The 115,343-nt window shown below is 38.4% G+C and carries 95 protein-coding genes, 2 pseudogenes and 1 CRISPR repeat array (2 of these 98 running past the window's edge); of the genes and pseudogenes, 48 read left to right on the top strand and 49 right to left on the bottom strand.

Going from position 1 to position 115,343, the window contains the following annotated elements:
* The 3 genes from ACOWPH_RS15385 to ACOWPH_RS15375 all read left to right on the top strand — a co-directional run.
* A protein-coding gene (locus tag ACOWPH_RS15385) for an ABC exporter membrane fusion protein (protein ID WP_015216254.1) crosses the window boundary here: on the top strand, window positions 1-899 show its 3' portion. 391 nt of this gene lie to the left of the window's left edge; only the last 899 of its 1,290 coding nucleotides appear in the window; the start codon falls outside the window, past its left edge; its stop codon occupies window positions 897-899.
* 48 nt (window positions 900-947) lie between these two features.
* Complete coding sequence (gene devC / locus ACOWPH_RS15380; protein WP_015216253.1) at window positions 948-2,129, top strand: ABC transporter permease DevC; 1,182 nt, start codon at window positions 948-950, stop codon at window positions 2,127-2,129.
* 81 nt (window positions 2,130-2,210) lie between these two features.
* Window positions 2,211-2,948 carry a DevA family ABC transporter ATP-binding protein gene (locus tag ACOWPH_RS15375; RefSeq protein ID WP_015216252.1) on the top strand — a complete coding sequence of 246 codons (738 nt, stop codon included), beginning with the start codon at window positions 2,211-2,213 and terminating at the stop codon, window positions 2,946-2,948.
* 7 nt (window positions 2,949-2,955) lie between these two features.
* On the opposite strand, the gene ACOWPH_RS15370 is transcribed toward ACOWPH_RS15375, so the two are convergent.
* Window positions 2,956-3,393, bottom strand: coding sequence for a helix-turn-helix transcriptional regulator (locus ACOWPH_RS15370; RefSeq protein WP_042465264.1), 438 nt, complete (start codon window positions 3,391-3,393; stop codon window positions 2,956-2,958).
* Between the two features lie 253 nt (window positions 3,394-3,646).
* Here ACOWPH_RS15370 and ACOWPH_RS15365 point away from each other — a divergent pair, with 253 nt between their 5' ends.
* Window positions 3,647-4,282, top strand: a complete 636-nt coding sequence (locus ACOWPH_RS15365; RefSeq protein WP_015216250.1) for a MotA/TolQ/ExbB proton channel family protein — start codon at window positions 3,647-3,649, stop codon at window positions 4,280-4,282.
* A gap of 247 nt (window positions 4,283-4,529) precedes the next feature.
* Here the strand turns inward: ACOWPH_RS15365 and ACOWPH_RS15360 are convergent, their stop codons facing one another.
* Together ACOWPH_RS15360 and ACOWPH_RS15355 are read right to left on the bottom strand one after the other, a co-directional pair.
* Entirely contained in the window at window positions 4,530-4,916 is a 387-nt protein-coding gene (locus tag ACOWPH_RS15360; protein ID WP_015216249.1) for a response regulator, read from the bottom strand.
* Window positions 4,917-4,966: 50 nt separating this feature from the next.
* On the bottom strand, window positions 4,967-6,001 hold the full coding sequence (locus tag ACOWPH_RS15355) for an AraC family transcriptional regulator (RefSeq protein ID WP_015216248.1): 1,035 nt from the start codon (window positions 5,999-6,001) through the stop codon (window positions 4,967-4,969).
* 175 nt (window positions 6,002-6,176) lie between these two features.
* Here ACOWPH_RS15355 and ACOWPH_RS15350 point away from each other — a divergent pair, with 175 nt between their 5' ends.
* Complete coding sequence (locus ACOWPH_RS15350) at window positions 6,177-6,911, top strand: DUF4386 domain-containing protein (protein ID WP_042466119.1); 735 nt, start codon at window positions 6,177-6,179, stop codon at window positions 6,909-6,911.
* Between the two features lie 229 nt (window positions 6,912-7,140).
* Window positions 7,141-7,794: a class I SAM-dependent methyltransferase gene (locus ACOWPH_RS15345; protein ID WP_015216246.1), complete on the top strand. Its 654-nt coding sequence runs from the start codon at window positions 7,141-7,143 to the stop codon at window positions 7,792-7,794.
* Window positions 7,795-7,843: 49 nt separating this feature from the next.
* On the opposite strand, the gene ACOWPH_RS15340 is transcribed toward ACOWPH_RS15345, so the two are convergent.
* Window positions 7,844-12,271: a response regulator gene (locus ACOWPH_RS15340; protein WP_015216245.1), complete on the bottom strand. Its 4,428-nt coding sequence runs from the start codon at window positions 12,269-12,271 to the stop codon at window positions 7,844-7,846.
* Window positions 12,272-12,333: 62 nt separating this feature from the next.
* Between ACOWPH_RS15340 and ACOWPH_RS15335 the strand changes: the two genes are divergently transcribed.
* The 14 genes from ACOWPH_RS15335 (at window position 12,334) to ACOWPH_RS15270 (ending at window position 26,775) form a co-directional block, all read left to right on the top strand.
* Window positions 12,334-12,513 (top strand): hypothetical protein, encoded by a 180-nt coding sequence (locus ACOWPH_RS15335; RefSeq protein WP_015216244.1) that lies wholly within the window; start codon window positions 12,334-12,336, stop codon window positions 12,511-12,513.
* A 19-nt stretch (window positions 12,514-12,532) separates the two neighbouring features.
* On the top strand, window positions 12,533-13,528 hold the full coding sequence (locus ACOWPH_RS15330; RefSeq protein WP_015216243.1) for a helix-turn-helix transcriptional regulator: 996 nt from the start codon (window positions 12,533-12,535) through the stop codon (window positions 13,526-13,528).
* Window positions 13,529-13,636: 108 nt separating this feature from the next.
* The gene (locus tag ACOWPH_RS15325) at window positions 13,637-15,367 is read left to right on the top strand and encodes a TonB-dependent receptor plug domain-containing protein (RefSeq protein ID WP_422665591.1); all 1,731 of its coding nucleotides are present in this window, start codon (window positions 13,637-13,639) and stop codon (window positions 15,365-15,367) included.
* The gene (locus ACOWPH_RS15320; protein WP_422665590.1) at window positions 15,324-16,280 is read left to right on the top strand and encodes a TonB-dependent siderophore receptor; all 957 of its coding nucleotides are present in this window, start codon (window positions 15,324-15,326) and stop codon (window positions 16,278-16,280) included. Before ACOWPH_RS15325 ends, ACOWPH_RS15320 begins: the two co-directional genes overlap by 44 nt.
* Window positions 16,281-16,293: 13 nt before the next feature.
* On the top strand, window positions 16,294-17,340 hold the full coding sequence (locus tag ACOWPH_RS15315) for an ABC transporter substrate-binding protein (RefSeq protein ID WP_422665589.1): 1,047 nt from the start codon (window positions 16,294-16,296) through the stop codon (window positions 17,338-17,340).
* A 320-nt stretch (window positions 17,341-17,660) separates the two neighbouring features.
* A complete protein-coding gene (locus ACOWPH_RS15310) occupies window positions 17,661-19,454 on the top strand; it encodes an ABC transporter ATP-binding protein (RefSeq protein WP_015216240.1) in 1,794 nt (597 codons plus the stop codon).
* A 321-nt stretch (window positions 19,455-19,775) separates the two neighbouring features.
* Window positions 19,776-20,306 carry a universal stress protein gene (locus ACOWPH_RS15305; RefSeq protein ID WP_015216239.1) on the top strand — a complete coding sequence of 177 codons (531 nt, stop codon included), beginning with the start codon at window positions 19,776-19,778 and terminating at the stop codon, window positions 20,304-20,306.
* 23 nt (window positions 20,307-20,329) lie between these two features.
* On the top strand, window positions 20,330-20,845 hold the full coding sequence (gene hoxE / locus ACOWPH_RS15300) for a bidirectional hydrogenase complex protein HoxE (RefSeq protein ID WP_015216238.1): 516 nt from the start codon (window positions 20,330-20,332) through the stop codon (window positions 20,843-20,845).
* Window positions 20,832-22,433: a NuoF family protein gene (locus tag ACOWPH_RS15295; protein ID WP_015216237.1), complete on the top strand. Its 1,602-nt coding sequence runs from the start codon at window positions 20,832-20,834 to the stop codon at window positions 22,431-22,433. The genes hoxE and ACOWPH_RS15295 overlap by 14 nt, the downstream gene beginning before the upstream one ends.
* 104 nt (window positions 22,434-22,537) lie before the next feature.
* Window positions 22,538-23,254 carry a bidirectional hydrogenase complex protein HoxU gene (hoxU, locus tag ACOWPH_RS15290; RefSeq protein WP_015216236.1) on the top strand — a complete coding sequence of 239 codons (717 nt, stop codon included), beginning with the start codon at window positions 22,538-22,540 and terminating at the stop codon, window positions 23,252-23,254.
* 60 nt (window positions 23,255-23,314) lie between these two features.
* The gene (locus ACOWPH_RS15285; RefSeq protein WP_015216235.1) at window positions 23,315-23,830 is read left to right on the top strand and encodes a DUF3122 domain-containing protein; all 516 of its coding nucleotides are present in this window, start codon (window positions 23,315-23,317) and stop codon (window positions 23,828-23,830) included.
* A gap of 105 nt (window positions 23,831-23,935) precedes the next feature.
* Window positions 23,936-24,481 (top strand): NAD(P)-dependent nickel-iron dehydrogenase subunit HoxY, encoded by a 546-nt coding sequence (locus tag ACOWPH_RS15280; protein WP_015216234.1) that lies wholly within the window; start codon window positions 23,936-23,938, stop codon window positions 24,479-24,481.
* A gap of 77 nt (window positions 24,482-24,558) precedes the next feature.
* Window positions 24,559-25,173 carry a CP12 domain-containing protein gene (locus tag ACOWPH_RS15275; protein WP_015216233.1) on the top strand — a complete coding sequence of 205 codons (615 nt, stop codon included), beginning with the start codon at window positions 24,559-24,561 and terminating at the stop codon, window positions 25,171-25,173.
* A 153-nt stretch (window positions 25,174-25,326) separates the two neighbouring features.
* Window positions 25,327-26,775, top strand: a complete 1,449-nt coding sequence (locus ACOWPH_RS15270) for a Ni/Fe hydrogenase subunit alpha (RefSeq protein WP_015216232.1) — start codon at window positions 25,327-25,329, stop codon at window positions 26,773-26,775.
* 222 nt (window positions 26,776-26,997) lie between these two features.
* On the opposite strand, the gene ACOWPH_RS15265 is transcribed toward ACOWPH_RS15270, so the two are convergent.
* A complete protein-coding gene (locus ACOWPH_RS15265) occupies window positions 26,998-27,393 on the bottom strand; it encodes a pentapeptide repeat-containing protein (RefSeq protein ID WP_015216231.1) in 396 nt (131 codons plus the stop codon).
* A 493-nt stretch (window positions 27,394-27,886) separates the two neighbouring features.
* Here ACOWPH_RS15265 and ACOWPH_RS15260 point away from each other — a divergent pair, with 493 nt between their 5' ends.
* Together ACOWPH_RS15260 and ACOWPH_RS15255 are read left to right on the top strand one after the other, a co-directional pair.
* Window positions 27,887-28,345: a hydrogenase maturation protease gene (locus tag ACOWPH_RS15260; RefSeq protein ID WP_015216229.1), complete on the top strand. Its 459-nt coding sequence runs from the start codon at window positions 27,887-27,889 to the stop codon at window positions 28,343-28,345.
* Between the two features lie 116 nt (window positions 28,346-28,461).
* Window positions 28,462-31,239 (top strand): bifunctional acetate--CoA ligase family protein/GNAT family N-acetyltransferase, encoded by a 2,778-nt coding sequence (locus ACOWPH_RS15255; protein WP_015216228.1) that lies wholly within the window; start codon window positions 28,462-28,464, stop codon window positions 31,237-31,239.
* A 277-nt stretch (window positions 31,240-31,516) separates the two neighbouring features.
* Here ACOWPH_RS15255 and ACOWPH_RS15250 read toward each other — a convergent pair whose 3' ends face one another.
* Window positions 31,517-33,739, bottom strand: coding sequence for an FdhF/YdeP family oxidoreductase (locus ACOWPH_RS15250; RefSeq protein ID WP_015216227.1), 2,223 nt, complete (start codon window positions 33,737-33,739; stop codon window positions 31,517-31,519).
* Window positions 33,740-33,887: 148 nt separating this feature from the next.
* Here ACOWPH_RS15250 and ACOWPH_RS15245 point away from each other — a divergent pair, with 148 nt between their 5' ends.
* Window positions 33,888-34,079 carry a DUF4058 family protein gene (locus tag ACOWPH_RS15245; protein WP_042465260.1) on the top strand — a complete coding sequence of 64 codons (192 nt, stop codon included), beginning with the start codon at window positions 33,888-33,890 and terminating at the stop codon, window positions 34,077-34,079.
* On the opposite strand, the gene ACOWPH_RS15240 is transcribed toward ACOWPH_RS15245, so the two are convergent.
* The 4 genes from ACOWPH_RS15240 to ACOWPH_RS15225 all read right to left on the bottom strand — a co-directional run bounded on the left by ACOWPH_RS15240 (window position 34,071) and on the right by ACOWPH_RS15225 (window position 36,963).
* Window positions 34,071-35,027, bottom strand: coding sequence for a DUF4351 domain-containing protein (locus ACOWPH_RS15240; RefSeq protein ID WP_015216226.1), 957 nt, complete (start codon window positions 35,025-35,027; stop codon window positions 34,071-34,073). The two genes, ACOWPH_RS15245 and ACOWPH_RS15240, sit on opposite strands and share 9 nt — an antisense overlap.
* Before the next feature lie 249 nt (window positions 35,028-35,276).
* Window positions 35,277-35,528: a type II toxin-antitoxin system HicA family toxin gene (locus ACOWPH_RS15235; protein ID WP_015216225.1), complete on the bottom strand. Its 252-nt coding sequence runs from the start codon at window positions 35,526-35,528 to the stop codon at window positions 35,277-35,279.
* A 31-nt stretch (window positions 35,529-35,559) separates the two neighbouring features.
* On the bottom strand, window positions 35,560-36,600 hold the full coding sequence (locus ACOWPH_RS15230; RefSeq protein ID WP_171815809.1) for a pentapeptide repeat-containing protein: 1,041 nt from the start codon (window positions 36,598-36,600) through the stop codon (window positions 35,560-35,562).
* 147 nt (window positions 36,601-36,747) lie between these two features.
* Window positions 36,748-36,963: a hypothetical protein gene (locus ACOWPH_RS15225; protein WP_042465257.1), complete on the bottom strand. Its 216-nt coding sequence runs from the start codon at window positions 36,961-36,963 to the stop codon at window positions 36,748-36,750.
* A 144-nt stretch (window positions 36,964-37,107) separates the two neighbouring features.
* Here ACOWPH_RS15225 and ACOWPH_RS15220 point away from each other — a divergent pair, with 144 nt between their 5' ends.
* The 6 genes from ACOWPH_RS15220 to ACOWPH_RS15195 all read left to right on the top strand — a co-directional run bounded on the left by ACOWPH_RS15220 (window position 37,108) and on the right by ACOWPH_RS15195 (window position 41,320).
* Window positions 37,108-37,962 (top strand): ATP-binding cassette domain-containing protein, encoded by an 855-nt coding sequence (locus ACOWPH_RS15220; protein ID WP_015216223.1) that lies wholly within the window; start codon window positions 37,108-37,110, stop codon window positions 37,960-37,962.
* Window positions 37,919-38,773: an ABC transporter permease gene (locus ACOWPH_RS15215; protein WP_015216222.1), complete on the top strand. Its 855-nt coding sequence runs from the start codon at window positions 37,919-37,921 to the stop codon at window positions 38,771-38,773. The genes ACOWPH_RS15220 and ACOWPH_RS15215 overlap by 44 nt, the downstream gene beginning before the upstream one ends.
* Before the next feature lie 19 nt (window positions 38,774-38,792).
* Window positions 38,793-39,245, top strand: coding sequence for a MarR family winged helix-turn-helix transcriptional regulator (locus ACOWPH_RS15210; protein WP_015216221.1), 453 nt, complete (start codon window positions 38,793-38,795; stop codon window positions 39,243-39,245).
* Entirely contained in the window at window positions 39,217-40,485 is a 1,269-nt protein-coding gene (locus ACOWPH_RS15205; protein ID WP_015216220.1) for an MFS transporter, read from the top strand. Before ACOWPH_RS15210 ends, ACOWPH_RS15205 begins: the two co-directional genes overlap by 29 nt.
* 92 nt (window positions 40,486-40,577) lie before the next feature.
* Window positions 40,578-40,997 (top strand): XisH family protein, encoded by a 420-nt coding sequence (locus tag ACOWPH_RS15200; protein WP_015216219.1) that lies wholly within the window; start codon window positions 40,578-40,580, stop codon window positions 40,995-40,997.
* Window positions 40,985-41,320: a XisI protein gene (locus ACOWPH_RS15195; protein WP_015216218.1), complete on the top strand. Its 336-nt coding sequence runs from the start codon at window positions 40,985-40,987 to the stop codon at window positions 41,318-41,320. The genes ACOWPH_RS15200 and ACOWPH_RS15195 overlap by 13 nt, the downstream gene beginning before the upstream one ends.
* Before the next feature lie 27 nt (window positions 41,321-41,347).
* Here ACOWPH_RS15195 and ACOWPH_RS15190 read toward each other — a convergent pair whose 3' ends face one another.
* The 4 genes from ACOWPH_RS15190 to ACOWPH_RS15175 form a co-directional block, all read right to left on the bottom strand.
* A complete protein-coding gene (locus ACOWPH_RS15190; protein WP_015216217.1) occupies window positions 41,348-41,605 on the bottom strand; it encodes a hypothetical protein in 258 nt (85 codons plus the stop codon).
* Window positions 41,595-42,068: a hypothetical protein gene (locus ACOWPH_RS15185; RefSeq protein WP_015216216.1), complete on the bottom strand. Its 474-nt coding sequence runs from the start codon at window positions 42,066-42,068 to the stop codon at window positions 41,595-41,597. The genes ACOWPH_RS15190 and ACOWPH_RS15185 overlap by 11 nt, the downstream gene beginning before the upstream one ends.
* Window positions 42,069-42,273: 205 nt before the next feature.
* The gene (gene pgmB, locus ACOWPH_RS15180) at window positions 42,274-45,204 is read right to left on the bottom strand and encodes a beta-phosphoglucomutase (RefSeq protein WP_015216215.1); all 2,931 of its coding nucleotides are present in this window, start codon (window positions 45,202-45,204) and stop codon (window positions 42,274-42,276) included.
* A gap of 102 nt (window positions 45,205-45,306) precedes the next feature.
* Window positions 45,307-47,730, bottom strand: a complete 2,424-nt coding sequence (locus tag ACOWPH_RS15175; protein WP_015216214.1) for a sucrose synthase — start codon at window positions 47,728-47,730, stop codon at window positions 45,307-45,309.
* A 1,512-nt stretch (window positions 47,731-49,242) separates the two neighbouring features.
* Here ACOWPH_RS15175 and ACOWPH_RS15170 point away from each other — a divergent pair.
* On the top strand, window positions 49,243-49,536 hold the full coding sequence (locus ACOWPH_RS15170; RefSeq protein ID WP_015216213.1) for a HetP family heterocyst commitment protein: 294 nt from the start codon (window positions 49,243-49,245) through the stop codon (window positions 49,534-49,536).
* Between the two features lie 377 nt (window positions 49,537-49,913).
* Here ACOWPH_RS15170 and ACOWPH_RS15165 read toward each other — a convergent pair whose 3' ends face one another.
* From ACOWPH_RS15165 to ACOWPH_RS15085, 17 genes and pseudogenes are all read right to left on the bottom strand, one after another.
* Window positions 49,914-50,318 (bottom strand): hypothetical protein, encoded by a 405-nt coding sequence (locus ACOWPH_RS15165; RefSeq protein WP_015216212.1) that lies wholly within the window; start codon window positions 50,316-50,318, stop codon window positions 49,914-49,916.
* A gap of 30 nt (window positions 50,319-50,348) precedes the next feature.
* Window positions 50,349-50,846 (bottom strand): hypothetical protein, encoded by a 498-nt coding sequence (locus ACOWPH_RS15160; RefSeq protein ID WP_015216211.1) that lies wholly within the window; start codon window positions 50,844-50,846, stop codon window positions 50,349-50,351.
* Window positions 50,843-51,064 carry a hypothetical protein gene (locus ACOWPH_RS15155; RefSeq protein WP_015216210.1) on the bottom strand — a complete coding sequence of 74 codons (222 nt, stop codon included), beginning with the start codon at window positions 51,062-51,064 and terminating at the stop codon, window positions 50,843-50,845. Before ACOWPH_RS15155 ends, ACOWPH_RS15160 begins: the two co-directional genes overlap by 4 nt.
* Before the next feature lie 405 nt (window positions 51,065-51,469).
* Window positions 51,470-52,102, bottom strand: a complete 633-nt coding sequence (locus ACOWPH_RS15150) for a hypothetical protein (RefSeq protein WP_015216208.1) — start codon at window positions 52,100-52,102, stop codon at window positions 51,470-51,472.
* Complete coding sequence (locus tag ACOWPH_RS15145) at window positions 52,102-53,175, bottom strand: RAMP superfamily CRISPR-associated protein (RefSeq protein WP_015216207.1); 1,074 nt, start codon at window positions 53,173-53,175, stop codon at window positions 52,102-52,104. The genes ACOWPH_RS15150 and ACOWPH_RS15145 overlap by 1 nt, the downstream gene beginning before the upstream one ends.
* A gap of 1 nt (window position 53,176) precedes the next feature.
* A complete protein-coding gene (locus ACOWPH_RS15140) occupies window positions 53,177-53,668 on the bottom strand; it encodes a hypothetical protein (protein WP_015216206.1) in 492 nt (163 codons plus the stop codon).
* Window positions 53,665-54,604, bottom strand: a pseudogene (locus tag ACOWPH_RS15135) (RAMP superfamily CRISPR-associated protein). The gene ACOWPH_RS15140 and the pseudogene ACOWPH_RS15135 overlap by 4 nt, the downstream one beginning before the upstream one ends.
* Window positions 54,605-54,627: 23 nt before the next feature.
* Complete coding sequence (locus ACOWPH_RS15130) at window positions 54,628-55,254, bottom strand: hypothetical protein (protein ID WP_015216204.1); 627 nt, start codon at window positions 55,252-55,254, stop codon at window positions 54,628-54,630.
* Between the two features lie 14 nt (window positions 55,255-55,268).
* Window positions 55,269-56,135, bottom strand: a complete 867-nt coding sequence (csx7, locus tag ACOWPH_RS15125) for a type III CRISPR-associated RAMP protein Csx7 (RefSeq protein ID WP_015216203.1) — start codon at window positions 56,133-56,135, stop codon at window positions 55,269-55,271.
* A gap of 24 nt (window positions 56,136-56,159) precedes the next feature.
* Complete coding sequence (locus tag ACOWPH_RS15120; protein ID WP_015216202.1) at window positions 56,160-56,726, bottom strand: Uma2 family endonuclease; 567 nt, start codon at window positions 56,724-56,726, stop codon at window positions 56,160-56,162.
* A gap of 65 nt (window positions 56,727-56,791) precedes the next feature.
* Window positions 56,792-57,919, bottom strand: coding sequence for a putative CRISPR-associated protein (locus ACOWPH_RS15115; RefSeq protein WP_015216201.1), 1,128 nt, complete (start codon window positions 57,917-57,919; stop codon window positions 56,792-56,794).
* A gap of 23 nt (window positions 57,920-57,942) precedes the next feature.
* The gene (locus ACOWPH_RS15110; RefSeq protein WP_015216200.1) at window positions 57,943-58,362 is read right to left on the bottom strand and encodes a hypothetical protein; all 420 of its coding nucleotides are present in this window, start codon (window positions 58,360-58,362) and stop codon (window positions 57,943-57,945) included.
* Window positions 58,359-59,582 (bottom strand): type III-D CRISPR-associated RAMP protein Csx10, encoded by a 1,224-nt coding sequence (csx10, locus tag ACOWPH_RS15105; protein ID WP_015216199.1) that lies wholly within the window; start codon window positions 59,580-59,582, stop codon window positions 58,359-58,361. Before csx10 ends, ACOWPH_RS15110 begins: the two co-directional genes overlap by 4 nt.
* A complete protein-coding gene (locus ACOWPH_RS15100) occupies window positions 59,582-60,292 on the bottom strand; it encodes an RAMP superfamily CRISPR-associated protein (RefSeq protein WP_015216198.1) in 711 nt (236 codons plus the stop codon). The genes csx10 and ACOWPH_RS15100 overlap by 1 nt, the downstream gene beginning before the upstream one ends.
* A complete protein-coding gene (cas10, locus tag ACOWPH_RS15095; protein WP_015216197.1) occupies window positions 60,289-62,586 on the bottom strand; it encodes a type III-B CRISPR-associated protein Cas10/Cmr2 in 2,298 nt (765 codons plus the stop codon). Before cas10 ends, ACOWPH_RS15100 begins: the two co-directional genes overlap by 4 nt.
* Window positions 62,583-63,503: a hypothetical protein gene (locus ACOWPH_RS15090; RefSeq protein WP_015216196.1), complete on the bottom strand. Its 921-nt coding sequence runs from the start codon at window positions 63,501-63,503 to the stop codon at window positions 62,583-62,585. Before ACOWPH_RS15090 ends, cas10 begins: the two co-directional genes overlap by 4 nt.
* Window positions 63,504-63,565: 62 nt before the next feature.
* A complete protein-coding gene (locus ACOWPH_RS15085) occupies window positions 63,566-63,871 on the bottom strand; it encodes a CRISPR-associated protein Csx3 (protein WP_015216195.1) in 306 nt (101 codons plus the stop codon).
* Window positions 63,872-63,972: 101 nt separating this feature from the next.
* Here ACOWPH_RS15085 and ACOWPH_RS15080 point away from each other — a divergent pair, with 101 nt between their 5' ends.
* A complete protein-coding gene (locus tag ACOWPH_RS15080) occupies window positions 63,973-65,301 on the top strand; it encodes a TIGR03985 family CRISPR-associated protein (RefSeq protein WP_015216194.1) in 1,329 nt (442 codons plus the stop codon).
* A 380-nt stretch (window positions 65,302-65,681) separates the two neighbouring features.
* Window positions 65,682-71,904: direct repeats of the CRISPR family, unit length 37 nt; unit sequence GTTTCCAAATAAATAATCCCCGCAAGGGGACTGAAAC.
* Between the two features lie 43 nt (window positions 71,905-71,947).
* Window positions 71,948-73,102 carry a CRISPR-associated endoribonuclease Cas6 gene (gene cas6 / locus ACOWPH_RS15075; protein WP_015216193.1) on the top strand — a complete coding sequence of 385 codons (1,155 nt, stop codon included), beginning with the start codon at window positions 71,948-71,950 and terminating at the stop codon, window positions 73,100-73,102.
* 120 nt (window positions 73,103-73,222) lie between these two features.
* Here the strand turns inward: cas6 and ACOWPH_RS15070 are convergent, their stop codons facing one another.
* Window positions 73,223-73,606, bottom strand: coding sequence for a fused DSP-PTPase phosphatase/NAD kinase-like protein (locus tag ACOWPH_RS15070; RefSeq protein WP_015216192.1), 384 nt, complete (start codon window positions 73,604-73,606; stop codon window positions 73,223-73,225).
* Between the two features lie 1,177 nt (window positions 73,607-74,783).
* Between ACOWPH_RS15070 and nifJ the strand changes: the two are divergent.
* Both nifJ and ACOWPH_RS15060 read left to right on the top strand, forming a co-directional pair.
* A pseudogene (gene nifJ, locus ACOWPH_RS15065) lies at window positions 74,784-76,634 on the top strand (pyruvate:ferredoxin (flavodoxin) oxidoreductase); the annotation flags it as partial.
* Window positions 76,635-77,079: 445 nt separating this feature from the next.
* The gene (locus ACOWPH_RS15060) at window positions 77,080-78,099 is read left to right on the top strand and encodes a dihydroorotate dehydrogenase-like protein (protein WP_015216191.1); all 1,020 of its coding nucleotides are present in this window, start codon (window positions 77,080-77,082) and stop codon (window positions 78,097-78,099) included.
* 166 nt (window positions 78,100-78,265) lie between these two features.
* On the opposite strand, the gene ACOWPH_RS15055 is transcribed toward ACOWPH_RS15060, so the two are convergent.
* The 14 genes from ACOWPH_RS15055 to sipA form a co-directional block, all read right to left on the bottom strand.
* Window positions 78,266-81,757, bottom strand: a complete 3,492-nt coding sequence (locus ACOWPH_RS15055) for a PAS domain S-box protein (RefSeq protein WP_015216190.1) — start codon at window positions 81,755-81,757, stop codon at window positions 78,266-78,268.
* Window positions 81,758-82,116: 359 nt separating this feature from the next.
* Entirely contained in the window at window positions 82,117-84,558 is a 2,442-nt protein-coding gene (gene ppsA / locus ACOWPH_RS15050; RefSeq protein ID WP_015216189.1) for a phosphoenolpyruvate synthase, read from the bottom strand.
* Window positions 84,559-85,301: 743 nt separating this feature from the next.
* Window positions 85,302-85,481, bottom strand: coding sequence for a hypothetical protein (locus ACOWPH_RS15045; protein WP_015216187.1), 180 nt, complete (start codon window positions 85,479-85,481; stop codon window positions 85,302-85,304).
* A gap of 212 nt (window positions 85,482-85,693) precedes the next feature.
* Window positions 85,694-86,068 (bottom strand): response regulator, encoded by a 375-nt coding sequence (locus ACOWPH_RS15040; RefSeq protein ID WP_015216186.1) that lies wholly within the window; start codon window positions 86,066-86,068, stop codon window positions 85,694-85,696.
* A 155-nt stretch (window positions 86,069-86,223) separates the two neighbouring features.
* The gene (locus ACOWPH_RS15035) at window positions 86,224-86,715 is read right to left on the bottom strand and encodes a response regulator (protein WP_015216185.1); all 492 of its coding nucleotides are present in this window, start codon (window positions 86,713-86,715) and stop codon (window positions 86,224-86,226) included.
* Entirely contained in the window at window positions 86,708-89,089 is a 2,382-nt protein-coding gene (locus ACOWPH_RS15030) for a PAS domain S-box protein (protein WP_015216184.1), read from the bottom strand. The genes ACOWPH_RS15035 and ACOWPH_RS15030 overlap by 8 nt, the downstream gene beginning before the upstream one ends.
* Window positions 89,090-89,093: 4 nt before the next feature.
* Complete coding sequence (locus ACOWPH_RS15025) at window positions 89,094-90,932, bottom strand: response regulator (RefSeq protein ID WP_015216183.1); 1,839 nt, start codon at window positions 90,930-90,932, stop codon at window positions 89,094-89,096.
* Window positions 90,933-91,619: 687 nt separating this feature from the next.
* A complete protein-coding gene (locus ACOWPH_RS15020) occupies window positions 91,620-91,841 on the bottom strand; it encodes a DUF4327 family protein (protein WP_015216182.1) in 222 nt (73 codons plus the stop codon).
* 443 nt (window positions 91,842-92,284) lie between these two features.
* A complete protein-coding gene (locus tag ACOWPH_RS15015; protein ID WP_015216181.1) occupies window positions 92,285-94,186 on the bottom strand; it encodes a CheR family methyltransferase in 1,902 nt (633 codons plus the stop codon).
* A gap of 77 nt (window positions 94,187-94,263) precedes the next feature.
* Entirely contained in the window at window positions 94,264-94,890 is a 627-nt protein-coding gene (locus ACOWPH_RS15010) for a chemotaxis protein CheB (protein ID WP_042466114.1), read from the bottom strand.
* A 186-nt stretch (window positions 94,891-95,076) separates the two neighbouring features.
* The gene (locus tag ACOWPH_RS15005; RefSeq protein WP_015216179.1) at window positions 95,077-95,946 is read right to left on the bottom strand and encodes a polyphosphate kinase 2 family protein; all 870 of its coding nucleotides are present in this window, start codon (window positions 95,944-95,946) and stop codon (window positions 95,077-95,079) included.
* Between the two features lie 154 nt (window positions 95,947-96,100).
* Window positions 96,101-96,571, bottom strand: coding sequence for a hypothetical protein (locus tag ACOWPH_RS15000; protein WP_015216178.1), 471 nt, complete (start codon window positions 96,569-96,571; stop codon window positions 96,101-96,103).
* Window positions 96,572-96,897: 326 nt separating this feature from the next.
* Window positions 96,898-97,455: a peroxiredoxin gene (locus tag ACOWPH_RS14995; protein ID WP_015216177.1), complete on the bottom strand. Its 558-nt coding sequence runs from the start codon at window positions 97,453-97,455 to the stop codon at window positions 96,898-96,900.
* A 52-nt stretch (window positions 97,456-97,507) separates the two neighbouring features.
* Window positions 97,508-97,756, bottom strand: coding sequence for a regulatory protein SipA (sipA, locus tag ACOWPH_RS14990; RefSeq protein ID WP_015216176.1), 249 nt, complete (start codon window positions 97,754-97,756; stop codon window positions 97,508-97,510).
* Window positions 97,757-97,911: 155 nt separating this feature from the next.
* Here sipA and gntT point away from each other — a divergent pair, with 155 nt between their 5' ends.
* Window positions 97,912-99,270 (top strand): guanitoxin biosynthesis MATE family efflux transporter GntT, encoded by a 1,359-nt coding sequence (gntT, locus tag ACOWPH_RS14985; protein WP_015216175.1) that lies wholly within the window; start codon window positions 97,912-97,914, stop codon window positions 99,268-99,270.
* A gap of 77 nt (window positions 99,271-99,347) precedes the next feature.
* On the opposite strand, the gene ACOWPH_RS14980 is transcribed toward gntT, so the two are convergent.
* Both ACOWPH_RS14980 and ACOWPH_RS14975 read right to left on the bottom strand, forming a co-directional pair.
* On the bottom strand, window positions 99,348-99,869 hold the full coding sequence (locus ACOWPH_RS14980; RefSeq protein WP_015216174.1) for a Coq4 family protein: 522 nt from the start codon (window positions 99,867-99,869) through the stop codon (window positions 99,348-99,350).
* A 75-nt stretch (window positions 99,870-99,944) separates the two neighbouring features.
* Window positions 99,945-100,424, bottom strand: a complete 480-nt coding sequence (locus tag ACOWPH_RS14975) for a Spy/CpxP family protein refolding chaperone (protein ID WP_015216173.1) — start codon at window positions 100,422-100,424, stop codon at window positions 99,945-99,947.
* Between the two features lie 395 nt (window positions 100,425-100,819).
* On the opposite strand from ACOWPH_RS14975, the gene ACOWPH_RS14970 reads away from it, so the two are divergent.
* The 7 genes from ACOWPH_RS14970 to ACOWPH_RS14940 all read left to right on the top strand — a co-directional run bounded on the left by ACOWPH_RS14970 (window position 100,820) and on the right by ACOWPH_RS14940 (window position 106,585).
* The gene (locus ACOWPH_RS14970; RefSeq protein WP_015216172.1) at window positions 100,820-102,028 is read left to right on the top strand and encodes a sensor histidine kinase; all 1,209 of its coding nucleotides are present in this window, start codon (window positions 100,820-100,822) and stop codon (window positions 102,026-102,028) included.
* Window positions 102,025-102,687, top strand: a complete 663-nt coding sequence (locus tag ACOWPH_RS14965) for a response regulator (RefSeq protein ID WP_042466113.1) — start codon at window positions 102,025-102,027, stop codon at window positions 102,685-102,687. The genes ACOWPH_RS14970 and ACOWPH_RS14965 overlap by 4 nt, the downstream gene beginning before the upstream one ends.
* Before the next feature lie 467 nt (window positions 102,688-103,154).
* A complete protein-coding gene (locus tag ACOWPH_RS14960; protein WP_015216170.1) occupies window positions 103,155-103,625 on the top strand; it encodes a hypothetical protein in 471 nt (156 codons plus the stop codon).
* Between the two features lie 96 nt (window positions 103,626-103,721).
* Window positions 103,722-104,093, top strand: coding sequence for a roadblock/LC7 domain-containing protein (locus tag ACOWPH_RS14955; RefSeq protein WP_015216169.1), 372 nt, complete (start codon window positions 103,722-103,724; stop codon window positions 104,091-104,093).
* A gap of 170 nt (window positions 104,094-104,263) precedes the next feature.
* Window positions 104,264-104,803: a GTP-binding protein gene (locus tag ACOWPH_RS14950; RefSeq protein ID WP_015216168.1), complete on the top strand. Its 540-nt coding sequence runs from the start codon at window positions 104,264-104,266 to the stop codon at window positions 104,801-104,803.
* 130 nt (window positions 104,804-104,933) lie between these two features.
* On the top strand, window positions 104,934-105,848 hold the full coding sequence (locus ACOWPH_RS14945) for a DUF4388 domain-containing protein (RefSeq protein WP_015216167.1): 915 nt from the start codon (window positions 104,934-104,936) through the stop codon (window positions 105,846-105,848).
* Between the two features lie 182 nt (window positions 105,849-106,030).
* On the top strand, window positions 106,031-106,585 hold the full coding sequence (locus ACOWPH_RS14940; RefSeq protein WP_015216166.1) for a protoglobin domain-containing protein: 555 nt from the start codon (window positions 106,031-106,033) through the stop codon (window positions 106,583-106,585).
* Window positions 106,586-106,668: 83 nt separating this feature from the next.
* Here ACOWPH_RS14940 and ACOWPH_RS14935 read toward each other — a convergent pair whose 3' ends face one another.
* Window positions 106,669-107,109 (bottom strand): nucleoside deaminase, encoded by a 441-nt coding sequence (locus tag ACOWPH_RS14935; RefSeq protein WP_015216165.1) that lies wholly within the window; start codon window positions 107,107-107,109, stop codon window positions 106,669-106,671.
* 174 nt (window positions 107,110-107,283) lie between these two features.
* Between ACOWPH_RS14935 and ACOWPH_RS14930 the strand changes: the two genes are divergently transcribed.
* From ACOWPH_RS14930 to ACOWPH_RS14905, 6 genes are all read left to right on the top strand, one after another.
* Complete coding sequence (locus ACOWPH_RS14930) at window positions 107,284-108,075, top strand: ion transporter (RefSeq protein WP_015216164.1); 792 nt, start codon at window positions 107,284-107,286, stop codon at window positions 108,073-108,075.
* 141 nt (window positions 108,076-108,216) lie between these two features.
* Window positions 108,217-109,221: a TIGR04222 domain-containing membrane protein gene (locus tag ACOWPH_RS14925; protein WP_015216163.1), complete on the top strand. Its 1,005-nt coding sequence runs from the start codon at window positions 108,217-108,219 to the stop codon at window positions 109,219-109,221.
* Between the two features lie 5 nt (window positions 109,222-109,226).
* On the top strand, window positions 109,227-110,063 hold the full coding sequence (locus tag ACOWPH_RS14920) for a DUF692 domain-containing protein (RefSeq protein WP_015216162.1): 837 nt from the start codon (window positions 109,227-109,229) through the stop codon (window positions 110,061-110,063).
* Window positions 110,051-110,653 carry a hypothetical protein gene (locus ACOWPH_RS14915; RefSeq protein WP_015216161.1) on the top strand — a complete coding sequence of 201 codons (603 nt, stop codon included), beginning with the start codon at window positions 110,051-110,053 and terminating at the stop codon, window positions 110,651-110,653. Before ACOWPH_RS14920 ends, ACOWPH_RS14915 begins: the two co-directional genes overlap by 13 nt.
* Window positions 110,654-110,688: 35 nt before the next feature.
* Window positions 110,689-112,308 carry a DUF1565 domain-containing protein gene (locus ACOWPH_RS14910; RefSeq protein WP_015216160.1) on the top strand — a complete coding sequence of 540 codons (1,620 nt, stop codon included), beginning with the start codon at window positions 110,689-110,691 and terminating at the stop codon, window positions 112,306-112,308.
* Window positions 112,309-112,535: 227 nt separating this feature from the next.
* Window positions 112,536-115,343: the 5' portion of a PAS domain S-box protein gene (locus ACOWPH_RS14905; protein ID WP_422665588.1), read on the top strand. The gene runs 1,053 nt beyond the window's last position; 2,808 of the gene's 3,861 nt are visible here — the first part of the coding sequence; it begins with the start codon at window positions 112,536-112,538; the stop codon falls past the right edge of the window.

Raw genomic sequence — 115,343 nt, 5'->3', positions numbered from 1 at the left:
AAGCTGGGGCTAAATCGGGAGATATTCAAGCACAACAAGCGAGTCTTGAACGGATAAAAGCCCAATCTGAAGGCGATAAAAAATCCCAACAAGAAAATATTGCTCGCATAGAAGCTCAATGGCAAGGTGATAGAATTGCTCAAGCAGCAACTATTAATAAATTAGCCGCAGAACTGAATAATGCTGAAGCCGAATCTCAACGCTATCAACAGTTATATTCTGAAGGTGCTGTTTCTAATTCTGTGATTGACAGCAAACGTTTAAATGTGGAAACTGCCAAACAGCAATTAGAAGAAGCTAAAGCAATTCTCAACCGCATCAATTCCACCGCCACCAAGCAACTAGCAGAAGCCAAAGTTGCATTAACTCGAATTAATGCCACCAGTAATAAACAAATTAGCGAAGCCAAAGCTACGCTGAATAGTATTGCCGAGGTTCGTCCGGTAGATGTGAATTTAGCACAAACAGAAGTTGAAAGTGCGATCGCTACCCTCAAACGCGCCCAAACTGACCTAGAAGCAGCCTATATCCGCGCCCCAATGGATGGACAAATACTCAAAATTCATACCCGTGCTGGCGAAAAAATAGAGAATACTGGAATTGCGGACTTTGCACAAACAGACCAAATGCTGGCAGTGGCAGAAGTTTATCAAACTGATATTAGTAAAGTCAAATTAGGACAAAAAGCCTTAATTACCAGTCCCTCATTTACAGGTGAACTGCGGGGAACAGTCTCACAAATTGGCTTACAAGTCAACCGCCAAAATGTGTTTAGCAATCAACCCGGTGAAAACCTCGATAGTCGAGTAATTGAAGTAAAAATTCGCCTTACCCCTGAAGACAGTAAAAAAGTTGCAGGTTTAACTAACTTGCAAGTACAAACAGCAATCGAATTGTAATTGGTGGTTGGTGATTGGTCAAAGTTATTCATTTTAAAATAATTTTCAATGGTATCTCAATTATTTCGCAAAACGCCTCTAGCTTGGCGACAGTTAATGAAAGAAAAAACACGGCTGGCTATTGCAGTCGCTGGGATTACTTTTGCAGATATGCTGATGTTTATTCAGATGGGTTTTGAAAGTGCTTTATTTGATGCAGCTATTCAACCACATCGCAATTTACAAGCTGATTTAGTTTTAATTAATCCTCAATTTGAAACTCTGTTTTCAGTTAAAAGCTTTTCTAGAGAAAGACTATATCAAGCATTGAGTTATGATGGCGTAAAATCAGTTAACTCTGTTTATATTGGTACTGGACAGTGGCGAAATCCAGAGACACGAATTGATAGGGCTATCTTAGTTTGGGGTGTAGATCCAACACAACCAGGTTTGATATTTCCTGAAGTGCAAAAAAATAAAGATTACCTCAAGCAACTGAATCAAGTAATGTTTGATCAAGCCGGTCGTCCTGAATATGGTGCGGTGGGTGATATCTTTAAAAAAACAGGTAATTTTCAAACAGAACTAAATAGTAAATCTGTTAGCGTTAAAGGTTTATTTAGTAATGGTGCTTCCTTTGCGGCTGATGGTAATGTTGTTGCTAGTGATTCGACTTTTTTAGAACTATTTCCCACTCGGAAAGCAGATCAAATTGAAGTGGGTTTAATTACTCTCAAGCCTGGTGCTGATATTGAAAAAGTCAAAGCACAACTGATAATAGGATTAAATCCAGATCCAAAAAATCCCTTTGTTCAAGTGGGAACACCTGAAGATTTTGCTCAAAAAGAAAAAAGTTATTGGGCTAATGGTACAGGTATTGGTTTTATTTTTGGTATGGGTGTCGGAGTAGGTTTTATTGTTGGTATCGTGATTGTTTATCAAATTCTTTATTCTGATGTTTCCGATCATTTACCAGAATATGCCACTCTCAAAGCAATGGGTTATACAGATACCTATTTTTTGGTTGTCTTGTTACAAGAAGCATTACTTTTAGCTTTTCTGGGTTTTTTACCAGCATTTTTCCTATCTTTTGGGCTGTACCAAGTCACTTATTCTGCCACTTTGTTACCCATTTTTATGAAAGCAGACCGGGCAATTAATGTTTTTATTTTGACTGTAATTATGTGTAGTATTTCGGGGGCAATCGCTATCCGAAAACTAGGTTCTGCTGACCCTGCGGATGTTTTTTAGGCTTTCTGGGAACCCCAACCCGCTGTTTTGTGGAGGGGAGTAACAAAGCTGTCTTGATTAGTTAAAACGGATAAAAAATCTATGTTACAAGTCTCGACGAAATCCAACGTTGCTTCAGAAACGGTAATTACTGTTTCCAAACTCAATCATTATTTTGGTGAAGGTGGACTAAAAAAACAAGTGTTATTTGACATCAATTTAGAGATTAAGACTGGTGAAATTGTGATTATGACGGGGCCTTCTGGTTCAGGTAAAACAACGTTGTTATCACTTATGGGTGGGTTGCGTTCCGCGCAAGAGGGGAGTTTGCAAATATTGGGTCAGGAAATGAGTGGTGCGAGTAAGGGACAATTAACTAAGTTGCGTCGTCAGATTGGTTATATTTTCCAAGCGCATAACTTGATGACGTTTTTAACAGCGAAAGAAAATGTGCGGATGTCTTTGGAGTTGCATGAGGATTATCTGCAAGGAGATATTAATGCCAAAGCTATAGCAATGTTAGCAGAAGTGGGTTTAGGTGAGCGTGTTGATTACTATCCAGAGAGTTTATCGGGGGGACAAAAGCAACGAGTTGCGATCGCACGTGCTTTAGTTAGTCATCCTAAAATAGTTCTAGCTGATGAACCCACAGCGTCCTTAGATAAACAATCTGGACGCGATGTGGTGGAATTAATGCAAAAATTAGCTAAAGAACAAGGTTGTACGATTTTGCTTGTCACCCACGATAATCGGATATTGGATATAGCAGATCGCATCATTTATATGGAAGATGGACAATTGAAGAGTGATGGTATAGATATTGGAGTAAAATTAAATTAATATTCCTTTATTTAAAGATAATCTCCTCCCGGATTTCCAGATTGAGAGTATGTTGAATTTTCAAAAGTTTTGTTAAACTAGCACTGGCATACCCATTTGCTTCATCACGTTGTACCTGTTGAGGTTTAACTCCTAAAAGTTTGGCGAAACTTTCTTGAGTGTATCCGCGAATAATCCGCGCTTTGATTAATGCTTCTGGTAATTTTTCTAAACTATCATATTGCAATCGCTCAATTTTATTTTGATTGTTTTTGAGATTTTCGTACTCTTCTATCTCTTGAATAAACTCCTCAATTTGGCTTTGTAGTGAATCAATACGAGCCTGGTGGCGTAGCTTTTGGTTTTCATCTTCTGGAACTGGTTTACTAGCATATTGAGCTATTGCTAACTCAAATTTTTTCATCTGTGCCTTAGTGATATTGTACTGCCATTCATTGAAGATCATAGTCTTTAACCTATCACTCATTTTTTCAAATGTGGCATTACCTAAGAAGTAAAATTAATTAGGTAATACCAATTTATTGTTTTGTATTGCTGATTTTTTATTTTAAATCATTAACAAAAAAATATTTCGCCTCCGATCCATACAGACACGATTGTAAAATAACGCACTTTAACTGCCAGGCATCCCCTACTTATAGTTTGCTGTTAGCAACAATCTGTTAATCTAGCTGTGTGCAGGATTTACAAGATAGTAAATGGAAATTAGTAATCTATTTCAAGCCGGTGGCGTAGTCATGTGGCCGCTGCTGTTTTTTTCTGTGTTAGCAGTAGCACTAATCATGGAACGGATCACCTTTTGGGTAAAGCTGAGTGGTCGTCAGAACCGGGTGGTTAGGGAAGTGCTAAATTTTTATCGTCAAGGTAATGTAGTTAGTGCTTTAGATAATTTGCAGAAAAATGTTGATTTACCTATCGCGCGGATTTTTTTAGCTGCTTTAGAATTGGAAGAACCTACTCCAGAAGAATTCCGCTTGGCTTTAGAAAGTGAAGCACAGGGAGAGATTCCTTTACTAAAAAGATTCCAAAACATTTTTGATACAATTATTGGTCTTGCTCCCCTGTTAGGCTTACTGGGTACAGTTTTGGGGTTAATTGCTTCTTTTGCTTCTTTGAATATTGGTGATGTGGGTGGTAGTAAAACAGCGGGTGTGACAGCGGGGATTAGTGAAGCATTAGTATCCACAGCATCAGGATTAGTCGTGGCTATTTTTACGCTTTTCTTTGCGAATACATTTCGGGGATTTTATATACGTCAGATTGCTTGGATTCAAGAATATGGTGGACAGTTAGAATTACTCTACCGTCGTCGTTATGAAAGAAGGGGTCGTTAAACAGACTAATTTTATATGAAGCTGCACTAAATGATGACATCAATTAAGAGACTTCCAAATAAAAAAATATCCCACAATTTCTTGTTGTTCAGGCCGAAAAGCCTGCTAATAATACAAGGACGGGCAGGATGCCCATCCCACAAGATTGGATCATCTCTTTTGTGGAGTTTTCTAAATTATCCGTCTTTATCTGCGTTTATCTGCGGTCAATTATTCTTGATATCTTAATTCTATGCTCTCGTTGCATCTAATTTTCCAAAGTCCAGCCTAAAGCGGCTGCCACCTGCCCTGCTAATGATAGCGGATCGAATGGTTTAGCGATCGCACTTTTAATTCCCAATTGAGCATAACGACGACGATCAGCTATTTGAATTTTTGCAGTTAACAAAATCACTGGAATTGCCTTCGTAGCTGGATTAGCCTGTAAATTTTCAAACGCAGCAAGTCCATCCATATCTGGCATCATCACATCCAAAAGAATAGCATCTGGTTGATAATTTTCAGCCTTTACTATTCCTTCTTTTCCAGAACCAGCCGTGAATACTTCCCAACCAGCGACGGTTTCCAAGCAAATCTTTGCCACTTCTTGAATATATTGCTCATTATCAACTATTAATATTCGTTTGTGCGTCATTTTTGCTATCACCTTCATCAACTTTAAATTTTATCTCATCTTCCTGACTCCTACTCATCACCAAGAATGCTCTGTGCCAATCTATAGCTGCGGGGTGTTTGTTTTGTCCATCGTTTGAAAGCACGATGAAAGGCGCTAGGTTCAGAAAATCCCAGGAGAAATGCCACATCGTGAATAGATGTTTCTCTGTTCTGTAAATGACGCATAGCAAGCTCTCTACGGGTTTTGTCTAGAAGCTGTTGGTAGGATGTATTTTCAGCTTGTAATTCTCGCTGGAGTTGTCTTACACTGATGGTCAGGCTGTGAGCGATCGCTTCAATGGTAGGCACTTCCCCATGTAATTGCTGAGTAATACTGGAGATAACCTTTTGGGGATAGCCCTGTGATTGCTTCTGAGCATTAAGCATTGTGATTGCATGATGTTCAAAGACAGAGAGCAGGTTAGCATTTGCTGATCGCACCGACCAGTTCAAACAGTTGGAATCGAATACAATTCGATTCATCGGTTGGGAAAACTGCACCGTTGTCCGAAAAATTCGCTCATGCTCAGAACAGTCTTCTGGACTCTGATGCTGAAACCAAACAGCAGCAGCTTGTAGGGGTTTTCCGGTGAGTTGCTGCGTGGCTGTTACCAGGGCTGCGAACGTACTTTCAATGGGGTGTCGCGGCTCATCAATTAGATAGTTGTTCAAGTTCCCCACTATCTCGCAATTACAATGCGCCCAACCTTTTGAGACAGTATGGTAAATCGTCACACCCTGACTAAAAAGACGGGTGTATTGGGAGAGTTTTTCCAATACTTGCCCATAGGTTTGGCAATTCAACAGGACGTAGCCAACTATACCAATGACAGATAGGTCGAAGGATTCCCCAATGTGCAAGCCCAAATAGCGATCGCTTGTTTGCTGAACGGCCTCTCGCCATAGATATTTGAGTACCTCTCCAGAAACCTGACGATCTGGGTTGTCCAGCCAAGCCGGATCGATGTTGGCGGCTGTGTATAAGCAATTGATATCGACTCCTTGCGCCGCCACATACTGCACAATATCTCGCACAATAGCAACTGAGAACCTAGCATCTTGCATAAATTGGCGTGATCAGTCAATTTTTTGGCACGGCTGGTCATTTCATACTTTAGCAGAAAGCCTTACCGTTGGATTATCACCAATTGGCTTTATTCAGGTATTTCCAAGTAAATAAGAAAACTGAATTATTTTCATGCGATCGCTCAATAAAAATGGTTATGGAGAGAAATTTTTGATGAGCCGTTTACAACTCGTTCGCACCACGGGCATGATATTAATTTTTCTGGTCGTGCTGTCGAATATCCCTTACACCCTGCTGATTCAAACCTTTGAGTATGACGATATTCTCCGTCAGTCAGTCGCTGATGTCCTGACTAAGTTTCACGCAGGGGGAGCAAAACTGATTCTCACCTGGTTTACCTTTGGGCTGGCTGCACTACTGTTTATTCCTGCCAGTATTCTGCTGCACAAAGTCCTTGACTGCAAAGATGCACCCTATCTCACCATGGCAACATTTATGGGTGCTATTTCTGGTACTCTTCAGGCTGTGGGGCTAATGCGTTGGGTATTTGTCGTTCCGGTGCTGGCAAACCTTTACACAGATACAACCGCCAGCACAGCCACACGGGAAGCGGTAAGTGTGGTTTATCAGGCAGTGCATCAGTATGGGGGTGTTGTGATTGGTGAGCATCTGGGGCAGACTTTACTAATCGGCTGGACTTTGGGAGTGGGGATGACAATGCGATCGTCGCCCCTATTCAAATCCTGGATTGCTTGGTGGGGTTTATTCACCACACCGCTGTTGTTGTTGGGACAAAGTGAACTACTGGCAACAGTAATTCCCTCTATGCCTATAGTAGAAGCTACACCCATAGGGTTCATTTTGTGGGAAATCTGGTTACTAATAGTTGGTATCTCATTACTGCGAGTACCTCAAAAACGACTGGTTATTCAAACAGAACAGATTTAAGCATCTCATACCAATTTTATGTGACGCTGCACAGAATGACGACATCAATTGAATTATCAGTCTTTAAGTAGTCGTGCAAAATAAATTGTACATTTTGAGAAGGGAACGGGGAACAGGCAACAGAACAAGATTCCAGGGATTTCTATTTTTTGGAAAAATGTCTAATTAATTTTGCCGAGCTACTTATCTGTGTTTATCTGCGTTCAATTATTCTTGGTATCTTACTTCTATGCAAATAATCCGTGCATTTATTGCCAATCAGCTTGGGTTTCCATCGGGCTGGTTTGGACGGTTACTCCTGCGACTGCTGAATCGAAATAACGCCGCCATGAATGACTTAGTTTTGCAGTTATTGCATTTGCAGTCAGGTGTTCACGTTCTCGAAATTGGGTTTGGTGGTGGCGATCTCATACACAAAATTGTAAACACGGGGATACCAGCCTTAATAGTAGGAGTTGAGCGATCGCCCGAAGCTCTAAATATCTGTCAACAGAGGTTTCAGCATTTCATACACCAAGACAAAGTAGAACTATATTTAGCAGATGCTACCAAATTGCCCTTTCCAGATCATCATTTCCATCGACTCTGCACAGTCAATACCCTTTATTTCTGGTCAGATGCCTTACAAGTGTTGACTGAGTGCCACCGAATTTTGCTCCCTGGCGGTAAATTAGTTATTAGCTACACCTCCAAGGCATTTTTAGACAAACAGAAGTTTTCTCAACATGGATTTGTAGCCTATGAAGTAGCGGAAGTCGAAATGATGCTGAAGACTGCTGGATTTACAGAAATTAGCACATTCTCTGGTAAAAGTACCCATCATCAAGAATTCTTTTGCACCTGCGGTTTAGCGCGTGATGCCAGTGCGAAAGCAAAATCTTGAGTATAGTTTTCCTTTTTTCACTCATTTCATTTAGTCTAAACTCCAGCCATTACCCATTACCAATTCCCCCAGTAATTTTTTGCAGCAAATACAGCACCCTTTTTTCAACTTCATGAGTTGAAACTCGTCCTTTAGTTAAAAATTCTGTATGTCCCAATTTTAGTCGATGGCGTTCCGAATCATCTAAATCTTTAGCTGAATAAACAACTACGGGAATAGTACAAAGTTGATTATGTTGTTTGAGCCAATCTACTACTGTAAACCCATCACTTTCCGGTAAAATTAAATCCAGAATTAGTAAATCAGGATTAACTTTTTGGCTAAGGTGAATAGCTTCCTTACCTGTTTTAGCAAAGAAGGTTTCAATATCATCATGCCTCTCAAATAAAGTTACCAACAAATCGACGAGATCATTATCATCTTCAACAATTAAAATCCTGACTTTTCTAGCAGGTTCAGCTACTACTTTTTTCAAAGAATGTAACAGAGATATTTCTTCTACAGGTTTACTCAACCAATCCACAAAATTAGCACTAGCTTGATTACTTTTACTGGGTTGGTAAACACTACAAATCACAATGGGGATATTTTGAGTATCTTCACGTGCTTTCAATACTGCCATTGTTTCCCAGCCATTCATTCCCGGCATGAGTAAATCTAGTAGAATCACATCTGGATGTTGAGTAATGGCTGTAGAAATTGCTTCTTCACCTGTGGCAACTGTCATTACCTGATATCCTCCTTGCTCCAGCAAAGTTTGTAATTCAGTACGAATCACAACATCATCATCACAAACCAATACCAAGGGAGAATATTGATTATTAATTAGCATTTCTTCAGAAGCAGAATTTTCTAATTCAGGTTGAGGAAGTTGCCAAATCGGCAGAGTTAGGTAAAAACTACTGCCCTCATTTAAAACACTTTCTACCCAAATTTCTCCACCATGTTGCTGTATGATACTCTTAGAAATAGCCAAGCCTAAACCCGTACCTTCATGGTTGCGTGAATCGGAAGAGTCAACTTGTTGAAAACGTTCAAAAATACTATCTAATTTATCAGATGGTATTCCTCTGCCAGTATCTTTAACTGTTAACAGAACTTCATTTTCTTGTTGTTTTGCTGTTAGCCAAACAGTAGCACCTGAAGTAGAGAATTTAATGGCATTACTCAACAAATTAGTTAAAATTTGGACAATGCGATCTGGATCAGCCCAGAGTTGCACAGATAAACTAGAAATGGATAAAATCACCCCAGCTTTATTAGCTAGAGGCTGCATTATATTCAAAGCTGAATTAATTAGTTCATCTAAATTGCAGTTTTCCCGCTCCATTTTCACCTTACCCGACTCGATGCGCTCGATGTCGAGAATGTCATTAATTAACCTCACCAAGCGCTCAGTACTATCGGTAGCAATTTGTAGCAAGCGTTTACCTTGTTCTGAATTTGTTGGTAACAAACCACTAGCTAACATTCCCAAAGAACCATGAATTGAAGTGAGGGGAGTACGCAGTTCATGACTGACTACAGATACAAATTCATCCTTCATCCTTTCTATTTGTCTACGCTCAGTTATATCACGAAGAATGACCGTATAAACTGATTCTAAGCCAACATTTAATTTAGAAATAGATGCTTCAGCCGGAAATTCAGTACCATCTTTGTGGCGACCAAATATTTCGCTTCTTTCTCCCATTCTCCGAGCCGGACTGGGAGATTTACCAAAATCAGTGACATGATGGCGATGTTGTTCAGAAAAACGCATAGGTAAAAGTAAATCTAGCTGTTTTCCGAGAACCTCTTCGGCAGAGTAGCCGAAAATCTTTTCTGCACCTTGGTTAAATAAAGTAATACATTGATTACTATCAATAGAAATAATGGCATCATCAGCAATACTTAAAATTCCTTCAAATCGGGTTTGGGAAATGATGAGTGCTTCTTGTGTCCGTTGTCGCTCACTTAATTCTGACTGCAAGTTGTAATTGGCTGTAATTAATTCAGCAGTGCGTTTTGCTACTCTTAATTCTAATTCATCCTGAATTTTATGAAGTGCAAACTCCACTGTTTGTCGTTGTTGCTGATTTCGTAAAGCCACTATCCCATAAGCTAAGTCAGCGGCTAGTTCTTGGAGTAGTTTGACTTCATCTGCATCAAAAGCTTCTGTAGATGTGGCGTAAATATTCAAAGCTCCAAAAGTTTGTTGATTATCAGTAATTAAAGGTAAAGCAATTGAGGAGGCATAACCCCGTTCATGAGCTTGACACTTCCAAAGCTGATAATTGGGATCTGAGAGAATATTCTCAATGATACGGGTTTCACCTGTACGAATTGCTGTAGCTGTAGGCCCTTGTCCTCGGATTGTATCAGCCCAAGTTAGGTTCAGAGATTCTAAATATCCTGCGTCATAACCTGCTTGAGCTACTGGTAGGATGCTTTGGGTGATATCTTGTTGGGCAAAACCCACCCAGGCCAAACGATAACCGCCAATTTCGACAATAATGTGACAAATTTGTTGGAGTAAGTCAGACTCATTTTTGGCGCGGACTAGTGCCTGATTACAAGCAGTTAATGTTTGCAAGGTGCGATTTATGCGCTGAATTTCTATTTCTATGTGTTTTTGTTGGGTAATGTTGCTGATTTGGATATTATGGGTTTGAGTCATTTGTCGTGACAGTCTCACCCTTTCTAAGCGATTGATGATCCGGGTAACTAATTCTGGTTCAATGATGGGTTTGCTGACGAAATCATCAGCACCGGAGCTAAATATCTGATTAATAATTTCTGCATCGTTGTGAACGGTGAGAAAGAGAATTGGTAACTCATGATGTTGGGGATCGTTCCGAACTATTTGACAAAGTTCAATGCCGTTGATGTAGGGCATTTCTACATCTAATATCAGCAGATCTGGCTTTTGTGTTTCTAGGGTTGGCCAGAATTGACGGGGGTCGCTCAGAGGGATGATTTTTAGACCCCAAGGGGTGAGTAAGGTTTGTAGTAGTGCTAGAATCTGCGGGTCATCATCTACGACTAAGATTTTTGCTTCTGTATGGGGGGAATTTTGCAGGACTTGCTGGACTGAGGCTAATACCTGTTGGGGTGGCATTGGCTTTTGTAAAAAAGTGTGTTTGCCATTGCGAGCTATTTGCAAGCGGTAGCGAAGCGCTCCGTAGGCATCGCTAAAATTAGTCTGATCGGTAAATACTAATACTGGAATTGTGGGTTTATATTGGCAAATTTCAGCCAAAAATTTACCGCTATCTTCTTGGTTTGCTCCCACTTTAGGGTCTAGTAACACTACACTAGGATGCTGGCGGTAAAATTGACTTTTCGCTGCATTTAAGTTGGTGGCAATTGAGACGTTTAACCCCCAATTAATCGCTTCAATTTTGATTTGCTCTGCTAAATTGGCATCATCCTCAATTACTAATAACCAGGGGAGTTCATTGTTAGTTGATGGTGGGGGTACATTTTCTGCGTTTTTGCGTTCAATTTCCTGACGCAGTAACTTTACCCAATTTTGCAGATTGATAATGTCTGTTTTGGTGAATGTTTTTCCTGATTTCAGTAATTTTTCAATTTTTCTGGCTAACTTTGAACCAAGAGGTAAAGCAAATGTACCTAATGAGCCTGCGAGGGTGTGAGCTTCTTGGGATGCTTGGGAAAGCAGTTCTGGAGTTAAAGTCTGTGCGGCTTGCTCTAATACAGTGATTTGCTCATTTACCCGTTCCCGAAATCGCTGCCAAATATTTGCAATAGCTGTGAGTGTTTGCTGTTGTGTTTGAGAATTATTTTCTTTGCTTTCTTCTTTTAGGGGTTTGAGACGATAGCCAATGCCATATACTGTTTCGATTAAATCGTGGGGTACATTCGCATTTCTGAGCTTCATTCGCAGTCCTTTGATATGGGTGCGGACGGCTTCTTCTCCTGGTGTGTCTTCATAGGACCAAAGATGCTCTAAAATCATCCCGCAGCTAAATACCCGGCGCTGATTTCGCAAGAATAGTTCTAAGAGTGCATATTCTTTGGGGGTGAGGGAGATGAGATTTTGGCCATAGGTGACTTCACAGCTACTAGGATCTAGTTGTAAGTTACCCCATTCTAAGATGGGTGCTAAAGTTGCACTACCCCGGCGTAATAACGCTCGCACACGAGCTACTAACTCTTGTTGATCAAAGGGTTTAACTACATAGTCATCTGCACCTGCATCTAAACCTGTGGCTTTTTCGTGAGAGCGATCGCACCCTGTTAATAATAAAATTGGTACTTGCCTGCCACTAGACCGGATCTGCCTACATAAACTAATTCCGTCAAGTTTTGGTAACAGAACATCTAAAAGAATTAAATCATAATCATAAGTTTCGATTAAATCCCAAGCCGCATCACCATCAGTCGCTACTTCAACGGCGTAATTTTGGTCAGTGAGAACAGCGGTGAGTGCATAGGCATTTAACTCATCATCCTCGACAACTAAAATTTTCATTTTAAAAGCTTTCCTGAAGTAAGAATTCCCAACATCCAGACCTCGATGATTAGTTGGACGTAATGTACAATTACCCACAACTACTGGGACAAGGTTTTTGGCGAGAAGTCAAGCTAAGTGAGGGTTTAGAGTTGTGCATTGGTGATTTGAGCGATCGCCTAGCTTCTCCTCTGAAAGAGGATACACTTGTTTCCTCTCCCAAGCAACTTAGTGGTAAAATTATTGAGATTAATTATTATTAAATAATAACATTCGCCAGTAATGACAATCGCCCTAACAGTTAAAAACTACAATGAACTGTTGAAGACTAAGGAAAATCATACCGCCAATTCAGCTTTAGAACAATGTGAATATCTTGATGAAATGCCTAAACATCTCGGTAGAGGTTATTATCGAGCAATTGAAATTTATCCTGAACTTTTGCTAACTATTTTCGATAAACAATATCATCAGGATATTGTACTAAAAATTCCAGTTAGTAATCATCCTCTCCAGTTTGGTGCTTTAGCTTTAGGGATGTACACAGATACTTATGGGCATATTGGGGAAGGCCATACATTGATTTCTGGTGGCGGGGTTCAGCAAAAAATGGATGTAGTCTATCCCCATTCCCAAAGGATTATAGGTATTGACATAGAAATGCCACCTCAGTTATTGAAGACTTTTTTCCCTGGAAAAGATGGAGAAATGCTACCTCAATTGAAATTTTTGGACAAAGAAAGCGGCTGCCAAACATTACTTTATCCCAAAACTAATGCAGCTATCCAAGGTGTCGTGCTGCAAATAATTAACTGCCCATATCAAGGAACAGCCAAGCGGATGTATTTGCAGGGTAAGATCATAGAATTGATGTCTCTGCAATTAGCCCCTTTTTTAGCAGATAATACGGTCAGCCAATTACCACTACGATTAAAAAAAGAAACTATTACCAAAATTAATCATGCCAAGGAAATTTTACAAGCACGGTTAGAAAATCCACCATTATTGTCAGAGTTGGCACAACAGGTAGGTGTGAGTGAAAGTACCCTGCAAAGAGGTTTTCAGATGCAATTCGGTACAACTGTGTTTGGTTATTTGACAAATCAGCGTATGGAACAAGCACATCAACTGTTACAGAATCGTAGTTTCACAGTTGCCGAAGTTGCGAACATTGTGGGTTATTCTCATTTAGGACATTTCGCTGCTGCCTTTAAGCGCAAGTTTGGCATCACCCCACGGGAATGTTCTTTGAGCAAAAAGCTTGTTTCGGGACTATAAGACTGTTTGGGGATAGACTCAATTAGCTCTACTCTTCTACACTCTGGTTTATTGCAATTAGGAAAGATACGCAATAAGTAGGATTGTTATAGTGGTGTGAGGAGTAGTATGAAAAGTAGCAAGTGGTTGAGACTATCGCTCAAGATTTATCTTTGGTTGGTAGTCAGTTTATTTGGGATCATCTCTGGTGTATTCCAACCTAGACAGGTATTGGCTTCAGAAAAGCAGCAAGATACAGTTAACAATAGAATTAAAACACCAAGCGAAACCCATTCTTTCAGCACTAGGGTTGAAAGTTTACTCTCTCAATCACCAACTCCTGATACTCAATTGACTGTGCTAATTACAGGAGTCAAGGCAAATCCCACGAATAAAGGTGTAGAGGTAATTTTAGAAACAGTCCAAGGGGAACAATTGCAAATCACAAATCGTAGTGACGGTAATAGCTTTATTGCAGATATCCCTAATGCTCAGTTGCGTTTATTATCAGGAGAAACTTTTACATTCCGCTCAGAGAAACCGATGGCGGGAATTACGGAAATTACAGTTACGAATATTGACGCTAATAGTGTGCGCTTGATGGTAGTGGGTGAGAAAATTTTGCCTACAGTTGAGTTGTTTGATGGGGATGAAGGATTGATTTTTGCTATAGCACCTACAACGACTGCGACACAACCATCACAACCAGCTAACCAGACAGCACAAGAAGAACCTCCAGTACAACAGGATGAGGCAATTGAGCTAATAGTCACAGGAGAACAAGACCAGTATTTCGCACCAAATGCTACTACAGCCACGCGAACGGATACACCTATTTTGAAAATTCCCCAATCAATTCAGGTGATTCCTCGCCAAGTATTAGAAGAGCAGCAAGTCACACGCCTGGAGGAAGCTTTACAAAATTCTAGTAGTGTGGTCTATAACGGTACGGATACCTTTAGTGATTTAAACTATAGTATTCGGGGATTTAATCAAGCACCTGTATTGCAAAATGGTTTTCGTCAATATGATTTTGCTGAGATTCCCGAAGTCGCCAACATAGAACGAATTGAGGTGTTAAAAGGGCCAGCATCTATACTCTATGGTGAGATTCAGCCTGGAGGTTTAATAAATGTAGTCACTAAAAAACCTCTATCTGAACCCTTTTATCAAGGAGAATTACAATTTGGCTCTGATGGTTTGATTCGTCCCCAAATAGATATTTCCGGGCCTTTAACAGATGACAAAAGCCTGCTCTATCGGTTGAATGCAGTTTATTCTAGGCGAGATGGGTTTCGAGATTTTGATCAAGAGTTTAAGCAATTTTTTATTGCGCCGGCGTTGACATGGAAGATTAGCGATCGCACTAACTTGGCTTTTGATTTACAAGTCTCCAACCGCGAACAGCCTTGGGATTCAGGTACATTGGCTTTTGAGAATGGAGTTATTGATACTCCACGCAGTAGGATTTTCAATGAACCCGATGATTTCTTACGCCGTGATTTCTTGAGTTTAAATTTATCTCTAGACCACAAATTCAGCGATAACTGGTCAATTCGCAATGCTTTTCGCTTTACAGATTCCACAGTTTTTTCTGATCAACTCAGCATCTTTCTGGGGTTTGATGAAACAAATGGGGAACTCCAGCGAATTTTTGCTTTAGATGATTTCAATTCTCGCAATTACTCATTACAAACCAACGTTGTCGGCAAATTTACCACTGGCGCACTCAAACACACCTTACTCTTTGGTGCTGATTTAAGTCGTACCAATACTAGTCGCTTTGCTTTGGCTAACTTTACGTCATTCCCCATCAATGTTTCTCAATCCCACCTATGGCGTAAATCGCCCGGACTTTGATACATTGCTGTTTGATCGCAATTCCGAAATTGACCGCTTAGGAATTTATCTGCAAAATCAAATTGAAATCTTTGATCAATTGAATATTTTACTAGGGTTGCGCTATGAGACAGTAGCACAAAGAAATGAAAATGTGCCGGCTTTATTCTACCCAGGTGGTGATACAACTCAAAATGATTCTGCCTGGACACCAAGAGTCGGTATTGTTTATCAACCAATTCCTCATGTTTCCCTATACGGTAGTTATTCCCAATCATTTAACCCCAGTGTGGATGACATCGACGCAGATGGCAACCCCTTAGAACCTGAACTAGGAGAAGGATTTGAATTAGGGGTGAAAACGGAACTATTAAATGGGAATTTGTTAGCGACGTTAGCTTATTTCGACGTTACCAAACAGAATGTCGCTACGGAAGATCCGAATTTTTCAGGTTTTGGTATTTCCATTGCCACCGGTGAACAGCGTAGCCAAGGTGTAGAATTAGACTTGACAGGAAAAATTTCACCCGGTTGGAATATTATTGCTTCCTATAGCTATACGGATGCAACAGTTACTAGAGATAATACTATTGCTGTGGGCAACAGATTGACCGGGATTCCCCAACACAAAGCCAGTCTGTGGACAACCTACGAAATTCAAAGCGGGAGTTTACAAGGATTGGGTGGAGGAATCGGGATTAATTACGTTGGGGAACGTCCGGGAGATTTAGACAACAGTTTTACCCTAGATAGCTATTTTCTCACCAATGCAGCACTATTTTACCGCCGAGACAACTGGAAGTTTGCCCTCAATTTTCGCAATCTATTTGATGTTGAATATACAAACAGCAGAGGTGGATTTGGTAGCCGCACTAATGCAGGCCTTCCTGGAGAACCATTTACAGTGGTGGGTTCAATTTCGGTGAGTTTTTAGGATGAGGGGAATTTTGCGATTATTGCTGTTAAGTTGTTTGGTGTTGGTGTCAATTATAGGTTGTCATCACCAACCAACTAACGTATCATTTACCCATCGCACCCCCGCAGGTGATTGTCAAACTGTGCGACATTTGGGGGGTGAAACAAAGGTTTGTGGTCAACCGCAACGGATTGTAGTTCTCAATCCGAAGATGTTAGACATCTTATTATCATTAGATGTGCAGCCTATTGGCTACGCCGAAATATTTAGCAATCGTCGCGGTGATTTTGATCGTCCTCAAGAACAGATTCCCTATTTAGGCGATCGCATCACCCAACCAATCGCTAACCTGGGGATGAGTAGCAATCCATCCCTAGAAGCTATCATCAGACTCAAGCCTGATTTAATTTTGGGCGATATTCGGGGAAATCAGCCACAGTATGGTCAATTATCACAAATTGCTCCTACATTGCTGTTTGATTATGTTGGCAATAATAAATGGCAAGATTCTTTACAGGCGATCGCTCAAGTATTAGGACGCACTCATCACGCTCAAAAAATCATAGCAGAGCATGATCAGCAAATCGCAATAACCCGTCAAATCTTAGCACCAGTTGTTAAAGCCTATCCAAAAGTTCTCATGGTGTCGTCAGAACAACTAAACTCCGCCATCAATATTGTCACTCCTCTAGATTTTTGTGGGGGTTTATTAGAGGATATTGGATTTAAACTTACTACCTTATCCATCTCTGAGCCAAAAAATATTACTCAACCGATTTCGGTAGAAATATTACCCAAACTTGATGCCGATTTAATCATTGTCCAAGGACATAACATTGTAGAGTTAAGCAAAATAAAAAATATTAATAATTTCGCAAAAACTCAATTGCAATCTATCAAAAAATCTTGGCATACAAACACTCTAGCTCAGTCATTAAGTGCAAGTAAAAAAAACCGAGTTTACTTTATTCCTACTTATATTTGTCTAGGTTTACCTTCCCCCAGTGGTACACAGATTACTCTCAAAACTTTACAAGAGCAACTATCACCCTTGGCTAAAAAAGTTAACTTTGATTAACTTTTTAATCACTCGTAAATAATACAAATTAAAAGTTATTAGTTAACTTTTAAGTACTTCCAGCCAAGCGTGTAAATTGTAAATCAGCCATACTCATAAAATCAAGTAAAGCCCTCATTGAGATTTTCCGATTTCTCTAAAGAAAGGGATACAACGCATTGACAAACCTCCTGGGTGGGGTAACTGCCCTTTTAGGATATAAATTTGCTGTTTTTGGATAAATTTTACATATCAAAAAATAGTAAAATCTACATATTTTCGTCAACTGCCATTGCAATGACTAACTAAAAAATCTAAATCACTGAATTTGAACTCTGACAATGACATCAAAATTCCATCCTTTATCAAATAAACGCTCTTCCCTCCAAAGATTACTCCACTACGGACAAAAATATCAGGGACAAATTTACCAAGCCTCTACCTATTCTGTAATTAATACAATTTTAGATTTAGCACCACCTTGGTTAATAGGTGTAGCTGTAGATATATTAGTCCAGAAGCAAGACTCATTTATTGGTAAATTAGGCATTCAAGAAGTAGTATGGCAATTTGCTCTACTTTCGTTAATCACCGTTATTGTTTGGATATTTGAATCACTTTCTGAGTATGCCTATAATAGACTTTGGCGAAACTTAGCCCAAAATATTCAACATAATTTACGCCTAGATGCCTACAATCATTTACAAGAATTAGAATCGGCTTATTTTGAAGATAGTAGTACAGGCGGTTTGATGTCCATTCTTGGTGATGATATTAATCAACTTGAAGACTTTTTAAATGGGGGAGCTAATGAAATTATTCAAGTTACCACTTCATTTATAATTTTAATTGGTGGTGCATTTTTAATTTTACCTCTTAATATCACCTTAGCCGCAATGCTGCCAATGCCTTTTATTCTCTGGGGTTCATTGGTATATCAAAAACAGCTTGAACCTCGTTATGCTGAAGTTAGAGAAAAAGTTAGTTTCCTCAATTCTCGTTTAGCCAATAATATTAGTGGTATTACTACAATAAAAAGTTTCACTGCTGAAAAATATGAAAGTGCCAGATTAGCAGCGGAAAGCGAAGCTTATAAAAAAAGTAATGCCAAAGCCATTAAGCTCTCTGCTGCTTTTATACCTGTAATTAGAATGTTGGTTTTAGTTGGGTTTACGGCTTTATTATTTTTGGGAGGTATGGCTGCATATTCTGGTAAGATATCCGTCGGTAATTACAGTATTTTACTGGTTTTAGTCCAAAGATTGTTGTGGCCGTTGGTATTTTTAGGAGAAACTTTTGACAGATATCAACGGGCAATGGCTTCTACAAAACGGGTGATGGATTTGTTAGATACTTCCATCGAAATTACTACGGGAGATGTACCTTTAGTTGTGGAACAAGTGCGGGGTGAAGTTAACTTTAAAAATGTTACCTTTGCTTATCAAAATAATACAGCAATAATTAAAGAATTATCTTTACATATTCCTGATGGAAACACTATAGCGGTTGTTGGTTCTACAGGTTCGGGTAAAAGCACCTTAGTCAAATTGTTATTGCGATTTTATGATGTTTCCCATGGCTCAATTACTGTTGATGGAATTGATATCCAAAAGTTGAATTTATCCGATTTGCGTCGCAGTATTGGCTTAGTTAGTCAAGATGTATTTTTATTTCATGGTACGGTGGCAGAAAATATTGCTTATGGGACTTTTGATGCTACTGATGAAGCAATAATTAATGCGGCGAAAGTAGCTGAAGCGCATGATTTTATTATGCAACTATCCCAAGGTTATGAAACAATAGTTGGGGAACGAGGACAAAAGTTATCTGGAGGACAACGTCAACGGATAGCGATCGCTAGAGCAGTTTTGAAAAATCCACCGATTTTGATTTTGGATGAGGCAACATCTGCGGTAGATAATGAAACTGAAGCTGCAATCCAACGTTCTTTAGATAAGATTACCGTAAATCGCACCACTATTGCGATCGCTCACCGTCTTTCTACAATTCGCCACAGTCATTGCATATATGTCATGGATCATGGTCAAATTGTGGAGCAGGGTAAGCATGAGGACTTACTTGCGCTTGATGGTATTTATGCTCTTTTGTGGCGCGTACAATCTGGAATTTATTAATAGACATATGTCTAATGTATGGGAATAGCTACTGGATTTTTACTTATCCTCACAAGTTCCTCAAATTGTTTGCGTATAAACGATAAGTATAGAAGAAAGTTACAGAGTAGTGCAGCATGGCAAAAACAATTATCCACTTAAATAAACTTAAAAGCTAATACAACTTGCTTTCTCTGCTCCTGTCTTCTTACAGTCGATTATCTCATTGCCGATATGAATGTGATCAAAGCACGGTCAATAACAGTATTGCAACCAAGTCTTTATCTAAAAAACACAAGCAGCAATTATGAGTAATTATCAAAATCAAAATAGAGGTATTGTATGTTTAATAAAATTTTAGTTGCATTAGACCGCTCAGAAATGGGTAGAGATGTCTTTGAGCAAGCCTTGGGATTAGCAAAGTTAACATCAGCTAAATTAATGCTCTTACACGTCCTCTCTCTAGAAGAAAGTGGTAGTCCTGATATTATGATTGCGCCTCATATTGACTACTATCCAGGTTGGAACGAGCAGAATTTTAAACTATATCAGCAAAACTGGGAAACCTTTAAAACAGAAAGTTTACAAATGTTACAGTCTTTTTCTTCCCAAGCAAATACCTTAGGTATCAATACGGAATTTAGCCAAAATTCTGGTAGTCCAGGACGCATTATTTGTGATTTGGCTAAAGCTTGGAATGCTGACATAATAGTAATGGGGCGGCGTGGCCATTCTGGACTGACGGAGTTATTTATGGGTAGTGTGAGTAACTATGTTTTGCATCATGCTCCTTGTTCAGTCCATGTTATGCATCTTCCCGTTCGTGCCAAATCAGCAGAAATGCTCACAGAAACTACCACCGCAGTTAGTTAAAGTGGTAATTGGTAATTGGTAATATGAAAACTTCTATTTCGCCGCCATCTTCTAGTCATCCTAGTGGAGATAAACGTTTGAAGATGCTAGATGCAACTATCAAGCGTCATCAGTATCAACAGGATGCACTGATTGAAATTCTCCATCGGGCTTCGGAACTGTTTGGTTATTTAGAACTGGATTTATTACTTTACATTGCCCATAGCCTCAAATTACCACCTAGTCGGGTGTATGGGGTGGCAACTTTCTATCATTTGTTTTCCCTAGCACCCAAAGGTGTGCATAACTGCGTGGTATGTACGGGTACTGCTTGTTATGTAAAAGGCGCTCAGGCGATTTTAGCTAGTTTGGAAAAGTCTACCCAAATTCACGCAGGGGAAACTACCCCAAATGGTCAAATTTCTCTGATGACAGCTAGGTGTTTGGGGGCTTGTGGAATTGCACCGGCGGTGGTGTTTGATGGTGCTGTTTTAGGCCATCAAAGCCCGGAATCAGTCTGCGAGAAAGTGGGAGAATGGCTGAAAAATGGAACTACATGAATTATTAGAAATAACTCAAAAAGAACGTTCCCAAGCTAAACCTATACAGATTCGTTGTTGTACGGCGGCGGGTTGTCTCTCTTCTAATTCCCAAGCGATCAAAGACAATCTTGATACATCTGTGAAAGCTGCGGGGTTGGAAGATACTATCCAAGTTACGGGTGTCGGTTGTATGCGTCTGTGCTGTCAAGGGCCGTTAGTTCAGGTGGATATCCCAGAAAACCACACAGAGTCAAAACTTTATGAAAAAGTCACTCCAGAAGATGCAACACAGATTATTGCTGGTGTAAATGGGGCAGAAACCAACTTACAACAGGGTGATTTAACTCAACCATTTTTTACAAATCAATTACCGATTGTGTTAGAAAACAGTGGCAAAATTGATCCGGAACGGATTCAATCTTACATTGCAGCAGAGGGTTATCAGGCGCTTTACCAAGTTCTGCGGGAAATGAAACCTGGTGAGGTAGTTGAGACAATTACCAGAAGCGGTTTGCGGGGAAGAGGTGGTGCTGGTTATCCCACGGGTTTAAAATGGGCTACGGTGGCTAAGTCTGCGGGAGAGAGAAAGTTTGTTATTTGTAATGCAGATGAAGGTGATCCTGGTGCATTCATGGATAGGAGTGTACTAGAAAGTGATCCTCATCGAGTTTTAGAAGGAATGGCGATCGCAGCATACTCCATTGGTGCAACCCAAGGTTATATTTATGTAAGGGCAGAATATCCCATTGCTATTCATCGTCTCGAAACTGCAATTCGCCAAAGTCAACGCCTCGGACTTCTCGGTTCGCAAATTTTTGAATCACCCTTTGATTTTAAAATTGATATTCGCATTGGTGCGGGGGCTTATGTGTGCGGTGAAGAAACGGCTTTAATGGCTTCTATTGAAGGTAAACGCGGTGTCCCTCATCCCCGTCCACCGTACCCTGCTGAGTCGGGTTTATGGGGCTATCCGACCTTAATTAACAATGTGGAAACTTTTGCAAATATCGCGCCAATTATCCGTAAAGGTGCAGATTGGTTTGCGAATATCGGTACTGCGAAAAGTAAAGGCACAAAGGTTTTCGCTTTAGCTGGAAAAATCCGCAATACAGGTTTAATTGAAGTACCTATGGGGACATCCTTACAACAAATTGTTGAGGAAATGGGGGGAGGTGTTCCTGATCATGGTATTGCTAAAGCAGTACAAACGGGCGGCCCTTCTGGAGGATGTATACCTGCGTCAGCATTTGCTACACCTGTAGATTACGAATCCTTGACTGCGTTAGGTTCCATGATGGGTTCTGGCGGGATGATTGTCATGGATCAAACTACAAATATGGTGGATGTCGCCCGCTTTTTCATGGAATTTTGCATGGATGAATCTTGCGGTAAGTGCATTCCCTGCCGAGTGGGAACTGTGCAGTTATATCAGTTATTAACAAAGATTAGCAAAGGGGAAGCTGCACAAACTGATTTGCAATTGCTGGAGGAACTTTGCGACATGGTGAAACAAACTAGTTTATGTGGTTTAGGACAGTCTGCACCAAATCCAGTTTTTAGTACTTTGCGTTATTTTCACGACGAGTATTTGGCTTTGATTAGGTGACAGGTGACAGTAAGAAGGGAATAGGGAACAGGTAAGAATTTCACTAATCACCAATCTGAAATTACGAATTACGAATTACGAATTACGAATTACGAATTACCCTTATGACTGTAAAAACTTTAACGATAAATGGCGAATTAGTCAGCGCCCGTGAGGATGAAACTTTACTGACAATAGCGCAGGGGGCTGGTATCCATATTCCTACGCTGTGTCATTTGGAAGGTGTGGGAGATGTGGGTGCTTGTCGGTTGTGTTTGGTAGAAATTTCTGGGAGTAATAAATTGCAACCGGCTTGTGTGACAAAGGTTTCTGAAGGGATGGAGGTGAATACAAATAGCGATCGCTTACAAAGATACCGTCGTACAATTATCGAAATGCTATTTGCTGAAGGTAATCACATTTGCTCGGTTTGCGTTGCTAATGGTAATTGTGAACTTCAAGATCTGGCAATAGAAATGGGTATGGATCACGTCCGGTTAGAATATCAATTTCCTAACCGTGCCGTTGATACTTCTCATCATCTTTTTGGCATTGATCATAACCGTTGTGTGCTTTGTACCAGATGCGTTCGTGTTTGTGATGAAATCGAAGGCGCACATACTTGGGATATGGCAGGAAGAGGATCAAAATCTCACATTATTACTGATTTAAATCAGCCTTGGGGGACTTCTCAAACTTGTACTTCTTGTGGTAAATGTGTTAATGCCTGTCCCACAGGAGCATTATTTGATAAAGGTTCAAGTGTAGGAGAGATGAAACATGATCGTGGCAAAATCGAATTTTTATTTACAGCCAGGGAGAAAAAACAATGGAATTTTTAGAAGAATGTAACCCAGGACAATTATCTATCAATCAATATCAATTAGCAAAAGAGAAATCTAATGTTAAACCGAATTGGAAAAATATTTTTGCGGATGCTACTTTTGGTGATTTTGACAGCATTTATATTCCTGGATTTAGGAGACCTCACATTCCAGAAAGCAAATGCTGCTATCACTCAATTAGAAGAAGCACCGGGAGAATTTCTTTATCGCTCACAAGTAAAATTAGATGATCAATCAGGAAAAGTTTGGCAGGTTGTGTTATTTAAACAAATATATCCTGGTCAAGCATCTAATATAAATCTTCGATTAATTGGTTTTCCTGGTTCTGCTAAATTAATTCATCCTCAACCTTTAAAAATCACCTCGGAAACAGGTAAAGTTTGGAAGGCTGCTGATGTATTTTTAGATGAAGCACCAGCACCAACCATTGGTGAATATGATTTGACAAATATTTTGCCAGAATTACCAGATGAGAAGTTAACACTGGGAATACCTCTACCCGGTTCAAACTTTATCAAAATCTCAGTTCCCGCATCTGTAGTCAAGGAATGGCGTACCGTGCTGATTAGTTAGAATTTTCAACGGAGAAACTAACCGCAGAGGACACAGAGAAATAAGAGGTAAAGAGTGTTTTATTTTTTTTAGTTAAAGTATTTTTCAGATTTTGAGAACAGAAAAATGACTAGATTGAAATTAGCGACAGTATGGTTAGGTGGGTGTTCTGGTTGTCATATGTCCTTTCTTGATTTAGATGAATGGTTAATAGATTTAGCCGCCCAAGTAGATGTAGTTTATAGTCCCATAGCTGATATTAAGGAATATCCAGAAGGTGTAGATTTGGTATTGGTTGAAGGTGCGATCGCAAATGAAGAACATTTAGAACTAATTCACAAAATTAGAGAACGCACTAAAACAGTAATTTCCTTTGGTGATTGTGCTGTTACTGGAAACGTTACCGCTTTACGTAATCCCTTAGGTGGTGCTGAACCTGTCCTCCAACTTGCTTATATTCAATCAGCCGACGTTAACCAGCAAATTCCCCACGCACCGGGAATAGTTCCACCCTTACTAGATAAAGTCGTACCTGTACATCAAGTCATACCAGTTGATATTTATTTACCCGGTTGTCCCCCCTCAGCCCCCCGCATTCGTGCCACATTAGAACCATTATTGAAAGGAGAAAAACCGCAAATGGAAGGACGAGAAATGATTAAATTTGGCTAATATCTTCTTCTTCTTCTTCCTTCGCGTCCTTCGCGCCTTCGCGGTTCATTATAATCCATATCCTTCAGAGGTAAAATATGTTAACAGCAGCAGATGTAATGACCAAAGATGTTGCCATGATTCGCAGTTCAGCAACAGTAACAGAAGCAGTCAAATTAATGCAAGCTAGAGATTGGCGAGCATTAATTGTAGATCGTCGCCATGAACAAGACGCTTATGGAATTATCACCGAAAGCGATATTGTTTATAAAGTAATTGCCTATAGCAAAGATCCAAATAAAATCCGTGTTTATGAAATCATGACTAAACCTTGCATTGTCGTAAATCCCGAATTAGGTTTAGAATATGTAGCCAGATTATTTGCTAATCACAATCTCCGTCGTGCGCCTGTAATTAGTGGTGATCTCATAGGAATTATTTCACTTACTGATATCTTAGCGCGGAGTAGCAGTTTAGAAAAACCTAGTTCAATTTTGTTAGAACAAGAATTACAAGATGAAATTAAAAAAGCTCGTCTTGTCTGTACTGATAAAGGCATAAATTCCGCAGAATGTGCAGCAGCTTGGGATGTAGTAGAAGAAATACAAGCCGAAATTGCCCACCAACGAGCCGAGAAACCTTTAAAAACTGCTTTTGAAGATTACTGTGATGAATATCCAGAAGCAGCAGAAGCAAGAATTTATGAGTTGTAATTCGTAAGTCAGGAGTTCGGAGTCAGGAGTCAGGAGTTCGGAGTCAGGAGTCAGGAAGGATGACAAATATTTTTCTCTTCTGTTCCCTGCTATATCAAACATTCTGTATCCTGAATCCTTACCCAATTACCAATTACCTATTACCTATTTTTTATGAAAAAAATAATTATTGATCCGGTTACTCGCATTGAAGGACACGCGAAAATCAGTATCTATTTAGATGATGATGGACAAGTTAATGATGCAAGGTTTCATGTAACAGAATTTCGTGGTTTTGAAAAATTCTGTGTTGGTCGTCCTTTAGCGGAAATGCCTGGAATTACCGCACGGATTTGTGGTATCTGTCCGGTGAGTCATTTGTTAGCATCAGCAAAAACAGGCGATCGCATTCTCGCTGTCACAATACCACAAACAGCCACCAAACTCCGCCGGTTGATGAACTTAGGTCAAATCGTCCAATCCCATGCCCTCAGCTTCTTTCACCTGACCGCTCCAGACCTATTATTAGGCATGGATAGCAACCCCGCACAACGTAACGTATTTGGTTTAATTGCTGCTGAACCAGAATTAGCTAGAGGTGGTATTCGGTTACGTCAATTTGGTCAAGAAATAATTGAATTATTAGGAGGAAAAAAAATCCATCCATCTTGGGCTGTTCCCGGTGGAGTTAGTGACCCTTTAACAGCAGAAAATCGCACCCACATTCAACAACGCATTCCTGAAGCACGCACTACTATTATTAATGCCATAGATTTATTTAAAAAGCTGCTGGAAAAATATGCAAAAGAAGCGCAAACTTTTGGTAATTTCCCTAGTTTATTTATGGGGTTAGTGACTGCTGAGGGTTTATGGGAAACCTACGACGGACATCTCCGTTTTGTTGATAGTGCTGGTAACATTGTTGCTGATAAACTTGACCCCAGTAACTATCATGAATTTATCGGTGAAGCAGTTCAAGCAGATTCTTATTTGAAATCTCCTTATTATCGTCCTTTAGGTTATCCCGATACTCAGGATCATTGTCGTTTAGATAGTGGAATGTATCGCGTTGGGCCTTTAGCTAGATTGAATATTTGCAGTCACATTGGTACATCTTTAGCTGATCAAGAATTACAAGAGTTTCGTAGTCATGGAACTGGGACGGTTAAGTCATCATTTTTCTATCACTATGCCCGTTTAATTGAAATTTTAGCTAGTATTGAACAAATAGAAATCTTACTTGATGACCCTGATATTTTATCAACTCATCTCCGTGCTGAAGCTGGTATTAATCAATTAGAAGCTGTGGGTGTAAGTGAAGCACCAAGAGGAACATTATTCCATCATTATCATGTTGATGAAAATGGTTTAATGCAAAAAGTCAATTTGATTATTGCTACTGGTCAAAATAACTTAGCTATGAATCGTACAGTAGCTCAAATTGCCCGTCATTTTATCCAAGGTGATGAGATTAAAGAAGGAATGTTAAATCGTGTAGAGGCTGGTATTCGGGCTTTTGATCCTTGTTTAAGTTGTTCAACTCATGCCATGGGACAAATGCCTTTATTGGTTGAAGTAGTGGCTAAAGATGGAACTGTAGTTAATAAAATTTACCGAAATTAATTACATGAAAGTCAAAACTTCTATTTCTCAAACTCTTGCTCTCCGTGCCTCTGCGCCTCTGCGTGAGATAAAATCATATACTCACTCACCAACACCAACCTTTTTTGTTCATTACTCTATATGGAAATAACAGGAAAGGCAGAGCCTTTGGATGGCATTCCCAGTCAGAGACTGGGAACGAGGTAACGAGGTATGGTCAGGATGAGGTTGATGTCTAGTTGTCTACTGAATTTCTTCACTTAACTTTACACCAGCTTGCACTAGGTCAAAATCTGCGGGAAAATGGGTGGTGCGATCGCAATCTGCTTTCTCAAAGTGCGCTCCTGCTAAATTAGCTTGACGTAAATCCGCAGAAAACAACATTGCTCCTCGCAAATCTGCATGATGCAAGTTAGCATGACTCAAATCGGCAAAACTGAGGTCGCAGCCGCGTAGATTAGCACTGCTGAGATTAGCATGACTCAAATCAGCATAGCTGAGGTTAGAGCCTTTTAAGTCAACACTTTGCAAATCTGCGTCGCCTAATTCGGCTTTTTCAAAGTCTCGTTTTCCCGCTGCGTACTCCTCTAAAATCTTGGCAGCAGTATTAATGGGCTGTTGGAACTTGGCTTCAGGCATATAACAGCCTCACTGTTAAATCTAAAGTTGAATCAAATAAATATATTTTCATCATATAACCAATAATCACCGAAATTAAATCAAAATTAACATAAATTTGTTCAACCATAAAATTTTTGATTTAAAAGCTTTTGTATTTCCTCACAAGTTCCTCAAATTTTTGCTTTAATTTTAAAATAGATTCAATAATCCTATAATAAGGATATTAGGAGAGCAGAGTGATGTCATCCTTATATATTGGTCACGCTTCTTAATATGAGTTGATTTACAAACCTATTACAGCAGTAATTTATGAGGATGCTGATGTAAAAGTTCCTGTTGAAAATAATAGTTTAGTTATTTTATTGTCTCAGGGACTTCCAGGAAATCAATTATCCAATCTGGTGAGATGGGCTTCTAGCCCCTCCGGGTTTCAGGACAGACTTTTCGGCCTATCCCACAAGAATGAATTGAATATTTTTTATTTGGAATTTCCTAAAAGAGTGTTAAAGCAATGAGTGGAACTGCAATGGTGATTGGTTACGGTAATGAATTACGTGGTGATGACGGTATTGGTAAACGGATAGCAAATGCGATTAATTCTTGGCACTTATTAACCGTAAAATCCCTTGCAGTTCATCAATTGACACCGGAATTAGCTGCAAATTTAGCAAATGCTGATTTGGCGATTTTTGTTGATGCTTGTATTCATTGTGAACCTTTAGATGTACAAGTACGATCGCTCTCATCCAGAGATTCTAGCACTATTAATGGGCATACAGGTGATCCGCGATCACTCTTAGCCCTCACAGAATCCTTATATGGCCACTGTCCCCCGGCTTGGTTGGTGACAGTACCGGGGGTAAACTTTGAAATTAGCGATCGCATATCACCCAGTGCTGAAAATGGAATTGCGATCGCACTTATTAAAATTATCCGAATTTTGGATAAATGTAGAAATTTATGGATGTAGTGTGAATGAAGGGAACAGGTGACAGGTGACAGGTGACAGGTGACAAGTAAGAGTTATTACCAATTACCAATTACCAATTACCAATCCTCAATCCCCAATTCCAATCTCTAATCCCTATGCAAAAATATATGAAATCGACTAGCGACCGGGCTTATGATATATTGCAAACAGAGAGAATAAATCCCCTAGACGCTATTTTCAGACCTCAGAGTGTAGCGGTGGTTGGTGCAAGTGAAAAAGCTGGAAGTGTGGGACGTACATTGCTTTGGAACTTAATTAGTCATCCCTTTGGGGGAACGGTTTTTCCTATTAATCCTCAGCGTCGTAGCGTATTAGGAATTAAAGCCTATCCTACTATTTTTGATGTTCCTGAAAAGATAGATTTAGCGGTAATTGCCACACCAGCAGCCACCGTTCCCAAGATTATATCTGATTGTGTGGATGCAGGAATCAAAGGAGCAATTATTATTTCCGCTGGATTCAAAGAAGCAGGTGTCAAAGGTATAGCTTTAGAACAAGAAATACTCCAACAAGCACACCGGGGTAAAATTCGCATTATTGGCCCCAATTGTCTAGGCTTAATGAGTCCTCGCACAGGTTTAAATGCTACCTTTGCTAGTACAATGGCGCGTCCGGGAAATGTTGGTTTTATCAGCCAAAGTGGGGCGTTATGTACAGCGATTCTGGATTGGAGTTTTAAAGAAAACGTCGGTTTTAGTGCCTTCATTTCCATCGGTTCAATGTTAGATATTGGTTGGGGAGATTTAATATATTATCTTGGTGATGACCCCCATACAAAAAGTATTGTAATTTATATGGAATCTATTGGGGATGCGCGTTCATTCCTGTCAGCAGCGCGAGAAGTTGCTTTAACTAAACCAATAATTGTGATTAAAGCCGGTCGTACCGCAGCCGCAGCCAAAGCCGCAGCTTCCCACACAGGTGCATTAGCAGGAAGTGATGCTGTTTTAGATGCTGCTTTTCGACGTTGTGGGGTGTTAAGAGTAAATAGTATTTCTGACTTATTTGATATGGCAGAAGTATTAGCAAAACAACCCCGTCCCCAAGGTTCACGTTTAACGATTTTAACTAATGCTGGTGGTCCAGGAGTATTAGCAACAGATACATTAATTGAAAGTGGGGGAGAACTTGCAGAAATTTCTGAAGAATTGATCACTGATTTAAATCAAGTTTTACCTCCCCAATGGAGTCATAGTAATCCTATTGATATTTTAGGAGATGCTGATCCTCAAAGATATACTCAAGCTTTAGAAATTGCTGCAAAAAACCCGAATAGTGATGGATTGTTAGTGATTCTTACACCACAGTCGATGACAGATCCTACCCAAACAGCCCAACAATTAAAACCCTATTCCCAAATTTCCAATAAACCGATTTTAGCAAGTTGGATGGGTGGGGCTGATGTCGCTGCTGGGGAACAAATTCTCAACCATCAAGGTATTCCTACATACCCTTATCCCGATACTGCGACGCGGGTATTTAGTTATATGTGGCGGTATAGTTATAACTTAAAGGGTATTTATGAAACTCCAATTTTACCCAATTTAAGTTGTGATTCTACTGCCGATAATTTTACCATAGTTGAGAATATTATTCAAGCTGCCAGACAAGCAGAAAGAACAATTCTAACGGAATTTGAATCTAAGCAAATTTTAGCAGCTTATGGTATTCCGGTGGTTGCAAGTTGCATTGCTGACAGTGCAGATAAAGCAGTTGAATGTGCAGACAGTTTTGGTTATCCAATAGTTTTAAAACTTTATTCCCAAACTATTACCCATAAAACAGATGTGGGTGGTGTACAGTTAAATCTGCAAGATGCCGAAGCTGTAAAAAATGCTTATTGGACTATTGAAACATCGGTAAGAGAAAAAGTAGGTGCAGAACACTTTCTTGGTGTCACTGTACAGCCAATGGTGAAAACTGATGGTTATGAGTTGATTGTTGGTAGTAGTTTAGATCCGCAATTTGGGCCAGTGTTATTGTTTGGGGCTGGGGGACAGTTGGTGGAAATTTTTCAAGATAGTGCGATCGCACTCCCACCTCTCAACACAACTTTAGCACGGCGGATGATGGAACACACCAAAATTTACAAAGCTCTCCAAGGTGTGAGAGGACGTAACAGTATTGATATGTCTGCACTTGAGCAATTATTAGTAGTATTTAGTCAATTGGTTGTAGAACAAAAATGGATTAAAGAAATTGATATTAATCCCTTGTTGGCAATTCCGCCAACTCCTGCAAATCCTGGTGGTTTAATTGCTTTAGATGCGCGGATAGTTCTCCATTCTCCAGATGTCGAAGCAAGCCAATTACCAAAATTAGCAATTCGTCCCTATCCTACCCAATATGTAGGCGATTGGAAACTAAAAAATGGGACACCAATTACCATTCGTCCTATCCGTCCTGAAGACGAACCTTTGATGGTAAAATTTCATCAAACCCTATCCGAAGAAAGCGTTTATTTCCGATATTTCCACTTAATGAAATTGAGTCATCGCATCACCCATGAACGACTGACGCGGATATGTTTTATTGATTATGATCGGGAAATGGCTTTAGTTGCAGAGTCCCAAAATTTGGAAACAGGAACCCAGGAAATTATAGCTGTCGGGCGTTTGAGTAAATTGCATGGTAATAATGCGGCTGAATTTGCTATGCTGGTGAGCGATCGCTTTCAGTGTCAAGGCTTAGGAACAGAATTACTCCACAGATTGCTAGAAATTGCTAAAAATGAGCAAATCTGCTGTATCTATGCCGATATTCTCGCTGATAATTCAGGTATGCAGCGAGTATGCAAAAAACTCGGTTTCAAAATTGCACCCACAACTGATGCAACAGTATTAAGGGCAGAAATTACAGCGGATTTCATTTAAATGAGATACAAACTTGAATCATGAAACTCTTGTGGTGCGGGCATCTTGCCCGCTAGGTATGTACCTCCTGACAGCAAAATCCGCTGTAATTTTAGGGACAATGCAGTCCATTACCATTTATTTGTGAAGTTGTGCCAAATCCTAACTTTTTTCAACGCAAAACCATCTTTATCTGTGTTTATCTGCGTACCCTATGCCTACGGCACACTTTGCGAACGGGAAGCAAGCTACAATTATTCTTGATATCTTATTTAATTCAAAATTTTAATTTCGGAATTTATTCTTGATAAACAAATACTGGCACTCTTTTATAAGCAGGTGTACCAGAATGCGGATCAATTTTTGCTTGAAAAATTACGTTTACTTCAGGATAAAACATCATCGCTGCACCTTGACGAATCTCTCCACAAATAATTTCCACATTTTCTAATTTACCCGCATCACCTTGAACTGTTACCCGTTGATGTTGCCTGAAACCAGCTTTTTCTATATCGTCATGATTCATCAAAATACAGTTACGATGTGGTATTCCGCGATAATAATCTCCATCTTTATAAACAACAGTATTGTGTTGAGAATAACTTCTTCCTGTTCCCAAAATTAAAACAATACCTGGGATTGATTCACTTAAACCAAAATCTGTTTGACTGGGTAAATTCAAGTTTGGTAAATCAGTAACAAACATCTTGGCTTTACCTGTATCTGTGGCGAATTTTGGTTCATTAAAAATCCGTCCAGAAATAGTAAATTCTTCTCCTACATTATCAATAGTTGCAATTTTTTCATAACCAGGAATTGTCTTTGCAATCAACTCACGAACATATTTTGGATCTTGGAGTTTGCGCCAATTTACAGGATCATCTCCTAAAACTCTATGGGCAATTTCTACAATTAATTCTATTTCCGAAATTAAATCAGCATCTTTTAAATGAGTTGTGCCTACATCATTAAGACGAACGAAATTATTACCAGATTCTATGGTAGTTTTATGGGGATTCTCAAAGCGAGTAAATACTGGCAGAATAATCGTATTTTGCTTGGCTAAACCGTGAAAATGTCCGAGATTTGGTTTTGTGGCCACATAAAAAATGGTTTTTATTTTTCCCAAAGCTTGTTTTGCTTGGTTTAAATTTGGGTTTGCTGCATAGAGATTTCCACCCAAACAGATCAAAGTATCAACTTCTCCCTGTTCTGCCGCTGTAATTAATGCCCTAGTATCATAGCCAAGAATACGACTGAGTGGGCGTTGTAGAAGTTTTTCTAAAGCTTGCTGAATTTCTTTTTTTAAGTGGATAGTGACACCCATTGAGCCAAATCCTTGCACGTTTGAGTGTCCGCGAATCGGCATTGTTCCTGCACCCGGTTTGCCGGCATTTCCTGTTAAAAGTGCGGTATTAGCAATACTATAAATGTTATCAACACCATTTTCTTGTTGTGTAACTCCCATTGCCCAAGCAAATACTACACAGGTAGATGTGCCAATTATTTGTGCGGCAGCATTAATCTCAGATTGAGAAATTCCACAAGTTGCAGTTATTGTTTCCCAAGAAGTAGATTCGGCATATTTAATAATATTTTCCCAGTCTTCTGTATAGGCTTTGAGAAAATCTGGTTTAATTAAATTTTGGGCAATTAAAGATTTTTGTATCCCCACAAATAAAGCGACATCACTACCGGGAATTGGTTGTAGATACAGTGAAGAAATTTCCGAACCACCAGCCAACATGGATTTTATAGGATAAGCTGGAGATGCAAACTTCACTAAACCAACTTCTATAGTTGGGTTGACAATAATTACCTTTCCACCTCTTTCCCGTAACTTAATCAATTCATTCATCAATCGGGGATGATTTGCGGGGGCATTAGAACCAATCAAAACTATACAATCAGATTGTTTGAGACTTTCTAAACTTACCATTGAAGTCCCAGAACCAAACATCTGTTTTAATCCCACTGTCGATGCTGCATGACACAAATCTGAACAATCAGCCAAATTATTGGAATCAAGCGATCGCATCATTAACTGTAACAGAAAGGCTGCTTCATTCGATGATCTCCCAGAACTGTAGGAAGCTATTCTTTGTGGTGATTTTCTAAATGCTATCTCTGCAATTTGATAAACTTCATCCCATGAAATTCGTTCATACTGCGAACTCCCAGAACGTAAAATCAACGGATGACTCAATCTACCTAAATTATTTGCTGACTGGGAATTTAATTCCTGCAACTGTGTCAAGGTATACTGCTGTTCAAAATAAGTTGCTGCTTGTAGTTCTGATGCGATCGCTTCTATACTCTTAGCACAACGTTGCAATACTTCCCCATCTTCATTCACAAAACCACCTTTTTGTCCACCTGTCCCCCACGCGCAAGAAAGACAAGCACTTTTGTGCAATAACTTTTGCCAAATCTGCACACCATCAGCAGAGATCGTCTTTTCTGCCCAGTATTTAATGACAGGCATTCCTCCACCGACATCTGGTGTTTTGTCAGCACTCATAACATCACCTTGAATTAATGAGTATTGTTAACAATAATATCAGGTTCGGTTAAACACTTATAATATCTGTAGGTTGGGTTTCACTGGCGTTCAACCCAACCTACATTGATAAACTTTATTATAACTAATCATCCGTACTTGATATGATATGGGAATTTTCGGCAGTCAGTTAATACCTAATTATAGCCAATTCATTCCTGTTATAGAATATGTTGTTAAACAACCAGTAAAAAATGAGCCTGCGGTTGATTTAAACAGGCTACTTAATGGAATCTATGAACGGGCTAGATTTGATTTAGCAATTGATTATTCAATTGCTAGGTTTAAGGAATTAGATTGAGTGTTGGGTTAACCAAGCTTCTAAATCAGCAACACTAGAAAAGTCTAATAATGCCTCTCCTAAATTTTCTAACTGTTCAATTGATAATCCTGTAATTCGCTCGATTAATAACGTCTCAATTTCCCCAATCCGGCGATGTAGTAGACGCAGTATTAAGTCTTTTTCTCCTTCTTGTCTTCCTTCTTGTCTTCCTTCTTGTCTTCCTTCTTGTCTTCCTTCCTGTCTTCCTTCTTGTCTTCCTTCTTCTTTAGCTTGTTCTCTATTTCTTTGATAAAGTGGTTCTAGTCGCATAATTAACTCCCTATCATCTGTTTCTAGTTCTTGATTTACTCTCAAATTTTCGCGCAAGTTGTAAACTAATTCCAGGGTAGCTTTTTGGTAAGGGTGATCTAATGGTAACGCTTGCAACTCGATAATTGCTTGTGATTGTACGCTTCCCCTACCCAAAAGCCTCAACCATAAAGTTTCCGGTGTTTGTGGTAGTTGGTGTATTGCCACAATTGCTGTCCGTAAGGCATCTGCTAAAAAATGTACTCCCGATAACCAATCTTCTTTTTGGATAGTTCCAAAGCTAGATAAACGAGTTTCAGATATAGTGGGGGTTAAAATCCACAATTTAGGAATTTCTGAGTCCTGAAGTTTGATTTTATTGGCTTTGGCTTCTCGTCGCAATGAAGCCTTGACTTCTAATAACTTGAGAATACAGTCGCAGATTTCATCGGTAGAAGCTGGATTGCGGTATGGTTCTATTATTGCAGGGTTTTCGGCAAGTCTTCCTAGTAACCCCAGTATTTGTAATTTAGAAGTTTGTTGTTTAGCAGGTGTGAATAAAACATCTATTTCTTTAATTTCTCCTGAGACTTTTTCTGATGCTTTGACTTCTCCGTAATCTTTTAATAATTCTTCTAGATAGTCTTTGGCGAATTTATCATGTATAAACCTAGTCATTAAATTTTAATTTTGAGTAAAATCTGGGAAATAATTTGGAATTCCATTATATAGCAGTTATGAATTTTCCGTAAGAGGATGTTTGAAAATTTTTTGGTGTTGTATTCAATACTTTTACATCCCCTAAATTATCCCTAAGTAATTCTATTTTTTGACCTTAACCGAGAAGTGCTGAAAGTACAATAGAATTATCTTGCATTTAAACCCCATTATGGTTATTCCAGAACTCTAACAACAACTCCTTCAGCTTTAGCTTGCAACCTTTCCTAAAAAGCTGTCGAAAGAATTGGTATTGATTAACCCGTTTTCTAGCAATATTCGACGTACAGCTACCAAATGCACAGGCTGAATATATGCCTGTTGTTCGTAAGCTGGTAAAATAACCAAAGTTCCTGAAGATGGATATTGATAGATTTGTTGAGAACCTGTTGTTGGTACTTTAGTAAAACCTATCTTAAAAAGCAACTGTTCTAGATCAGTAAACTGAATATCTCTAACCATGATGACGTGTATGAAGAGGTAATTGAGCAAGCTATGAATTATTTTCGCTAGTTGTATTTGTGTCTGTTATACCTAGTTGTTTGAGAAGGTTAGGGTCATAGTAGGCTTTTTCCCAATTAATAGCTTTTTTGACTTGAGTTAGTGTGAGGTTTTTTGCATTGTAGAAGCTAGTGTATAGGATATCGGCTGCTACAAAGTCAGTATCACTAAAATCAGCTCCTTCAAGCGCCGAATAGCTGAGGTCTGCACATTCTAATTTTGCTCCCATCAGATTTGCTCTAGCAAGAATAGCTTTAGATAGGTTAGTAGATCCGAGTTCCGCATTGCTTAAGTTAGCTTGCTCAAGATTCGCTTTCTCAAGGTTGGATTGGTAAAAGTTAACTCCTTTAAGTTCCACTTTTTTAAAATAAACATCACTGAGATTAGCTCTCATAAAATTGACGTTGTTAAGGTTGGCTTTTTCTTCAAGTCTAGCTCCTCTAAGGTTGCTTCCACTCAAATCTAAAGAATGTACTTCTCCTTCCCCGTAATTTCTACGCCTACCAATAACGGTCAAAACTGTTTGAACATCTATTGGTAGTTCTACAAAAGGTTCATATTCTGAGTTTTGTCGGATATTTGCAGTATATTGATAAGGAGACTTTACTCGCACGTAAGCTGTGAGAATTTCCATGATCTGCCAGTAGTCTTTATCAGAATCGTTAGCAATTCTTTCAAGTGCATAAATTGCACCTAATCTTATATGAATATCTGTGTGTCCTAACATCTCCACGGCTTTTGCAAAGCGTTCGGTAATTTGCTTTTCCTCAGAGAGAGTAACATTACGCCTAGTTTGAATGTAGTTCAAGAAGGAAATTAAAGCTGTTAGAAAAATAAAGAAACCACCTGTGCCTTGAGATATGACAGCACGAGCAGCATTTTCAGCATCAAGGCGGGATTTTTCTAGAATAGCAATATCTCTCAAATTATCAATTTGAATCTTATCAATATGTTGTTGTGAAAATAAAACTTGTAATCGCTCAATATCTTGCTGTAAAGATGTAACTTGCCAATGTGGGATCATTATTATCATAATAATGGATGCTAAAGAAACAATTACGAAAGCAAAAGTAATAATTCTCGACATATGTTCATTCATTAGTAAAAATGAAAACTACGTTATCCTTTCTCTATAGCACCAAGATTGGAAAAATTAGCTAAAGTTTGAGTTTACGCTTTACTACTTTCTCATATTTTGGACTTTACTGAAAAGGCTATTTTGATAAAAAGTAAAATTAGTAAGCAATACCAATACTGTAGCCATTTTTTTGTAGGTTGGGTTTCGTGCCTCAACCCAATCTACGAATCTATCTTCTTCCTTCTTTCTTTCTTTCTTTACTTCGCGTCCTTTGCGTCTTTGCGGTTCATTTAATCCGTATTCTTTTAGTGAAAACACAGTATTAATTATTACTCGTAGCGAAAATGATTTTGCTGGGACTGGGGTTATTATCCTTAATCCTGGCTCTTGACTTTTAGAAGAAATATGCCAAACTAATATTTAGGTAGCCTAATTATTTGAATAAGGAAGTAAATCCTACTCGTGACGAAACTTACGGGAAGAATAGAATCTGCGGAAATACCTGCACAAGTTCCAACGTCGGTAATATTGCAAACCTTGGAACTGACGCGCCGCTTTGATAAATTTACAGCCGTTGATAGCTTAAATATCTCCGTAACAGCGGGAGAAGTTTTTGGGTTACTAGGCCCCAATGGTGCGGGGAAAAGTACAGTAATTAAAATGTTAACTACCTTGCTACCAGTTAGTAGCGGGGAAGCATACTTAGCTGGTTATGATGTGACTCGTCAACCGGAATCAGTCAGAAGAGTTATCGGTTATGTACCCCAGGCTTTATCAGCAGATGGGAGTTTAACTGGTTATGAAAATCTTTTAATATTCTCTAAATTGTATGATATTCCCTCTCGACGGAGAAAACAGCAAATTGCTGAAGTGCTGGAATTCATGGGTTTGGAGGATGCAGCACATCGCTTAGTGGGAACTTACTCTGGGGGGATGATTCGGAAATTGGAAATTGCCCAAGCCATTTTACATCAACCGCAAATTTTATTTCTAGATGAGCCAACAGTGGGATTAGATCCTGTAGCGCGATCGCAAGTATGGCAGCTGATGGAAGAACTGCGGGTTAATTTTGGTACAACTATCTTTTTAACTACCCACTTTTTAGAAGAAGCAAATACTCTCTGTAACCGAGTTGTGATTATGAACCAGGGTAAAGAAATTATCACCGGTTCACCCGCAGATTTAAAAGCAGCGATCGCAAAACCAGACGCAACCTTAGATGATGTCTTCATCCATTACGCAGGAAATCAATTAGTATCAGGAGTGAGTTATCGTGAAACAGCCAGAACTAGACGTACCACTCAACGGTTGGGTTGAAACTAAATATCAGCGCCCAAAGGGGGTTTTTTTTGGTATTAAAGAACTATTTACCAAAACCCTGGTAATTACTGAATTAGAAGTAAGAAAACTGCGCCATGATCCTAGTGATTTAGTGATTAGGGCAGTACAACCAGCTTTATGGCTGCTGATATTTGGGCAGGTTTTTACTCGGACTCGTGCTATTCCTACAGGTAATTTACCTTACTTAGATTTCATGACTCCTGGTATTCTGGCTCAAAGTGCGCTGTTTGTCGCCATTTTTAGCGGGGGGATGACCTTAATTTGGGAACGTGATTTAGGGATTGTGCAGAAATTCTTAGTTGCACCCATACCCCGTGCGGCAATTGTCATGGGTAAAGCTTTTGCTGCGGGGATTCGTTGCTTTTCCCAAGTGGTATTGATTTATCTATTGGCTTTTTTGTTGGGTGTAAAACTCAATCTCCATCCCTTGGCTTTTTTGCAAGTCGTGCTAATTGTGTTTTTGGGAGCAGGTTGTTTTTGTACTTTTTCACTCATCATTGGCTGTTTGGTGAAATCGCGGGAAAGGTTTACGGGAATTGGACAATTGATTACAATGCCGTTGTTTTTTGCCAGTAATGCGATTTATCCGATCTCGTTGATGCCGACTTGGTTACAGATTCTTTCGAGTATAAATCCTTTAACCTATGAAGTTGATGCTTTACGGGGTGCAATGCTGGCTAATGGCTCCAGTATTTATGGATTCGGGTTAGACTGTACAATTCTCTTGCTAACATTAATAGGTTTGACTTACATCTGTGGACGACTTTATCCACGGGTGGCGATGTAATGTAGGAGAAAACAGTTTTATGAGTTTGGATAAACCCTCTGAAGAATGTGCCGCTAGGGTGATGGAAACCGTCCCCTTATTGATGCGGTTTATCCGAGCCGAAATGCGATCGCACAGTTCTGACTCTTTATCTATACCTCAATTGCGATCGCTTGCATTTCTCAATCGCAATCCCGGTGCTTCCTTATCTGAGGTAGCAGATCATTTAGGAGTCACCTGTGCTACAGCATCAACAACGATAGAAAGATTAGTCCAACGTCATCTGGTGCAACGTACTGATAACCCTCAAGAACGGCGACGAGTAGTCCTGAATTTGACAAAGGAAGGAAAGGTATTGTTAGAGCAATCCCAGGAGAAAACTCGCGCTGAAATTGCGGAAATTCTAGAGGGTTTGACACCAGAGCAAGTATCACATATTGAATCCGGCTTGACTCTACTAAAAAATGTCTTCGAGCAAACAGAAACCAACTGATCATAACCCTAAGGCTGCACAACACGATCCTTTTGCAGCCATGAGATTTCGAGATTATCGGCTATTTAGCATTGGGCGTGTACTCCTCTTTACAGGGGGACAAATGCAGACTGTGGCGCTGGGCTGGGAGCTATATGAGCGAACAAATTCAGCGATGGTTTTGGGTTTGATAGGACTGGCGCAAGTTGTCCCCATGATTGCCCTGACTTTGATTACGGGACACGTTGCTGATAAAAATGACCGGAAAAAGATTACTTTATTTTCAATTTTACTATTAGCCCTTTGCTCAATAGCTTTGGCTGTTATTTCATTTAACAAAGGTGCAGTTTTTCTAGTTTATGGTTGCTTGCTGCTAACAGGTGTAGCTAGGGCATTTCTCAAACCTGCGGGTGATGCGTTGATGTGGCAGTTAATACCGATGAGTGCTTTTACTAATGCAGCGACTTGGAATAGTAGTAGCTTTCAATTAGCCTCGGTAATTGGGCCAGCTTTGGGAGGATTTAGCATTGCTATTTTTGGAAGTGCGACATGGGTATATATATTATCTGCGATCGCAGCACTATCATGTTTTTTCCTCACCGCAACAATCAAACCCCAAAAAACCAACTTTAAAAAAGAACCAATATCCCTGAAATCTCTAGCTGCTGGTGCTGAGTTTGTTTGGAATAATCAACTAATTCTCGCAGCCATTACCCTAGATTTATTTGCAGTTTTATTGGGTGGTGCAGTGGCATTATTACCCGTTTTTGCTAAGGATATTTTGCAAGTGGGGCCTGTGGAATTAGGTTATTTGCAAGCAGCGCCATCCATAGGTGCATTAAGCATGGCTGCATTGTTAGTATATTTACCACCTATCCGCAAAGCCGGGCCGGCCTTACTTTGGTCTGTGGTTGGGTTTGGGATTGTGACAATTATTTTTGGGTTATCTCGTTGGGTGTGGTTGTCGTTGTTGATGTTGGCATTAAGCGGGGCGTTAGATAGCATTAGCGTGGTGATTCGTCATACTTTGGTGCAAATTCGCACTCCTGACCATTTACGGGGTCGTGTGGCAGCTATCAATAGTGTGTTTATCAGTGCTTCTAATGAGTTGGGGGGTTTTGAATCTGGTTTGACTGCGGCTTTATTTGGGCCTGTGTTGTCTGTGGTTGGTGGGGGTATTGGAACAATTTTGGTGGTGGTGGCTACGGCGATGATTTGGCCGGATATTAGGAAGTTAGGGGCTTTGCATGAGGATTTATAGGGGAAAAGCTCACGCAGAGGCGCAGAGTCGCAGAGAGGAAGAAATGCGTTAATATCGTAATATCTATGTAGGAAATATAATTAGGGATCAGTATGTCGGCTAAAGATGTCTTTCATGAAGTTGTCAAAAAAGCTCTACAGAAGGACGGTTGGCAGATTACTCATGATCCCCTATCAATTAGTGTGGGTGGAGTAAATTTGTCTATTGATTTAGCCGCAGAAAAGTTGATTGCGGCGGAAAAAGAAGGAGAAAAAATTGCTGTTGAAATCAAAAGTTTTTTGGAGAGATCATCTGCAATTTCGGAATTTCATACAGCGTTAGGACAGTTTATTAATTATAGAGGTGCATTAAGAAGACGACAGCCAGATCGTGTTTTGTATTTAGCAGTACCTTTAACAACTTATAAGACATTTTTTAATCTTGATTTTCCTAGAGATATGATTGAAGAGAATCAAGTCAAAATGATTATTTATAATGTAGAGCATGAGGTGATTGCAGAATGGATAAACTAACTAGATATCGCCAGCTTGTACAGCAGATTTTACAAGAATATAGCGAACAAAAACCTGCTAGTGGAAATATAGAAGTTGAGACAATTTTTGATACACAACGTGACCACTATCAAATAGTTCATGTAGGTTGGGAAGGTCAAGAATGGATACATAGTTGTATTATTCATATTGATATTAAAGGTGAAAAAATTTGGCTGCAATGGAATGGTACTGAAGATGATATTGCAGAGAATTTAGTTGCGGTGGGAGTTCCAAAGGAGGATATTGTCTTGGGATTTCAATCTCCTTTTATGAGGAAGTTTACAGAATATGCTGTGGGTTAGGGAATTATTGATGATTATCAATTCAGTCTATGATCTACCTTGGTAAGCATGGCATTGTTGGTTAATTTCTGCAAATATTTCTGTTAAATCAGGTTGATTTTTCCACGCACCAAATAATTTATTTAATTTAGCTAATCTCTCCTCTTCTGTTAAATGTATTTTTGGTTCTGGTATTTGCTTTTCAACAAATTCTAAATCTATTATTATTTCTGTTCCATCAGGAATGTTATTTAGTTGCTCTAAGATTTCAATAGTTTGACCGCGTTTTATTCCTTTAATTTTCATGTTGATTAAGCTGTTTTGCATTAGCTAAATAGTTGGATAAATTTGGGTTGCCTGGATTTAACCCAAGTGCTAGTTGAAAATTTATGATTGATTTTTCAATATTTTCACTAAATTTTTCTGAATTGGCTTTTGCAATATTATAATAAGAAATACCTAATCTTTCAAACAACCTGTAATCGTGTTTTAAGTTATTATCTAATTCGATAGCTTTGCTTAAATATTTCACATTCCCAGTTGCATCTAATGTTTCCATTCCAAATTTAACTAAAAATGAAGCCAATGTTCTTTGATCCAAAATAACCCTTGAAAAACAATCAATTGCTATTTCATGATTACCATTAGAATACTCTCTATGTTTTGAGTTCCATATTTTTAGTACATGACCAGTTACCAGACCCAACAGATATGATGAGTATACAAACGAAATGCTATATTGTTTTTTGTAGGCGTTGGCGATAGCCATATTTGAGGTATGAAAATCAAAAATTCCCTTTCTCAAACTCTTACTCTTTGCGCCTCTGCGTGAGACAAATTCATACTTTTATTCACCAACACCTATTGTTTTTGTGTAAGTATTCAGGATAGAGAATACAAAAGTCAGGAGAATAAAGCTTTTTTAGTCAACTTTGATGATTTTGATAAAATCTCTCTCCTCTCTATTTTTCATTTCATAAGCATTCTGACTCCTGACTCCTGACTCCTGAATTCTTACGTTTTTGTAAAGCAATATCCCTAAATTTACCTTGCAACTTTTCCCATGTCATACCTGCTAAATTAGGTAAAATGATGTGAGCAGCCCCGACTCTTTCCGGTGGCCCTATTCCTACAGCCCACATACCTGCGGCTAAAGCAGCTTCTACACCTGCGGCTGCGTCTTCAAAAACTACACATTGTTTGGCTGGAAGTCCTAACTGCTGGGCTGCGAAGATAAATAAATCTGGTGCGGGTTTGGGTTTTTGGACACTATAACCATCTGCGATCGCATCAATCTTATCAGCAATTCCCAATTTCTCAATGACTACACGGGCATTTTTACTCGCTGAACCAAGCGCTATCTTCAATCCAGCTTGACGTAAATCATCCAAAAAGGAAACCGCACCGGGTAACAAATCCTTGGGTGTGATGTCTTGAATCGACTCTACATAATAGTCGTTTTTGCGTTCCATCATCTCTTGAATTTGCACTTCCGAATACCGTTTATCGCCAATAATCAACATCAGTGAAGCACGTCGGGAGATTCCCCGCAACTCCTCATTAGCTTGACGGTTAAAAGGTATACCTTCCTCATCTGCTAATTTCTGCCAAGCTAAATAATGATATTCTGCGGTATTAGTTAACACACCATCTAAATCGAAGATAATTCCTCGGATAGTAGGGGCGAGGTATCCCCGCCCTTCCCCAGTCCCCAATTCCTGGCGTAAATCAAATTCATACCATTTCCCACGGCAGTATAATTTAAACTTCAACCTTGTCCAACCTGGAGGTAAATGGGGATGAGCTACGGGTTGATTATCGGTAAACTGGATACCACCAAAGCCGAAAACCACAGCTTGCCAAATTCCCCCAGCACTAGCACCATGAATACCTTCATTTGTATTCCCACGTCTATCTTCCAAATCCACCATTGCTGCTTGCATAAAGCGTTCGTAAGCTTCCTGGGTTTTGCCTAAATCTGCGGCTAAAATGGCGTGAATTGCGGGTCCGAGAGAAGAACCATAGCTAATATCTGTGCGGGGTGCGTAATAGTCCCAATTTACCTGTAATATCTTTTCGCTGTAAGGGAAGTCAGCAGATTCCCGCATGAGATAGAGCAACATTAATACATCTGGTTGTTTAAGGACTTGGCGTTTGTTCGCTCCTTCAATCCCCAAAATAGCTTGCATTGATTTTTGGCGCGGTTCATAGTCTGCTAAATTAATATCCTCCAATTGGAAAAATCCCTCACATTGCTCGATTAATTCCGTTTCTGGGTTGTAGAGAATCCAGATTTTATTGATGATATCTTGCCAATTATCACGGATTTTAGCGGTAAGTTGCAATTTTTCTGCTAACTCTGCACTACGTTCAGGGAAACTACGCTGTAGCCAGTCATAAATTATACAAGCTTTTTCTAAATGCCATTGCACTAAACGGTTAGTAAAAGTATTGTTATGTACTAACTCGTGGTATTCATCTGCACCTATGACACCGCGTATTTCATAACGTTCGGCTTGAGAATTAAATTCAACTCGACTTTCCCAAAAAATAGCCGTATCGAGGATGATTTCTGCACCATAATCTCTCATCCATTCGTCGTCCCCAGTGACTCGCCAATAGTACCACACTGAGTAGGCGATAACTGCACTAATATGAATTTCGCGATCGCGGCACCAAATCCGTATATCTTCAGCATAAAAATCACTTAGTAGCGCCCACCGAGGCGTTACCTCATCACCTGTAACCGCACTTTCCCAAGCATACATAGCCCCCTGATAACCATAATGAGACGCTTTCCGTCGCGCTCCATCTAAACTATGATAACGATAACTAAGTAAATTACGCGCCGTTACGGGTTGAGTAAATGTAAAAAATGGCAATATAAAAATTTCTGTATCCCAAAAAATATGTCCGTGATAGCCAAATCCAGATAGGGTTTTAGCGGGAATACTCACCTTTTCATTATCACGGGGAGCAGCAATTAATAGTTGGAATAAATTGTAACGCACTGCAAAAGCGGCTTTGTTATCTCCCTCAATCACAATATCGCTTTTGTCCCAAACCTCTGCCCATGCTTGTTCATTAGCATTACGTAAGGTGATATAATCTCCTAAATCTGCGAGTTTTTCCTGTGCGGCTGCAACTGGTTGCTCAACATCCCGCGAGGTAAATACTGTGACAATCTTCTCTATGGTTACTGTCTGGTGTGGTTCAATAAGAAAAGTTGCACTGATGCTAGGATAGCCAGGTGCTGTATTAACTTGTAGAGCCGCGTCAATTCCTGAAATAGTCATTCTCGCAGCCATACCGATATCAATTTGGGAGGTGCGGGTACGACTGTGGAACCAGAAACCTTTGTCGATTTTCCCTTGCTCTAGTCCTTCCCAGTGATTGAAACCTTTATTTTCGGGGTAGCCGTTGATACTACCTTGTATTTCAATTAATCCGTGAAAATCTACTGCTTCTAGCTGGCAACGTTGCCCTAATACATGATGATCCGCTAAACTTGCAAAGCGTTCAAAGGTGATATTTATTGTTTTTCCACTGGGACTACGCCAACGCAGAGAACGGCTAAGAAGTCCTTGACGCAAATCAAGTTTCCGATTGTATTCCAATATTTTACCTTGATCGAGGCGAAAGCGTTCGCCATCAATTATCACTACCAATGGCAGCCAGTCTGGACAGTTTGCTAGTTCGGTATAAACAACAGGAACTGCGTCATAAATACCGTGAATAAATGTAGCCGATAATGTAAGAGGATGGCTTTCTTCAAATGTTCCTCTTGTACCTAAATAACCGTTACCTATGGTGAAAATTGTTTCTCTAGCATTTAATTCTTCAGATTCAAACTGAATTTCATTTAATATCCAGTCTGTGTAGGTAAAATCATTTTTTGTTTCCATGTTTATCATTATGACTTGCTAATTGAATATAGAGATATGTTTCCCATGGGCGCAGTTCGCTGAAAGCGTTCCCCAAGAGTAGGAAGAAAAGAGATATGATTTTTAAATGTGAGCGTATTTTGTCTGATGTTGTGCTAAAATTTGTTCTGCTCTAGGTTTATAAATTAGATGAAATAATGTTTCCATATAGCGATCTCTTGCGTCGTTGTCTGCGGGTGCGATAAAGTTCCAAAAACTAAACATTTTAGCTAATAGCAATAATTGTTCTGTGTGTGATTTCCAGTTGTATTTATGGCGAATTCTGGCAATTACTCCTTGGGATGTTTCTGTCCAATATTCTGGGTTATGATCACATTTGTCTAAGAAAGTAATAATTGTTTTTGCTGTTGCTTCTAAATTTGTTGGGTTAATGTGAAATCCATTTTCTCGATCTTCTATAATTTCTAATGCTCCACCAAATTGAGTTGCAAATGTTGGTAAACCGGAAATCATTGCTTCTAAAATACTGCGTCCAAAGGCTTCATAAAGAGCAAAATGAATATAAATACCTTGATGGTCAGCAATTATTCGATAAGCTTCTCCGATGTTGCGACTAGGTAAACGCATTCCTATCCAACGAATTTGACCTTGCAGTTGATATTCGTTAATAATGTTGTGTAGTTTTTCAATTTCCTTTGCTTCTTCTAAATTTGTGGCTTCGTCTGAATATAATTTACTACTTAATAAAATCAGGTTACACCGATTTTTTAATTCTTGACTTTTACCAAAACATTCAACCAAACCAGTGAGGTTTTTAATTGAGGTGATAGGTGCAACTGCAAAAATTGGTCTTTTATTAAAATCGTCTATGTTACCGAGGATGTGAGTATCTTCACGGCTAAAAAGCAGTTCTTTAATTTCTTGGCTTTCTTGATTATTTCTATTTTCTGTTTGGCTATAGGGGAAAAAGAAGGTTTCACTTACTCCCGGTGGCACCATGTTGAATTTAGGATTAAATAAATCAATTCCATCCACTACATGATATAGTTGGGACATGGTAAAACATTTATATGATTCATATTGTCCTATTGTGTCTGGTGTACCGATAATTTCTTGATAGGACGAGGCTATGATAAAATCAGCAGCATTCATGCTAATTAAATCGGCAGTAAATTGGGCAGAGAAGTGATATTTTGCTTCTAAATCTTGCCAGTATAAGTTACTAAATAGGTGTTTTGGTTTTTCTAGGGAATGAGCGATATTGCATTGAGTAACTTTCAAGCTACGGGAGAGGAGAAAAGCGACTAAATTACCATCACTGTAGTTACCAATAATTAAATTAGGTTTTCCTTTGAACTGTACTAATAATTCTTTTTTGGCATCTTGAGCAAATTTTTCTAAATAAGGCCAAATTTCAAATTTAGAAATCCAGTTATTCGTAATTTCTGGATCTGAATCTGTAAATGGAACCCGCAAAATCCAAGCATTTTCTGTATTGTTAACTTTCTCTAAACGCAAATCACAAAATGTACCTTCGCAGTTGGGGATAAGGCGTGTTAAAATAATTACGTGAGGTTTGATACCCAGTATGTCAAGACCAGCAAGTTTAATTTCTGCTTGGAGTTTGTTTTCTAAACTGCGTGCTTGTTCAAGGACATAGATAACTTGTCCTAATGTTTCATCTCGTCCTAAAACATCCTCTTGCGCTACCCAGCCATGTATGGAAACGAGAACGACTCGAAAAACTGCGGGAATACGTGCTACAAAGGCTTCGAGAATGGAAGGTTGGGGGGTGTCGATAAGTCTTTGCAAGAGTTCTAGAGTTTCTCTAATTCGCCCTGCATTGTCACCCCAACCGGCTTCTAGACCGAGTTGTTGGAGGTGAGGGCGAAATTCCTCATAGGGTTGGTGAGGGGGTCTTTCAGTTAAAAAATTGATGGCTGGTTTAATTTGTTGGGCTAGGTCGATTCCTGAGTGAATGCGATCGCTAATTAACAGCTTCACGCCATTATAGCGTACCCCTTGCAATGCTTGAAATAATAGTTGTAACCAGTATTTTGGGTCTGTGATAAATTGATTGCATAGATAATGATTCAGGAAAGTTAAACCTTGGCCAATGTCTCTGGGGTCGCTAATTTTGGGGGATTGTTGGTAAAAGGGGTGGAGGTCAATTTCTAGTAAATTCGGTTGATAACGGTTGACTAAGCGATCGCACTCATCTAAAAATGCTTTAGGTGTCATCAAATCAAAACTAGTAAAATCTGCGGAGAGTTTCCACACTTCTTGAGTAGCTATTTTTGGTCTGGCTACAAACCAAGTACTTTCCCTGTCCAGAATTATTTCGTGGGTGTAGTGTATCAGTGTCCCCAGGGAAGAAGAATGATAAAAGTAAGCTGGCTTTTGAGATTGATGACAGTAATTAGTAAAAGCTCGTAAAATTTCATTCCTCAAAAAGTAACGTTTAGTCCCAGTATCTAAAGTAAAGAGAAACTGACTTAGTGAAGTTTTTTCTTCACCATTTAAAATAGCTTGAAATAATTCATACATAAAGAATTACCGAACTTGAGCTAGGTGAAAATCCCATTTTTCTCTCTCGAACACTATTGTTTTAGATGATGGGTTGGGTTAAGTATGTGCCTTTGATCGTAAAATATTTGTAACAATTATCGCGTCTAGCTGAAGAGTGAAAGTCAAAGTAGTTCTTTAGACATAGGACAAAATTAATTAAGAATTATTTTATCTAGTTTGTGCAATTGCTAAACCCACCCAAAAAACCGTCTCAAGGTTAAATACGTTGGGTGCGTTGGCGATAGCGTAACGCACCGTAAACTTGATTAATGGTGCGTCACTGCTTTGCCTAACAAACCCTACAAATACTTAGATTTTTTTCAAATTCAAATACTATTTATATCGAACTCTTATTTGATTTTTGTTGGCTTAACCTTCCCTTTGGTTTTAAAAACTTAGTACACTTTTATTCCTTCTTCCCTATTCCCTATTCCCAACCTACACGAATAAATATGGCTACGCCACGCTACACAAACAGGAAAGAGATCGGATCAATCTGGTAGATTTACAGACTACTGATAAATAATGTAAATAGCTATTAACTCTCTTTCTATATAGATTACAGCAATTTTATTAATCTAAATATTCAGGTCTACATCGTGCATCAAATTGACCATTAATCACAGTAAATATACAACTATTGCGATTATTATTTTAACCTTATTATTCTAATAGCGGCTAGTTGCAATTTTGTAAACGCCTCTTGTGACAGTATTTAAATAGGCATTTTATAGATAGACAAAAAATTCTATAATCTCTACTTTCTTTTGGATAAAATTTGCCAAATTGGCTAAATTAGTTCCAAAAAAATAGTATTCTGCATATCATGTGACTGTGTATGTTCCCTATTTTTTAATTGCAAAATTGACTTAGGCACTAAAGTACAGGCTATTTGTCTAGAATTTGCATCATGGATAAGATGAAAGTAATGATTAATAAAATTTCTGACTTACAAACTCAAACAAGTCAAATCACAACTTGTCATAATCACGAGTTGTTAATGATACATACAAACCAAAAAATGGGACTAACGTCAGCACTAAGTTGTGAATTAAACAAGCACTGCTATTAAACTTTTTTAGAGCAGTACAGAAAATAAAAAGTACTTTTGTGTAGCCAAAAATCCTGTTGATATTTATATGAGTTTAAATCTACCCAATCTTAAATATCAATCATCTAATATACATCCGTGGCTAATCAAAGTAATTTATATAGGACTTATACAGATGTCATGTAAATGTCTCTTGTCGGCTAAGTCAGATGTTGAATTTTTGTTGATTGTTACCAAATTATTGGGTCTGAAAAACCCTACTAATATGCCAGTTACCTAAATTCTGTCATGCACTCTCTATATTTGGATGATCTTGAGGTAGCAACAAGTGATAACTAAATGTTTTTACTTGTATTTTTAGCCTCTCTAAAACACATCATCCTCCCAGAAAATATGTAACGCCAAATTCCCCAATTATACAAGTTATATCAGGGTTAGTCATGAACTACCGAGTTTCTCCTTCTCAAACAAATGTTCAGAATGTTATTACTCCTGAAGAATTAAATCAGGTAATTGAAGCTATTGCTGATGGTCGATATTCCTGGGCTTGCGTGCTAATTTTACGTTTTATTGGCTACAATCCACTGCATTATATTCCCCAGCGTACTTATAGCCGTTTAATGAAAGAAAATAGCCAAGTTGTGACAACATCAACATCTACTAATAAACAGCAATTACACACTGTAAATAGCACACATTGTATCGGTTCATCTCAGGCTTTTAGCAATAACTAATAACTAGAATTGGCTGAAGTGGGCTGTAATACCATTTCAGTCAAAAATTTTTCTGGACTCAATCAGCACTTTCAACAATAACTCCACCATAGTTTATGAACTCCTCAAAGGTGGGTTGGGTTTTAGCTAAGTTCATGGTTGTGAAATGGGAGGGGTTTATATTTTTACGATAATCTATTTTTAAAATTGTTGGCTTGATTTTAATCCCCTTGCGGGGAAGAGAGATGGGATAGAAATTAATCTAATTAATTATCCAGCATCTCACGGATTAATATTTCCGTCGTTGCATGGAATCAATCTATTAAATGGATTGGACTCCAATTCAGCATAGGACGAGAGTTTGTTTCCGTCCCCTTGCGGGGAATTTCACTCACAAACTATTTTATCTTATCTAAGATATCTTTTATCTGTTGTAATTTCTCAAAAGACTTACCTACTTCTGATTCGTGTCCTTTGAAATAATCTATTGCACTAATGTATTTTACACCTTCCAAGTATCTAGCTTTTTGACTTGCGCTTTCCAAGTCATTATAAAGTTTCTCCAAGCTCCTGTTATCAAGTTTCTTTGCAAGTTTACGAACATAGCCCCGACGAGAGTCATGGGGGGATTTTTCCGGGAATTGACTTGGTATGTCATCTCCTCTTTGACAAGCATAATACTCTACCCAGTGCAGTGCTGCATAAAAACACATAGTTACCGACCAATCAGGATAAATTGTTTCGATACTGCGTGCTGCATTTTCATTGTTTTGAGCTTGCACAAGGTAGCGTTTACAAGTCATGATTTATTCGCAAAGCCGATCTAAAGGTGATTAAAGCTCAATGAACTTAGGAGAATTACTTGACCACATTTTTGGTTTACTTACTACCGTATGTTGTTTCTTATCTGAATCGGCTATTACCTCATCTTTTAGTAAATAAAATCTATCTACTATCTGAGGGCGAAAATACCATTCTTCAGCAGAATCATCTATTAATTTCCATTCACAGTCAATGACCATATCCTGAATTTTATCCCAGATTTCATCTGATAATTCGGTATCCGGTTTAGACCTAATTTTAAAATCAATCCAATGAATATCGGGGAAACTTGTTGCTATTGCTATAACTCTTTCTACTCCTTCTATTTTTTCAACTAGTTCTTCAACTAATTTTTGTATTTCAGAAGGAATCAAGGCAGAGCTTTTTGGTGCTTCTGAATGAATTAGGCGTAAATGAGACGAATTGCGTTTAGTCCAAGTAGTCTTAGTTTCAAGTTTTTCAGACTTTGGTAATAAACTTCCCTGCGTTGAACTTCTGCTATAACTCATACTTCTCCGCTTAAAAATTCGTCTAGTCTATCTCTCAAAAATTCTGCGTGCTGTCGAGTAAAAGCAAAATTTATAGGCTGTGCATTTAATAATTCTTGCTCATCTTCAGCAAAGGGACTTTCTGAAAGCATTCCTGCTATTAACATCCGATGTTTCTCATCAATTGCAACACGTACACCAGTAACAAATAACACCTTATTTTGTTCTTGTTTAGTCATAATTTACTTTTAATCTCTACTTTTGCTAAAAAGCTAGAGAGCTAAATGCCGTCTTTCAAACTAGATTTACTCTCTCTCAAATTTTATAGTAGCTCTACAAGAAGTAGAGCTAACCATAATCAAGCAGGCTTTTTGTTAGGCTACTTTAATAATAAAAGTAGGATTTAAAGCCAGGGAAATGGGAGAATAAGTAATAACCTGGAGTGTTACCTGAGACTGAGTAACAGTTTTGTACTGTTGTTGAAAAGATTCACAATGCGTCCATGCAGAATACGAGTCAAATCCTATTTTGAAGTTTGACCTTGATTCAGTCATAATCTAACCTCTAAAAGCTACGCCTCGATTATAAGCCATTTTCCAGTCAATATCATCGAATTTCGCAAGACTTTGAGAAAAAACTACCCACTAAATACATTTCACGCTTTTAATACTTCCATCATCCTTCAGAGTAGTAATTTTAACATTTACTACCTGTCCTTCCTTGAGAGAAGTTGCTTTTTTCGGTTCTTTCTCAGTCAGCTTAATTGTTCCTAACATCTCATAAGTTACTTTATTACCTTTAACAGCAAGTACAGTAGCATCTAAAACTTGATCAATTTCAAACTTTTGCGATTGAAACAATTCTGCAATTTCCGCTTGACGTTCGGAAATTTCTTCAACCTGCAATATTGGGAAAATAGATATTTCCTCAATGGGACTAAACTTGTAATACCGCATCAAACGCATAGCCCAGCCTAATATTTTTAACATAGTCTGGGCGTTGGTTTGTTGGTTTTGCAGATATTGATTACAGGCACTTTCTATACTGCGGTAGTAACCTGCGGTGCGGCCACTGTGTCCAATTTGTCTACCATGAGTAACAAGAGTTTTCAGGTAGCTAAAAAATCGTCGTCCTGCGTCGGGTTGGTTAACAATACTCCGCAAATATGCAATAACTTTTCCTACTTCATTAACATCCGTTTCTTCTTTAACCAAAGTTATGGCTAAATTATGTGCAAGTTGGGATTCTTTTTCTGTTAAAGATTCTGTAGTTAACATTAATACATTCCTTCTGGTGGTTCTCGGTCGGTTGGATAGCGTAGAACTTCTGCAAGTTGCTGGAGTTGGGGAAGTTGCACGAGTTGGGAATGTGCAGTTCTAATTTTAGTTTCAATAAATTTTTGCAGTGCGTCTCCTGTGAGAAGATGATCATTGCTGGGGGTGTAGCTACAATAGTGCGATCGCAAATCCTCAAAATTTTGTAAAATCTTAGCTTGGGTAAGTTCTACAGTCATTGTCCCCATCCCAATAGGTTTACCACCACCAATTTTCAAAGCAATGGGATAATTAGCATCTTGTCCTAGAACAATAAATAATGTTCCTAATTCTTCAGGTTTAAGATTTTTAAATTGCAATTGAGTTGTAAAACTGTATTCTCTAGCAGCTTGTTGAACTGCAATTCCTTGATTTTGTCCTTTTTCAATAGCGCGAATTGTATGATAATAAAACTTACGTCCAGCAACTTTTCCCCTGGTGTTAAAATACGCGCTTCCGGGTTCAGGACGCGGACGATACAAGGATGGCATAAATCCTGTATTAAAACCCATGCTTTCACATTTAGCATCATTAAATTCGATTAATCCTTGCCAATTTAAAGCCCCAAATACTTGACTAGCAGGACATAAGTGTTCTTTATTTGGACAAGGTAATCTTTCACTGGGTATTTTATCCCGATATCTTGAAGTAACTACTGCAAGAGTGCTATTTGTAATCGCTTCATACACCGCACGAATGCAACCTTTAAGAGAACTTCCTTGAATTATCAAATGTTTATCAACTCCTTGTCCCATTGTTTTAATTAAAGGTACGCGAGTTGCAATATCGTTACCAGGAACAACTACACCAGTAGAAACATGAAGTGAAGTTTTAACTGTCAGCTTTAAAAATAAAGTTCCATGCAGACGATTTTTATCAAATTTATCATGTCCAGCAGGATGTTCTAAACGTGGTCGTTCTTGTGGAAAAGAAACAAATTTATATGGTTTTTCTATTTTATTTATGTCCGCATCATCACGAGAAACTGGCTGAGAAGGTACGGCTTTTCGTGGTTTAGGTTTGGGTATATCTGTCATTTTAGTTAACCGTTAAAGCGATAAAATGAGTAGTTGCTGTATCAGCATCTTGGAAATATCTTTGTTTGATAGGCATTTTTTTTGTTATTTCTTCATGTTTGATAAGTTGATGATCTTCATCTTTAAAGATGAAACCTTTGGGAAACCTTGTTTCTTCTGGGTCATGTAAGTAGGCACTTCTATCAAAAATTGCCCAATTACCAATTAATTTTTCAAATCCTTGTAAGTTAAATTCCTGTTTACTAAGAATTAACACTTCATAACCCAATTTATATTTTTTCCATCGCATTTCACAGAGAGAATTGAAAACCTGTCCTTCTATTTCTCCTCTGTCTGCGGGTAATTTTTGACAAATTCCACTCACACCATGAGAGTAACGTAAAAAGTAATAATTATTTGGTGGTTGAGAAATTTTGGTAATTAAGTTATCGAGTTCATCAGATGATACCAATTGCTTATGATATATATATCCTGATATTAATTCTTGATTCATGCTTTTAAAACCTCACCCCAAACATTAACAGCACGTTCAAATAAATCTTTTACACCAGAATTAGTATTATTTGTCCATGTCAATTTTACACCAATTTTTAAATCCATAGACTCAGCATAACCTTCAGAATCTTGTTTATCTGGTTGACAAAAGCCATATTTATTCAGATTCTTCTTTAGTTAAAAATTCCCCTGCACCGAGTAAATAATTTGCATCCCATTCTTGGGAAGATCCTAATTGATGAATTTTTCTCTTTTCACTATCTAATACACATCCTGGATACTGTACTACAGCAGAATTATATTTAACTTCTACAGTTCCTAAACCGCGAGATTTAGCAAAACCTAAACCAAACCAACCATCATTTAAATCTCGTAATACTAAACCTATTAAACCTAACTGTGCAAGGGTAAAGTTTTTTAAATGTATTTTAGTTTTAAATTCTCCCGCAGTACAAACTTGATAATTAAATGGTCCAACAGCAACAGAACCAAATACTCTATCTATTGCGACACCATTACGTTCTTCTAATCTCAGTTGTTTGATATCTTCTGGATGTGCATCTTCTATTCTGATTCTACTAGCAATAGAGGTATTACCAAAAATTTGGTCAGTAAATGAAGATTGTTTATATACTTCGTGACTTGCTAAATCTTTAGGTAAATAATCACCTTTCATTGGGTCACTTGCCCAAAGTTTTTTGGTATTATTATCACTTCCTACTGTTCTCACAATTCTTTCAGCATGAGCGCGAATAGCACCTTTTAAACTGCTACCTGGTAAATAAATTGACCATCCATCCTTATGAAATGTTCTGACAAATTCCATATCAGGATTTGTGGGGTCTGCTCCTTCTTTACCAGATTTAATGAGAATGGGTCCATCGGGAATGATGCTTAAATCTATGGTGCAGTGATTAACAAATTTTTTGTGCATAATATTATTTTAATCAGGTAAATTTAAGCAGCAGATAAAACTAAATTATTTAGCTGTAATTCAGATTGTTGGAATACAAAATTAACAACAGCAAATAGTTTATCTAGTTCTTGAATTGTGTAATAAGTGCTATTTTTGGTGAATTTATCATTTTCTAATTTACCGAATTGCCAGCGATCTCCGTTAGAAACAATACCAAAAATAATGATTTGATATTCTCCATTTAATCTTTGCGCTGCGATCATTTCGGCTAAACATTGCGCCCAACCTCCTTCAAAGTTATCCTGTTTGGCTTCAACTAAAATAAAGTATGGTTTATCAAAGATAACTTTACCTAAAGGAGAACGTTTAGCTAAAATATATTCAGGAAATCCTGATAATTTTTCATCATAGTTTAATGATTGATGACTCCATAAAACAAAGTGTTGACGGTAGGTTTTCCAAACTTCTTTGATAACAGGATAAATGAGATTTTCACAGATAGCAAATTCTGAATTATCAACAACAGCATCTCGCATCATCAGTTCTAAATCTTCACGGAAGTAATCAGAAATCTTAAAAGCAATTTCGCTGATAAAATTGTCTTCTGTGTAGGTAACTTGAAATGCTTTGAGGACTTCACCGATGGTTTTGAAATTACTGAAAGCCATTTTTTACCTCTTCACTATTGTGCTTGGGTTGCGGTTATAGAATTATTAGATATATTATCATCTGTCAAGTGCTTGATGAGTGCTTGAGTCCAAATATCCTTGAAATTTTTACCTTCTTGATAACTAGGTAATTTATCTCCTATTCTACTATTAACTAATTCTGTCAAATATGTTAATAATTTTTTTGGATTGTTATTAACATCAAGCCACCACATCTCACTAATATCTAGTTTAACAACTCCCAAACCGCGAGAACGTCCACCACCAAGAGGAATTTGTTCTGTTTCAAATTGGTGTAACCCAATCATTAATAATCCCAGTTCCCAAGGTTCTGCATTTTCCACCACTGCACGAAATTGAAATTGTGTTCCTGCTGGTACTACTTGGAAGTCATAGAGTTTACCATTTACGGCTGTTTCGGTGTCTCTATCAATTGCTACTCCATCACGTTCTTGATATTGTCCAAACCATGTATCAGGTACTACAGTCAAATCGCGGACTTGAAATTTACTTGCTATCCAGGGAGAACCGAAGAGTTGAGATATCAAATCAGTCATTTCCACAAGTTTTTGTGTCAACTCCTCATCATTATCTTTGTGCTGTTCTTTTAAATCTTTGACGTACTTATTTCTAGCTGAACTAGTGAAATCAGCAGGATCTTCAGCAAAACTAGAATCAATTCCTCTAAGGAAACTTTCAAGACGGGATCTTAATGCACCTTTAAAGCTTGAACCTGGTATTAATGGTTGTCCTAATGCGTCTTTGATGACGGGTAAATCTGTTCCGATAGGTTCTGTAGAACGTCCCGCACTAATGCGTAGTGCAGTAATTGTTGTGAGTTTACCTGTGATTTCTAGGCGGTTTTTGAATGTGTCGAACATATAAATATACCACTAAATTATTAATTAATTGAGCCGGAGACAACTAAATATATCCTCAACAGATATCTCCCATTCTGTCAAAGAATTTAACACAGGTAAAATATCTTGATTCTGCTTAACTTCTGGTAATTGATTAGGTAAAAAAGTCATGATTAAGCGTTCTTGAGGATCAATAAGCCAGCCTAATTCTGTGCCATGCTTTAAGCAGAACAAAATATTATTAATTACACGGGTTGAACTTTGTTCCGGTGATAAAATTTCAATTGTCCAATTTGGAGGAATTGTAAACTCATTCTGAATTTCACCATTATCATCAAGAGGAATTAATTCCCAATTAAAAACACTGATATCTGGAACAATAGAACGACCTTCAAAGGTACAACGCAGTTCTGTAAATGCGCGAGCTATTTTTTTGGGTGTAGCTATTTGATTAATAGCGGGTGCTAAAAACGTTTGTACTGCACTATGTTTACCTTTAGGCATCGGTTTTTGGTAGATGTTACCATCAATATATTCACTCGCTGTTTTTGTTTCTGGTAGTTGCAGAAAGTCTGTTAAGGAGGTTACAGTGGAGACGGGAGTGGAGATCATATTTTTAGGTAATTTTTGAGGGAGTGGAACATGATTATATCTGTTATTTTTTGAGTAAATAATATTTAGGGGTTGTTATTAACTTCTGGTTCTTTACCATAACGGCGAAGATTTAATACACCAGATGAAGAAGTGCAGCTAACTCTTATACCTTGTGTTACTCGAAAATGAGCTATTCCACCTTTATTTTGATAAACTTCATATAACACACCACCATCACCTTTTAACGGTGCAGTATCACCATTACTTTTAATAAGTAAATGAGACACTTTAGCTAATGTTTCTTGTAATTTAATTCTCTCATTTTTTTCTTTTCTGCTGTCATAATCTTTTGTGAATGATGTTTCATACTTGATATATGGTAATTTTTCTAATAAATCACCGTTCAGAAAATCTCCTTTACTTCTATTCCAAATTAGCCTACCCCATGTGCTTAATGTGGCTTTATCATCAACAATAAATAATAAAGTTTCTGGAACTTTTTCTAGTATTTCTAAATTAATCCATGCACCTTGCGCCATTAATGTAAATTCTACAGGTTTAATTACTTTTGTATCTATTTTGATAGGTAGGCGAGGAATTGTAATTAGTTCTGAACTACCTTCAAATATATAGGTAATTTTATCAGCATAAAACATACCTATTGTATTAGCAAATCCTTGTATTGCTTTAAAGCCTCCTACTAAGTTGAAGTAAATTTCATAGCCACTATCTTGATAACCAGGAATTGTATCTTCAAACCAATTAAGTAGTTCATCAATACCTTGTGTAAAGGCTTCATCACTAATAGTTGAAAAACCTTTAGGTATATAATCGGAAATGCTTAATCCTTGTTCAGTTAAGAATGACTTTAATATTTCTGTTGTTACTTTATCTTGAGCAGTATCACTAGCTATTAACCAATGTATATCTTTCTCGGCTTGATTGATTTGATCTGTATATAGGCCATAAATTCCATTGAGTTCAGCACTAGCCTCACGAATTTTGTCAATATCATTACTATTCAGCTTTTCTTCTGCTCTTTCTTTGAGTTCTTCGATGATATCTGCTACATCTTCATGATATTTTTTAACTTCTTCAGAAGTACAATTAGCAGTATCTCGTAAGCGTTTATAATAGCCATCTTCATATTCTCGATCAATTTGATTAGTTAATAAACTTGTCCCAACTGTCGAAATTACTAAACGTTGCATATTTTGAAACTCCTAGAAATTAATTATGCTTGATTTTCGCCTTTAAGTTTGTAGGTTAAATACCGCGCACCGTATCCTAAATAACGACGAGTTAGTTCTAAGAAAATTGAGTTAACATCGTCACTTTTAGCATCTTTAGCTATGTCTTTAGCTTTCTGTTTAATTCTTGTATTAATATCTGAAACGATGGTTTCAGCTAAAGAATTTTGACCTCTTCCCCATTTTTCATCTCTACCAACTTGATAATGAAGAAAGTTTTTAATTACTTCTGTGCTTTCAGTAGTATCAGCAACTCTTACTAAATTACGAAATTGTGATTCTTCTAACTTACCGTATGATCTACGATTATCTAAAGCATCTTGAATCCATGTGACTAAATGATCCTCAGCTTGACGGATAGCTTTTTGAATTTTTAATTGTTGTTGAGTTGATAATTCACTCATACTGCTTCCTCTCTTAATACTAAATGAAACTCATTGCAGATTTGTACTTGTCCAAAACCTTCGGAAGTGCGATCGCCTATTCCATACACTTCCAAATCTTCCCAAGCTTGTAACCACGAGTCTTTATTATCTGTACTAAATAAATACACACCCCCTCTATTTGTCACTAACTCCACATCTTTCATCAAACCCCAAGCAGCATTCCACCCGGAACGATAGTCATAGCTACTATAAGCAGTGTGAAGTTGCAAAGATGAATCCTTCACCCCTGTAAACTGTTGTAGCATTGTTTCAGAAATTACCGTTGTGCGTTGCCAATTTTCTGTTAAAATTGCATCCGCTTGTAAATCAATGGTGAAATAAATACGATTTGCGGGTAAGTCGGAAACTGTACCAAAAATATTACCCCATTCATCCCAACGTTTACGCAATTTTTGATTAAATTTATCTATTTGATAATTGAATTTTGATTCAATCTCTTGAGGTGGTTTGACTGTCATCTTTACCTTTCCTAAACCACGTGAACTTGCACCTCCTAAACGGAAATTATCTTGATGATTATGAATAAATGTTTGCAGGGTATTAGCCAAATCATCAGGTGCTAAAATTGTGCTTGTGTATATGACAGCTTCCTTTTTTTGTTCTTTTGATTCATTTAAAACTTCAATACTGTAAAGTACCCTTTCTTCAGAAGTAGCACGTCGTCGGTTTATTCCTACTCTAGTTAATAGACGAGTTTTAGCAGAGTTTTTAGAATATTTACTGCTTTTTCGACTATAAAAACCAGGAAAATTATCTACTCTATCTCCTTCTACTTCATTACCCTCTATCGGGCTGTTAAAATCATAAATTTGTCCATGATTTTCTGCACAAAAGCGATCTATTAAAGTGTCGAAAACACCATCTCCTTTGGTTCTAAATCCAGGTCTTATTTTAGAACTTAACGCAGTTGCAGGTATGACTATAACTTCGGATTTAATTTTATCATCTCCTGGATAAGCATTTTGGAAAATTGCCGGATTTCCACCTAAAAACAATTTATAAAAATCATCATCTGGTTCAATCTCTTGATTTGTTTGTTTCAATATCTGACTAGCAACTGCACCACGAATTACAGAACCCGGAATACAATCTTCAACTTCACTAATGTTACCTCCTGGTTTCTTTTGTCCAATTGCTAAAGGTGATAAAGCCTTAATTTCTAAACTTATTTTTTTCATTATTCCCTACTTCCTTTAGCTAAAAATTCCCATGCTTCTGCTGCTATTGATAAATCTGGTAATTCCCAAGTCAACCAGCCTAAACCGGCTGATTTGCTTCCACCTAAAGCGTTAATATGTTTCAATCCGGCTAAAATTAATGGTGCTGTATAAGGAGGTGCATTTAATAGATGAATATCACCTTTAAACCTCAATTTTGTATTTGCTGGTGATGTTTCTAAAAAGTAAAGTTTGCTTTCTTCTGAGGTGCGACGACGACGGTTTATAGTTACACCAGGACGGATAATTTCTGGTAAGTTATCAGGGTCTTCTTCACAAATCAAATCATCTACTATGATGCGGGAAGGTAAAACCGGATTTCCGAAGATTTGACAAATTAAACAATGATGGTTTTTGTCATTTTCTGATATTTTATACTCTTCTCTGACAAAATTACCATCTAAACCTGCCCTTTGGGGACACATTGTTTGCGGGTTGGGAGAATAGCAAATATCCCATTTTAAACCTCTGGCTATTTTCTCACATTCATGGCGTAAACGTCCTTTTAATTGTGAACCAGGAATGAGTAAATTTCCTTCTGCGTTGCGAACTATGGGTTTATCTGCGAGTGAACCGGAAGAACCACCAGCACCTATACATAATGCTGTATCAATGATAGCGGTAATGGTTTTAGTTTGGGTTGAGTTAGTTATTTGTTCTAATTTAATCATGACTCAATCCCCGCTGTTACATTTTCTGATTTATCTGATTCTTCACTTTCTGGTTCTTCTACAAATTCATAAATATCAACCATATCGCGCCAAATTGTTTCGTAGATTTTTTCCTCTGACTCATACATCCAAGGTGCTAAGTTACCATTATTATTTTCATCTTTTGGTAAACACCAAACTTCTTCAAAATCTCTTTTTAATTCTGCTTTACCTTGTTTAAGTCTGACTCGGAAATACCGATAATTTAGTATGGCTGTGTGTTTACCTCGTTCTAATAAACTACGAATTTGGTAAAGTTGTGATTTAGGGAATTTGGCTTTTTTCAATGCTGCAATGGATTTTAACAATCCTCCTATTTCATGTAAGGTGTAAGGTGCTGCATAAAGTCTTAATTTAGGGGAAGTTTCGATAATTAATGCTTCACTACGGAATTCTTTAACATTAGATGCAATCATACTGACTGATTTGAGAGTTAGAAAGTCTATTGTTCCACCGTGGTATTCTACTTTCTTTAATTTCTTAGCCTTTTCTTTGGCGGATTTTAGTAATTGTTCTGTTAAATCTTTGGCGTAGTAAATTGGTGTGTTAACAGCAGTAATTAAAACTCCTATGGATGTACTCAATTTACATTCTGAGTTTTTAGCTGTTTGTGGTTGATAACGGTGAATGTTTCTCTTATCTACAGGTTTATTGGCTTCAATTCTATAATCTGCTTTTTCATCTGATTTGTCAATCATTATTTCTTCAAATTTCTCTCCTATCATTTGAGAAATTTCTAAGGCTTTGTTAGCAGGAACAATGATGAAAATGTCGTCACCACCGATAGTAATAATTTCAAATGGATGCACTAAATCACCATTTTTAAATCTATGATCTTCATCATTATTGTAATTTTTCAAAACATGAGGATGTAAGTTTTCTGCTATTGCGTGAAAAACAGCTTCTTCTGTAGCATCACTTACGTCTAAACTAAATTTTTTATATTTCTGAGGAGTGCGAATTTTTTGGATATATCCACCCATGTTATTACCATCTGCGTAAATATAGGCTACAAAGCCATTACTAGCATTAGATACATGAGTTAATGTTTTAGGAATTTCTACATCTTTAGGTTTGAGATTTCCATAATATTTGGTTTTTAAATAGTCATGCTTTTCTAAAAATCTATCAAATCTTTTGACCCAGCTTTCAAATATACCTCTACGCCATTCTAATTTAGAATCAATATACCATTTTGGTTCCTCTGTATCTCCATCTTTTGCTCTATCACCAACAAGATATTTTCTAACTGATGCTTCAGAAAAATAGGTTTCTCTTGGTAATTCACCTTCACCTACTCTCATAATAGTAGAACGTCTATCGCTTCCATCTCTAACTAAATAAGGATGGGTTTCAAATATGACTGGATATCGACGGTTGGTATTTCGTCCAGGAATAATATTACCGCTACGTCGTTGATTAAATAAAATCGCTAGTTTGGTGGTTATTTCATTAAAGCTTTTGCGGTTTTGAAATACTTCTAAACGTTCATTTTCATTTTTAGGGAATCCAAAATAAGCCTGAACAATTGGTTTTTGGTAATTCTTTTGATACCAATCAAGCCAAGGTGTATCTTCTATTTTTTCTTTGAGTAATCCAAACCGAATTTCTAATAATCTAAATGTATCACCAACTGCACAGGAATTAGCTGTTAATGTTTCATGAGTATAACGTTTTTCGATAGCATCAGCTAAGTCATGAACATACGCAGTAGGACAAAAAGCCAGAATGTTTCCACCTGTTGAATAGATGATTAATTCGGAAATGAGAACTTCTGATAATTTATATGTATTGTGAAAGTTTTTATTTAACCATGTTCTAACATCACTGCATTGAGCATTATAAATCTGTGGAACATCTTTATCATTAAAAAATGCTGGTAAATCAATTAAATTAATTCTATCTAATAACCCAGATGCACCACGCACTTCTTGAATTTTTGCTGATTCAAACACATACTGTTTAACCTTAGTCACACCACCATAAACTAAACCAATTTTGGTAGTTTGATTCCATAAATCAGGATAATCATTTTTTAGCTTTTCTAAAGTTTCAGGAAAATCATCCTTATCAATACCTTGCAAATCTTCAACCTGTTTAACAATAGTTCTTACTGCTGCTGGAACTTCTCCCCCATTCCTCAAAGCTTTGCACATTTCCCGCAAAACAGTAATGTCAAACTGCGGTTGACGTTCATTACCCCAAGCTAAACACCAAGCTATACCAATAGATATTGGGTGGATTGTGTTATTCATGATTTATCCTCTATACTCACTAATAAATTTGCCAAAGCCCGAACGATCGCACGACTAGAAACATCCTCCCCACGTTTTAACCGATGCACACTACCTTTCAGAATCGGCGTTTCCTGTGCAATCACATCATTTACACCGTCATAATCACTGTAAATAATCGCCACCACCGACAAACCCAGCGATTTACATAACTCCTGCCAAGGTGCAATATCACCCACATCCTTCACCAAAATCACCGCATGAGTCGCTGCACCCATAATCAAACGGTTAGCATCAGATATTTTTCCCCCCACATCAAACACAAATATCGGTGTATTAATCCCCCTCACTTCCTGCGCTTTCCCTTCTGCAAACTCTCGTGTAAAACCTGCCTTATATTCAGCCTTCAACTTCTGGGCTAAATCTGCGTCCCGTCGTGCAGTTTCCCCAAACCAAGAACCATCCCCATCTGGACAACCAGAAAATACATAGGATGCTGGTGCATTAGGAATCTGCAACAACGCCTGTTTTAAACCTTCCCGGAAGCAAGTTTTTCCCGTATTTGCAAACCCGCAAATCACCAATTTGATACTTGACTGTGGCTGAATCCGCACCACATCGAAAGTATCCCCAACTCGATAATCAGGGTGTTTACTAATGGTGACAACATATCTATCCAGACCTTTATCGCCTATTTTGGGGTCAAAAAAGGCAATGACATCATATAACTTAGATAACTTATCAGCTAACACCTGACTCACCAGTACTGATGTCCGTCCGTTAATTTTAATCAGCGAACCCCCCGGTAATTCCCCACAAGCAATCATCTCATTCAACCTGGCAGCTGCATCACGGACAATTTCATCACCCGTAGTCAGAGTAGCGCCAAATCCTACTTTTAAAACATCACCGTCTAAATTGATATGGTAAGTATTCATTAAATGGCGCTGAATTAGAAAATAACTAAATCAAGACTCTTCTAATTTCGTTAATTAAAACTTCAATCAATTAAGTCTCCCAGCTTATATGCTGGATTGTGTGTGATAGAAATCACATATTTACCGAGTTTTGGATCAAAAAATGCGATCGCACCGTAAATATGAGATAACTTATGTGCCAACACAAAAGCGACAGGAATAGAAACAGGGCCATTAATCTTCAGCAGTTGTCCCCCCGTTAATTCTCCCAACCGTGACATCTCCTCCAACCGCGTAGCCGCATCTTTCACAATCTGGTCATTTTGGGCAGGTTCACCAAAACTCACCCGCAAAATATCATCTTTTAAATCAATGTTGTAAGTAGTCATCGCCTCTACCTAGTAAGCAACTATCACATCATACATGGCATTGGAAGCAGCCTATTCCAGATTGGTTTATCTTGGACTAATACCCAAACTCCTAGATTTAAGTGTCTGAGCAAAATTTTTCTGATCTTCCCCAGGTAGAACTACTGCAATGGTTAGCACGCGGTTCTCTCAAACAAAACCTACTGCGTGCAGTTCGGTTGTGGGTGTGGTTACGTTCTTTATATGGAGACGGTCAAGACCAGGTATTACTGAATGATGGTTTTACCTTAGCCGATTGGAAAAATACCTTCTTCAATTCCACACACCCTAAAGGAGAAAAAATTCCTCAATTCCATGATCCTCACTGTCATTGTGCAAAAACTACCGCTGAATGGTTATTTGATTCTCACACAGGATTAAATCAAGAAGAATGGCAGCACTCTTTATTATCCCATATTCATATTACTAATTTAGATGAAATCCTCCAAAAGCGATTATTTGGAATAACTCGTCGTTCCTTACAAGCCGATTTACAAATTTTAGAAGAGTTAGGTTGGCTAGAAAATCGAGAACAAAAATATCATCGAGTAAAACATTTACCTTCTCGTCCCATTACCACCAAACACAATTATAATGAACTATATTTTCTCAACCAAGTAGATTTAGAAGAAATTGCAGAAAATCTTTCTCAAAAAATCGCTGGTGTTCAACGTTTCTTTTTTAAACTAGATTATGTAGTCACTGCCATAGACAAAGTTGAAAACTGGCAATATGAACTCCGCAAACTTTGGTCACAAACCCCAGTTCCACCGATTAAATTAATTTATAACAGTGCCAGATTGGTAGAATCTGTAGAATGTTTAGTTTATCCCGTCTGTATTTACTATGTACAACGTGCAGTTTATCTCTGTGCTTTTGGTGAAAGTCCTGATAGAAAAACAGATTGGTATAATTTTCGTTTAGATAGAATTGAAGATATTACCCCAATTGCATGGACAAATCCTGCCATTCCTAAGGCACTACAACAGCGTTATCAAAAAAGGAATTTACCAAATCCCGAAGAAATTGAAGTACAAATGCCGAAAGCATTAGGGTTTGATTTTTATTTAGAATCTCGACTAATGCTATTACGATTTGACCGGGAATATCATGACCGCTACATTCAAGATACCTTTCGACATGAAACATTTAATTTAATTAGTTATCAAAAAGCGAAAAGCTTGATTGAAAATTCTGTAATCAATCCAGAACAAAAAGCAGAATTATTAAAAATTCTTGCAAATCGTTCCCCAAAAGATGCTTATTATAGTTTGCAATATCGACATGGAGATAATAATGTAACCATGCGTTTACGAGCTTGGCGACCAAAGGTAGAAATTCTATTACCTTATGATTTAAGACAAAAAATTGCGGCTGATATTACCAAAGAAATAGGACTTTATCATATATAATTTAGTCGATTTAATGCTTCACTATTTGTAACCAAATAAATCTTGACAAGTAACTTGCTACATTTTAACCTTAATATATAGCGGTTCCCGGTTGAGTGAGATACAAGAACCCCACCCCCAACCCCCTCCCCGCAAGCGATGAGGGGGCTATGATGTATTTAATTCAAATGCATACCGCTATAGCGATAAATTTGGCAGACCTAGAGCGGGGGCAAAAACCCTGGAGATCCGCCAAATTGCCAGAACCTTGATAATTGAATACTTTCAGCGTTTCATTAGTTTCAGTTGGCAGTTAACCCAAAGCCTGAAATGAGGTTTTTTAAGAGGTCTGCCAAAATCGTCTCTAGATTCCGCCCCCAGATTATGTTTCAGATGGCGGGGTTTCCAAATAAATAATCCCCGCAAGGGGACTGAAACCGGATTCTACACTTTGAGAAAGGATGTTAGCTAAGTTTCCAAATAAATAATCCCCGCAAGGGGACTGAAACAACCCTACTAATTTCTTGGGGATGAAATTTAACTTGCCGTGTTTCCAAATAAATAATCCCCGCAAGGGGACTGAAACCCTTCCTGAATCTTGGATTGATTCTCCTTTCTTCCTGGTTTCCAAATAAATAATCCCCGCAAGGGGACTGAAACAGCATCTACTAAGCTGCTAATAGATTGATTTTGTAAAGTTGTTTCCAAATAAATAATCCCCGCAAGGGGACTGAAACTATAGAAAATAAATCTATATCGGCTTGGGTAAGCAATCCCGGTTTCCAAATAAATAATCCCCGCAAGGGGACTGAAACAAAGTAGAAAGTTTGTTGTCAAAATGCCCCTGAGATGTTTCCAAATAAATAATCCCCGCAAGGGGACTGAAACCTGTTATATCAGCGGTTTTCCAACTGTTTTTAATAAAGTTTCCAAATAAATAATCCCCGCAAGGGGACTGAAACTCAACTGAGCAATAAAGCTCTTTGCTTCTTTTTCTCTTAAGTTTCCAAATAAATAATCCCCGCAAGGGGACTGAAACTGGCGATCGCTGCTGCAATCTGTTTGTGGTTTTCCGTTTCCAAATAAATAATCCCCGCAAGGGGACTGAAACTATCTGACTGGGCTTCTGATAACTGGTTACAACCCCTGGTTTCCAAATAAATAATCCCCGCAAGGGGACTGAAACAAGGTGGAAATCAACGGGTAAATCTTCATGCACCTGGTTTCCAAATAAATAATCCCCGCAAGGGGACTGAAACATTTCTTTTACAGTTTCGACGGTAACTGTACCTTTAGGGTTTCCAAATAAATAATCCCCGCAAGGGGACTGAAACCTCCATAATCCCAGCAATCATTACTAAGGATTTACCCAAAGTTTCCAAATAAATAATCCCCGCAAGGGGACTGAAACCCCCTAAAGAGACTATCTAAAACATCACCGCTATTTTATGTTTCCAAATAAATAATCCCCGCAAGGGGACTGAAACAGTTTTAAGAAATTATCCTCAGTCGGATCTACATCACCCGTTTCCAAATAAATAATCCCCGCAAGGGGACTGAAACTTTGAAAACGGACATCCGAGAATTTTAAAACTCATCCAGTTTCCAAATAAATAATCCCCGCAAGGGGACTGAAACGGGCATTAACTCAAACTTTTGCAAACATTGGGAAAGTTTCCAAATAAATAATCCCCGCAAGGGGACTGAAACTTAAATCAGAGATTTCAACAAACCAAATGGGGTATTTCTAGGTTTCCAAATAAATAATCCCCGCAAGGGGACTGAAACTTACCAGCGATCACGCCTGTGAAGTCATTATTAGCAGGTTTCCAAATAAATAATCCCCGCAAGGGGACTGAAACAAACAACCAAAGCAAAGGAGATGCAGAGATGAAAGTTTCCAAATAAATAATCCCCGCAAGGGGACTGAAACAAACGCTATGTATATGATTATTAGGACACCTGAATTTGTTTCCAAATAAATAATCCCCGCAAGGGGACTGAAACAATTTGGAGATGAAGGTGGGCGGCTTGCTTGGATTCCTTGTTTCCAAATAAATAATCCCCGCAAGGGGACTGAAACCTACCCCTAAATCCAATGCAAACTGACGCACAGGTTTCCAAATAAATAATCCCCGCAAGGGGACTGAAACTCAATACCTTGTTTAAAGTATTTTTGAAAACAAAAAATGTTTCCAAATAAATAATCCCCGCAAGGGGACTGAAACATTAACTTTTGGGGGGACACTCATGTTTTAATTACTAGTTTCCAAATAAATAATCCCCGCAAGGGGACTGAAACGTGAAGTTGAAACAGCTAAAACAGAGGAAGCCCCCACGGTTTCCAAATAAATAATCCCCGCAAGGGGACTGAAACACGATCAGGAAGAAGTGAAGAAGTTGGTAAAGCCGAGTTTCCAAATAAATAATCCCCGCAAGGGGACTGAAACTTTGCCCTCTATTTTCTTAACTTCTTATATTATAGATTAATTCATCGTTTCCAAATAAATAATCCCCGCAAGGGGACTGAAACGGATCGGAACCCATCACGAACGACAATGCCATCGACAATGTTTCCAAATAAATAATCCCCGCAAGGGGACTGAAACTTTTCTTCTGGATGTACTCGCCAAGACTCAAATCGTTCGTTTCCAAATAAATAATCCCCGCAAGGGGACTGAAACATTATTTTTAATAATAGCACGATGACACTATATATGTTTCCAAATAAATAATCCCCGCAAGGGGACTGAAACCCTATCTTCCTTATGTGTTCAATTACCTGCTTCTCTAGTTTCCAAATAAATAATCCCCGCAAGGGGACTGAAACTGCGTTAGAAAATATGCAGACATCTATAACCTAGTATTGTTTCCAAATAAATAATCCCCGCAAGGGGACTGAAACCAGCGATCGCATAATTGTTCTTGAAATAATTCTTGGGTTTCCAAATAAATAATCCCCGCAAGGGGACTGAAACGTCAATATTACATAGCTAGTGCTACTTCGGTGAAGGGCATGTTTCCAAATAAATAATCCCCGCAAGGGGACTGAAACTCATTATTCAAAATTGTAGGATTTGGATAATTACCGTTTCCAAATAAATAATCCCCGCAAGGGGACTGAAACCTGTCAGTGGCCAAGGCAAGCGATTAAGAGAAGTCGCGTTTCCAAATAAATAATCCCCGCAAGGGGACTGAAACTATTTTCCATATTTCTATATAAGCCGTATTCCCAATTGTTTCCAAATAAATAATCCCCGCAAGGGGACTGAAACACAATGATGTTATTAGGAAGACCAAGCAATTGTGCGTTTCCAAATAAATAATCCCCGCAAGGGGACTGAAACCCCAAGATCTATACCAGATTGATGGTACTTTGTATAGGTAGTTTCCAAATAAATAATCCCCGCAAGGGGACTGAAACTTATTAATGTTCGACATCGACATATTAACCTCTGAGTTTCCAAATAAATAATCCCCGCAAGGGGACTGAAACACGATTGGTTTGGAGTCTCTATCCCTGATGGGGGTTTCCAAATAAATAATCCCCGCAAGGGGACTGAAACATAATTTCTTGGCTTCCTCAGCAAGTCCTTTAAGAGCGGGAAAGTTTCCAAATAAATAATCCCCGCAAGGGGACTGAAACTCCTAATGGATAGTAAGCTTTGTTTACATATAGTCTAGGGTTTCCAAATAAATAATCCCCGCAAGGGGACTGAAACTTAACACCGAAGCCCGTGCCAGTTGCAGCAACAGTGTTTCCAAATAAATAATCCCCGCAAGGGGACTGAAACGGGACACAATAAAGGTGTGCCAGCGCAGGGGATTGTTTCCAAATAAATAATCCCCGCAAGGGGACTGAAACTTAACTATTCAAATATGTGTCCGCTTCATGGTCAAAATGTTTCCAAATAAATAATCCCCGCAAGGGGACTGAAACCTAGATTATAGATGCGATCGCACCATGCCTTAACTTGTTTCCAAATAAATAATCCCCGCAAGGGGACTGAAACTTTGGGCTATTCGCATCAAGGCAGACGCTTCTAAGGTTGTTTCCAAATAAATAATCCCCGCAAGGGGACTGAAACCTGTATCGTCGCAACAATGAAAGAACAACCAAAAGTTTCCAAATAAATAATCCCCGCAAGGGGACTGAAACGAGAACAATATTACCCGAATTAAAGTTGATTTAGGGTTTCCAAATAAATAATCCCCGCAAGGGGACTGAAACTCTCCATCAATAATCACGATTTCGCCGTGCGCCATGTTTCCAGTTTCCAAATAAATAATCCCCGCAAGGGGACTGAAACGCATCTCAAACACCTGCTGAACCTACCGCACCTGTAAAGTTTCCAAATAAATAATCCCCGCAAGGGGACTGAAACTTGAAGACTTCAAACAAGAATATGGAGATTATTTTGAGGTTTCCAAATAAATAATCCCCGCAAGGGGACTGAAACACACAAAAGCCTGCCAGCCCGATTGTCACAGGTTTAGTTTCCAAATAAATAATCCCCGCAAGGGGACTGAAACAAAACTTTCCCAAACCAATCAGCATCCGGAATTGAGAAAGGTTTCCAAATAAATAATCCCCGCAAGGGGACTGAAACGTTTTTCTTCTCTTATGGAATCTTTCTTTCTAGAATGGTTTCCAAATAAATAATCCCCGCAAGGGGACTGAAACGATTGAGGAGCTATTTGACTACGCTCTACAACTAGTTTCCAAATAAATAATCCCCGCAAGGGGACTGAAACAAAACATATCAACACTGCTGTCTATATTGGCTTTAAAGTTTCCAAATAAATAATCCCCGCAAGGGGACTGAAACAGATGCTAGTAAGCGAGGATAGCACGCTTGCTTATTAGTTTCCAAATAAATAATCCCCGCAAGGGGACTGAAACTGTTCCCAAGGAATTGAGCGATGGCACAAAATTAAATCCTGGTTTCCAAATAAATAATCCCCGCAAGGGGACTGAAACAAAGCTACAAGCAAGAAATCTAAAATTATTTTGCATGATAGGTTTCCAAATAAATAATCCCCGCAAGGGGACTGAAACATAGGATTACTGCTGGCGAGGTGGTGACATGATAGTTTCCAAATAAATAATCCCCGCAAGGGGACTGAAACTCTATTCCTAAGTCAGCCGCAGATAGCCCAAATGTCGTTTCCAAATAAATAATCCCCGCAAGGGGACTGAAACAACCACTCAGGATGAAAAGGCCACACCCGCCGATAGCCTGGTTTCCAAATAAATAATCCCCGCAAGGGGACTGAAACGTCCACCTTCATTTTTTAGAGAGATACCCTTATATTGCGGAGTTTCCAAATAAATAATCCCCGCAAGGGGACTGAAACTTTTGTGAGGTTGTGCGAGGGATGCAATATTGCATCCCTGGTTTCCAAATAAATAATCCCCGCAAGGGGACTGAAACACTACGTAAGAACCGAAAAGCACGGTCAGAATATAAAGTTTCCAAATAAATAATCCCCGCAAGGGGACTGAAACAATTCCCGACAACCAACCGATTATCCCCACGGTTTCCAAATAAATAATCCCCGCAAGGGGACTGAAACCATTTGAAGTTAACGACGAGGTTAAAATCCGTCGTCCAAGTTTCCAAATAAATAATCCCCGCAAGGGGACTGAAACTTCTTTCCCCGATTGTTTTTATAGAAACTATCCACTCAGTTTCCAAATAAATAATCCCCGCAAGGGGACTGAAACCGGATGGCAATATCAGGAAGAATCAGTTCCAGGGATGTTTCCAAATAAATAATCCCCGCAAGGGGACTGAAACAAAAGTCAAATTGCTAACCAATCCGAGAAGCAAGTCAAGTTTCCAAATAAATAATCCCCGCAAGGGGACTGAAACTTGAAGACTTCAAACAAGAATATGGAGATTATTTTGAGGTTTCCAAATAAATAATCCCCGCAAGGGGACTGAAACAAAGCTACAAGCAAGAAATCTAAAATTATTTTGCATGATAGGTTTCCAAATAAATAATCCCCGCAAGGGGACTGAAACTTTTCTGCTGCATGGGTTCAGGACAAGTGGCGACAGTTTCCAAATAAATAATCCCCGCAAGGGGACTGAAACATTGGATTCCTTTTGAGTGGATTGACAAGATTTTCGGTTTCCAAATAAATAATCCCCGCAAGGGGACTGAAACAGGGATTGAGGTGGATTACTTAGGAAAGCGTCAGGTGTTTCCAAATAAATAATCCCCGCAAGGGGACTGAAACGCATCTTCAACCTCAGCCGATTCAGAAATAAATAGCAGGTTTCCAAATAAATAATCCCCGCAAGGGGACTGAAACATTGTATAGGTGGGAGGTGTCCGGCTGGAGACAACCAGTTTCCAAATAAATAATCCCCGCAAGGGGACTGAAACACTATTTCAGGGATTCCCCAAGGGTTTGGCATATTCTATGTTTCCAAATAAATAATCCCCGCAAGGGGACTGAAACTATTGCAGTGTATTGATACACGCTTATAGGCTTTTAGTTTCCAAATAAATAATCCCCGCAAGGGGATTGAAACCCTCCTGTTTGAGCTTTGTAAACTGCCTTATCTCCAGCGTCAGTTTCCACATAACTAATCCCCGCAAGGGGACTAAAACCGTGTAAGATACCAAGTATAAAATAATGTAGCATCAAAAAAAAATGCCAAGAGCAGCTACATCCAGCAAACGCAAAACCCCATCAAAAAATACCTCTCTAGTATGGGCAGATAACACCGAATTAGTTGGCTTAGTCTTTGACCTAGAAGCGACCAATTCCACATCCCTATACTCACAATACACCATTGGACTTCATGCTTGGTTTTTAGACCAAGTGCGGCAAATTAACCCAGACCTTTCAGCATATCTGCATGATAGCGAATCAGAAAAACCTTTTAACATTTCTGCCCTCGCAGGTCAACTGCTTCCTACAGGTAAACAACTACAACTACAAGCAAACCAAACTTTAACTTGGCAGATAAACGCCATTTCTCAACCAGTAGTTCAGTTTTTGAGTCAATGGTTAACCCAACTTCCACCTACTCTACAATTAAGGGATGTTCACTTACAAATAAAACAAGTAAGTATTATTCATCCACCAACTACTTATAGCCAACTCCTACAATCATCTACAAAAAAACACACAAACATTAATCTGAGTTTTATTTCCCCTACCAGTTTTCGCCGCAAAGGACATCATTTTCCGCTTCCTGTTCCCGTCAATCTTTTTCATAGTTACCTCAGACGCTGGAACGACTTTTCAGGAATACCTGTGGAACAAGATGCTTTTCTCAACTGGATAGATGAAAATGTGATTATTCATCAACACCGCTTAGAATCCGTTAAAGTCGCCGCAGGTAAACGGGGTTCAGTGACTGGTTTTACAGGGGCAATTTCTTTAGGTTTGAGTAAAAGCGCTTTAGCTAATATAGAATTTACTCAGTTATTTTATACTTTAGTTCAACTTGCACCTTACTGCGGAACAGGACACAAAACCACCTTTGGACTCGGACAAACCTGTTTAGATTGGGTAGAACCAAAATCAAATGCATCTTCGGGAACGTTAACAACCTTGCTTGGAGAACGCATTGAGGAGTTAACAGCCATATTTACAGCACAACGAAAACGGACTGGGGGCGATAGCGAAGCGCTCCGTAGGAATCGCACTGAAAAAATTGCTATAACTTGGGCTACTATTTTAGCACGGCGAGAAATGGGCGAATCATTACAGGTAATAGCTAAAGATTTAGAAATACCTTACATCACAGTCAAAACTTACGTTAAATTAGCTCGTCGGGCGCTTAAAGATACACAATAGACATAGGAGTGAAAAAGAATGTAGTAGAGACGTTCCATGGAACGTCTCTACAAGGGTTCTGGAAAACGCATATTTAAATTCGGTCGATGTCTATTTAAATACTTATTTAAATACTGATAATTATAGTAAGCCTAAATTTACGGCTTGTTGCCATGCTTGATTAAATTCAATTCCCTGCTTAGTAGAGATATATAATAGTACTATAACCGCTGAACATTTGGAGTTATCACAATGTATCAAAAGTGGCTTGGGTAATTCGCTAATAATTTGAAAAACCTCGATAGCAGACTCATGATTGAGATTTTCAATCTTAATTGGAAAATTGACATAGTGCAATCCTAAAAGCTCAGTTTTTTCCTGTTCATTGTTCCATGAGTTTTGTTCATCTGCAAAACGGAGATTTAAAATAGACTTATAACCATCATCAGCAAGGTTTTGAAGCTGTTCCGGTGTAATTTGTCCACATATCGTTAATTCCTGATTAATCTTTCTAACAACATTCATAGTCTGAGTTTTCACTGCTCATATCTATAACAATTCGTCAGGTAAGGGAACAGGGAACACTTCATCAATATCTGTGAATTGCGGGTAACGGAAAACATAAGTGTTCATGAATCATCTAAGACTGCTATAGGAACTTTGGTTACTTAATATCTGGCACAAATAATTTAGGGTTCTTATAGTGTTAAGCGTATTATTAACTTAGATCTAAAATTTGAGGATCTTGTGAGGAAGTCATTCTTGGGGAAGAATTTTACAGCGTTTTTCCGTTGTTCACCCCTAGATGATTTGCAACTCACTACAGGAGTTACACCAATTTTTGTATAAAAATGCGCTCAATTTCAAGATAAATGCTGGAGGCATACCACAGAGACGCAGAGAAACCAGTGCGTTGGGCTGGTTTCCCGACTTGTAGCAACTAGCGCGACACAGAGAAGAAAAATACAAGGTTAGAAAATTCTGTGTAGCCTCACAAAGAAATGGTGTGAATCGAAAAATAAATGTAAGAATTCAGGAGTCAGGAGGAAGAAGGAATAAGGAATAAGGAAGAAGAATATTTTTCTCTTCTGACTCCTAACCCTCACGGAAAGACTTTTTTAGCAAGCCCTAAGAGGATGTTTGAAAAGTATCAGAATTGATTGAGATCCCCCCAACCCCCCTTTTTAAGCTACGGTGTACACACAAGTACTATTTGCAAGGGTTTTAGGCGTTATAGACCCCTTAAATTGTCATTACGAGCGGAGCGAAGTAATCACATAATCCCGTGGTTTTTGCGATCTCTCCGTCGTTCCTCCTCTCTACGAGACGCGAACGCGAACGCAATGACAGGTTTCCAGAGCGATCGCAAAACCTCAAGCTAGATGACGAAACCAAGTACTAGTAGGAATTTTAAGACTTGTGTGTACACCGTAGCCTTTTTAAGGGGGGCTAAATTTCTCAAAGTCCCCCTTTTTAAAGGGGATTTAGGGGGATCTACAAGTGTTAGATACCACACGACAAAGTTTTCAAACATCCTCTAAATAGATTTGTGTCCAAAATCATGAAACCTAGAGATGTCCTCACAAGTTCCTCAAGTTTTGATCTTAGTTTCAACTAATAACCAGGGGTTGAGAAAATAGTCAAGGGAAAAACTCTTGGCAATTTATCCATAATTGAGAGTAGTTGTTAGAGGGGAAGAAAAATGATAACAAAAACTTTTGCAACTATAGATGGTAATGAAGCTATTGCTAAAGTCGTTTACCAACTAAATGAGGTGATTGCCATTTATCCTATCACTCCATCTTCTCCGATGGCTGAATGGGCGGATACTTGGATGAGTGAAAGCAAACCTAATATTTGGGGGAGTGTTCCCACTGTAGTAGAGATGCAAAGTGAAGGAGGTGTAGCGGGTGCTGTACATGGTGCTTTGCAAACGGGTTCATTGACAACCACATTTACAGCATCTCAGGGATTGCTGTTGATGATTCCGAATATGTACAAGATTGCCGATGAACTTACACCTACAGTATTTCATATTGCCGCGCGATCGCTTGCCGCTCAAGCTTTATCTATTTTCGGTGATCATAGTGATGTTATGGCCGCCAGAAGTACAGGTTTTGCGATGTTGTGCGCTGCTTCTGTGCAAGAAGCTCAAGATTTTGCCCTTATTTCCACACGCGCAACTTTAGAATCACGCATACCTTTTTTACACTTTTTTGATGGTTTTCGCACCTCCCATGAAGTAGATAAGGTAGAAACATTAACAACTGAAGACTTACAAAAATTCATTCCCATTGAATTAGTAATTGAGCATCGTTTACGGGCATTAACTCCTGATAGACCAGTGTTAAGAGGTACAGCCCAAAACCCTGATGTTTACTTTCAAGCTAGAGAAACAGTGAATCCATTTTATCTAGCTTGTTCAGATATTACTCAAAAGGTAATGGATAAATTTTATCAAATAACAGGAAGACAATATAAATTATTTGATTATCATGGACACCCCGCACCAGAAAGAATTATTATTCTTATGGGTTCTGGTTGTGAAACAGTTCATGAAACAGTAGATTATCTCAACCAGCAAGGTGAAAAAGTTGGAGTTATCAAGGTGAGATTATATCGTCCTTTTGATATCCAAAAATTTATTGAATCTATCCCCAAAACAACCCGCAGTATTGCCGTTTTAGATCGCACCAAAGAACCAGGTGCAACTGGTGAACCTTTATATACTGATGTTGTTACAGCTTTGGCAGAAAATCAACTGCATAATATTAAAGTTGTCGGGGGAAGATATGGTTTGTCATCTAAAGAATTTACACCAGCAATGGTAAAAGCTGTATTTGATAATTTGGTTGCTGAAGAACCCAAAAATCATTTTACAATTGGTATTAACGATGATGTCACTCACACCAGTTTAGAATATAACTCAGAATTTAATATTGAAGCAGATAATATAGTTAGAGCTATTTTCTACGGTTTAGGTGCAGATGGTACGGTTGGTGCAAATAAAAACTCTATCAAAATTATTGGAGAGGAAACAGATAATTATGCTCAAGGTTATTTTGTTTATGATTCCAAAAAATCTGGTTCTGTTACCGTTTCCCATTTGCGCTTTGGTTCTCAACCAATCCGTTCTACCTATTTAATCACGAAAGCTAACTTTGTTGCTTGTCATCAATGGGAGTTTGTAGAAAAATTCCCGATATTAAAAGACATTATTCCTGGTGGCACGTTTTTATTAAATGCACTATATGACAAAGATGAAGTTTGGGATAAATTACCTGCATCTGTACAACAAGAAATTATCGACAAAAATCTCAAATTTTATGTAATTAACGCCTATAAAGTTGCCCATGAAGCGGGAATAGCTGGTAGAATTAATACAGTAATGCAGGTTTGTTTCTTTGCTGTATCTGGTGTTTTACCAAGAGAAGAAGCGATAGAGGAAATTAAAAAATCTATCCGCAAAACCTACGGTAAAAAAGGTGAGGAAATTGTCCAAATGAATATTCAAGCCGTTGATAAAACATTGGATAATCTCTATGAAATTAGGGAACGGTTTATTTAGTTAAAAAGAGTGTTTGGATAATTGGTGATGGTGGATTAGATCATGTTATCGCCAGGGGACGCAATGTGAATATTCTCGTCCTCGACACAGAAGTTTATTCTAACACTGGTGATCAAATGTCCAAATCTACCCAGAAACAGCTAAGGAACTCCTGAAAGAAGCCCAATCTGATGTTAATACTCGTTGGCAAATGTATCAATATTTAGCCGCAAGAAAATTCCAAGAAATGTGAGTCAGAATTATGAAATTTTGGATTTTAAAGTTTATCTCGTTCCCAGTCAGAGACTGGGAATGCTATCAAAGAGTCTCTGACTCTACTTTCATGGAAGGCAGAGCCTTCTGAAATTCATTCCCATACAGAGTATGGGAACGAGACAACGAGAAACGAGAAAATAAGCATAATAATTACCAATTACCCATTAACAAAATTATGAATTTAACTACAACATATCTAGGCTTAGAATTAAAATCTCCTCTTGTACCTTCTGCTTCTCCACTTTCACAAGAAATTGATAATATTAAATTAATGGAAGATGCAGGTGCAGGTGCTGTTGTTATGCACTCCCTATTTGAAGAACAATTAATTTTAGAAAAGTACGAACTTCATCATCATCTAACTCATGGTACAGAAAGTTTTGCGGAAGCTTTAACCTATTTCCCTGATATAACTAATTTCCGAATTGGCCCAGAAGAATATTTAGACCATATTCGCAAAGCTAAAGAAAAAGTTGATATTCCCATTATTGCTAGTTTGAATGGTTTTTCTGTGGGTGGTTGGACTGAATATGGTAAACTCATTCAGGAAGCGGGAGCATCTGCACTGGAATTAAATATTTACTATGTTCCGACAGACCCGGATTTAATTAGTCAAGATATTGAACAAAATTATATCAATATTCTCAGTGCTGTTAAAGCCGCAGTTACTATTCCTGTAGCAGTGAAACTCAGCCCTTATTTTACTAATACTGCGAATATGGCTAAACGTTTAGATGATGCTGGGGCTGATGGTTTGGTTTTATTTAATCGTTTTTATCAACCAGATATTAACCTAGAAACTTTAGAAGTAGAACCTCATGTATTGTTAAGTACTCCCCAAGCAATGCGTTTACCTCTGCGCTGGATTGCTATTCTGTATGGTCGCATCAATGCTGACCTAGCTGCAACGAGTGGTATCCACAACGCCCATGATGTTTTAAAGATGCTCATGGTTGGATCTAATATTACTATGCTTTGTTCTGTACTGATGCGGCATGGTATTGACCATATTCGGTGTATTGAGCAGGAAATGCGAGAATGGATGGAAAAACACGAATACGAGTCTGTACGCCAAATGCAAGGCAGTATGAGCCAGTTAAACTGTCCCAATCCTAGCTCCTTTGAACGCGCTCAGTATATGCGATCGCTCCAAACTTACAATCCAGAATGGGGCAGAATCTATATACCGTCTTAAAAATTCGTAATTCGTAATTCGTAATTCGTAATTCATAATTCGTAATTCGTAATTCGTAATTCGTAATTATCTCTTCTGCACCCTGCCCCCTGCCTCCTGACTCCTGACTCCTGACTCCTGACTCCTGACTCCTGCCTCCTCCCTCCTCCCTCCGAACTCCGAACTCCTAAACTCCTGCTTTACGAATTATTTGATCGATGTTTCGCAATAAATCATTGGCAGTATAGGGTTTAAATAAAACTGCCTGTACTTCTGTATTGGCTGATTCTGGTAACACTTCTATTGTACTTAGTCCACTACAAGCAATCACTTGGACTTGTGGATTCATTCTTTGCAAAGTGCGAATAGCCGTGATCCCATCCATTTCTGGCATCATCATATCCATTAAAACTGCGCTGATGCTTTTTTTGTGTTGAGCATAAAGTGCGATCGCTTCAATGCCATTACTAGCAGTTATCGTTTGATAATTATATTGTTCGAGGATGATTTTAGCAACATCACGAATTTGAGGTTCATCATCTACCACCAAAATCAATTCTCCTTGCCCTGAGTGCATTTCCAAATCTTCGATTGCCGGAATTTGAGGTTCTTCTACAGACGGCAAGAAAATCTTAAATGTACTACCTTTAGCAACTTCGCTAGAAACTGTTATAAAACCGTCATGGCTTTTAATAATTCCCAACACCGTTGACAAACCTAATCCTGTACCAGTACCAACTTCTTTGGTGGTGAAAAATGGTTCAAAAATTCTATTTAATATTTCTGGTGTCATTCCAATACCAGTATCTGTAATTGTAATAACGATATGATGTCCAACTTTGGATTCAAAATTCATCCGCGTATAGGTTTCATCAATAAACAGATTTTCCGCAGTAATTTGCAGACAGCCTCCTTCTGGCATCGCATCACGGGCATTAACTACCAGATTCATCAGGACTTGATGTAGTTGTGTCGTGTCTCCAGAAACTGCCCATAGGTCTTCTGATATCTGGGCTGCAAATTCGATAGATTTGGGAAATGTCTGTCTACCAATTTGAATGACATCTGCAATTAAATGTTTAACTTGTACAATTGCCCGTTCTCCTTTTAATCCTCGTGCAAAAGATAACACTTGCTTGACTAAACCTGCCCCGCGTTTAGCATTATTTTCAATAATTGTCAATAGTAGGGGATGGCGTTCTTGCTCATGGGCCAATCTACCTTTGAGTAATTGCGCTGCGCCTAAAATAGGTGTCAATATATTGTTGATATCGTGGGCAATGCCACCTGCTAGAGTCCCGATACTTTCTAGACGCTGGGTGCGGTAAAACTGTTCTTCAAGTTCTTTTTTCTTAGTAATATCAGTATCTACAATCAGAATAGATTTGGGTTGTCCCTCTGCGTCAAACATCAGTGTCCAACGACTTTCAACCATAATTTCTTGGCCGAATTTGGTTTTTCTACGTAACTCACCATGCCAAGTTCCCGATTTAACTACAGTCTGGAGCGCAATTACTTCTTCTGGCTGTGGCGAAGTTGTAGAGTAAAAAATATCCCTGAAGTTTTTACCCATAGCTTCATGATTTTGCCAACCGTATATCTTTTCTGCACCTTGATTCCAAAATAAGATTTCGGTCTGGAAATCTCGCACGAAAATTGCATCGGTAGCGATATCAAGTAGGGCTGCTTGTTCGTGGATTTTTTGCTCTGCTTGCTTTCGTTCTGATATTTCTCTAGTTGTACCAAGCATCCTGGCTGGCTGATCGTTTTCATCATAATAAACCTTACCTCTGGCGCTTAACCAATGCAGGCTGCCATCACTCCAAATTACTCGATGTTCGGAGACAAATTCAGTTTTTTGCTCAATGGCAAGTTTTACAGCTTTAGTGAAATTATTACGGTCTTCTGGATAGATTAAATAGAGGAAGTTTTCCGGGCTGGGGCATAATGTATGACTCGGTAAACCATAAATTGGCCCCATATTGCTAGACCATAGGGTTTGGTTGGTCTGGATCTCCCAATCCCATATACCCATGTTGGCAGCTTCTAGGGCTAAAGTCAGTCGTTCTTGAGTCTTGCTGCGTTCTTCTTCTACTTGCTTGTATTCGGTAATATCTTCGGTAATACTGCCACAATATTCAAGCTCTCCTTGCTGATTCTGAACAGGGAAGCATCTGCCCCAAATCCAGCGTATTTCTCCATTGGGTTGGATAATGCGATACTGTAAACTAGCGGATTCACCTTTTTGATGACTCTCATCTATTTCTGTTAAGATGCGATCGCGATCTTCTGGATGTATTGCTTCTTTCCAGGATAGGGGTTGCTCTCTAAGACTTTGGCAACTCCGTCCCCATATTTTCTCATAAGCAGAATTTACATATACAGTTGCGCCGCTATTGCAAGATTTAATCCAAATTATCTGCGCTTGAATATTCTCCCCAAATTGGCGAAATCTTTCCTCACTCTCCCGCAGTGCTAACTCTGTCTGCTGATGCTCAATAATTTCTTGTTGTAACGCTTGATTAATAATAACCAATTCAGCAATACGTTCTGCTACCTTTTGTTCCAACTGTTCAGAGGTTCGGCGTAATGCTGCTTCTGCTTGCCTGCGTTCAGTAATATTGCACAATAACCAACACCAACCACACCACTGTTTTTGGGAATCATACATGGCTGAAATCCTCACATTAGCAGGAAAAGACTCCCCATGTCGTGGCTCAAGTTCAACTTCCCATTCTTGGAATTGCTGGAAATTTTTCAGTTGGGATGTAATATTTTGTCGATCTGGTTGACCAATAAAAATTGTTATTGGTTTGCCTATTAAGTAATTTTGATCTACCGATAATAACAATGAAGCCGCATAGTTGGCTTCTTGAATTAGACCCAATTTATCAGTGACAACATAACCATAAGGAGTAAATTGAAACAAATCTTGGTAACGTCGGCGCTCTAATTCTGCAATCTCATGAGCAACCCCAAGTTGTTCATTTTGTTGAATTATTTCCTCTTCAAATATTTGCATTTCTTCTAAGGTTTGCTGAAGTTCTTCGGTAACTTTTATCTCTTCAGCAACTTGTTCTTCTACCCGGCTTTGTAAGAGATCCTGAGTATTATGCACTACCCTTTCTATTTGCTGATCATTGGGCGATTCATTTATTGATTTACCTAAATATTGCTGTGTAGCTTGAGCAATACCGACTATTTTCACTAGATCCAATTGTTGTAATAAACTCGATTCTGTAATTATTCCTAGTAATTCTCCCCCATCATCCACAATTGGTAGATGGTGAATTTGATACTGCTTTAACAACAAAAAAGCTGTGGAAATATCCTGGAATTCTGAGTTTTTTAATGTAATGGGGTGCTTGGTCATCACTTCAGCCATTGTCGTCCTGGATAAATCCAGACCAAAAGCTGTTAATCTTAATACGTCTCTCAGAGTGAATATTCCTACTAACTGCGTTTCTTCTACCACTAAAACGTAGCTAGTTTCTTTTTGACTTGATTTGTGGCGTGGTAATACTGCTGAAAAGTTGATCAGTTCTAAGCTATTACTGTGTTCTTGATTCATCAAGATAATAGCATCGACTACATGACTATCAACACTAATCGTCAAAGGATAACGATCAATCACTTGATGTAAATTTGGCAAATCAATCAGTTGCTCGTTGAATTGCATAATGAATGGTCGATTTTAATTATCCTATTGATATTTGGGCATAATTTAAGGCTTTTTGATCAAAATGTTCCAAATCCTAAATTTTTGACTTTTGAGAAGTATTTATGCGTTTTTATTGATTAATATAGATACATTGCTCTTGCCAAGTCACATATAATAGAGACGAAATGAATCATTTGGATACGACTTTAAATAAATTTTAGCGCCTACAGTTTTATTCCTATTTCTAACTCTACCACTAAACGTCTTGACAAAGGTACAGGGTGAAGATTGTCTATATAGTTACCAAATTGTTGTTGCTATCTCATTGGTGTTTAATTCTTTCCCCCTGCCCTGTGCCTCCTGCCTCCTACTCCCGTTCAAGATACTGCTTCCGCTGCGGCGATTTCTAACAGAGTTTTGAGTACAGAGTCAGGGTTGAGACTGATTGAATCAATTCCTTCTTCGACAAGGAAGCGTGCAAATTCTGGATAATCGCTGGGGGCTTGACCGCAGATACCAATTTTGCGATTAAACTGTTTGACAGTAGCGATCGCTCTGGCAATTGTTCTCTTGACAGCTGAATTGCGTTCATCAAACAAATGTGCCACTAACTCAGAATCCCGATCTAAACCTAAAGTTAATTGTGTCAAGTCATTGGAACCTATGGAAAAGCCGTCAAAGACTTGGCTAAACTCATCAGCTAAAATCACGTTACTGGGTAACTCACACATCACATAAACTTCTAAACCATTTTCGCCCTTGACTAACCCATTTGCTGCCATTTCCGCCAGCACACGTCTTCCTTCTTCAGGAGTACGACAAAAGGGAACCATCAAAATCATATTGGTTAAACCCATTTCATTCCGCACCCGCTTCATTGCCTCACATTCAAGGGCAAAACCTTCACGGTAACGGGGATCGTAGTAACGAGAAGCACCACGCCAACCAAGCATCGGATTTTCTTCTTTCGGTTCAAATTGTCTACCACCTAAGAGGTTTGCATATTCGTTACTCTTGAAATCGGACAACCGGACAATTACAGGTTTAGGATAAAAAGCAGCGGCAATTGTACCAATACCTTGCGCTAGTTTATCAATAAAGAATTCAGCTTTATTTTCATATTGGGCAGTTAACTCAGCAATTTTGTATTTAGCCAGTTCATCTTCTAAATCATCAAAATGCAGTAATGCTAAAGGATGGGCTTTAATATGGTTAGCAATAATAAATTCCATTCTTGCTAAACCCACACCATCATTAGGAATCGCTGTTAAACCTAGTGCCTCTTCTGGGTTGCCCACATTCATCATAATTTTAGTGCGGGTGCGGGGCAAATTTTCTAAAGGTAATTCATTAATTTCAAAGTTCAATAAACCTGCATAAACTTTGCCTGTTTCCCCTTCTGCACAACTAACAGTAATTTCTTGTCCAGTTTGTAATTCTGTCGTCGCATTACCACAACCGACAATAGCCGGAATTCCCATTTCTCTGGCAATTATGGATGCATGACAGGTTCTACCACCAGAGTTAGTAACAATGGCACTGGCTTTTTTCATAATTGGTTCCCAGTCTGGATCTGTGCGATTTGTTACTAGCACATCTCCGGCTTGAAATTGTTGAATTTGCGACGCATCAAGAATAACTCTAGCTTTACCTTGACCAATCATTTCCCCAACGCTACGACCTGTGAGTATAATTTGCCCTTTTTCTTTTAATTGATAACTTCTCAGAACATTTTTCGTTTTTTGAGATTGTACTGTTTCTGGTCTAGCTTGGACGATAAATAATTCTCCTGTCACTCCATCTTTTGCCCATTCAATATCCATTGGCGTGTCCATACCACGCACTTGAGAATAATGGTCTTCAATAATACTAGTCCAGGTTGCTAACTGGAGTATCTCGCCATTATTGAGGGCAAATTGGTGGCGTTCTGAAGGGAGAACAGAAACATTTTTAGTTAATTTCATCCCTCCCAAGTCATAAACCATTTTAATTTCTTTTGTCCCCAAACGTTTTTGGAGAATTGGTTTAAATCCTTGTTTAAGAGTTGGTTTAAATACTAAATATTCGTCTGGGTTAACTGCACCTTGAACCACGGTTTCACCCAAACCATAAGCAGCGGTAATTAAGGCTGCATCTTTAAAACCTGTTTCTGTGTCAATGGAGAACATGACACCAGAACAAGCCAAGTCAGAACGTACCATTTTTTGTACCCCGACTGATAGGGCTACTTCAAAGTGATCGAAGCCTTTATTTTGTCGGTAGGAAATAGCACGGTCAGTGAAAATGGAAGCAAAGCATTTATGACAAGATTCTAATACACCTTTGATTCCGTGGACATTGAGATAGGTTTCCTGCTGTCCGGCAAAACTAGCGTCTGGTAAGTCTTCGGCTGTGGCACTAGAACGTACTGCAACATCAGTATCTTCACCGTATTCTTGGCAGAGAATTTGATAGGATTGTGCGATCGCTTGTTGCAACTCTAGCGGAAATGGCGTATCTAACATCAATGCTCTAGCTTGTTTACCACATTGACGCAGATTATCTATATCCTCTACATCTAAATCTGCAAAAATCTGTCTTAGTTTTGTTTCCAGTCCTGCTCCACTAATGAAAAATCTATAAGCGTATGCAGTGGTAGCAAACCCAGTGGGAACTTGTACTCCTTTGGAACTCAGTTGTTGAATCATCTCTCCTAAAGAGGCATTTTTTCCACCTACGAAGGGTATATCTGCAATTCCCACGGTGTTAAACGGTAAGACTAGTGCTTGTTCTTTAGATAATGGGCGCTCATTTTCTTGATTTTGTTGTATTTTCTGCATATTTGGGAATCCTTTAAAAGCTACAAATATATTTGATGAACCAGTTTTTACATCTGACTTCTAGCCCTACCGAAAAGACTTATTCAGCAACCCCTACTTTATATACAGCCCAAACTTGAGGAACTTGTGAAGATATAACCAGTACCGCTGTGCGGAAATCGAAATTCAAAAAACAGATGTTTAGAAATATTACGGAATATTTTTTTATTAAAAGTTTCCTCACGACTTCCTCATATTTATAAATTATAGTTGAGAACTATAAATACTTGTTGGGAATATCTCTGAATTTTTCTCATGGCTATTCTTAACAGATCAACACCTTTTAAAATCTAATTTGAGAAATATATGAATTATTGTCCCTGTTGTTCTAATTTACTTTTACAACATATACGCCAGTCGGAAATTTATTGGTTTTGCCGTAGTTGTTGGCAAGAAATGCCAGTATTTACTCAGGGTCTTTCCTGTTCTTTAACAGAAAGAATTTTAAGTAAATCCTCTATAGTAATTCAACAACCAAAACGGCTATACAAGTACAATTATTTGCGTGAAAAATATTCTATTCAAGGGTAAGCAGAAGCACTAATTTTTCTGCTTCATGTATTTTAAAATCAGAAATAGTTAGCAATGCCAACCGCAGGTTATACCCAAGTGATTATCACCCCACACATGAGTGCGGGGCTTAAAAAAAGGAATTAGGTTTTGATTTTCATTAATGAATTGAGTTTAATTGTAAACCGAAAAATTTAATGTGTAGCGATGAATTCTTTGATACCTATATGAGAAGGTACAGACATAGATAGTGAATATGCTCTTTTTGGATTAGTTGCCGGCATTTCTTGCCAACAATTACGACAAAATAAAACTACTTGATGGTTACGAATGTGGCGTAGTAGTTTGTTGGAGCAACAAATACAGTTAGACATAATTTTTTAAACCTCATCCTAAAAAAGTTTTTTATAGCAGATTAAACTTGTTTTAAAAAACTTGCTTTAATCTTCTTTTAATTTAGTAGGCAAATTTGAAGAAAGTTTGAAGATGAAGACAATGTAACGAAGAAACAATAAATAGATACTTTTCGACACAAATACAGGAGTAAGGAGGAGTGATAATTACCTTGGTGTAGAATTCTTATGAATTACCACCCAAGGTAGTTACAAACTTGATCGACTAGTAATATGGGATCAAAAGGTTTTGCGATCGCACCTGCTACTCCCAAACTCAATAAACGCATGGGTTCTGTAAAATCAACCTTCGCTGTAATTAGCACCACAGGAATAGATTGGATATTGGGATCTGCTTTCAAATATCGTAGAAATGTCATACCGTCCATTTCTGGCATCATCATATCCAGAACAATAGCATCGGGCTGTTCCTTCATAGCCTTAACTAAACCTTCCTTACCCGAACTAGCAGTAATCACATCCCAACCAGCAATATCCTCAAAACAGGACTGGACTATCTCTTGAATAAATTCCTCATCATCAACAACCAAAATGCGTCTGGTCGTCATGTTTGCCACCCCAATATTTCCATATTTAGTCCAAACATATTTAGTCTAAAAAATTTCAAAATCTGCATCTAGATGCTCTATTTTGCTCGATAACCTGTAACTTGTTTTGTCCAGCTTATAAAAAATAATTGAAGAAAACTTGAAGTTGGCAAAGTTCATACATCCCAATGGAAAGCATTTGCTACCAAATCAACTAAAATCAAGGGATCAAACGGTTTGGGGATAACCCCAGCAACGGCTAATTGAGAAAACCGAGCTTGATCAGCAGGTTGAACCTTAGCGGTTAACAGCACAACAGGAATCCTTTGCGTCACAGGATGTAGTTGTAATTTTTGAAGCGTCTCTAAACCATCCATTTCGGGCATAGATACATCCAACAGTATGCCATCTGGTAATTTAGATTCAGCTACTAACAATCCTTCTTTACCTGAACTAGCAGTAATAACTTCCCATTCTCCTATATCTTCCAGGCATCCTTGAATCACTTCCTGAATTACCTCTTCGTCATCAATTACCAAAATACACTTTATGGACATAACATCATAATTCGTAATTCGTAATTCGTAATTTGTAATTTGTAATTTGTAATTTGTAATTTGTAATTCGTAATTATCTCTTCTGCTGCCTGTTCCCTGTTCCCTATTCACTGTTCCCTGTTCTTTTTAAGGTGAAATAAAAACTACTGCCTTCACCCATAGTACTTTCAGCCCAGATATTACCATCATGTTGTTGAATAATTCGACGGCATATAGCTAAACCTAAACCTGTACCCCCTTTTTCACGAGAATCAGAAGCATCAACTTGTTGAAAACGATCAAATATTGCCTCTAGTTTGTCTAGTGGAATTCCTCTACCTTGATCTTTCACTTCAAATCTCACCAGAGAATGAGGTGAAGAAGACCCAGAGACATTTTCAATATCTTCACAGCATTCAACATTTATCCAAATAGTCGTATGCGGAGGAGAAAACTTAATTGCATTACTCAATAGATTAGTCAAAGTTTGAATAATGGCATCAGGATTTGCCCAAAGTTGGAGAGATGGAGGAGAATTTACAGATAGGGTAATCTGATTTTGTTCAGCACTAGATTGCATAGCATCTACAGATTTACCGATTAGTGTCGCTGCATCACAACTTTGCATTACCAAAGTCATTTTTCCCGATTCCAATCGTCCCAAATCTAGGATGTCATTGACTAACCGCACTAGTCGGTCTGTTTGCTCTGAGGCAATTTGTAACATCCGTTTTCCCTTTTCTGGTTTTTTATCATAGACTCCCGCAGCTAACAATCCTAATGAACCACGAATAGCGGTGAGGGGGGTACGAAGTTCATGACTAACAACAGAAATGAACTCATTTTTCATTTGAGCAATTGCTCGACTGGCTGTAATATCTTCCATTGTGCCAACATTAGCAATAAATTTATTATTTTCAGCAAAAATAGGCGCACTTTGCACTCGTGCGTAGCGAATTGTTCCATCTTTATGAACATACCGAAGTTCTTCATATACAGTTCCTTGCTGTTCTGAAAAGGCTTGAATCCACTGAGGAGTAATTTGCTTTCGGTCTTGAGGATGAACAAATTCTAACCATCCAAATCCCAAGGCTTCCGCAAAGGTGTATCCAGCAATTTCCTGAGCGCGAGGATTAGTATAAATACACTGCCCCTGAGCATCGTTCATAAAAATGCCCATTGGTGAAAATTCACTTAAAGAGCGAAATTTGGCTTCACTTTGCCTTAATGCTACTTCTGCCCTTTGACGTTCTTTCAGTTCTAGTTGGAGTTGAGCATTTGCTTGACTGAGTTCTATGGTGCGTAAAGCTACCCGGCTTTCTAATTTTACATTTGCCAATTTTAATGTTGTTTCTGCTTGTTTTCTATCTGTAATATCTCGTTGAATGGCAATCCAATGAGTAAACCAGCCTCTTTCATCTGTTACAGGAATGATATTTAATTCGACCCAAAAATCAGAGCCGTCTTTGCGGTAATTGATCATTTCTACTTGGACTGGTTGCCAAGTTTGGAGATTGGCTCTGATTTTATCTAATGCTGCTCGTTCGGTCTTTTCTCCCTGGAGAATGCGCGGTGTTTTTCCTAATATTTCGGCTGAGGTGTATCCTGTCATTTGCGTAAATGCAGGATTAACGTAAACAATCTTTGGCCCTGGTAAGTCTATGGGTTCGGCTGCGGTAATGAGGACGGCATCATTGGTGGTAACAATTACAGATTCTAGTAATCTGAGTTGTTCTTCTCGTTGTTTGCTTTCACTAATATCTGTGACTGTGCCAATATAGCTAATTACTTCTCCATTGTTTGTTTGTTCTACTACTGCTTGAGTGAATACCCATGTCACTACACCATCAGGACGGAGAAATCTGAATTCCACAGTAATAGATTTTTCTTGGTTTTGAGTGGTTTGACTCCATGCTTGAATAATGCGATCGCGATCGCTTGGATGCAAAGCTTGTACCCAGCCAGTTCCCAGGGCTTGATCAAAGGTCATTCCAGTTATTTTGCACCACTGTTCATTCACATAAAGGCAATGTCCTACCAGATTGGTGCGAAAGATGCCAACGGGAACTGCTGCGGCTAAACTGGCGTAACGCTGCGTACTTTCTCCGAGTAGTTGCTGGTTGATTTGTTCTAGTGTCTTTTTACTTCTCTGTAGGTCATAACTGAGTAAACTGATGATTGAGCTATTTGCAAAAAATAACCCTAACAAAATAAAATCGTTCCAAGTTGCAGGAGTAAAGTTGTAGATCGGGGGAATAAAAAAATAGTTGATCGTCAATACTGATAGTATGGTTGTCATTAATCCTAGTCGGAGTCCGCCATACCAGGTAGAAACTGCAACTGCCACGAAAAAAAATGAAGCGATGGTATTTGTGAGTACAGATTTCAGTTGCCAGGTTATGAAGAGGGCAGTGCCTACGGCGAGCATAGCTATGGCTAATGAACTAATAGCACCTATATAAGGGAAAAATCTCTGGTCAATTCTTGCATTCATAGCACTTTTCATGCCCTTAAATTTCAACTCGCTTGAGACGACGGATAATTCTAGTTGTTAGTTCTGTTATATCTGTAGACTTACTAATATAATCGTCTGCTCCAACTGTAAATGCTTGATCAAGATCACTTTCTTTGGTATGTATTGACCAAAATATTATCGGCAAATTGTACCATTTAGGGTCATTTCTGACCACTTTACACAAATCTAATCCGCTAAAATCTGGCATTTCTTGATCTAGCACTAATATATCGGGATTGTTATCTCTCAGTACATCCCAAAAATGTTTTGAATTATTGAGGACTATCACTTCTAGTCCTAGAGGTAGCAATAAACTAGATATATGTGAGAGTGCTGTTAAGTCATCATCTACTACCATGACACGATGAGCAGATTTGGACTGACTTCGATTCAAAATCTCGGTAACTGCTTTGAGAATTTCATAAGTAGGCAAGGGTTTTTGTAAAAAAAGACACCCACCTAAACTTGCTACTTCGAGTCTGTCGGTTAAATTACCCTTACCTGTGAAGGTTAATACAGGAATTTTCGGAATTTGCTGTGTTAGTTGTTTCAGTAATGTTAGTCCAGTTTCTGTGGAACTAGGAAAATTCAGATCGAGTAAAACGATATTAGGGGGATTTTGGGTGATAGCTTTTCGGGCTACATCTAGGTCTGTAGCGATTTCTACCCTTAACCCCCATGCGATCGCTTCAATTCTAATTCTTTCTGCCAAAATTAGATCATCATCCACAATTAAAATCAATGGAGAATAAGAAATTTGATCTGACTTTGATTCCAATTCTGGTTTTTTATGTATCTCTGATGCTAACATTTTCACTAATTTAAAAATTTGCTGGCTCTGCAACTCCTCTATTTTGATTTGCGGTTCTAACAAATTTTCTAACTCTCTAGCAATTTCCGAACCTTGGATTAAGCCAAAAATACCTAATGAACCAGCTAATTTATGTGCTTGATATTGTGCCTGCTGTTGTAATTCAGGTGTGAGTTTTTCTACTGCTAATAAGTCACTAACTTGCTCTAAAACAGCAAATTGTTCAGCAAATTTGTCTTTAAATTTCTCCCAAATTTTATACGTACTTGATTTCACCCTTTGTTGGTAAGATTTTTCTGGTTTCTGAATGTTACCAGATAAGATTACAGCAGTATCTGAAGCTTGTAATAGAGATGGAGGTTTAAGTTTATAACCTAATCCATGCACAGTTTCAATAGGATCTGATGACCCAGCCGCTTTAAGTTTTTGGCGTAAACATTTAATATGAGTACTGACTGTTTCCTCTCCTGGTGTATCTGCAAAATCCCATAATTTTTCGAGAATAGCACTACGGCTAAAAATCCGTTTGGGATTAAGTAAAAAAAGTTCTAATAAACAATACTCTTTAGGAGTTAGATGCAGAAGTTTATCTTGACAAGTTACCTCACTATTCACGGAGTCAAAATACACATTTTCCCAAACAATAACTGATGAAGGGATAGCTTTTCCTCTGCGTAACAAAGCACGAACTCGTGCCATTAGTTCATCTATATTACATGGTTTAACCATATAATCATCTGCACCAGCATCTAACCCCATCACTCGGTCAGTTGTACTATCTTTTGCAGTTAGTAGTAGAATCGGGCTGTGATATCCCTGTGAGCGGAGTTGTTTACAGACGCTGATACCATCGAGCTTAGGAAGCATGAGATCCAACAGAATTAAATCATATTCATAAGTGGTTGCTAGTTCTAAACCAGCTTGTCCATCTATTGCTAGGTTAACTGTATAGTGATGAGCAATCAAGTTGCTGGTAATCGCTGAACTCGTAAGTTGGTCATCTTCTACCAACAAAATTTTCATGATGCTATATACCTATTAATTTGGTAAGAAGTCAGGAGTTAGGAGTCAGGAGTCAGGAGTCAGGAGTCAGGAGTCAGGAGTCAGGAGTCAGGAGTCAGGAGTCAGGAGTCAGGAGGAAGAAGAATATTTTTTTCTTCCGTTAAGAGTTCCCTGCTATATCAAACATTCTGTATCCTGAATCCTTACTTAATTTGTTAAATAAGTTTGTAATTCTTGGTAATTTTTAATGTCTAATTTCATGTAGTTTTTTCTATTAAACCTCGTCCAAGTTGAGAACTAGAGTTTTTCAAAAGGGAACAGGGAAGAGTATAGGATTTAGGAACAAAACCCGATTAAGAAAAAACTATTGGTTTCAAAGTAGACTTTGATTTTTGAACAAGATTAGGTATTGTAGGGTGCGTTAGGATGAAACCCGTAACGCACCATTCTTAAGGTTTTGGTGCGTTACGCTGTCGCTCTAGCGTAGCCATGCCAGTGGGGCTATACACATCCTACGTGTATTTTCAATAATCAAACCGGATTCCTATATTAGAATAGTAACAAAAATTTGCTCTAACTGTTGATTTTGACTAATTTCTACTAAAAAGCCCACGAATTAGTTCGGAGGCTTAATTTATGAAAAGTTTATCTTGTAATTGAAAATAAATTTCGGATGTTGCTAATTGCTGATGGACTCTAAGTAATACCTCAATCTTCTTCCCATGTCTCATGATCAAGTAGGTCAATAATCCTATCCCTGAGCAAATATTCATTTTTTTCTAGTTCCTGCTCAAAATAAGCCCATTCACGATCAGGAATATATTTACCAAGGGTATAAATTGGCTGTTGGCGGCTAATAAGTCCCCTTTTGGCCAATTGAAGTGCTTCTTCCTTGATCACTTCAATGTCATATCTAATAGCGGTATCCATAGCTTTTTCTCTCATTTTTAGTCAATGAATTAAGAGATAAAAATATATTTTTATCTCTACTTTAAACGTATCAAAAAATTGGTTAATTTTGTGAAAAATCACAAAATTAATTTTTACTAGTGCAGCATGGCAAAATTTCTACATCATGCAGATTGCAGATAAATGATATACAGACTCTAAACTTAAAGCCAGATATTAAGCTAGTTTTACTCGTGAATTCTGACTCCGTTTTACTGAGGCTTATGGCGAAGCCTGAATTCTGCTGTAAAGCTTGCTTTATTACCTCCCACCTCCTTTTGTAAACAGACACCAGGCCACAATAAATGAACCTGTTTCCCTTTGGGATGACCCCTAGGAGATAATTCTCAAGAAATATTTTGAAAACAGAAGGTAGGAAATAGGTGAAAGAGCTAGTCCTATAATTGTGTAATCCCCATTACCAATCACCAATTACCCATCTGTCGTCTTTCTTCAATTTCTTGGGCTGAAATCATGCTTTTGATTTTTTCGATATCTGCCATCATCAAAACTACACCTTCTATTTCCTTATCTATGAGGGGGGTGAGAGCAAGATAACATTTGATTTGTTTGCCTCGGCGATTGGTAGCATCTAAAATCATTTCTTGGAAGTGTTTTGTACCAGATATGGCATCACAGATAGACGATCGCAATTGCTCGGTAGGTAAACCAATATCCAAACCAAAAAAAGATTTATTTATTACTTCACCATTACGTAAACCCCACAGTTCTTCTACTAAATGATTCCAAATTACGATGTAAAAATTTTTGTTAATTACTACAATTCCTGTTTGTAGACTTCTGAGGATGGAAATTAGAAAAACGTTTGTATGGTTGAGTTCTAAGGTACGCTGACTTAACTCGTAATTAATTGTCTGTAATTCTTCATTTGCAGATTGGAGTTCTTCGTTCATCGTCTCCAGTTCTTGATTAGTAGACTGAAGTTCTTCATTGGTAGTTTCTAACTCTTCATTAGTAGACTGGAGTTCTTCGTTGGTGGTTTCTAATTCTTCATTAGTAGACTGGAGTTCTTCGTTAGTGGTTTCTAATTCTTGCCGAGAACGTTGCAGAGCTTCTTGGAGTTTAATATAACGGGTGACATCATGAAAGACGATAGTGACACCGAGGAAACTGAGATCAGAGTCTTGTAAAGGTATAATCCGCACATCCAAGTATTGGGTTTCTGAGTTAGATATGTAACGTTCTACATTAGTAATGATGATGAGACGGCGTTCGTTATATGCTCTTTCAATTAGCGATCGCAATTCTATCGGCCGATAGGAAAGTTCCAAATCCTGAAAGGGACGATCTAAATCCTTAGCTGACAGACTAAACAAGATGCGCGCTTGCTCGTTCATCATTACCAATAAGCCATTGATATCAATGACTACTTTGGCATTTGGTTCTGTATCAAATGCTAACTCTCGCAGTCGAAGATAGCGAGATAATCGGTGGCTAGATTCATCCTCGACTGAATTGGCCATAACCAAAAGGCGATCGCGCACATTGGTTGTTGATACTCTCTTAAATATACGATTTTTTAAGTCTATAGGTGCAAACAAATTGGAATACATTGACAACATCTCTGCTTTACCTAAAAACAGATAGCCCTTGTCATTGAGGGCAAAATGAAACCGAGCCATAATCCGTCCCTGAGTCTCAGAATTGAAATACATCAGGGTGTTACGACACACCAACAAGTCTAACCGAGAAATTGGCGCATCCTGAAGTAAATCATGACGACCAAAAATCACAGAACGGCGCAAGTCTTGGCGGAATAGATAATTATTTCCTAATAACTCAAAATACTTATCCCGCAGTTCTGGTGAAATAGCATGGATATTTTTAGCTGAATACACGGCTTGACGAGCCTGGTATAGAGCTTCTTCATCTATATCCGTGGCATAAATTTTTACCCGGTGACGAAAATCCTCTGCTCCTAATGCTTCAGACATCAATATTGCTAGAGTATAAGCCTCTTCTCCAGAAGCACAACCAGCACACCAAATGCGAATCGGTTCACTACTTTTTTTATTTTTAATAATATCCGGTATTACTTGCTGTGCCAGGCATTCCCAAGCGGAAGCATCCCGAAAAAAGTCGGTAACATTAATCAAAATAGTATTGAATAGATGATTGAATTCTTCTGGATAAACTTGTAAATAGTCAATGTAATCCACAAAGCTTTCTATGCTCAGTGATTGCATTCGCTTGTTTACACGACGCATCAAAGTTGAGCGTTTATAACCAGTGAAATCAAACCCCCGATTCTGTCTTAAATAAACGAGTAGATTTTCAAAGTCGGGGTTTTTTTCTATGGAAGTCATAAGGTTAGCGAGGGAATCACTGAATCTTTACGGTTCTTTTTTTTGATTTGCTAATCATAACCCCAATGACGAGCAATTTAACCACGAGCCATAACCAAATTGATCAAGGCTGAAGAGATACCTTCCTTAGGGATGATAAAGTCCACATTACCAGTTTCAATAGCAGCTAAAGGCATCCCTTTAAATTCAGCAGTTTTTTCATCTTCAACAATGATGATCCCACCCATTTTGTGAATAGCTTTTACTCCTATTGCACCATCACAGCCGTTTCCAGTTAATACAACAGCGATCGCTCTATCTTTGTAACTACCTGCTACCGATTTAAATAAAACATCAGCAGCAGGACGCAGAAAATGCACCTTTTCCGACTGAGATAAAGAAAGCGTAGCATCACAGTTAACCAACAAATGATGGTTAGGAGGAGCTATATAAACCATTCCTGGGTTCAGTTTATCTCCATCCTCTGCCTGTTTCACATCGAGAACAATATGACGACGGAGAATTTCTGCCATTAATGAGCGAGATTTAGGATCAAGATGTTGGACTATCACAATTGCCGCTTTAAAATCAGTCGGTAAAGCTGATAAAACTTCAGTTATGGCTGTTAAACCACCCGCAGAAGCTGCCAGAGCCACAATATCGAAGCCAGCATGAGTCAAGTCAGGAATTTGATAATTATTGGTAAATTCTGACCGCAAAATCATGATTTTTAATTTATGACTATACCCGTTACTAATAGGATAAACAAATATGACATCATTTATCATCTATCCTGATAAAAATAGGAGGCAGGAGTGGTAGGGGGCAGGGAGCAGGGGGAAATAACTTTCTATCTATTACGAATTACGAATTACGAATTACGAATTACGAATTACGAATTACGAATTATTTCAATCTTCGCTTTCCAGCATTTTTTTAGCTTGCAAAAGTTTCTCCTTGTGTTCTTCACTAATAGTAGGATATTGTAAATTTAAATCTTGTAATTTTTTGCAGATAATCTCAGATACAACTAGACGCGTAAACCACTTGTGATCAGCAGGGATAATATACCAAGGTGCAGCTTCAGTACTCGTGTGATTAAAAACTTGCTCATAAGCAGTCATATAATCATCCCAAAAACCTCGTTCTCGCACATCACTATCTGAGAATTTCCAATGTTTTTCTGGTGTTTCAATTCGATCTAAAAAGCGTTTTTTCTGTTCTTGTTTGGAGACATTTAGAAAAAATTTGAGGACAAGAATACCATTAGTTACTAAATATTTTTCAAAATTATTAATTTCTTCAAAACGCTGCTGCCATATTTTATTTTCCTGAGGGAAATAGTGCAGTTGTTGTTTTTCCAATATTTCTGGATGTACACGTACCACTAGCAATTCTTCATAATATGAACGGTTGAATATACCAATTCGTCCTCGTTCTGGTAAAGCCTTCGTCGAGCGCCATAGGTAATCATGATCTAAATCTTCATCACTCGGTGCTTTAAAACTAAAGACCTGACAACCTTGAGGATTTACACCAGACATAACGTGTTTGATAGTGCTATCTTTACCAGCAGCATCCATTGCTTGAAAAATAATCAGCAAAGCATAAGTATTTTGAGCATAGAGAATATTTTGATAATTAGCGAGTTCTTTAATACCTGCCTCTAATTTTTTTTTCGCATCCTTTTTTTCATGAAACTCAGCTATATAACTGGGGTCATAATCATTTTTTAAAGAAATCAGAGAATTTGGAGGAACAATAAAAGGATCATGATTCATTTGCGATCGCACCTTAATCTAACTGCTGTAAAAACTATATCTAAGTAGATAAGCACAATAAAACCAAACTATGTAAAGAAAAGTAAACAAGGCTAAAACCCTTTTTCTCCCTGCCCCCTGCTTTATCCTAACGACAATTTTAACGCCAACCTACTTACCGTTTGCGGGGATAACGCATTGCTTCCCGACCAAGAATAAACATTCCTGCCACACCCAAACTAACACACCAAATATATTGATACCAGTATTTTCGTATCTGTTCAACAGTAGTTAGTTCTGGATGTAAAGTATTTATGTATAGTAATAGCACCAAAATGAACAGCGCCCCAAACCCAACAAAAGTTAAACCAACATGAATTCTGGCAGGGTGCAATTCAAAATCACTAATCTTATTGATATCAATTTCTGCCAAATCCTGGAGTGACTCTTCTGCTAGAAACGAAGCAGATTGCAATCGTTGGCTGAGTTTTGGCGATAAAATTGGCTTGAGTGTAGCTACAGTAGGGCGACGTAGCCAAGCCTCAGTATCTCGTAGCAATTCTAAAGGCTTACGGGCATTAGTCAGTTGAGCAAATTCGATATTATTTCTCGCAGTGGGGGAAGTAGCTTTGCTTTCAAACTCCATACATACCACGCCTCAGAATAACCTAGAATATCACTAGCCTAGCGAATCATAAAGGAGATATGCAAACTTTACCCCCAGATAGTAAGAGTTCTCCAATTAAAAAAATATCCCAAAATTTCTTGTGGTGCGGGCCGAAAAGCCCGCTAATAATATAAGGACGGGCAAGATGCCCATCCCACAAGATTGGATCATCTTTTTTGTGGAGTTCTCTAAGTGAGTTGGGGTTAAAAATTGTCGTTGGGATAAGGCAGGGGGAAACAAAGACATCTCACAAAATCGCATCGCTCCCCCTCTGCGTTTACCTCCGCGTACCTCTGCGTTTCAAATCATGAAACTGCTGATTGCAACTTTTCAAGTTTCGTCAAAACTTCCGTACTGTGAATACTTGGATTCACCTTCACAAAAGTCTCACGGAGAACTCCCTGAGGATCGATAATAAAACTATGGCGCATAGATACATAACCAATCCAAGAACCATAGGCTTTACTGACTGCACCGTTAGTATCCGCCAACAAAGGGAATTTTAACCCCTCAGAATCACAAAATTCGGCGTGGGAATCAATATCATCAGCACTCACACCAATAATTTGAGTATTTTTATCCAGATATTTGGGTAAGTCTTGTTGAAAACGCCGTGCTTCAATAGTGCAACCAGAGGTGAAATCTTTAGGATAGAAATACAAAACTACCCATTTACCGCGCAAGTCAGAAAGGGAAATTTTGCCATCACCTGTGTTGGTAGGTAAAGTAAACTCAGGTGCTGGTTGGTTAATTGCAGGTAGTTTACCACCCAAAGCTTGAGCAAAGGGGGTAAAATTCAACCAACTGATCAATGTAAAACAACTAGCAAATAAGATGCTGATAAAAATACGACGAGAAATCATTGTGTAAACCCGACTCAACACTTAACACAAGTTTACATTCTTGCTGGGCTACTTATTTTGACTCTGGCTGAGATTCAATCGGATTTTCTGTACTTTCAATGTATTGGCTATCTATGAGGAAAGCACCTCTAGTAAAGCGTACTACCCAATATCCGCCAGGACGACGGTCAAGGATTATACCTTCTTCAGCAATGCTAATGACTTCAGGAGGGCGCAGCATAGGCATAGGATCAGCAGTTTTGACGTAGGGTGGTAAGGCGACTACACGGACTTTACTACCAATGGGGAATTCTTGGGTCATTTTAAACTAGTGACGTTAACTACTAACTCTTCACTTTTAGCAGGGATTCGCTTAACTTTCTATTTTTACCTTTTATGGAAGGTTGATAAACTGAAGGAATTGAATTAAGTTCTGAAATCACCAAATTTCCCTGTAGACAATCAATAAACCAAATCATGCCATTGACATTTCCACCACAGTACAACTTCTTACCTCGCTTTTCCCGACTGGCAAGTGTCAGTGTTCTTTCCAACATGATGGTTCCCCTTGCAGGTTTAGTTGATATTGCCTTCTTGGGACATTTGGCAGATATTCGCCACTTAGCGGGAGTTATCTTAGCAACTATTCTCTTCGATTATCTTTATCGGGTTTTAAAATTTCTGCGTTCGAGTACTAATGCACTGACAGCCCAAGCTGTTGGACTTGATGACCCCAAAGCTGTGCTGCTGGCGGGATTACGCAGTGCTGTGATTGCTTTAGCTGTTGGTTTACTGATTGTATTGCTGCAATACCCACTGCAAAAGATTGGATTTACTATTCTTAGTGGTTCCCCAGAAATTGAACTTTCTGGAGTTGATTATTTCTCTGCCCGGATTTGGGGCGCTCCTGCTGTTTTGCTGAACTTTGTGCTATTTGGTTGGTTTTTAGGGCGGGAAATGAATGGGGTAGTGCTGTTGATGTCTGTAGTTGGTAATGGTTCTAATGTGTTGCTGGACTATTTGATGATTGTCAAGTGGGGCTGGGAAAGTATGGGAGCCGGATTAGCAACAGCAATAAGTCAGTATTTGGCTTTAGTGATTGGTTTGGTTTGGGTGTGCTTTAGTATCGAGTGGCAAGTTTTACCAGCTGCCTGGGAGGATATGTTTGATTGGGTGGCGCTCAAAGAGACTGTTGTACTTAATAGTAATATTCTGATCCGATTTTTGGCGTTGATTTCTGCCTACGCCATTTTTATGAATCTGAGTGCGCTAATGGGAACAACTTTTCTGGCAGAAAACGGGTTGCTGCTGCAAATTGCTTTTTTGAGTCAGTTTGCAGTTCAAGGTGTAGGAGTAACAACCCAAACACTGACGGGCAACTTTAAGAGTAAAGGGAAGATAGAACAGATGAGTCCTTTGTTGATTGTTTCTATATTCAGCAGTTTGCTGATTGCATTAACTTTCGCCACTGTGTCTATTCTTTTCCCTGAGCAGGTTTTTGGGCTGTTGACTAATCATGCAGAGGTGAGTGGGGATATAACGAATTATACGATTTGGTTACTACCTGTGTTAGTGATTACTGCGATCGCATTTATCTTAGAAGGATACTATATCGGCTTGAAGGAAGGAGCAATTTTACGTAACGCTGTCTTGCTCGCTTTTGGCATTGGTTTTGTTCCTGTAGCGATCGCAGCATGGTATTTCCACAACAACCATCTACTATGGTCTGCGATCGTCTCGTATATGGCAACTATTATGGTAGTACTTGGCGTACAACTACCCCAAACATTTGCTAAACAAAGTCTCCAAAATCAAGAAACCCTTCCCAGTTCATAATTTTTAGTCAGGAGTTCGGAGTTCGGAGTTCGGAGTTCGGAGTTCGGAGTTCGGAGTTAGGAATCAGCAAACCCTAATTAATTTTTGACTACAGAAAATAATGCTTGCACATCAGTTAAGGATAATTGCCAGAGTAATTCCGGTTGCCAATTATCTGGGTCAAAATTAGAGTCACAACCACGTTGATATGCTTGTTTGAGTCTTTCCCAAGTCAACTTTTTTGGATAATTGAGGTTTGTATAAATCATTCGCAACAGTCCTAAACCCAACATTAGGTTAGCAACTGTAAATTTAGCTCCTAACAAAAATGCCTGTACTTCGGCTTCACCAATGGGGTCTGTAGCGTAACCAGTAAGGACATGAACACCATCATGGAGTTGTTTGCGACGGGTTCCTGTAGTGAAAGGTTGTAAATTATTTTGATTCAGAAAATCTGCCCAAGTTTTGCCAAATGTACCATCAGGGAGCGATATTAATTTATCTATATCTACTATTTGGGCAACATTTAATCCCTTTGCTTCAGTAAAACGATCTAATAAATCCAAAAACTTTTGAATGCGATCAGCAGAATTTGGCGAGTTGGTGAATGACTGCATCATAAATTTATTTAGGTATGGAGATGGGCAGTTTTGCCCACCTGTTATTTTCTAATTCTTGTTTTAATTAGTTGGCAATTATTGGGAATTACGTTGTTGACGACGTGAACTCCGATTTTCCCACATTTGTTTGAGTTGTTCTTGCTGTGCTGGAGTCAAAACTGCTTGCATTTGTTGTTTTGATGATTCCTTGATTTCGCGCATTCTGGTTTTTTGGGCTTCAGTTAAATTCAACCCAGCAAAACCATCCTTTTTCCATTGACCTCTACCTTGACCTTGTGAACCCTGTTCTTTGCGTGCTTGCATTGCCGCTTTTAACTGTTCTTTTTGTTCTGTGGTGAGAACCTTTTCCATTTCTGCACGGGCATTGCGGCGAATTTCCTGCATTCTGGTTTTTTGTGCATCTGTTAATCCCAGCTTTTGCCAAGGGCCTTTTTCCGCAAATTCTTTACCTGGTTGATTTGAAGAGGGGGTTTGTTGTGCTTGAGCGACAAAGGGAGTTGCAGTTAAAGTCAAAGCAAAAGCAGCAGCTATAAATGATAATGATTTGAGTTTCATAAATTACCTTGTATGTATTCCTGGTGGGTTGTCACCATCATAAGAGATTGTCCTAGTAACCACATGAGGAGAAAGTCACCTCTACACCCATGACTTTAGTCATAATTCAGCCATGATTAATGCAACTAGCTATAAATTAGAAATTATAGTAAGTGTATATAAACACAATATAGGATTCCTATTTAATTTTTGTGTAGGGACATAAGTAGGTTGGCGTTAAAAATTGTCGTTGGGATAAGGCAGGGGGCAGGGAGCAGGGAGCAGGGGGAAAAAGGATTTTAGCCTTGTTTACTTTTCTTTACACAGTTTGGTTTTATTCTGCCGACCTACTTATTGCAATACGCTACTTATCCCCTTTGTGTGACTTAGAAACAATTATAAATTCCAAATTAATTATGACTCGTTCTATTCAAATTCATAATCATCCTTTTCGTTTTCTGCTTTATTTAGAGTGGGTATTGCTAGGACTTTCGGCATTATTTGCAATTATGCCATCTCCATCACCCCGATTTGCTGTAAGCTTCCCAGAATTAACAATTTGCAGCTTGGCTTTATTTGGTCTGATGGGCTTAAGGTTGCCAACCCAAAATAAATTTATTAAAGTTTTATATACTGCTAGTGAAATATTATTAATTTTAATTACTGGTTTTTTTGGGGGAAAAACTACTAGATTTTTTCCATTTCTCTATCTAATTTTAGTCACTCGTAGTTGCTTAATTTTTCAATTACCAGGGCGGTTAGCAGTTACTTTTTTATCATTTGTACTATTTTTAATTACTTTGAGAAATCGTGTAATACCTTTTAGATTACCACCTTTAGCACAAGAAAGATTCCGCTTTTTTAGTTTTAGTTTGGCAGTTTTATTTGGTTTGAGTTTAGTATTTGTCTTACTATTAATGAATGCAGTTTTATCCGAACGCCAAAGTCGAGACAAGCTAGAAAGAGCTAATGAAAAACTTCGTCAATATGCTCTGCAAATTGAAAATCAAGCTACTTTAGAAGAACGTAACCGCATTGCTAGAGAAATTCATGATTCATTAGGGCATTCTCTAACGGCTTTAAATCTGCAATTAGAAACCGCTTTAAAACTTTCCAAGTCTGATATGCCCAGAGCAATGACCTTTTTAGCAACAGCGAAAGAATTAGGCTCAAAAGCATTACAAGATGTACGTCAATCAGTTTCTACTATGAGATCGCACCCCTTGCAAGAGAAATCCTTAGAACAGGCAATTATGATTCTTTCGGAAGATTTTCACCGTTCTAATGGCATTTTACCAAATTGCAAAATTTCTTTAGAAGATCCCTTTCCCAAGGAAATGAGTACACCTATTTACCGGATTATTCAAGAATCTTTAACAAATATATCTAAATATGCACAAGCTTCTGAAGTAAACTTAGAATTAACTACAACCACCGAAATTTTTAAATTAATAGTTGAAGATAACGGGAAAGGGTTTGATATTCAACAGAATACTACTGGGTTTGGTTTGCAAAGTATGCGCGATCGCACTTTAGCACTAGGAGGTGAGTTTGTGATTAATTCTGCCCATGGTGCTGGTTGTCAAATTATAGTTACTATTCCTTTACCCAAATGGAAACAATGATTAGAGTTTTACTTGTAGATGACCAAGGCTTAATTCGCCAAGGTTTAAGAGCATTATTAGAATTAGAAACAGATTTAGAAATAGTCGGAGAAGCCGAAAATGGTGAAGTTGCCATTAATTTGGTTGCACAATTACAGCCAGATGTAGTTTTGATGGATATCAGAATGCCTATTATGGACGGAGTTGCAGCTACAAAAGAAATTCAAAAACAGTTTCCTCTCACCAAAATTTTAGTATTGACCACTTTTGATGATGATGAATATGTAAAAGCAGCCTTACAGAATGGTGCAATGGGTTATTTGCTTAAAGATACACCTTCAGAAGAGTTAGCTGTTGCCATTCGCGCTGTTGATAAAGGATATTCCCAACTGGGACCGGGAATAGTCAAAAAACTCGTGACTCAATTTCTTGCCAATGCACCCATTTCTAGTTCATCTGTGCCACCGAGTTTAGCAGAACTCACACCCAGAGAAAAAGAAGTTTTGCAGCTTATAGCCACAGGTGCTAGTAACCGAGAAATTGCACAGGAACTCTACATTTCTGAAGGAACAGTCAAAAATCATGTTACAAACATTTTAAATAGATTGAATTTGCGCGATCGCACTCAAGCAGCTATTCTTGCTAATACATACTCATCTTACTTAGAACAAAATACTTAATTTTCAGTATTAACCATGGCATTAAAAAATACTACTTACTATTTATGCCCAGAGGAATGTATACCACCAAAAGTTTTAAGTAAGCAATATTTTATTGACAGAAATTCATAAAAAATGAGCAAAACCAGACTATAGTCCCCAATTACTAGACTTAAGATTAAATCCCATACTCTTTACCCTGTAATAGTCTCAAAGCCTGAGCCAAAAATAGTAATCTGTTATATTTGCTTAACTTATGACATTTATAACAAAAACTAAATTCAGTAAATTCCCGGTATTATATTAACTCTTCATTCAACATAATTGAGTCAATAGGGAACTAAACCAAGCGCATCCATTTACACAATTTCACTTTTGCGAAAACATAATTTGGAAAGCTATTTTTTTTCCTACTAACCTAGAGATTGTACTTATTAAACCTCTAACGACAACATTACTATCCGTCAAAATCATGTGGAGATTTAAATATGGCAGATGTATTGCGAAAACAACTGGGCAATTTTAGCAGCATTGTCTGCTTTAAATCAGTAATTGTAGGCATGGAAGATGCCCTGGGGGAAAAAGCTACAGCCATTGCTTTAACTACAGCAGGTCGTACGCGGGGTAAAAAACTAGCTGAAGAATTGGGTTTAGTTTCATCTTTAGATTCTTTAGATAGTTTAGCAGCCAAATTGTCCCAAGCCTTAGGTCTGGATGGTACTAGATTGTGCATTGTTGATAAAATTATTGCCGATAGTGATGTCATTAAAGTCTACACATCTGAAACCGTGTGTTCTGCGGGTGAACCGCTAAATTCAGAACGCAAGTGTACCTTTACAATGGGCGCAGTTTGGGGTGCTTTAGAAAAAGTACTTGATAAGCGTTTTAGAGGAGTGCATACCGAATCCGTATTAAGGGGCGGTGCTTATGACGTATTTGAATTTACCCCTTTAGACTAAATCTTGTCTAAATTAAATCCAAAACTGAGATTATTTAATTCGACATTACGAAAATTTCCTACTATCTTTCAAATTCAACATAACGGAGACAATCATATGGCCATTAATACAGAAAAACTAGGCATGATTTTGCAAAACTTTGTAGCTGCGACAACAGATGTTCAAGGAGCAGCACTTGTTACCCCAGATGGTCTACCTTTAGCAGCAAGTTTACCCGGTGGAATGGATGAGGAACGGGTATCAGCAATGTCAGCATCCATGCTGTCTTTAGGTGAAAGAATCGGTATTGAATTAGCTAGAGGTACAGTTGACCGCATCTTTGTAGAAGGTAAAAAAGGCTTTGGTATCTTAACTGGTTGTGGTGAAGATGCAGTCTTCCTAGTTTTGGCCAGTGAATCTGCCAAACAGGGCGTATTAATGCTAGAAATCAAACGTGTTCTTGCAGAACTAAAACTAGTATTGATCTAAATAATCCATACTAAAGCCAACACAATAATCTAAGTTCCCTCGTAAGTAAAATATTGGTTAAACCAGGGAACTTTCCATCTATTACTTCACAACTGTCAAAACCATTGAGGAGTTTATTTAATTTAGTGAATCATCAATCATTTATTTGTTTATTTATGGGGTAAATAAACATGGAAGTTATGCGCTTAATTGTCACGGGTTCAGTAGGAGCGGGTAAATCCACTTTTATTCGTTCAGTCAGTGAAATTGAGGTTGTAGACACAGATACCCGTGCAACTGATGAAACAGCATTGCTAAAGCAAAGAACCACTGTAGCCTTTGACTTTGGTCGGCTGCAATTTGGTCCTGATATGGCTTTACATCTTTATGGTACACCTGGTCAGTCTCGCTTTGATTTCATGTGGGATATATTGATTCGCAAAGCCCATGCATATATCTTATTAATAGCTGCACATCGAGCCAGAGAATTCCGTCATGCACGTAAAATTCTCAACTTTATGCAAGAACGCGCTCAAGTTCCGATGATTATTGGTCTAACACATACCGATTGTCCGGGAGCTTGGTCTGAAGAAGATGTATACCTTGCCATTGGATACGTTGATGAAGCCCAAAGACCACCTATGGTCAGAGTCAATCCCAACGAAGGAGACTCTGTCGCAGAGGCAGTCATTGCCTTAGTACAATGCTTGATGGAAAGTTGTACAGTATAAATCTATCTCATTAATCCTAGTTAATTTAGGAATGTTTTCTAAATTAATTAAAAATCTTTTGGAATTAAATTTCAGAATGTTTTTATCGGATTTGTTAAATATTTAAATCCTTTTATAAAGGAGGTAAATTATGACTATCACTGGTAACTTTGCAGATTTTTCCTTACCCGAATTACTTCAGTTTTTAGATCAAGGAAAAAAAACAGGACTACTTTACATTGAATTTTTACCTGACGCAGATAAGAGCAAAAAACAAGTTTATTATATCTGGTTGCATCAAGGTCGTGTAGTCAGCGCAGCTGATCGATTAGACCAACAAGGTTTAACATTAATGATTGCCCAAAGAGGGTGGATAAGTGAGCGTGTAATCTCTAGGGTGACTCAAATTTCTTCCTGTTTTATCAATTCACCATTGGGGTTATGTTTAAAATCCCAGGGACTGGTACAGCCAGAACAACTAAAACTGCTATTTAATAGCCAAGTACTACGTCCAGTATGTTCTTTATTCCAAGTCAAAGATGCTCTGTTTAAATTTGAGCCAACGTCATCATTACCTTTAGGGGAAATGACTGGTTTAAGTATGTCTGCAACCGAGGTTATATTAATTGGTCTGCGAGCGCTACGAGATTGGACAGCTTTAGAAGAAAAGCTCCCAGATCCAACTTCTGGTTTGTCAGGTTTGATGGTGAAACAGCCCAAAATGCAATTAAATGCTCAAGAATGGCAAGTGTGGGAATTTGTCAACGGACAAGTTTCTTTACAGCATATTGCCAATCAGTTGACAATTCCCATAAAAACCGTACAGCAAATTGCTTTTAGATTGATTGTAGTTGGTTTAGCAGAAGAGTATTTTATGGTTGCTGCTACACCCACATTCACTTTAGAAGAGCCTCTTTCTGCTGCCACTCCTGTAGTTACTTTTCCAGAACCAGTTCAGGAGTTTGTACCTGCAACTAAATCTATAGAAAAGCCAGCAGAAAAGTCATCTGTTAGTCAATCATTTCTCAAAAATTTAGTTGGGTTTTTACGCAGTAAAACATCATAATAAATAAAATTTTGGTATTTTATTGTGGGCAAAAGTTAATCATCAAAAATGTATATTTTTGCAACCCTGCTCAAACAGCCCAATCTTAAACTATACTCTTTTATAGAGCATATCCAAGATTTAATTCAACAAATACTAAACAGTAATAAATTCACTCACATCTATTTTTTAAAGAGTTAATTATGGCTATTGAACCTACCGCTTTTATGACCAAAATGGAAACAAGAATTGGTTTAACTTCTGAAGATAAATCTATTCTTAAATCCCATGCTGACTGGGGATTAGCAAATGCTTCCACAATGGCTGATCACTTCTATACTTATCTGGGACGTGATGAAGAAATGAATGCCATTTTAAATAAAAGTGAGGGACGAATTCACCGTCTACATGAAACATTTATTCAATGGTTTCATCAAATGTTTACAGGAATGGATGATTGGGGTAAAGGCTATGCTGATTGTCGTTGGCATATTGGGCTTGTTCATGTGAAGATTGGAATTGGTCCTCAGCACGTAGTTCCAGCCATGTCAGTTGTTGTTCATGAAGTTGGTAAACAGCTAAGAATTGATGGTAAGTCAGAAGACTTACAAGACGCATTGGGTCGAATTTGTATGATTGATTTAGCTTTTATTGAGCAAGCTTATGTAGAAGTTTCTTCATCTGCTGTACTTAGAGAAACTGGTTGGTCAGAAGCTTTATTTAAACGTCTGATTGCTACTGGTGCATCTAGTATGTAAGCATAATCAATTTTTATCATCGTAACAGTGGTGAGTTTTGAAAAATGTTTCATTGAGCAATATGTAAACAAGTCCTGGATATCTTACCGGGACTTTTTTTGTGCAAATAATTCTAGACATTCATTTTTCAAAATCCCTTTTGTTACCTTTATGTTTCTAAATGATTTAGCGATAACTTCTTCGCAAGATATATTTACCTGAGCTTGATTAATCGAAATTAAATCTTGAATTGAAGCACCATAGATAATTTCTGATATTCCAGTCCATATACAAGCAGTAGCACACATTGGACAAGGTTCACAGGTGGTATATATAGAATACCCCTCTAAAGAAGGGTTTTTTAGTTTAGTTGTTAAGTTACGAATGACATTGATTTCTGCATGGGCAGATGGGTCATTGTCTCTATTTACTGTATTATACGCTGTGGCAACTACTTCATTATCTTTAACTATCACCGCACCATAAGGAGCATCTGCTTTTTTTGCTGCTTCTAGTGCTAGACGCATAAAATAGTCTTGGTTCATCTTTACAGCAGAGTTTACAGAACAGTCTCCTACATTAGCTTATTTTTGGTGTTTTTGTCATGCAGCAGTTAATTTATTTTTGTTATCAAGCAAATTGCAACTTAGTGAGGTACAAATTATCGTAGGGGTGAATGGCCGTTTACCTCGACTTCATTTACCTAAAAAACTCTGTATATGTTACTAAATCGAGAAAAAATAGAATTTTATTTAACAGACCTAGAAACACCAATTGGTAAAGCAATTAATTTAACTATTGCAACTCTAATTTTATTATCATCAGGAATTTTTGTCGCCGAGACTTATAATATTTCTGATGATGCCCTATTAGAGTTAAAAGCATTAGACGCTTGTATATTAATAATTTTTGCTTTGGAATATTTACTGCGTTTATGGAGTGCAGAAAACAAATTTAAATATATTTTTAGTTTTTATTCAATTATTGATTTAATGGCGATTTTACCATCTTTTGTTGGTTTAGTGGATATCAGTTTTATCCGCTTATTGCGATGGTTCAGAATTTTGCGATTAATTAGATTTATAGACAAAAGATTCTTAATTGGTAGCATAAGTAGTGAAGATGGTGTAATTTTCGCACGAATATTATTTACCCTATTTGCAATTGTTTTTGTTTATTCTGGTTTAATTTACCAAGTTGAACATCCAGTTAATCCACAAAATTTTGGAACTTTTTTGGATGCTTTTTATTTTTCAGTAGTAACAATGACAACTGTGGGATTTGGAGATGTCACACCAATTTCTGAATTGGGTCGTTTGTTGACAGTATTGATGATTTTAACAGGAGTAGGTTTAATTCCTTGGCAAGTAGGAGATTTAATTAAGCGCTTGGTAAAAACTGCAAATCAGGTAGAAAAAATTTGTACAAATTGTGGTTTGGCTTTTCATGATTTAGATGCAGAATTTTGTAAAAGATGTGGAACTAAGTTACCTATTCTCAAAGTTGATTGAGAAGGAGAAAAGTAGCAGCAATGAGAAACTAACTTTAAGGCAAAAGTATTGATGTTTAAGGATTGTAGATATTTTTCCGTAAAAGCTATGACTTTTAATGTAGAACTTTAACGGTGAAAGCAATATCAAGGACAAAATATCATGAATGTATTGCTACATAACCCAATTGCAGATATGTACGGGCCAAATTTTCTGGTGTTCTATGGCATTGTGATTGCTATCACGATGTTCGTCGCCTGGAAGCTTATACAAGACCCTACTAAAAATACGCCTCTACCATTGATTCCTGCCGAACCAGATCCATATCGAATTGCTTACTTATCTTCAGGTGCGTCAGGTGTGGCAGAGGTAGCAATTTTTAACTTGATTCAGTTAGGTTATTTGCAAATTAGTGAAGAATCCATTAGTCAAATATCAAATCATCCACTTTTGTCTGAGTTACAGCCTTTAGAAAGTCAGGTATTTTTCATTTTTTCTGTTCCGTCTCAGGTGAAAGCATCATTATGGTTGGTAACTCAAAAGATAGAACAATACTGTGATATTTATCAACAGCAATTAGAACATGACAACTTGCTGTATGCAAACGAGTGGAATGTTGCAAATATTAAAGTGGGTGTAATTAGTAGCACAATTATTTTCAGTCTGGGCTTATATAAGCTGCTGATAGCATTGAGTCGGGGATATGATAACGTGAGTTTTCTGATGATGATGGCTATTGTTGCCATTATGATACTGTGGTTATTGGTGATGAATGAGCGATCACATTTAAGTTATCTAGGAATGGCTTATCAGCAACTACTTGAACAAACTTTCTCGCAGCTAAAGCAGAAAATTAAGCAAACTAGCAATAGTAGCCCTTCAGCCCTTGACTATAGCTTAGTGGTTGCACTCTTTGGCATTCCTGCACTGGCGGGTAGTTCCTATTCTTCATTAAACGACGCATTCTTCCCTCGAACATACTCCCAAGTCAGCAGTAGTTCCCGGAGTAGTAGTTCCAGTAGCGGTAGTTCTTGCAGTAGCGGTAGTTCTTGCAGCAGTAGTAGTTCTTGCAGTAGTGGTAGTTCTTGCAGCAGTAGTAGTTCTTGCAGTAGTGGTAGTTCCTGTGGTGGTGGTTGTGGTGGTTGTGGTGGCGGTGGAGGAGATTAGAAATAATGCTATCTCATCTACCAAATTTAGGCGTGGGGTTAGGTTTCCGTCAACCATTCAAAAGTGATTTATTTCTAAATCGTCAACAGGTTGATTTTTTAGAAATTGTTGCCGAACATTATTTAGATGCAGCACCAGAAAAACAGCAGGAATTAGAAATATTAGCGGCTCATTTTCCCATCATTCCCCATGCCATTAATTTATCATTAGGCAGTGCTGAAGGTTTAGATAGAGATTATTTACGCAAATTAGCAGCACTGATTCAACAACTTAATCCTCCTTGGTGGAGTGAACATATTTGTTTTACTAAAGCGGGAGGAATTGATATTGGACATTTATCACCCTTACCCTATACCCAAGAAGCTGTAGATGTCCTTTGTCGGAATATTGCTGAAGTCCGCCGTTGGGTTGATGTACCATTGATACTAGAAAATATTACTTACATGGTACAACTTCCCGGTGCAGAGATGACAGAAGCTCAGTTTTTAAGTGAGGTTTTAGAACGTTCTGATTGTGGGTTGTTATTGGATATTACTAATCTGCATACTAATGCTGTCAATTACGGCTATGATGTTGATGAATTTTTGCAAGAATTACCTTGGGAACGTGTTGTACAGTTACATTTTGTGGGTGGACATTGGCATGATAATATATTGATTGATAGCCATTCCCAATCTACACCTGTGGAAGTTTGGGAATTAATGAAGAAAGTTATAACCCGTGCATCTGTGAAGGGAATTGTGTTAGAAAGAGATGAGAATTTACCGATTTTTGCAGAATTGGCAGGAGAATTGCAACAAGCACGGGAAATTATCAGGAGTTATGGTAAATGGGATTACTAGAAACTCAGCAAATTTTAGCCCAGCTTTACACTAATTCTGATTTGAGAGAGCGTTTTTTTACTAACCCTAATATTGTGGGTTTAGAGTTGGGATTGAGTGTAGATGAAACACAGCAATTAGCACAACTTTTTGTTAAAGATGTGAATAATTTTGCTAATTCTTTGAAGTGGAAACGGTTGGGCGAGGTGAGGGAATTGTTGCCACGTACTGTAAAAGTATTGGGTAAAAATTTTAATTCTTTGTTTTGGCGATATGCTGAAACTTATTTACCGCAAGGAATAAAAAAACATCGAGATGATGCGATCGCATTTGCTGACTTTATCCTCAAAGTGGCTGAGGAAGAAAGTATTGAACCTGTATGGATTAGCGACTTGCTGCGTTATGAAAAAACCTGGCTGTTAGCTTCTGAATCTCATAGTTATTTGCAGATATGCTGGTTTCGCTATGCCATTCATCTTGATTGTACAGCAAAACCAATGATCGCAATTTGGTGGCGTTTATCTGCACGATGCCAAGGACGGGCAAAGCGATCGCATCTGCAACATTTTATGATAGGTTTACCACCCCTCATCTCAAAACTCAATCAATAAGTTAGGATTTCTATGTCTTTCTTACGCGCATCCTTATGACTCAAACTTTTTACGTAAATCCTGTAACAGGTGCTAATACAAATCCTGGTAGCCAACAAGCACCCTTTAAAAATATTACTAAAGCTTTACAACAAGCTACAATCGGTACTATCATTCAACTGGCAGATGGGAATTATAATGCCGATAGTGGTGAAACTTTTCCTCTGACTGTACCCGTTGGTGCGATCGTAGCAGGAAATGAAACAAACAAAGGCAACAGTGTTGTGATTGAAGGTAGTGGTAATTATCTTAGTCGCACTTTTGCGGGTCAAAATGTCACCTTTGTAATGCTTAATAATGCTGAACTACGAGGGGTAACTGTAACGAATCTTGCTACTCGTGGTACTGCTGTCTGGAGTGAATCAAGCACCCCTACTATTGCTAATTGCACATTTACCCTGTGCAAACGTGAGGGAGTTTTTGCTACAGGGGATGCTAAACCTGTGATTCAAGGTAATGTTTTTAGTGAAAATGCTGCTAATGGTATTTCTATTGCTAAAAATGCGACAGGTCAAATTCAAAATAATATCTGTGTGAAAACAGGTTATGGCATTGCTGTTAGTGATACGGCATCACCGACACTTATAGATAACAAAATTTATGAAAACCGTTCTGGGATTGTCCTTTCTGGGAATGCACGTCCGATATTGCGGAATAATCTGTGTGAAAAAAATACTGATGATGGTTTGACTGTGATTAGCAATGCTTTACCTGATCTCGGCAGTATAAATAGTCCTGGGGGTAATATTTTCCGCAATAATGGTAAGTTCGATTTACAAAATGCCAGTTCTAATAGGCTTGTTTCTGTCGGAAATCAAATAGATTCAGCTAAAGTCAAGGGAAATGTAGAGTTTACGGCAACTCCGACACCAATTCCGACTCCAACTCCAATTCCGACTCCAACTCCAACTCCAACTCCGACTCCAACTCCTACACCAATTCCGACTCCAACTCCGACTCCAACTCCGACTCCAACTCCGACTCCAACTCCAACTCCAACTCCGACTCCGACTCCGACTCCGACTCCGACTCCAATAACTAACGAATTAAAAGATATTAGTAATCATTGGGCATTTGCGTTTATTCAGGAATTAGTTAAACTGGACATAATTAAGGGTTATCCAGATCGCACCTTTAGACCGGACGCGACAATGACAAGGGCCCAATATGCTGCGTTGCTAGTGAAAGCGTTTGATCCACCTAGCAAACGGACTGCTATAAATTTTAAGGATGTGTCAGCTAATTTTTGGGCATTTCAAGCCATTCAGCAAGCATATCAAGGGCAATTTCTTTCTGGTTATCCTAATAATACGTTTGCGCCCAACCAAAATATTGAACGTGTACAAGTTATTGTTTCTCTAGTAAATGGTTTGGGGTTATCTGCTAGTAACACAACAGTTACAACATCTTTTGAAGACCAAGCAAAAATCCCTAGCTATGCTAAAGATGAGGTAGTGACAGCTGTTCAAAAAAAGCTGATTGTTAATTATCCAATTACTAAACAACTGAATCCTACTCGTGATGCCACACGCGCTGAGGTAGCGGTGATGGTGTATCAGGCTTTGGTAGATGCTCGTCGTGTCGCGGCGATTAATTTACCTTATATTGTGGTTTGATGAATAATTCTATAGTAAATCCAAAAGTTTTTGGTGGAGACAGGATATAGGGTGTAGGGTGTAGGAGAGACAAGACTATTATTGCACGCACCCCATACCGTTTTTCAACCCTAATTTATTTATCTAGTATTGGTAAATATTAGCCCTTTTTAGCAATTATCAAATATCAATTAGCAATTATCAGTCCCAATAGATATGATGAGTATTTAAAAGAACATTATATAAAAATGTTGTCCACCTCTCTGATAGAACCAAATAATCTAGAACAGGCTATTGCTGATTCGCCTTTGATTGTTAGTTCGGATATACTAGCAACGGACGCAATCGCTCTAATGAGTAGCGCTAGGGGAAGTTGTGCATTGACAGAGTGTGGTGTTGACAACAGTTCCCCTTTGACTGATTCCCGTGCTAGTTGTGTTTTGGTAATGGAAAATAACCAATTAGTGGGAATTTTCACAGAGCGAGATGTAGTCAGACTGAGTGCTGAAGGGAGACAAATTGCAGGGGTGGTGATTGGTGATGTCATGACTCGCAGTGTGATCACCATCCGTAAATCTGAGTTCACGGATATTTTTGTTGTTCTTAACTTATTTCAACGTCACCGGATTCGTCATCTGCCGGTTATAGAAGATCATAGTGGAGAGTTAATAGGAATACTCACCCATGAAAGTTTGCGTCAACTGTTGCATCCTGTAGATTTGTTGCGGTTGCGTCGGGTGTCTGAAGTGATGAGTATTCGCATTGTCCAAGCTTCCCCAGAAACTTCGGTGCTGGAAATCACTAAGTTAATGGCTAGGCAAAATGTGAGTTCAGTGATAATTGTAGAAGAGAATAATTATCTACTGATGCCCATAGGTATTGTCACTGAGCGTGATATTGTCCAGTTTCAGGCTTTAGATCTCGAATTGGAGGCAATTCAGGCGCAAACAGTGATGAGTCATCCTGTTTTTTGTATATCTCCAAATGATACACTTTGGAGAGTATCAATACTAATGCAGGAAAGGCGAATCAATCGGGTTGTGATTATCGGTGAGCAGGGAGAAATGTTGGGTATTGTCACCCAAACGACATTGCTGCAAGCCTTGAACCCCCTTGATATTTATAATATGGTAGATAACCTCAAACAAGAGGTATCGCGGTTAGAAAGAGAAAAACTAGAATTATTGCAGGTGCGTAATGCGGAACTAGAACAAGAGGTACAAAACCGCATAGCAGAGTTGCAGATACAGGCAGAACGGGAACGGCTATTAAATGAAATTACCAGCGGAATTAGGCTGTCATTAAACTTGCCAGAAACTTTAAACACGATCGCTATTGAGGTGAGAAAATTCTTGAATTGCGATCGCGTTTCCATCTATAAAATTCAGTATCATGGTGACGGCATCATCATTGCCGAAGATGTGCAAGCAGGATGGCCATCTCTACTAGGACAACAGGTAAGCGATCCTTGCTTTACATTCGATTGGGTCGAACAGTATATCAATGGTAGGATTCAGGTTGTTAATGACATTCTTCAGGTAGATATAACTCCCTGTCATCGGGAATTATTGCAGAGTCTGCAAATCAGAGCCAAGATTTTGGTTCCTATTGTTGTTGGGGAAGAACTTTGGGGTTTTATGCTGGCTTGTCAAAACGATGCCCCCCGCATATGGCAACCAAAAGAAACAGAATTACTCAAACAACTTTCTAATCACTTAGCAATTGCTATCCAGCAAGCGGAACTATATCAGCGTTTAAAAGATAGTGAAAAACGCTTACGAACCATCGTAGAAACCAGTGGTAGTGGTTTTGTCACCGTAGATAATCAAGGTAATATTTTATTTGTCAACCCGGCTGCGGCCAAGATGTTTGGCAGAGAAAGAGAGGAACTCTTTGGTTGGCCCTTTGCAATTCCTTATGATTATGACACTCATCGAGTAGAAGAAATTGAACTACTGCGACTATTTGGACAACAGCGTACCGTCAATATGCAAGCTGCGGCAATTACTTGGGAAGGTCAGAATGCCTTCTTAATGTCGATGTCAGACATCACCGATTTGAAAAAAACTGAAGAATTACTGCGTCAAAGTGAAACTAAATACCGACTTTTGATTGAAAATCTGCCGCTGGGTTTGGTTGTTCATGCAGTAGATGGTAGTATTCTGACTGCTAATGCTAAAGCTGGCGAATTATTAGAACTAACTTCTGACCAAATGCAGGGTAAAACTGCCTTAGATCCGACTTGGCATCTTTTGAGAGAAGATGAAACAGTGATGCCGGTTTCAGAATACCCGATAAATCAGGTTATTGCTGCACTTCAACCTTTAGAAAACTATGTGCTGGGGGTGAATCGACCCCAGAGTAAAACGCAGATTTGGTTATTAGTTAATGCTTTTCCAGAATTTGATAGCAATGGTAATTTACAACGAGTAGTAGTCACATTTGTGGATATTAGCGAACGGCAAGCTGCACTCAGGGAACGCCAGCAATCAGAAATTGCTCTCAGGAATAGTGAGGAACTCTTTCGCCAAATTGCCGAAAACTTGCCGCAAGTGATTTGGATGAATAACAAAGAAGGTTCTGGACCCATTTTTGCCAGTCGACAATATGAAAAAATTTGGGGTCGCACCTGTGAAAGCCTTTACCAGCAACCTTATAGCTGGCTGAATGCTATTCACGAAGAGGATCAAGAACGGGTGAAAACCGCTTTTTTTCTTAAAGCTATATTAGGGGAGTATGACGAAGAATACCGCATTATTAAACCGGATGGTACAGTAAGCTGGATACGCGATCGCGCTTTTCCTATCGAAAATGATGCTGGATTGGTATACCGGATTGGTGGTTTTGCTGAAGATATTACCAAACGCAAGAAAGCAGAAGAAGAATTACGACAACTCAATGAAGAACTAGAAGCTAGGGTTGAGAGACGCACCAAGGCTTTAAGAGAATCACAAAAAATGTTGCAATTAGTGCTAGATACTGTTCCTCAGCGGGTTTTTTGGAAAGATAGACAATCAGTGGTGAGAGGTTGTAATCGTAACTTTGCTGAGGATGTT

The sequence above is a fragment of the Anabaena sp. PCC 7938 genome (assembly GCF_049315035.1).
Lineage (GTDB): Bacteria > Cyanobacteriota > Cyanobacteriia > Cyanobacteriales > Nostocaceae > Anabaena > Anabaena cylindrica.
Note: the sequence above shows the minus strand (reverse complement) of the source record. Positions and strands in the feature narration are given on the sequence as shown.

Excerpts from the sequence above, each read along its gene's own strand:
- ACOWPH_RS15340 (WP_015216245.1), bottom strand. The coding sequence starts at position 12,271 with ATGAAAATTTTAGTTGTCGAGGATGATGAGTTAAATGCCTATGCACTC.
- ACOWPH_RS15175 (WP_015216214.1), bottom strand. The coding sequence starts at position 47,730 with ATGTATGAATTATTTCAAGCTATTTTAAATGGTGAAGAAAAAACTTCA.
- ACOWPH_RS15230 (WP_171815809.1), bottom strand. The coding sequence starts at position 36,600 with ATGATAATAATGATCCCACATTGGCAAGTTACATCTTTACAGCAAGAT.
- ACOWPH_RS15265 (WP_015216231.1), bottom strand. The coding sequence starts at position 27,393 with ATGCCTGAAGCCAAGTTCCAACAGCCCATTAATACTGCTGCCAAGATT.
- ACOWPH_RS15200 (WP_015216219.1), top strand. The coding sequence starts at position 40,578 with ATGTCGGCTAAAGATGTCTTTCATGAAGTTGTCAAAAAAGCTCTACAG.
- ACOWPH_RS15355 (WP_015216248.1), bottom strand. The coding sequence starts at position 6,001 with ATGCAAGATGCTAGGTTCTCAGTTGCTATTGTGCGAGATATTGTGCAG.
- ACOWPH_RS15365 (WP_015216250.1), top strand. The coding sequence starts at position 3,647 with ATGGAAATTAGTAATCTATTTCAAGCCGGTGGCGTAGTCATGTGGCCG.
- csx10 (WP_015216199.1), bottom strand. The coding sequence starts at position 59,582 with ATGAAAAAAATAAGTTTAGAAATTAAGGCTTTATCACCTTTAGCAATT.
- ACOWPH_RS14960 (WP_015216170.1), top strand. The coding sequence starts at position 103,155 with ATGGCAGATGTATTGCGAAAACAACTGGGCAATTTTAGCAGCATTGTC.
- ACOWPH_RS15130 (WP_015216204.1), bottom strand. The coding sequence starts at position 55,254 with ATGGCTTTCAGTAATTTCAAAACCATCGGTGAAGTCCTCAAAGCATTT.
- ACOWPH_RS15245 (WP_042465260.1), top strand. The coding sequence starts at position 33,888 with ATGGGAATTTTCGGCAGTCAGTTAATACCTAATTATAGCCAATTCATT.
- ACOWPH_RS15250 (WP_015216227.1), bottom strand. The coding sequence starts at position 33,739 with ATGAGTGCTGACAAAACACCAGATGTCGGTGGAGGAATGCCTGTCATT.
- ACOWPH_RS15325 (WP_422665591.1), top strand. The coding sequence starts at position 13,637 with ATGAAAAGTAGCAAGTGGTTGAGACTATCGCTCAAGATTTATCTTTGG.
- ACOWPH_RS15055 (WP_015216190.1), bottom strand. The coding sequence starts at position 81,757 with ATGCAATTCAACGAGCAACTGATTGATTTGCCAAATTTACATCAAGTG.
- cas10 (WP_015216197.1), bottom strand. The coding sequence starts at position 62,586 with ATGAATAACACAATCCACCCAATATCTATTGGTATAGCTTGGTGTTTA.
- ACOWPH_RS14955 (WP_015216169.1), top strand. The coding sequence starts at position 103,722 with ATGGCCATTAATACAGAAAAACTAGGCATGATTTTGCAAAACTTTGTA.
- ACOWPH_RS14920 (WP_015216162.1), top strand. The coding sequence starts at position 109,227 with ATGCTATCTCATCTACCAAATTTAGGCGTGGGGTTAGGTTTCCGTCAA.
- ACOWPH_RS14935 (WP_015216165.1), bottom strand. The coding sequence starts at position 107,109 with ATGAACCAAGACTATTTTATGCGTCTAGCACTAGAAGCAGCAAAAAAA.
- cas6 (WP_015216193.1), top strand. The coding sequence starts at position 71,948 with ATGCCAAGAGCAGCTACATCCAGCAAACGCAAAACCCCATCAAAAAAT.
- ACOWPH_RS15040 (WP_015216186.1), bottom strand. The coding sequence starts at position 86,068 with ATGACGACCAGACGCATTTTGGTTGTTGATGATGAGGAATTTATTCAA.
- ACOWPH_RS15010 (WP_042466114.1), bottom strand. The coding sequence starts at position 94,890 with ATGATTTTGCGGTCAGAATTTACCAATAATTATCAAATTCCTGACTTG.
- ACOWPH_RS15335 (WP_015216244.1), top strand. The coding sequence starts at position 12,334 with ATGTACAATTACCCACAACTACTGGGACAAGGTTTTTGGCGAGAAGTC.
- ACOWPH_RS15275 (WP_015216233.1), top strand. The coding sequence starts at position 24,559 with ATGTTAACAGCAGCAGATGTAATGACCAAAGATGTTGCCATGATTCGC.
- ACOWPH_RS15185 (WP_015216216.1), bottom strand. The coding sequence starts at position 42,068 with ATGGCTATCGCCAACGCCTACAAAAAACAATATAGCATTTCGTTTGTA.
- ACOWPH_RS15240 (WP_015216226.1), bottom strand. The coding sequence starts at position 35,027 with ATGACTAGGTTTATACATGATAAATTCGCCAAAGACTATCTAGAAGAA.
- ACOWPH_RS15235 (WP_015216225.1), bottom strand. The coding sequence starts at position 35,528 with ATGGTTAGAGATATTCAGTTTACTGATCTAGAACAGTTGCTTTTTAAG.
- ACOWPH_RS15320 (WP_422665590.1), top strand. The coding sequence starts at position 15,324 with ATGTTTCTCAATCCCACCTATGGCGTAAATCGCCCGGACTTTGATACA.
- ACOWPH_RS14980 (WP_015216174.1), bottom strand. The coding sequence starts at position 99,869 with ATGATGCAGTCATTCACCAACTCGCCAAATTCTGCTGATCGCATTCAA.
- ACOWPH_RS14930 (WP_015216164.1), top strand. The coding sequence starts at position 107,284 with ATGTTACTAAATCGAGAAAAAATAGAATTTTATTTAACAGACCTAGAA.
- ACOWPH_RS14925 (WP_015216163.1), top strand. The coding sequence starts at position 108,217 with ATGAATGTATTGCTACATAACCCAATTGCAGATATGTACGGGCCAAAT.
- ACOWPH_RS15270 (WP_015216232.1), top strand. The coding sequence starts at position 25,327 with ATGAAAAAAATAATTATTGATCCGGTTACTCGCATTGAAGGACACGCG.
- ACOWPH_RS14945 (WP_015216167.1), top strand. The coding sequence starts at position 104,934 with ATGACTATCACTGGTAACTTTGCAGATTTTTCCTTACCCGAATTACTT.
- ACOWPH_RS15295 (WP_015216237.1), top strand. The coding sequence starts at position 20,832 with ATGGAACTACATGAATTATTAGAAATAACTCAAAAAGAACGTTCCCAA.
- ACOWPH_RS15255 (WP_015216228.1), top strand. The coding sequence starts at position 28,462 with ATGCAAAAATATATGAAATCGACTAGCGACCGGGCTTATGATATATTG.
- ACOWPH_RS14975 (WP_015216173.1), bottom strand. The coding sequence starts at position 100,424 with ATGAAACTCAAATCATTATCATTTATAGCTGCTGCTTTTGCTTTGACT.
- gntT (WP_015216175.1), top strand. The coding sequence starts at position 97,912 with ATGCCATTGACATTTCCACCACAGTACAACTTCTTACCTCGCTTTTCC.
- ACOWPH_RS15260 (WP_015216229.1), top strand. The coding sequence starts at position 27,887 with ATGAGTGGAACTGCAATGGTGATTGGTTACGGTAATGAATTACGTGGT.
- ACOWPH_RS15005 (WP_015216179.1), bottom strand. The coding sequence starts at position 95,946 with ATGAATCATGATCCTTTTATTGTTCCTCCAAATTCTCTGATTTCTTTA.
- ACOWPH_RS15165 (WP_015216212.1), bottom strand. The coding sequence starts at position 50,318 with ATGACTTGTAAACGCTACCTTGTGCAAGCTCAAAACAATGAAAATGCA.
- ACOWPH_RS15350 (WP_042466119.1), top strand. The coding sequence starts at position 6,177 with ATGAGCCGTTTACAACTCGTTCGCACCACGGGCATGATATTAATTTTT.
- ACOWPH_RS15085 (WP_015216195.1), bottom strand. The coding sequence starts at position 63,871 with ATGACTACTTACAACATTGATTTAAAAGATGATATTTTGCGGGTGAGT.
- ACOWPH_RS15020 (WP_015216182.1), bottom strand. The coding sequence starts at position 91,841 with ATGGATACCGCTATTAGATATGACATTGAAGTGATCAAGGAAGAAGCA.
- ACOWPH_RS15280 (WP_015216234.1), top strand. The coding sequence starts at position 23,936 with ATGACTAGATTGAAATTAGCGACAGTATGGTTAGGTGGGTGTTCTGGT.
- ACOWPH_RS15345 (WP_015216246.1), top strand. The coding sequence starts at position 7,141 with ATGCAAATAATCCGTGCATTTATTGCCAATCAGCTTGGGTTTCCATCG.
- ACOWPH_RS15030 (WP_015216184.1), bottom strand. The coding sequence starts at position 89,089 with ATGAAAAGTGCTATGAATGCAAGAATTGACCAGAGATTTTTCCCTTAT.
- ACOWPH_RS15160 (WP_015216211.1), bottom strand. The coding sequence starts at position 50,846 with ATGAGTTATAGCAGAAGTTCAACGCAGGGAAGTTTATTACCAAAGTCT.
- ACOWPH_RS15090 (WP_015216196.1), bottom strand. The coding sequence starts at position 63,503 with ATGAATACTTACCATATCAATTTAGACGGTGATGTTTTAAAAGTAGGA.
- ACOWPH_RS15285 (WP_015216235.1), top strand. The coding sequence starts at position 23,315 with ATGTTAAACCGAATTGGAAAAATATTTTTGCGGATGCTACTTTTGGTG.
- ACOWPH_RS15045 (WP_015216187.1), bottom strand. The coding sequence starts at position 85,481 with ATGTCTAACTGTATTTGTTGCTCCAACAAACTACTACGCCACATTCGT.
- ACOWPH_RS15330 (WP_015216243.1), top strand. The coding sequence starts at position 12,533 with ATGACAATCGCCCTAACAGTTAAAAACTACAATGAACTGTTGAAGACT.
- ACOWPH_RS14940 (WP_015216166.1), top strand. The coding sequence starts at position 106,031 with ATGGCTATTGAACCTACCGCTTTTATGACCAAAATGGAAACAAGAATT.
- ACOWPH_RS14950 (WP_015216168.1), top strand. The coding sequence starts at position 104,264 with ATGGAAGTTATGCGCTTAATTGTCACGGGTTCAGTAGGAGCGGGTAAA.
- ACOWPH_RS15100 (WP_015216198.1), bottom strand. The coding sequence starts at position 60,292 with ATGATTAAATTAGAACAAATAACTAACTCAACCCAAACTAAAACCATT.
- ACOWPH_RS15170 (WP_015216213.1), top strand. The coding sequence starts at position 49,243 with ATGAACTACCGAGTTTCTCCTTCTCAAACAAATGTTCAGAATGTTATT.
- ACOWPH_RS15305 (WP_015216239.1), top strand. The coding sequence starts at position 19,776 with ATGTTTAATAAAATTTTAGTTGCATTAGACCGCTCAGAAATGGGTAGA.
- ACOWPH_RS15375 (WP_015216252.1), top strand. The coding sequence starts at position 2,211 with ATGTTACAAGTCTCGACGAAATCCAACGTTGCTTCAGAAACGGTAATT.
- ACOWPH_RS15310 (WP_015216240.1), top strand. The coding sequence starts at position 17,661 with ATGACATCAAAATTCCATCCTTTATCAAATAAACGCTCTTCCCTCCAA.
- ACOWPH_RS15000 (WP_015216178.1), bottom strand. The coding sequence starts at position 96,571 with ATGGAGTTTGAAAGCAAAGCTACTTCCCCCACTGCGAGAAATAATATC.
- ACOWPH_RS15195 (WP_015216218.1), top strand. The coding sequence starts at position 40,985 with ATGGATAAACTAACTAGATATCGCCAGCTTGTACAGCAGATTTTACAA.
- ACOWPH_RS15155 (WP_015216210.1), bottom strand. The coding sequence starts at position 51,064 with ATGACTAAACAAGAACAAAATAAGGTGTTATTTGTTACTGGTGTACGT.
- devC (WP_015216253.1), top strand. The coding sequence starts at position 948 with ATGGTATCTCAATTATTTCGCAAAACGCCTCTAGCTTGGCGACAGTTA.
- pgmB (WP_015216215.1), bottom strand. The coding sequence starts at position 45,204 with ATGGAAACAAAAAATGATTTTACCTACACAGACTGGATATTAAATGAA.
- sipA (WP_015216176.1), bottom strand. The coding sequence starts at position 97,756 with ATGACCCAAGAATTCCCCATTGGTAGTAAAGTCCGTGTAGTCGCCTTA.
- ppsA (WP_015216189.1), bottom strand. The coding sequence starts at position 84,558 with ATGCAGAAAATACAACAAAATCAAGAAAATGAGCGCCCATTATCTAAA.
- ACOWPH_RS15060 (WP_015216191.1), top strand. The coding sequence starts at position 77,080 with ATGAATTTAACTACAACATATCTAGGCTTAGAATTAAAATCTCCTCTT.
- ACOWPH_RS14910 (WP_015216160.1), top strand. The coding sequence starts at position 110,689 with ATGACTCAAACTTTTTACGTAAATCCTGTAACAGGTGCTAATACAAAT.
- ACOWPH_RS14995 (WP_015216177.1), bottom strand. The coding sequence starts at position 97,455 with ATGATTTCTCGTCGTATTTTTATCAGCATCTTATTTGCTAGTTGTTTT.
- csx7 (WP_015216203.1), bottom strand. The coding sequence starts at position 56,135 with ATGTTCGACACATTCAAAAACCGCCTAGAAATCACAGGTAAACTCACA.
- ACOWPH_RS15140 (WP_015216206.1), bottom strand. The coding sequence starts at position 53,668 with ATGAATCAAGAATTAATATCAGGATATATATATCATAAGCAATTGGTA.
- ACOWPH_RS14965 (WP_042466113.1), top strand. The coding sequence starts at position 102,025 with ATGATTAGAGTTTTACTTGTAGATGACCAAGGCTTAATTCGCCAAGGT.
- hoxE (WP_015216238.1), top strand. The coding sequence starts at position 20,330 with ATGAAAACTTCTATTTCGCCGCCATCTTCTAGTCATCCTAGTGGAGAT.
- ACOWPH_RS14915 (WP_015216161.1), top strand. The coding sequence starts at position 110,051 with ATGGGATTACTAGAAACTCAGCAAATTTTAGCCCAGCTTTACACTAAT.
- ACOWPH_RS15205 (WP_015216220.1), top strand. The coding sequence starts at position 39,217 with ATGTCTTCGAGCAAACAGAAACCAACTGATCATAACCCTAAGGCTGCA.
- ACOWPH_RS15360 (WP_015216249.1), bottom strand. The coding sequence starts at position 4,916 with ATGACGCACAAACGAATATTAATAGTTGATAATGAGCAATATATTCAA.
- ACOWPH_RS15015 (WP_015216181.1), bottom strand. The coding sequence starts at position 94,186 with ATGACTTCCATAGAAAAAAACCCCGACTTTGAAAATCTACTCGTTTAT.
- ACOWPH_RS15145 (WP_015216207.1), bottom strand. The coding sequence starts at position 53,175 with ATGACAGATATACCCAAACCTAAACCACGAAAAGCCGTACCTTCTCAG.
- ACOWPH_RS15110 (WP_015216200.1), bottom strand. The coding sequence starts at position 58,362 with ATGAGTGAATTATCAACTCAACAACAATTAAAAATTCAAAAAGCTATC.
- ACOWPH_RS15370 (WP_042465264.1), bottom strand. The coding sequence starts at position 3,393 with ATGATCTTCAATGAATGGCAGTACAATATCACTAAGGCACAGATGAAA.
- ACOWPH_RS15120 (WP_015216202.1), bottom strand. The coding sequence starts at position 56,726 with ATGATCTCCACTCCCGTCTCCACTGTAACCTCCTTAACAGACTTTCTG.
- ACOWPH_RS15070 (WP_015216192.1), bottom strand. The coding sequence starts at position 73,606 with ATGAATGTTGTTAGAAAGATTAATCAGGAATTAACGATATGTGGACAA.
- ACOWPH_RS15115 (WP_015216201.1), bottom strand. The coding sequence starts at position 57,919 with ATGCAACGTTTAGTAATTTCGACAGTTGGGACAAGTTTATTAACTAAT.
- ACOWPH_RS15025 (WP_015216183.1), bottom strand. The coding sequence starts at position 90,932 with ATGAAAATTTTGTTGGTAGAAGATGACCAACTTACGAGTTCAGCGATT.
- ACOWPH_RS15150 (WP_015216208.1), bottom strand. The coding sequence starts at position 52,102 with ATGTTAACTACAGAATCTTTAACAGAAAAAGAATCCCAACTTGCACAT.
- ACOWPH_RS15190 (WP_015216217.1), bottom strand. The coding sequence starts at position 41,605 with ATGAAAATTAAAGGAATAAAACGCGGTCAAACTATTGAAATCTTAGAG.
- ACOWPH_RS15210 (WP_015216221.1), top strand. The coding sequence starts at position 38,793 with ATGAGTTTGGATAAACCCTCTGAAGAATGTGCCGCTAGGGTGATGGAA.
- hoxU (WP_015216236.1), top strand. The coding sequence starts at position 22,538 with ATGACTGTAAAAACTTTAACGATAAATGGCGAATTAGTCAGCGCCCGT.
- ACOWPH_RS14970 (WP_015216172.1), top strand. The coding sequence starts at position 100,820 with ATGACTCGTTCTATTCAAATTCATAATCATCCTTTTCGTTTTCTGCTT.